Annotated in this window: 82 protein-coding genes, 3 rRNA genes and 1 pseudogene (1 of these 86 cut by a window edge); 45 read left to right on the top strand and 41 right to left on the bottom strand. The window is 70.2% G+C overall.

Annotated elements, in window-relative coordinates:
• Positions 1-545: 545 nt before the first annotated feature.
• Positions 546-1301 (bottom strand): TIGR03089 family protein, encoded by a 756-nt coding sequence (locus PBV52_RS18265; RefSeq protein ID WP_274239474.1) that lies wholly within the window; start codon positions 1299-1301, stop codon positions 546-548.
• Between the two features lie 141 nt (positions 1302-1442).
• Between PBV52_RS18265 and PBV52_RS18260 the strand changes: the two genes are divergently transcribed.
• The gene (locus PBV52_RS18260; protein WP_274239472.1) at positions 1443-2939 is read left to right on the top strand and encodes an N-acetylmuramoyl-L-alanine amidase; all 1497 of its coding nucleotides are present in this window, start codon (positions 1443-1445) and stop codon (positions 2937-2939) included.
• A 111-nt stretch (positions 2940-3050) separates the two neighbouring features.
• The gene (locus tag PBV52_RS18255) at positions 3051-4133 is read left to right on the top strand and encodes an NDP-sugar synthase (protein WP_274239471.1); all 1083 of its coding nucleotides are present in this window, start codon (positions 3051-3053) and stop codon (positions 4131-4133) included.
• Between the two features lie 218 nt (positions 4134-4351).
• Here the strand turns inward: PBV52_RS18255 and PBV52_RS18250 are convergent, their stop codons facing one another.
• From PBV52_RS18250 to PBV52_RS18235, 4 genes are all read right to left on the bottom strand, one after another.
• A complete protein-coding gene (locus PBV52_RS18250) occupies positions 4352-5353 on the bottom strand; it encodes a DNA-3-methyladenine glycosylase (protein ID WP_274239469.1) in 1002 nt (333 codons plus the stop codon).
• A gap of 108 nt (positions 5354-5461) precedes the next feature.
• Positions 5462-6763, bottom strand: coding sequence for a coenzyme F420-0:L-glutamate ligase (locus PBV52_RS18245; protein WP_274249440.1), 1302 nt, complete (start codon positions 6761-6763; stop codon positions 5462-5464).
• 5 nt (positions 6764-6768) lie between these two features.
• On the bottom strand, positions 6769-7728 hold the full coding sequence (gene cofD, locus PBV52_RS18240) for a 2-phospho-L-lactate transferase (RefSeq protein WP_274239468.1): 960 nt from the start codon (positions 7726-7728) through the stop codon (positions 6769-6771).
• A gap of 34 nt (positions 7729-7762) precedes the next feature.
• Positions 7763-8269: a cysteine dioxygenase family protein gene (locus tag PBV52_RS18235; protein ID WP_274239466.1), complete on the bottom strand. Its 507-nt coding sequence runs from the start codon at positions 8267-8269 to the stop codon at positions 7763-7765.
• 652 nt (positions 8270-8921) lie between these two features.
• Between PBV52_RS18235 and PBV52_RS18230 the strand changes: the two genes are divergently transcribed.
• The 3 genes from PBV52_RS18230 (at position 8922) to PBV52_RS18220 (ending at position 14629) form a co-directional block, all read left to right on the top strand.
• Entirely contained in the window at positions 8922-9185 is a 264-nt protein-coding gene (locus PBV52_RS18230) for a WhiB family transcriptional regulator (RefSeq protein WP_003975777.1), read from the top strand.
• 204 nt (positions 9186-9389) lie between these two features.
• Positions 9390-13124, top strand: a complete 3735-nt coding sequence (locus PBV52_RS18225) for a glycosyltransferase (protein WP_274239440.1) — start codon at positions 9390-9392, stop codon at positions 13122-13124.
• Positions 13121-14629, top strand: a complete 1509-nt coding sequence (locus PBV52_RS18220) for a DUF5719 family protein (RefSeq protein ID WP_274239438.1) — start codon at positions 13121-13123, stop codon at positions 14627-14629. Before PBV52_RS18225 ends, PBV52_RS18220 begins: the two co-directional genes overlap by 4 nt.
• Positions 14630-14714: 85 nt before the next feature.
• On the opposite strand, the gene PBV52_RS18215 is transcribed toward PBV52_RS18220, so the two are convergent.
• Positions 14715-15164: a metallopeptidase family protein gene (locus PBV52_RS18215; RefSeq protein WP_274249438.1), complete on the bottom strand. Its 450-nt coding sequence runs from the start codon at positions 15162-15164 to the stop codon at positions 14715-14717.
• Positions 15165-15506: 342 nt separating this feature from the next.
• Here PBV52_RS18215 and PBV52_RS18210 point away from each other — a divergent pair, with 342 nt between their 5' ends.
• The 7 genes from PBV52_RS18210 to PBV52_RS18180 all read left to right on the top strand — a co-directional run bounded on the left by PBV52_RS18210 (position 15507) and on the right by PBV52_RS18180 (position 23552).
• Positions 15507-15884 carry a DUF3499 domain-containing protein gene (locus PBV52_RS18210; RefSeq protein ID WP_030053098.1) on the top strand — a complete coding sequence of 126 codons (378 nt, stop codon included), beginning with the start codon at positions 15507-15509 and terminating at the stop codon, positions 15882-15884.
• 152 nt (positions 15885-16036) lie between these two features.
• On the top strand, positions 16037-17653 hold the full coding sequence (locus tag PBV52_RS18205) for an L-lactate permease (protein ID WP_274249437.1): 1617 nt from the start codon (positions 16037-16039) through the stop codon (positions 17651-17653).
• 114 nt (positions 17654-17767) lie between these two features.
• Positions 17768-19132: a phosphomannomutase/phosphoglucomutase gene (locus PBV52_RS18200; RefSeq protein ID WP_274239437.1), complete on the top strand. Its 1365-nt coding sequence runs from the start codon at positions 17768-17770 to the stop codon at positions 19130-19132.
• 323 nt (positions 19133-19455) lie between these two features.
• Entirely contained in the window at positions 19456-19626 is a 171-nt protein-coding gene (locus PBV52_RS18195) for a Trm112 family protein (RefSeq protein WP_020940431.1), read from the top strand.
• Positions 19627-19993: 367 nt separating this feature from the next.
• Positions 19994-21121, top strand: coding sequence for an SIS domain-containing protein (locus PBV52_RS18190; protein WP_274239432.1), 1128 nt, complete (start codon positions 19994-19996; stop codon positions 21119-21121).
• 127 nt (positions 21122-21248) lie between these two features.
• Positions 21249-22400, top strand: coding sequence for a mannose-6-phosphate isomerase, class I (manA, locus tag PBV52_RS18185; RefSeq protein ID WP_274239430.1), 1152 nt, complete (start codon positions 21249-21251; stop codon positions 22398-22400).
• A gap of 171 nt (positions 22401-22571) precedes the next feature.
• Positions 22572-23552, top strand: coding sequence for a cation diffusion facilitator family transporter (locus PBV52_RS18180; RefSeq protein ID WP_274239429.1), 981 nt, complete (start codon positions 22572-22574; stop codon positions 23550-23552).
• A 71-nt stretch (positions 23553-23623) separates the two neighbouring features.
• Here the strand turns inward: PBV52_RS18180 and lepB are convergent, their stop codons facing one another.
• Positions 23624-24292 carry a signal peptidase I gene (gene lepB, locus PBV52_RS18175; protein ID WP_274239428.1) on the bottom strand — a complete coding sequence of 223 codons (669 nt, stop codon included), beginning with the start codon at positions 24290-24292 and terminating at the stop codon, positions 23624-23626.
• Between the two features lie 106 nt (positions 24293-24398).
• Positions 24399-26528, bottom strand: a complete 2130-nt coding sequence (locus PBV52_RS18170; protein WP_274239426.1) for a fructose-specific PTS transporter subunit EIIC — start codon at positions 26526-26528, stop codon at positions 24399-24401.
• Between the two features lie 503 nt (positions 26529-27031).
• On the opposite strand from PBV52_RS18170, the gene ahcY reads away from it, so the two are divergent.
• Positions 27032-28489, top strand: coding sequence for an adenosylhomocysteinase (ahcY, locus tag PBV52_RS18165; RefSeq protein WP_274239425.1), 1458 nt, complete (start codon positions 27032-27034; stop codon positions 28487-28489).
• Between the two features lie 265 nt (positions 28490-28754).
• Positions 28755-29369 carry a hypothetical protein gene (locus PBV52_RS18160; RefSeq protein ID WP_274239424.1) on the top strand — a complete coding sequence of 205 codons (615 nt, stop codon included), beginning with the start codon at positions 28755-28757 and terminating at the stop codon, positions 29367-29369.
• A 155-nt stretch (positions 29370-29524) separates the two neighbouring features.
• Here PBV52_RS18160 and PBV52_RS18155 read toward each other — a convergent pair whose 3' ends face one another.
• Positions 29525-30589: an RDD family protein gene (locus PBV52_RS18155; protein WP_274239423.1), complete on the bottom strand. Its 1065-nt coding sequence runs from the start codon at positions 30587-30589 to the stop codon at positions 29525-29527.
• A 130-nt stretch (positions 30590-30719) separates the two neighbouring features.
• On the opposite strand from PBV52_RS18155, the gene PBV52_RS18150 reads away from it, so the two are divergent.
• From PBV52_RS18150 to rrf, 4 genes are all read left to right on the top strand, one after another.
• On the top strand, positions 30720-31727 hold the full coding sequence (locus tag PBV52_RS18150) for a stage II sporulation protein M (protein WP_274239422.1): 1008 nt from the start codon (positions 30720-30722) through the stop codon (positions 31725-31727).
• A 561-nt stretch (positions 31728-32288) separates the two neighbouring features.
• Positions 32289-33816, top strand: a 16S ribosomal RNA gene (locus PBV52_RS18145).
• Between the two features lie 307 nt (positions 33817-34123).
• A 23S ribosomal RNA gene (locus PBV52_RS18140) occupies positions 34124-37243 on the top strand.
• A gap of 89 nt (positions 37244-37332) precedes the next feature.
• Positions 37333-37449, top strand: a 5S ribosomal RNA gene (rrf, locus tag PBV52_RS18135).
• The 16S, 23S and 5S rRNA genes sit together here, the layout of an rRNA operon.
• A gap of 109 nt (positions 37450-37558) precedes the next feature.
• On the opposite strand, the gene PBV52_RS18130 is transcribed toward rrf, so the two are convergent.
• Genes PBV52_RS18130 through PBV52_RS18110 form a run of 5 tightly spaced genes read right to left on the bottom strand, consistent with a single transcriptional unit; the run spans position 37559 to position 43175 of the window.
• Positions 37559-38869: a DUF58 domain-containing protein gene (locus tag PBV52_RS18130; protein WP_274239420.1), complete on the bottom strand. Its 1311-nt coding sequence runs from the start codon at positions 38867-38869 to the stop codon at positions 37559-37561.
• Entirely contained in the window at positions 38869-39858 is a 990-nt protein-coding gene (locus PBV52_RS18125) for a MoxR family ATPase (protein ID WP_274249435.1), read from the bottom strand. Before PBV52_RS18125 ends, PBV52_RS18130 begins: the two co-directional genes overlap by 1 nt.
• Complete coding sequence (locus tag PBV52_RS18120; protein WP_274239418.1) at positions 39858-41060, bottom strand: DUF4350 domain-containing protein; 1203 nt, start codon at positions 41058-41060, stop codon at positions 39858-39860. The genes PBV52_RS18125 and PBV52_RS18120 overlap by 1 nt, the downstream gene beginning before the upstream one ends.
• Entirely contained in the window at positions 41057-41833 is a 777-nt protein-coding gene (locus tag PBV52_RS18115; protein WP_373921884.1) for a DUF4129 domain-containing protein, read from the bottom strand. Before PBV52_RS18115 ends, PBV52_RS18120 begins: the two co-directional genes overlap by 4 nt.
• 4 nt (positions 41834-41837) lie before the next feature.
• Positions 41838-43175 carry a glycerophosphoryl diester phosphodiesterase membrane domain-containing protein gene (locus PBV52_RS18110; RefSeq protein WP_274239417.1) on the bottom strand — a complete coding sequence of 446 codons (1338 nt, stop codon included), beginning with the start codon at positions 43173-43175 and terminating at the stop codon, positions 41838-41840.
• A 140-nt stretch (positions 43176-43315) separates the two neighbouring features.
• Between PBV52_RS18110 and mtnA the strand changes: the two genes are divergently transcribed.
• The 7 genes from mtnA (at position 43316) to PBV52_RS18075 (ending at position 52586) form a co-directional block, all read left to right on the top strand.
• Positions 43316-44467 carry an S-methyl-5-thioribose-1-phosphate isomerase gene (gene mtnA, locus PBV52_RS18105; protein WP_274239416.1) on the top strand — a complete coding sequence of 384 codons (1152 nt, stop codon included), beginning with the start codon at positions 43316-43318 and terminating at the stop codon, positions 44465-44467.
• A gap of 161 nt (positions 44468-44628) precedes the next feature.
• Positions 44629-45318, top strand: a complete 690-nt coding sequence (gene mtrA, locus PBV52_RS18100) for a two-component system response regulator MtrA (RefSeq protein ID WP_199812060.1) — start codon at positions 44629-44631, stop codon at positions 45316-45318.
• Between the two features lies 1 nt (position 45319).
• Positions 45320-47398, top strand: coding sequence for an MtrAB system histidine kinase MtrB (mtrB, locus tag PBV52_RS18095; protein WP_274239412.1), 2079 nt, complete (start codon positions 45320-45322; stop codon positions 47396-47398).
• Positions 47388-49229 (top strand): LpqB family beta-propeller domain-containing protein, encoded by a 1842-nt coding sequence (locus PBV52_RS18090; protein ID WP_274249433.1) that lies wholly within the window; start codon positions 47388-47390, stop codon positions 49227-49229. Before mtrB ends, PBV52_RS18090 begins: the two co-directional genes overlap by 11 nt.
• Before the next feature lie 248 nt (positions 49230-49477).
• Complete coding sequence (locus PBV52_RS18085) at positions 49478-50629, top strand: ComF family protein (RefSeq protein WP_274239411.1); 1152 nt, start codon at positions 49478-49480, stop codon at positions 50627-50629.
• Between the two features lie 315 nt (positions 50630-50944).
• Positions 50945-51637: a ribosome hibernation-promoting factor, HPF/YfiA family gene (gene hpf / locus PBV52_RS18080; RefSeq protein WP_373922014.1), complete on the top strand. Its 693-nt coding sequence runs from the start codon at positions 50945-50947 to the stop codon at positions 51635-51637.
• Positions 51638-51839: 202 nt separating this feature from the next.
• Positions 51840-52586: a response regulator transcription factor gene (locus PBV52_RS18075; protein ID WP_274239409.1), complete on the top strand. Its 747-nt coding sequence runs from the start codon at positions 51840-51842 to the stop codon at positions 52584-52586.
• A gap of 3 nt (positions 52587-52589) precedes the next feature.
• Here the strand turns inward: PBV52_RS18075 and PBV52_RS18070 are convergent, their stop codons facing one another.
• Both PBV52_RS18070 and PBV52_RS18065 read right to left on the bottom strand, forming a co-directional pair.
• Positions 52590-53789, bottom strand: coding sequence for a winged helix-turn-helix domain-containing protein (locus PBV52_RS18070; RefSeq protein WP_274239408.1), 1200 nt, complete (start codon positions 53787-53789; stop codon positions 52590-52592).
• Positions 53790-53893: 104 nt separating this feature from the next.
• Positions 53894-54493, bottom strand: a complete 600-nt coding sequence (locus PBV52_RS18065) for a GNAT family N-acetyltransferase (RefSeq protein ID WP_274239407.1) — start codon at positions 54491-54493, stop codon at positions 53894-53896.
• Positions 54494-54767: 274 nt separating this feature from the next.
• Here PBV52_RS18065 and secA point away from each other — a divergent pair, with 274 nt between their 5' ends.
• The gene (gene secA / locus PBV52_RS18060; RefSeq protein WP_274239406.1) at positions 54768-57587 is read left to right on the top strand and encodes a preprotein translocase subunit SecA; all 2820 of its coding nucleotides are present in this window, start codon (positions 54768-54770) and stop codon (positions 57585-57587) included.
• Positions 57588-57806: 219 nt separating this feature from the next.
• Here secA and PBV52_RS18055 read toward each other — a convergent pair whose 3' ends face one another.
• Positions 57807-58610 carry an Rv3235 family protein gene (locus PBV52_RS18055; RefSeq protein ID WP_274239405.1) on the bottom strand — a complete coding sequence of 268 codons (804 nt, stop codon included), beginning with the start codon at positions 58608-58610 and terminating at the stop codon, positions 57807-57809.
• 343 nt (positions 58611-58953) lie between these two features.
• Between PBV52_RS18055 and PBV52_RS18050 the strand changes: the two genes are divergently transcribed.
• Together PBV52_RS18050 and PBV52_RS18045 are read left to right on the top strand one after the other, a co-directional pair.
• Positions 58954-59469 (top strand): hypothetical protein, encoded by a 516-nt coding sequence (locus tag PBV52_RS18050; RefSeq protein ID WP_274239403.1) that lies wholly within the window; start codon positions 58954-58956, stop codon positions 59467-59469.
• A 125-nt stretch (positions 59470-59594) separates the two neighbouring features.
• Positions 59595-60260 carry an HAD family hydrolase gene (locus PBV52_RS18045; protein ID WP_274239401.1) on the top strand — a complete coding sequence of 222 codons (666 nt, stop codon included), beginning with the start codon at positions 59595-59597 and terminating at the stop codon, positions 60258-60260.
• A gap of 200 nt (positions 60261-60460) precedes the next feature.
• Here the strand turns inward: PBV52_RS18045 and PBV52_RS18040 are convergent, their stop codons facing one another.
• Both PBV52_RS18040 and PBV52_RS18035 read right to left on the bottom strand, forming a co-directional pair.
• On the bottom strand, positions 60461-61027 hold the full coding sequence (locus tag PBV52_RS18040; protein ID WP_274239399.1) for a DJ-1/PfpI family protein: 567 nt from the start codon (positions 61025-61027) through the stop codon (positions 60461-60463).
• A 248-nt stretch (positions 61028-61275) separates the two neighbouring features.
• A complete protein-coding gene (locus PBV52_RS18035) occupies positions 61276-61707 on the bottom strand; it encodes a hypothetical protein (protein ID WP_274239398.1) in 432 nt (143 codons plus the stop codon).
• 551 nt (positions 61708-62258) lie between these two features.
• Between PBV52_RS18035 and PBV52_RS18030 the strand changes: the two genes are divergently transcribed.
• Complete coding sequence (locus tag PBV52_RS18030) at positions 62259-67193, top strand: NAD-glutamate dehydrogenase (protein WP_274239397.1); 4935 nt, start codon at positions 62259-62261, stop codon at positions 67191-67193.
• A gap of 83 nt (positions 67194-67276) precedes the next feature.
• Entirely contained in the window at positions 67277-68572 is a 1296-nt protein-coding gene (locus PBV52_RS18025; protein ID WP_274239396.1) for a glycosyltransferase family 39 protein, read from the top strand.
• On the opposite strand, the gene PBV52_RS18020 is transcribed toward PBV52_RS18025, so the two are convergent.
• From PBV52_RS18020 to PBV52_RS18005, 4 genes are all read right to left on the bottom strand, one after another.
• The gene (locus PBV52_RS18020) at positions 68481-70187 is read right to left on the bottom strand and encodes a glycosyltransferase family 2 protein (protein WP_274239395.1); all 1707 of its coding nucleotides are present in this window, start codon (positions 70185-70187) and stop codon (positions 68481-68483) included. The two genes, PBV52_RS18025 and PBV52_RS18020, sit on opposite strands and share 92 nt — an antisense overlap.
• A complete protein-coding gene (locus PBV52_RS18015; protein ID WP_274239394.1) occupies positions 70184-72403 on the bottom strand; it encodes a CDP-glycerol glycerophosphotransferase family protein in 2220 nt (739 codons plus the stop codon). The genes PBV52_RS18020 and PBV52_RS18015 overlap by 4 nt, the downstream gene beginning before the upstream one ends.
• A 189-nt stretch (positions 72404-72592) precedes the next feature.
• Positions 72593-73435: an ABC transporter ATP-binding protein gene (locus PBV52_RS18010; RefSeq protein WP_274239393.1), complete on the bottom strand. Its 843-nt coding sequence runs from the start codon at positions 73433-73435 to the stop codon at positions 72593-72595.
• Complete coding sequence (locus tag PBV52_RS18005) at positions 73428-74348, bottom strand: ABC transporter permease (protein WP_274239392.1); 921 nt, start codon at positions 74346-74348, stop codon at positions 73428-73430. Before PBV52_RS18005 ends, PBV52_RS18010 begins: the two co-directional genes overlap by 8 nt.
• 345 nt (positions 74349-74693) lie before the next feature.
• On the opposite strand from PBV52_RS18005, the gene PBV52_RS18000 reads away from it, so the two are divergent.
• Both PBV52_RS18000 and PBV52_RS17995 read left to right on the top strand, forming a co-directional pair.
• Complete coding sequence (locus tag PBV52_RS18000; protein WP_128428871.1) at positions 74694-75332, top strand: TetR/AcrR family transcriptional regulator; 639 nt, start codon at positions 74694-74696, stop codon at positions 75330-75332.
• 85 nt (positions 75333-75417) lie between these two features.
• Complete coding sequence (locus PBV52_RS17995) at positions 75418-76062, top strand: response regulator transcription factor (RefSeq protein ID WP_274239391.1); 645 nt, start codon at positions 75418-75420, stop codon at positions 76060-76062.
• 89 nt (positions 76063-76151) lie between these two features.
• Here the strand turns inward: PBV52_RS17995 and PBV52_RS17990 are convergent, their stop codons facing one another.
• Together PBV52_RS17990 and PBV52_RS17985 are read right to left on the bottom strand one after the other, a co-directional pair.
• Positions 76152-76589 (bottom strand): nucleoside deaminase, encoded by a 438-nt coding sequence (locus tag PBV52_RS17990; RefSeq protein WP_274239390.1) that lies wholly within the window; start codon positions 76587-76589, stop codon positions 76152-76154.
• A complete protein-coding gene (locus PBV52_RS17985) occupies positions 76586-77404 on the bottom strand; it encodes an LLM class flavin-dependent oxidoreductase (protein WP_274239389.1) in 819 nt (272 codons plus the stop codon). Before PBV52_RS17985 ends, PBV52_RS17990 begins: the two co-directional genes overlap by 4 nt.
• Before the next feature lie 93 nt (positions 77405-77497).
• On the opposite strand from PBV52_RS17985, the gene PBV52_RS17980 reads away from it, so the two are divergent.
• Positions 77498-77944, top strand: coding sequence for an Lrp/AsnC family transcriptional regulator (locus tag PBV52_RS17980; RefSeq protein WP_274239388.1), 447 nt, complete (start codon positions 77498-77500; stop codon positions 77942-77944).
• A gap of 263 nt (positions 77945-78207) precedes the next feature.
• Here PBV52_RS17980 and PBV52_RS17975 read toward each other — a convergent pair.
• A pseudogene (locus tag PBV52_RS17975) lies at positions 78208-78410 on the bottom strand (ADP-ribosylglycohydrolase family protein); the annotation flags it as partial.
• 474 nt (positions 78411-78884) lie between these two features.
• Between PBV52_RS17975 and PBV52_RS17970 the strand changes: the two are divergent.
• From PBV52_RS17970 to PBV52_RS17955, 4 genes are all read left to right on the top strand, one after another.
• Entirely contained in the window at positions 78885-79298 is a 414-nt protein-coding gene (locus tag PBV52_RS17970; RefSeq protein WP_274239387.1) for an SseB family protein, read from the top strand.
• Positions 79299-79380: 82 nt separating this feature from the next.
• Entirely contained in the window at positions 79381-79893 is a 513-nt protein-coding gene (locus PBV52_RS17965) for a hypothetical protein (RefSeq protein WP_274239386.1), read from the top strand.
• Positions 79893-84518 (top strand): putative T7SS-secreted protein, encoded by a 4626-nt coding sequence (locus tag PBV52_RS17960; protein WP_274239385.1) that lies wholly within the window; start codon positions 79893-79895, stop codon positions 84516-84518. The genes PBV52_RS17965 and PBV52_RS17960 overlap by 1 nt, the downstream gene beginning before the upstream one ends.
• 5 nt (positions 84519-84523) lie before the next feature.
• Entirely contained in the window at positions 84524-84955 is a 432-nt protein-coding gene (locus PBV52_RS17955; protein WP_274239384.1) for a hypothetical protein, read from the top strand.
• 390 nt (positions 84956-85345) lie between these two features.
• Here the strand turns inward: PBV52_RS17955 and PBV52_RS17950 are convergent, their stop codons facing one another.
• From PBV52_RS17950 to PBV52_RS17940, 3 genes are read right to left on the bottom strand one after another with little or no spacing between them, the layout of a single operon-like run.
• Positions 85346-86284 carry an ADP-ribosylglycohydrolase family protein gene (locus tag PBV52_RS17950; protein ID WP_274239383.1) on the bottom strand — a complete coding sequence of 313 codons (939 nt, stop codon included), beginning with the start codon at positions 86282-86284 and terminating at the stop codon, positions 85346-85348.
• A 4-nt stretch (positions 86285-86288) separates the two neighbouring features.
• The gene (locus tag PBV52_RS17945; RefSeq protein WP_274239382.1) at positions 86289-86495 is read right to left on the bottom strand and encodes a DUF397 domain-containing protein; all 207 of its coding nucleotides are present in this window, start codon (positions 86493-86495) and stop codon (positions 86289-86291) included.
• Between the two features lie 11 nt (positions 86496-86506).
• Positions 86507-87358 (bottom strand): DUF5753 domain-containing protein, encoded by an 852-nt coding sequence (locus PBV52_RS17940; protein WP_274239381.1) that lies wholly within the window; start codon positions 87356-87358, stop codon positions 86507-86509.
• Between the two features lie 191 nt (positions 87359-87549).
• On the opposite strand from PBV52_RS17940, the gene PBV52_RS17935 reads away from it, so the two are divergent.
• Positions 87550-87984 (top strand): ATP-binding protein, encoded by a 435-nt coding sequence (locus PBV52_RS17935; RefSeq protein WP_274239380.1) that lies wholly within the window; start codon positions 87550-87552, stop codon positions 87982-87984.
• A complete protein-coding gene (locus PBV52_RS17930) occupies positions 87981-88322 on the top strand; it encodes a hypothetical protein (RefSeq protein ID WP_274239379.1) in 342 nt (113 codons plus the stop codon). The genes PBV52_RS17935 and PBV52_RS17930 overlap by 4 nt, the downstream gene beginning before the upstream one ends.
• A 106-nt stretch (positions 88323-88428) precedes the next feature.
• Here PBV52_RS17930 and galE read toward each other — a convergent pair whose 3' ends face one another.
• The 3 genes from galE to PBV52_RS17915 form a co-directional block, all read right to left on the bottom strand.
• Positions 88429-89409: a UDP-glucose 4-epimerase GalE gene (gene galE / locus PBV52_RS17925; protein ID WP_274239378.1), complete on the bottom strand. Its 981-nt coding sequence runs from the start codon at positions 89407-89409 to the stop codon at positions 88429-88431.
• Positions 89410-89472: 63 nt separating this feature from the next.
• Positions 89473-91104 (bottom strand): glycosyltransferase family A protein, encoded by a 1632-nt coding sequence (locus tag PBV52_RS17920; RefSeq protein WP_274239377.1) that lies wholly within the window; start codon positions 91102-91104, stop codon positions 89473-89475.
• A 311-nt stretch (positions 91105-91415) separates the two neighbouring features.
• Positions 91416-91898, bottom strand: a complete 483-nt coding sequence (locus PBV52_RS17915) for a MarR family winged helix-turn-helix transcriptional regulator (protein ID WP_274239376.1) — start codon at positions 91896-91898, stop codon at positions 91416-91418.
• A 125-nt stretch (positions 91899-92023) separates the two neighbouring features.
• Here PBV52_RS17915 and PBV52_RS17910 point away from each other — a divergent pair, with 125 nt between their 5' ends.
• Entirely contained in the window at positions 92024-92437 is a 414-nt protein-coding gene (locus tag PBV52_RS17910; protein ID WP_274239375.1) for an organic hydroperoxide resistance protein, read from the top strand.
• Between the two features lie 27 nt (positions 92438-92464).
• Here the strand turns inward: PBV52_RS17910 and PBV52_RS17905 are convergent, their stop codons facing one another.
• The 8 genes from PBV52_RS17905 to PBV52_RS17870 form a co-directional block, all read right to left on the bottom strand.
• The gene (locus PBV52_RS17905) at positions 92465-94069 is read right to left on the bottom strand and encodes a hypothetical protein (protein WP_274239374.1); all 1605 of its coding nucleotides are present in this window, start codon (positions 94067-94069) and stop codon (positions 92465-92467) included.
• Between the two features lie 50 nt (positions 94070-94119).
• A complete protein-coding gene (locus PBV52_RS17900; protein WP_274239373.1) occupies positions 94120-96354 on the bottom strand; it encodes a bifunctional glycosyltransferase family 2 protein/CDP-glycerol:glycerophosphate glycerophosphotransferase in 2235 nt (744 codons plus the stop codon).
• A 1-nt stretch (position 96355) separates the two neighbouring features.
• Positions 96356-98557, bottom strand: a complete 2202-nt coding sequence (locus tag PBV52_RS17895) for a CDP-glycerol glycerophosphotransferase family protein (RefSeq protein WP_274239372.1) — start codon at positions 98555-98557, stop codon at positions 96356-96358.
• 172 nt (positions 98558-98729) lie between these two features.
• Positions 98730-100991: a bifunctional glycosyltransferase family 2 protein/CDP-glycerol:glycerophosphate glycerophosphotransferase gene (locus PBV52_RS17890; protein WP_274239371.1), complete on the bottom strand. Its 2262-nt coding sequence runs from the start codon at positions 100989-100991 to the stop codon at positions 98730-98732.
• Between the two features lie 172 nt (positions 100992-101163).
• Complete coding sequence (locus PBV52_RS17885) at positions 101164-102078, bottom strand: carbohydrate ABC transporter permease (protein ID WP_274239370.1); 915 nt, start codon at positions 102076-102078, stop codon at positions 101164-101166.
• Positions 102075-103358, bottom strand: coding sequence for a carbohydrate ABC transporter permease (locus PBV52_RS17880; protein ID WP_274249432.1), 1284 nt, complete (start codon positions 103356-103358; stop codon positions 102075-102077). Before PBV52_RS17880 ends, PBV52_RS17885 begins: the two co-directional genes overlap by 4 nt.
• Positions 103359-103425: 67 nt before the next feature.
• Positions 103426-104808: an ABC transporter substrate-binding protein gene (locus PBV52_RS17875; RefSeq protein WP_274239369.1), complete on the bottom strand. Its 1383-nt coding sequence runs from the start codon at positions 104806-104808 to the stop codon at positions 103426-103428.
• Between the two features lie 243 nt (positions 104809-105051).
• Complete coding sequence (locus PBV52_RS17870) at positions 105052-108630, bottom strand: FHA domain-containing protein (RefSeq protein WP_274239368.1); 3579 nt, start codon at positions 108628-108630, stop codon at positions 105052-105054.
• Between the two features lie 360 nt (positions 108631-108990).
• On the opposite strand from PBV52_RS17870, the gene PBV52_RS17865 reads away from it, so the two are divergent.
• The 4 genes from PBV52_RS17865 to PBV52_RS17850 all read left to right on the top strand — a co-directional run bounded on the left by PBV52_RS17865 (position 108991) and on the right by PBV52_RS17850 (position 114283).
• The gene (locus tag PBV52_RS17865; protein ID WP_274239367.1) at positions 108991-110685 is read left to right on the top strand and encodes a serine/threonine-protein kinase; all 1695 of its coding nucleotides are present in this window, start codon (positions 108991-108993) and stop codon (positions 110683-110685) included.
• Positions 110686-110888: 203 nt separating this feature from the next.
• The gene (locus PBV52_RS17860) at positions 110889-112130 is read left to right on the top strand and encodes a serine/threonine-protein kinase (protein ID WP_274239366.1); all 1242 of its coding nucleotides are present in this window, start codon (positions 110889-110891) and stop codon (positions 112128-112130) included.
• Positions 112131-112245: 115 nt separating this feature from the next.
• Entirely contained in the window at positions 112246-113349 is a 1104-nt protein-coding gene (prfB, locus tag PBV52_RS17855) for a peptide chain release factor 2 (RefSeq protein ID WP_274239365.1), read from the top strand.
• Positions 113350-113641: 292 nt separating this feature from the next.
• Positions 113642-114283, top strand: a complete 642-nt coding sequence (locus tag PBV52_RS17850) for an LPXTG cell wall anchor domain-containing protein (protein WP_274239364.1) — start codon at positions 113642-113644, stop codon at positions 114281-114283.
• A 108-nt stretch (positions 114284-114391) separates the two neighbouring features.
• Here the strand turns inward: PBV52_RS17850 and PBV52_RS17845 are convergent, their stop codons facing one another.
• Positions 114392-114583: a hypothetical protein gene (locus tag PBV52_RS17845; protein ID WP_128428849.1), complete on the bottom strand. Its 192-nt coding sequence runs from the start codon at positions 114581-114583 to the stop codon at positions 114392-114394.
• A gap of 246 nt (positions 114584-114829) precedes the next feature.
• Between PBV52_RS17845 and ftsE the strand changes: the two genes are divergently transcribed.
• Positions 114830-115343: the 5' portion of a cell division ATP-binding protein FtsE gene (gene ftsE / locus PBV52_RS17840; protein ID WP_274239363.1), read on the top strand. 176 nt of this gene lie beyond the right edge of the window; only the first 514 of its 690 coding nucleotides appear in the window; its start codon is at positions 114830-114832; its stop codon lies off the right edge, out of view.

Genomic DNA, 115343 nt, shown 5'->3' with positions numbered 1-115343 from the left:
CGGTTGGGCGGGGTGCCTGCGGCGGCCTGTGCGGGTGGGGTGGGGGTTCGCGTAGCGCGTGCGGGTGTGTTGTGGGTCGGGGACGTGCCGGGGGGTGTCCGTCCTCGGTCCGGCGGCTCGGTTGCGCAGGAGGTGCTGTGTGTTGACGCCGGCCGCTGCGGGCGGACACCCCCCCGGCACGTCACCTTCCCGCCGTACGCGACTGCGGGTCGGTGGGGCCACCGGCCCGTTCCCGCGATCGCCCCTGCTTCGCGATGCCGGTCAGCTTCATCCAGCCCGTCCGCCCCAGCCGCGGGCAGTCGTGCCGCTGGGGCGGCACGGGTGGGCGCGGGCGGCGCCCCGTCAGCGCCGGGCCGCGCGACTCCCTCCGCCCAGCCGCGGCGCCGGGTGACCGGCAAGCAGGCGGTGTCTGTGGCTTGGTCCGGCCGACGCGGTCGCCCCGCCGCGAGACCCACCCGGGCCCAGCCGCAGCGCCGGGTGACCCGCAAAACGAACCGCACCTGTGACTCGGCCCAGCCGACGCAGTCACCCCGCCCCCCGGAGGGCTACCGCGCCGTCGCCGTCACCCGCTCGGTTTCGATGCGCTTGGCCAGGGACTCCTCGTCCAGGGAGTCGAGGTGGCGGCACAGGACGACCGAGCCGTCGGTCGCCAGGGCCGCGTACAGGCCGGCGTTGAGGCCCTCCCAGGTGTCGTAGGGAAGGGACGACAGGATGCGGGAGCCCGGTCCCGTGAGGCCCAGCCCCGTCGCCTCGGCGCGGGCGCGTTCGACCACTTCGGCGCCGCTGAACTCCCGGCCGGCCACGATCAGCGCCGGATCCTCGGGGTCGACCGGCGCGTACGGGGCGAAACGGTCGCCCTGGCCCGGCACCTCCACGGCGTAGTCGGCGAAACCGGCCGGCGGCTGCGGGAAGCGGCCCCCCAGCGGCCGTAGCGCCAACGCGACACGTTCCCCTCGGCACGCCCGCGCGGCCTCCAGGGAATCCGGTCCGCTCACGACCACGTCGGCCGCCGCCGGATCCCCGCCCACGTCCGCGATCGTGCCCACCGACGAACAGGCCAGCAGCCAGACCGCCGTCTGCCAGTGGGTGGGCAACAGCAGCGCGACCCGGTCACCCGGCCCGGCCCCGAGGTCGCCCTGGAGCAGATTCGCGGTCTTGGCCACCCAATTGGCGAAGGTGGCCACGGACAATTCGACACGTTCCCCGGTGGCGTCGTCGTAGAAGGTCACCAGGGGGCGTCCGGGATCCGCGGCGAGCGCGGAACGCAGCAGGTCGGCAGGGGTGCGATCGGTGGCGTTCACCCGCGCAAGCGTACGCGGACACATAGGCGCACACCCCCTGTCGGGGGCGCCCGGCCACCACCGGTTCGGGGGAATCGGACGCCGACACTCCGTCAACTTCCAGATGGACAGGTTTGTGTGACTATGTCCAACATCTGGGGTATGCGTGGATTCCTTGCTTCCTCGATCGGTGTCACGTGCGCGGCCGCTCTAGCCCTCCCGTTCACCCCACCCGCCGTCGCGTCGTCCGCGAGACCGGCGCTCAGTGCGGAAGCGGCCACGCGCGGGGAGACGGTGGCCGGGCCGGCGGTGCGTCAGGGAGATGCCGAGTCGTACGTCCCCGGCAGCACCCAGTCGATGCCCCTCGCCCCCCTCACCCCCCTCACCCGTGACCGCGTCGTCGGGGCCCCCGCCGCAGAGGGCCTGTCCCCACGAGACGTACGGCACTTCTCCCTCGTCGGCGTCGTCTGGGACGACCCGGACGCCGAACTGCACGGCCGCGTCCAGGTCCGCACCCGCGCCGTCGACACCGGCACCTGGTCCGGCTGGCAGGACGTAGAGACGCACAACGGCGAACACGCGGCCGACCCGGGCAGCGTCGAACGCACCTCCGGCCGGGTACGCGGCTCCACGGCGCCGCTGTGGGTCGGGGAGTCGGACGCTGTGGAGGTGCGGGTCACGGCGCAGGCCGTCGAGACCGGGCCCGAGCAGGGCGCACGGGTCCCGGGCAGTGGTGACCCGACCCCGCCGGCCGGCACCGGCGTCGTCTCTCCGCTTCCCGCCGGCCTTCGCCTCGAACTCGTCGATCCCGGCGAAGCCGCCCCCGCGCCGGACGACCCCGGCGCCCCCCGCCCCGGCTCCCTGCAGGCCGAGACCGCCGAGACCGCCGAGGCCCTCGGTGCCTCCGCCGCCGACACGGCCGCGTCCGCCGTCAACGCCGAACTCGCGCCTCTCGGTGTCTCCGAGATCCCCGCGCTCGGCCGCGCCGAGACCGAACGGGAGCTGCTGGCCCTGCGCGGTGACGAGTTGACGCAGGAGCAGCGGGCGAAGCCGTACATCGGGCCGCGGCCGCGCATCGTCACGCGGCGCGGCTGGGGCGCGAACGAGGGGTGGCGGGAGCGGCAGTTCGTCTACACGAAGAAGGTGAAGGCGGCCTTCGTGCACCACACGGCGACCGGCAGCAAGTACTGGTGCTCGCAGGTCCCCTCGCTCATTCGCGGCATCTACCGCTACCACGTCAAGAGCATGGGCTGGCGCGACGTCGGCTACAACTTCCTCGTCGACAAGTGCGGAAACATCTACGAGGGACGCGCCGGGGGAGTGGCGAAGCCGGTCCTGGGTGCCCACACTCTCGGTTTCAACACCAACAGCATGGGGATCGCCGTCCTCGGCAGCTACGGCTCCAGAAAGCCGACCGGCGCCGCGGTGAAGGCCGTGGCCCGCCTCACGGCTTGGAAACTGGGCCTCTACGGGGCCAATCCGCGCGGAAAGACATACCTGAAGTCCGCCGGTGGCAATCTCTACCGAAAGGGAAAGAACGTACGGCTGAATGTGATCTCCGGCCACCGGGACGGCTTCTCCACGGAGTGCCCGGGACTGCAGCTCTACCGCAAGCTCGGCACGGCCCGCGCCACGGCGGCCCGCTACCAGGGCCGCTGAGCCTGGGGCGCGGAGTACCGCACTGCCGTCGAGAGCGCCGCACAACGGTCTGCATACACTGGCCGGCTGAATGACAGTTCGGCCGGTCCCGGCAGGAAGCAGAGACGACAGGTGACAGAAGCGATCCTCCTGGTCGGCGGCAAGGGCACTCGGCTGCGTCCGCTCACCGTGCACACGCCGAAGCCCATGGTCCGGGCGGCCGGAGTCCCCTTCCTCACCCACCAGTTGGCCAGAGCGAGAGCCGCGGGCGTGGACCACATCGTCCTGGCGACGTCGTACCTGGCGGAGGTCTTCGAGCCGTACTTCGGCGACGGCTCCGCGCTCGGCCTCCACCTGGAGTACGTGACGGAGGAGGAGCCCCTCGGCACGGGCGGCGCGATCCGCAACGTGGCGTCCCGGCTCCACTCCGCGCCCGACGACCCGGTCCTGATCTTCAACGGCGACATCCTGACGGGCCTGGACATCAGGGCGCTGATCCGCACGCACGAGACGACGGGCGCGGACGTCTCCCTCCACCTGACGAAGGTGACGGACCCGAGGGCGTACGGCCTGGTCCCCACGGACGACACCGGCCGAGTGACGGCGTTCCTGGAGAAGCCCCAGACCCCCGAGGAGATCGTCACCGACCAGATCAACGCGGGGGCGTACGTCTTCCGCCGCTCGGTCATCGACACGATCCCGGCGGGCCGCCCGGTCTCCGTCGAACGCGAGACCTTCCCTGACCTCCTCTCGGCCGGAGCCCACCTCCAGGGCATGGTCGACTCGACGTACTGGCTCGACCTGGGCACCCCCGCGGCCTTCGTCCGCGGCTCGGCGGACCTCGTCCTGGGCCGGGCCCCTTCCCCCGCCGTCCCCGGCCGCTGCGGCGACCGCCTGATCCTGCCCACCGCCAGGGTGGCCCCCGACGCCAAGCTGACCGGCGGCACGGTGGTGGGCGAGGGCGCCTTCGTGGCCGAGGGAGCGCGCGTCTTCGGCAGCACGATCCTCCCGGGCGCCGTCATCGAACCCGGCGCCATCATCACCGACTCCCTCATCGGCACCCGCGCCCGCGTAGGCGAACGCTCGGTCCTCACCGGCACGGTCATCGGCGACGGCGCGGTGATCGGCGCCGACAACGAGCTGCGGGAGGGCGCGCGAGTGTGGTGCGACGCCCGGATCCCGGCGGGGGCGGTGCGCTTTTCGCCGGATCTGTAGACGCCTCGCGGCGCCGAGTGCATCTCAGCCCGTCTGGGGGTGCCCCCTCTGGGGGAGTTCGAGGACGAGGCCCGTTCAGGGCCGAAGCGGGGTCCGGGGCGGCAGCCCCAGCGGGGTCGAAGGGGCGGAGACCCTTCAGGATGGGACGGGTAGACGGGTAGACGGGAGGGGGCGGCGGGGGCGAGAAACTCAGGCGGCACCCACGGCGCAGGCCCTCGTCACAACGCCCCGATATCCCCCCGAGGCATCCGCGGCGCCCGCCGAGCCGGAACCCGCCCGCTCAGCAGAATCAACCGAGCCGCCCGATGCCGCTGCCCCGCATACGGCTCCAGCAACTCCAGCATCACGGAGTCATCCGCATCCCGATCCCCGGCAAGCGCCCACCCCACGATCCCCGGCAGATGCAGATCCCCCACGGTCACCGCATCCGCCGCCCCATGACTCCGCTGCACAACCTCCGCAGACGTCCACGGCCCGATCCCCGACACGACCTCCAACCGGGCCTGCGCATCCGCCGGAGACATCCGCACCGCTTCCTCCAGCCGCGCAGCGACCCGTACGGCTCGCAAAATCGTGGACGCCCGTTTGTTGTCGACCCCGGCCCGATGCCACTCCCAGGACGGAATCAGCCGCCAGGTCCCCGCATCCGGCATCACACACATCCGCGTCGGCGCGGGCCCCGGCGCCGGCTCCCCGTACTTCCGTACCAGCAACCGCCACGCCCGATACGCCTCATCGGTCGTGACCTTCTGCTCCAGGATCGACGGAATCAACGACTCCAGCACCAACCCGGTCCGCGTCAGCCGCAACCCCGGCCGCCGATGCCGAGCGAGCGCCACCAGCCGGTGCCGCGGCACGAAGGCGGACGGGTCGTCGGCGGCCCCGAGCAACTCCGGCAACTGCTCCAGCAGCCACTCGGCCCCCGGCCCCCAGGCCTCGCCCCGCACTTCGGCACCCCGCACGCTGACCCGCAGCGTCCCGGCCCCGGCAGGCGTACGGCAGGCCCGCCACACGGACCCGTCCGGCATCGCCCGGAACGTCGGATCCCCCGGCCCCCGCCTCAGCGGCCCCAGCACCAGCCCGAGATCGAGCGGCCCGTCCGGCACCACCGTCCGCACCTTCGCCGGCGCGACAGCCTGCCGCGGCACACCCGCAGGCACAGCGACATGCCCACCGCGCACAGTCGTACGCGTGGGCCGCGGAGCAAAACGTCCTGCCACGGAGAGGTCCTAGGGGTACGGAGGGGGCCTACCGACGTAGGCACCGCACGAGTCCTGCAAGCGCTGTATCGGAGGCTTCCTACGAGCGTAGGCCCTGCGCGGCGACGGTCACCGCACCTCGATGAAACCCCCCGCATCCCGCTCCGGCCGCGCCCGTGGTTCCTCCGCCGGATGACCGACCGCCACCGCCCCCATCGGATCCCAGTCCTCCGGCAACCCGAGCACCTCCCGGACCACATCCCGGCAGAACATGGTCGAGGACACCCACGCCGAGCCCAGCCGCTCCCCGGCCAGCGCGACCAGGAAGTTCTGCACCCCGGCACCGGTGGCGACGACGAACATCTCCCGCTCCGCCCCGTCCCGCCGCACGTCGCCGTAGGTGTGCGACCCGTCCATGACCAGGCAGGGCACCACCAGATACGGCGCGTTGCGCAGCACGTCCCCGCGCCGCACCCGCTTGGCGATGGACTCCTCGCTCTTGCCGTCCCGCCGCAGATCGGCGACCCACGCCTCCCGCATCGCGTCGAGAAGCCGCGTCCGCGACTCCTCCGACTCCAGCAGCACGAACCGCCAGGGCGTGGTGTGATGCGGCGCCGGCGCCGTCACGGCCGCCGCGACCGCCCGCCGCACGGCCCCGGGGTCGACGGGCTCGTCCGTGAAGGCCCGTACGGTACGCCGCTGGGTGACCGCCTCCCGTACGGCTTCCGACGTCCCCAGCCGGAACATGTCGTCACGCGCGCCGCGCACCAGGGCCCGCGCCCCCTCCCCGTGGTCCTCGGCGACCGTGTGCGCCAGCCCGCGCACGACGGCGACGGGGAGCCCGGCGGCCTTGCCCTTCACCAGGTCACCGGCGGCGGCGAGTTCGTCCGCCGTCGCCACGACGGTCGCGCTGAGCGGATTGCCGTACGCGTCCGTGCCCCCGCGCAGATCGTCGAGCACCCGCACGCCCGCCGCACCGATCGCCACGTCCGTGAGCCCGGAGCGCCAGGGCCGCCCGAAGGTGTCGGTGACGACGACCCCGACGTCGACGCCGAGGGTGTCCCGCAGCCCCTCCCGGATCGCCCGCGCGGACGCGTCCGGGTCCTCGGGCAGCAACAGCACGGTCCCGGCAGGGGTGTTGGAGGCGTCGACCCCGGCGGCGGCCATCACGAGCCCCTGCCGGTTCTCGACGATACGGAGGGCGCCGCGACGCGCCACGACCCGTACGGTCTCCGCATCGATCGCGGCCTCCCGGTCGACCGCCTCGACCATGCGCCCCTCCGCCTTGGACACGATCTTCGAGGTGACGAGGAGGACATCCCCGTCGACCAGCCCGGGTTCGGCGGCGGCGATCAGCTTCGCGAGGTCGTCGCCCCGCTGGACCTCGGGAATCCCGGAAACGGCCCAGACCCGGTAGCCGTCGGCAGACACCTCGCTCAAGCCCCCCGCACCTCCTCCGCCAGCGCCAGCGCCTCCCGGGCCATCTGCGCGGTCGCGTCGACGTCGGTCATCATCAGCGGTACGGCCCGGCAGCGGATGCCGGCCGCCTCGACCCGCTCCACGGCACCCGTGTCGACGGTGTCGACGAGCCAGCCGTCCAGCAGCCCCGAGCCGTAGTGCTCGGCGACCGCCGCGGCCGTCGACTCCACGCCGACCGCCGCGAGCACCTTGTCGGCCATCCCGCGCACGGGCGCGTCCCCGACGATGGGGGACAGCCCCACCACCGGCACCCCGGCCTCGGCGATCGCCTCGCGGATGCCGGGCACGGCGAGGATCGTGCCGACCGAGACGACCGGGTTGGACGGCGGGAAGAGGATGACGTCCGCCTCGGCGATGGCCTCCAGGACGCCTGGCGCAGGCTTGGCCTGCTCCGCGCCGACCGGCACGATCGCCTCCGCCGGCACCGAGGCCCGCAGCCGCACCCAGTACTCCTGGAAGTGGACGGCCCTGCGTTCGCCGTCCATCTCGATCGCGACATGCGTCTCGACGCGGTCGTCGGTCATGGGGATGAGACGGACTCCCGGCTTCCAGCGGTCGCACAGCGCCTCCGCCACCGCGCTGAGCGGGTATCCGGCGCCGATCATCTGCGTCCGCACGATGTGCGTGGCGAAGTCCCGGTCGCCGAGCCCGAACCACTCCGGCCCCACTCCGTACGCCGCGAGCTCCTCCTTGAGATGGAAGGTCTCGTCCGCCCGGCCCCACCCCTGCTCCTCGTTGATGCCGCCGCCGAGCGTGTACATCACCGTGTCGAGGTCCGGGCAGACCTTCAGCCCGAAGAGGTGGATGTCGTCTCCGGTGTTGCCGATGACCGTGATGTCCGCGTCCGGCACGGCCCGCTTCAGACCGCGCAGGAACCGGGCACCACCGATGCCGCCTGCCAGAACCACAATGCGCATGGAAGCCAGTCTTGCAGGCGGGTACGACAACGGGTCAGGCAGTCACCGGACTCGGCTCGATACGAGCCTCGCAGGCCCGGGTCGGGTGCATCGGCATCTCCGTCAGGCCCGGGTAGTACACGTGCAGGCTCACCGCCGGCTCCAGCGCGTCGTTCACGACCTCGTGCGAGTACCCCGGCGCGAACACGCGCTGCGCTCCCGCCGCCAACACGCGCGTGCCGCGCTCCGTGCGCTCGGTCAGCGCGCCGTCCAGGACGGTCAGCACGCCGGAGGAGCGGCCGTGGTCGTGCCGCCCGCTGCCCTGTCCGGGCACCCAGGACAGCAGCCACACCTCGTAGCCGGGGCCCGTGCGCAGCCGGTGGTACCAGCGCGTGGTCGCGTCGTACCGGACGAGGTGCTCCCACTGGGAGCGGTCCGCGGCGATGGAGCGGGCCAGGCCGGCGAACTCGGCGACGGTGGCCGGGTGCTCGCGCGGAGCCTGGAGGAGGTGCGGGACTTCGAGGATGTCGCCGGCGATCTGGAGGTCGCTGTCGCTGTTCATGGGGTGCGGTGGTTCCTCAGTGAAGGAAGGTCAGAGGGAACGGAAACCGAGTCGCGGCCGACTCGGCCTACAGCTGGAGCAGGTGTGGCTCAACAGCTGGAACAGCAACAACAGCTACAGCGAACGTGGGCAGCACCGAGGGACCCGGCGGTGCGGGTCGAGGTGAGTGCCAAGTTCGCGAGCATGCCCACAAGGACAGCGGTTTGCACCTCCACTGTCAACTCGACGCCCGTTATGTGGGACATGTTTCACCTCATCCGGTTCATCTCCGTGGTGAAAGGTTTGTTCATGGGGCGACCGGGACACATGGCGCACAACCGGGCGCACGGCGCCGTTGTGATCCTGTGATCCGACTGTGATCCGGTTCGCTTCTGCGTAAGTGTGCAACGAGATCGAACTTCTGGGCGTCCTTTTCCGTACAGGCTCTGCGCGGGGCTGGATGCCCTCCCGGGTCTCGTCTGCTTGTCAAGGTTTATGCCGATTTGAACACTTTCCGCTAGGCCTTGGTTCCGCAGAGTGAATAAGGGGCTCAATAGCAGATCTCGGCTTGACTCGCCCGGAGCAGCACACTTGTAATTTCACTCGTGTCGTTCAGCCGAAATCGGTAACGGCTACATCACGGGGACGCGGAAAGAACAGACGAGGGGCGCACATGACCGAGCTGGTGCAGCAACTGCTGGTCGACGACGCGGACGAGGAACTCGGCTGGCAGGAGCGCGCGCTGTGCGCCCAGACCGACCCCGAGTCCTTCTTCCCCGAGAAGGGCGGCTCCACCCGCGAGGCCAAGAAGGTCTGCCTCGCCTGTGAGGTCCGCTCCGAGTGCCTCGAGTACGCCCTCGCCAACGACGAGCGCTTCGGAATCTGGGGCGGCCTGTCCGAGCGCGAGCGCCGCCGCCTGAAGAAGGCGGCCGTCTGACCGGCCTCCCGGCCACATCCACGCGTACATACGTCTCGCGCAGGTCTCGCACGCGTCTTGAACGGCCCGTCGCCGGTGGTTATCCACAGGCGGCGGGCCGCCGTCATGCCCAGCCGATAGTGTGGTCGCTCGTCCGAGACGCCCCGCTGCCCCCTCGGGGCACAGGCGTCCACCGCAGTCCACCGAACCGGGGCCCGTACCTCGATGTCCGTGCACAGCCACACGGCAGCCCGTCAAGACGTCGCTGCCACACCTGAGTTTCCGCGTCATGTGGTGACCGCGGTGCTCGTCTCCCACGACGGCGCCCGCTGGCTTCCCGACGCGCTCGCCGGGCTGCTCGGCCAGGAGCGCCCCGTCCAGTTCGCCATGGCCGCCGACACCGGCAGCGCGGACCGATCCGCGCAGCTGGTCACCGACGCCCTCGGCGACGATCGCGTACTGCACCTCGCCCGGCGCACCGGATTCGGCCAGGCCGTCGAGGAGGCCAACCGCACCGCCCCCGTCCTCACCCCGGACGAGCTGACCTATCTGAAGCGGCCGAGCGGCTGGGACCCCGTCACGCGCTCGTGGCGCGACGACGCCTACGACATGCCCGAACTCCCCCACGGGGAGCCGGTCCAGTGGCTGTGGCTCCTGCACGACGACTGCGCCCCCGAACCCGACGCCCTGGCCCAGCTGCTGCGCGTCGTGGAGAACGAGTACGAGCTGGGCCGCGACGACGTCGCCGTCGTGGGCCCCAAGCTGCGCGGCTGGTACGACCGCCGGCAGCTCCTCGAGGTCGGCGTCACCATCGCCCACTCCGGCCGCCGCTGGACCGGACTCGACCGCCGCGAACAGGACCAGGGACAGCACGACCACGTCCGGCCCGTGCTGTCCGTGTCCACCGCCGGCATGCTCGTCCGGCGCGACATCTTCGAACAGCTCGGCGGCTTCGACCGACGGCTGCCCCTGATGCGCGACGACGTCGACCTGTGCTGGCGCGCCACCGCCGCCGGCCACCGCGTCCTCGTCGCCCCCGAGGCAGTCGTACGACACGCCGAGGCGTCCTCCCGCGAGCGCCGCACCGTCGACTGCGTCGGCCGCACCGCCGCCTCCCCGCACAAGGTCGACAAGGCGGGCGCCGCCTACACCCTGCTCGTCAACAGCCGTACGGCCGTGCTGCCCTGGGTGCTGCTGCGGCTCGTGCTCGGCACCGTCCTGCGGACCCTGGCCTACCTCGTGGGCAAGGTCCCGGGCCAGGCCCTCGACGAGATCCGCGGCCTCATGGGCACACTGCTGCGCCCCGAGCGGATCATCGCCGGACGGCGCAGGCGCGGAAATCCCGTCGCCGACAAGGGCGAGTTGCGGGCCCTGTTCCCGCCGCCCGGCGCGACCGTGCGGGCCACCGTCGAACAGGTCGCGAGCAGCCTCGTCGGCCGCTCCGACCCCGAAGTGGCCGCAGGCGCGGGACGGCACGGCAGTGCGATCGAGTCCGGACCCGGCGGCGACGACGCGGACTTCCTGGAGATAGAACAGTTCGCCCGCCTCAAGCGCATCGCCCGCAAGCCCGGACCGGTGCTCTTCCTCGTCCTGCTGTTCGTCTCGCTGATCGCCTGCCGGGAACTGCTCGGCGGCGGTGCGCTCGCGGGTGGCGCGTTGTTGCCTGCTCCGGCCGACTCCGGTGAGCTGTGGTCGCATTACGTGGACGCCTGGCACCCGGTGGGCGTCGGCGGCACTCCCTCCGCGCCGCCGTACCTGGCGATCGTGGCCATGCTCGCCTCCACGCTGCTGGGCTCGACCGGGCTCGCGGTCACCGTCCTGCTCGTCTGCTCGGTGCCACTGGCCGGACTCACCGCCTACTTCGCCTCCCGCCCGCTCGTCGAGTCGCGCCTCCTGCGCGCGTGGGCGGCCGTCGCCTACGCCTTCCTGCCCGCCGCCACCGGCGCCCTCGCCGGCGGCCGCATCGGCACCGCCGTCCTCGCCGTCCTGCTGCCGCTCATCGCCCGCGCGGGCATCGCGGCCAGTGGCCTGGCGAACGGCTCCGGTGCGCGCGGCAGTTGGCGCGCCACCTGGGCATACGCGCTGCTGCTGACGATCACCACGGCCTTCACGCCGATCGTGTGGCCGATCGCGCTGGTCCTCGGGCTCGGGCTGCTCGCGGTGCGGCGCGCCGACATCACCGCGTACGGCCTGCGTTTCCTGGCCCAGTTCGGCGTGCCCCTGCTGGTCCTCGCGCCCTGGTCGCTGTCGCTGCTTCCGTTCGGCTTCTTCCAGGAGGCCGGTCTGCAGTACGGCGCCTCGGCCGCATCCGCCCTGGACCTGCTCGGCGCCAGCCCCGGCGGGCCCGGCACCGTCAGCGGCCTGATGCTCATCGGCGTCGTGCTGGCCGCGCTGGCCGCCCTGATGCGCTCCGAGCGCCAGTTCGGAATCTGGACGGCGTGGGCGGTCGCCCTGGTGGGCCTCGTCTTCGCGGCCCTGTCCAACAGCTCCACCTGGTCCGGCCCCGCGACCCTCGTCTACGGCATCGCCCTCCTGGCCGCCGCCCTGCTCGGCGCCGACGGGGCACGCTCGCGCGTGGCCGAGCAGAGCTTCGGCTGGCGCCAGCCGGTCGCCGCGCTGATCGCCTTCGCCGCGGCCGCCGGCCCGCTGCTCGTCGCGGCCGGCTGGATGATCCGCGGCGCCGACGGGCCGCTGGAGCGGCGCGACCCCGTGCAGGTGCCCGCGTTCGTCGCCGAGGAGAGCGGCAGCCGCGACCAGGCCCGCACCCTCGTCCTCGACAGCGACTCCCCGGCCCACGTCGGCTACATGCTCGTCCGCGGCTCCGGCGCCCGCCTCGGCGACGCCGAACTCGCCGCCGAGGACGGGGAGAACGCCACGCTCGACAAGATCGTCGCCAACCTCGTGGCCGGCTCCGGCGCCGACCAGGCCGACCAGCTGGGCGCGTTCGCGGTGCGGTACGTCCTCGTCCACAAGGGCGCGCCCCGCGAGGTCGCGCGCGTGCTGGACGCCACGCCCGGGCTGTCGCGCCTGAGCGAGCAGAACGGCAGCGCGTTGTGGCGCGTCGACCGGCAGGTGTCGCGGGCAGCCGTGGTTGCTGGCGCTGGCGCTGGCGCTGGCTCCGGCTCCGGCTCCGGCTCCGCCGAGCCTCAGCCCGTTGCCGCCGGGCCCGTCGAGATCCACACCACGATTCCGAGTGGCCCCGAAGGGCGTGTCCTGCGCCTGGCCGACAGCGCCGACGACGGCTGGACGGCCACCCTGGACGGCAAGCCACTCACCCCGACCACGGTCGACGGCTGGGCCCAGGGCTTCGAGCTCCCGGCGGCCGGCGGCGGGCTGGACGTCACCTACGACGACCCGATCGGCCATACCGTCTGGCTGTGGGCCCAGGGCTTCCTCGCCCTCGTCCTCGTCGTGATGGCCCTTCCAGGGCGTCGCCGCGACGTCGACGACGACCTGCCCGAGGAGCCGGCCGTCCCGGCCGAGGCCATGGCCGGCGAGGGCCGGCGGGCCCGCCGGCTGCGGGCCCAGGCCGAGGCCGAGGCCGAAGAGGCCGGCCAGGGCGGCGCGTTCCCGGCTCCTCCCACGGAGCCGCCGGCCGTGGCGATTCCGCAGCAGCAGCCCTACGGCATGGGGGTGCCCCCGGGCGAGGATGTTCGAGCCTGGGGGAGGGACACACCCGGTTACGCAGGCACCGAGTACGGCAGCTACGGCGGCGAGCAGTACGAGGGCGGCCAGCAGTACCCGGCGGGCGGTGCCTACGACGGGACGTATCAGGCGGATCCGTATCAGGGCGGCCAGTACGACCCGTACGCGTACGGCGGGCAGTCCTCGCAGGGGTCGTACGAGGGGGGCTACGACCCGTCGTACGACCAGACGTACCAGCAGGGTTACGACGCCACGTACGACCCGGCGCAGCCGCATCCGAACGGCAGCGAGCGTTCCGACGGGAGCCAGCAGTGAACCGCACCACCCTGTCCCTGATCGTCGGCGCCACCGCCCTCGCCGCCATCACCGGGGTCGCGTCGCTCACCACGCCGGACGCGTCCGGCACGCCCACCGCCGAGGCGGCCGCCGAGCTGCCCGTGGAGCGCACGAGCCTGGTGTGCCCGGCGCCGAGCATCTCCGACCTCGCCGAGACGACGTACACGTCGTTCACGCCCGTCACGAAGGGGACGGGGAGCGGCGGGAAGGCGGAACTGCAGTCCGCGGCGCAGGAGTCGGGTACCGGAGCGGACGCCAAGGGCAAGAAGGCGGGTGACGCCGGCAAGGCCGGCAAGCCCGTCCTTCAGGCCAAGGAGCCGGGGACGCCGGTCACCGGGGACGCCTCCGGGGGCGACTCGCCGGCGCTCGTCGGGACCGCCGACGGGAAGTTCGCGCCCGGCTGGACCGTGCAGGAGACGACCGAGGTCGCCGCGGGCACGGGGCGTGGCCTGCAGGGCGTCAACTGCACCGCGCCGGACACCGAGTTCTGGTTCCCCGGCGTCAGTACGGCTGCCGACCGCACGGACTACGTACATCTGACCAACCCCGACGACTCCGCCGCCGTCGTCGACATCGAGCTGTACGGCAAGGACGGTCCCCTCGAGACCACGGTGGGGGAGGGGATCACGGTTCAGCCGCACTCCGGTGAGTCGATCCTGCTGTCCACGCTCACCGCTGAGAAGCAGGCCAATGTGACCGTGCACGTGAGTGTGCGCAGTGGCCGGGTGGGCGCTTCGGTGCAGGCGCTGGACGACAGGCTCGGTGGGGACTGGCTGGCCGCGTCCGCCGACCCCGCGGGGAGCCTGGTTCTGCCCGGCATTCCGAAGGACGCCAAGGCCGTGCGCCTGGTCGCCTTCACGCCGGGAGACGCGGATGCGGACCTCAAGGTGCGGCTCGCCTCGCCGTCCGGGGCGATCACGCCTGCCGGGCACGAGACGTTGCACGTCAAGGCGGGGATGACGAGTGCGGTGGACCTCGGGGACGTCATGCGGGGCGAGGCGGGGTCACTGGTGCTGACGCCTACGGATCGGTCCGTGCCGGTGGTTGCGGCGGTGCGGGTGGTTCGTGGTGAGGGTGCCAAGCAGGAGACGGCGTTCATTCCGGCGACCCGGCCGGTGGGCACGCGCGCGACGGTCGTGGACAACCGGGCGAAGGGCACGACGCTGTCTCTCAGCGCGCCCTTCGGCTCGGCGGAGGTCAAGGTGACGGCGTCGGCGGGGAGCGAGGGTGGCGCGGCGGCGTCGAAGACGTACACGATCAAGTCCGGGACGACACAGGACGTCGAGGTCCCGGTGCCGAGTGGCCTGAAGGGCACGTACGCGCTGACGGTGGAGTCGGTGTCGGGTGGGCCGGTGTACGGGTCTCGGACGCTGGCCGTGACGGAGGACGGGGTGTCCGGCTTCACTGTGCAGTCCCTGCCGGATGACCGGGGGATGGTGGCTGTGCCGGAGGCGGACGAGGACTTGTCGGTGCTGCAGAAGTAGGGCGGGGGGCGCGCCTGCGGTTCCCCGTCGGCGCGCCGGCCTGCGGTGACCCACCCCCGGCCCCTCGCCGCCCGCGCCGACGCTGTCAGTCCTCGCCGTAGCGGGGGTCCACCGTCTCCGGTGTCAGGCCCAGGAGCTCGGCCACCTGTTCTACGACCACCTCGTGGACCAGGGCTGCTCGTTCGTCCCGGCCCTTGGTGCGGATCTCCACCGGGCGGCGGTAGATGACCACCCGCGCGGGGCGGCCCTCGCCGGCGGGGATCGTGCCGCCCAGGGGGACCGCCTCGTCGTTCCAGGTGCGGCCGGGGCCGTCCAGGCGGGGGACCTCCAGGACCAGGAAATCGATGTCGGCCAGCTGGGGCCAGCGGCGTTCGAGGCGTTCCACGGAGTCCTGCACCAGGTCGGCGAAGGCGTCGGCGCGGCTGGCGGCAAGCGGGACCTGGGGTGGTGCGATCGGGCCGCGCATGCCTCGCCCGTGGCGATCACGGCGGCGGGGCCCGGGGCCGGTGGCACGAGGCGGTACGGGGGCGTCCATCACTGATGAAGCGTAGTCCTCGGGCCCGGTGCCTGTCCGATCACGGTGAGGTGGGGCGGGTGGCGTCCACGGGCCGTACGGCATGTCGGCACATGACCATTCCAGCCAAGCTTGGGCTCGATTCCGCATCTCTCCGAGACCGGCGGTGTCGAGGCATTTGATGTGGTTTGTGGTATGTAGTGTCCGGTTTCGAGGGTGTTCGGGATCTCGGAAAAGGGCTTCCGTGCAGGTCAGTGGCGTGGGGCGTAAGGTGCGTGTGGGGTGTTTCACAGCACGACACGGTGGGGTGACCTGGGGGAGAGTCGTCGCGGCCCGCTCAAGAGTGCGGTACCGTCCAACGTCGTGAGCCCTGTACGTCGCTGTTCGCGCACCGCTTGCGGCCGTCCCGCCGTCGCGACGCTGACGTACGTCTACGCCGACTCGACCGCGGTCCTCGGCCCGCTCGCCACCTACGCCGAACCCCACTGCTACGACCTGTGCGCCGAGCATTCCGAGCGCCTCACCGCCCCCCGGGGGTGGGAGGTCGTGCGGTTGCTGGACGGTTCGGCTCCGGCCCGTCCCAGCGGCGATGATCTGGAAGCGCTTGCCAACGCCGTGCGCGAGGCGGCCCGTCCGCAGGAGCGGGCGGCCCAGGCCGGTGGAGGCGGGGGGCGTGGCGCCGACCCGATGGAAGTTGCGCGGCGGGGACATCTGCGCGTGCTGCGGTCGCCCGACAACTGACGGTCGGTTTTCTCCGCCTGTGCGGGTGTTTCCCGTGTGCTCGTCTCGTTGAGTGATGCACAGGCATTGACGTGTCATTGGCGCGGACACGACCATTCCGTATGCCGGAACGAGAAATCGCTTTCCGCATGGCGGAATCCGGGGAGGCGCCCGTGTATGTCCAGGAACTGGAACCCGTCGCCGACTCGCTCGGCCTGTCCGCATTAGTGGCGGCGCTGCCGCTCGTGATCGTCCTCGTCCTGCTGGGCGGGGTGCGGCTGAAGGCGCACTTGGCGGGGCTCACGGGGCTTGTGGCGGCCATACTGGTTGCCTGGCTCGCGTGCGGCATGCCGCTCGGTCAGACGCTCTCCAGCGCCGCCCAGGGGGCCGTCTTCGGGCTCTTCCCCATCCTGTGGATCGTCGTCAACGCCCTGTGGGTGTACCGGATGACCGTCCGGACGCGTCATTTCGACATCCTGCGGCGGTCGTTCGGGCGGCTCTCCGACGATCCGCGCATCCAGGCGCTCGTCGTCGCCTTCTGCTTCGGGGCCCTGCTGGAGGCGCTCGCCGGGTTCGGGGCGCCCGTCGCGATCTGTTCGGTCATGCTGGTGGCGCTCGGCTTCGAACCGGTGCGGGCGGCGGTCGTCGCGCTGGTCGCCAACACCGCGCCCGTGGCCTTCGGCGCGATGGGGACACCGGTGGTGACGCTGGCTCAGGTCACCGGGCTGCCACTGGATGACGTGGCTTCCGTGGTGGGGCGGCAGACGCCCTTGCTGGCGCTGGTCGTGCCGCTCGTGCTCGTCGGGCTCGTGGACGGGCGGCGCGGACTGCGGGAGACCTGGGTGCCCGCCGTGGTGTGCGGAATCGCCTTCGCCGTCGCCCAGTTCGCCGCGTCGAACTACGTCTCCGCGCAACTCGCCGACATCGGCGCCGCCTTGGCCGGTGCGGGCGCCCTGGTCGCCGTACCGCACGCGCGCGTGCCCGCCACCGAGGCCGTACGCGCGTCCGTGCTGACCGGGGCGCGGAGCGAGGAGTTGGACGAGGAGGACCCGCCGCGAGAAGTCGTACGGGCCTACGCGCCGTACGCGTTGATCGTCGTGATCTTCTCCATCGCGCAGATCCCGGTGGTCAAGGACTGGCTGGCCGGGGCGACCCAGACGTACGACTGGCCCTTCCTGAACGTCGCGAACCCGGACGGGGAGCCGGTCGGGGGCAATGTCTTCAGCTGGCCGATCGTGTCCACCGGCGGCACGCTCGTGCTGCTCGCCGGGGTGTGCACGGCGGTCGTCCTCGGCGTGCACACGCGCGTGGCGGTCAAGGAGTGGGCCGCGACCGTGCGCGAGTTGAGGTTCGCCATCCTCACCGTGACGTCCGTGCTGGCGCTCGCGTACGTCATGAACCTCTCCGGACAGGCCGCCACCATCGGCTACTTCGTGGCCGCCGCCGGCGCCGGGCTCGCCTTCCTGTCACCGGTGCTGGGCTGGTTCGGAGTCGCCGTGTCCGGGTCGGACACCTCGGCCAACGCGCTGTTCGGCGCGTTGCAGGTGACGGCGGCCCGGGAGTCGGGGCTGTCGCCGGAACTCCTGGCCGCCGCCAACAGTTCAGGTGGTGTGCTCGGCAAGATGATCTCGCCGCAGAACCTCACCATCGCGTGCGCGGCCGTAGGGCTCGCGGGCCGGGAAGGCGACCTGCTGCGGCGGGTCCTGCCGTGGAGTCTGGGCCTGCTGCTGGTGATGTGTCTGATCGTGGTCGGCCAGAGTTCACCGGTGCTGGGCTGGATGCTGCCCTGACCTCCGCGCTGACCTGATGGTCACGGCTCGGAGTCCACTCAGTGGCCACACAGCGCACTGTCAGTGAGGGCGGGTAGTTTGGGGTGACCGACAGGACTTTCAGGAGGGTTGGCCGTGGCTGCTGATTTGTCACAGCTCGTGAAGGCGTACGACGTCCGCGGGGTCGTCCCGGACCAGTGGGACGAGCCGCTGGCCGAGCTCTTCGGGGCCGCCTTCGTCCAGGTGACCGGCGCGAGCGCGATCGTGATCGGGCACGATATGCGGCCCTCGTCCCCCGGCCTGTCCCGTGCCTTCGCGCGCGGAGCCGCGGCCCAGGGCGTCGACGTCACCGAGATCGGCCTGTGCTCCACCGACCAGCTGTACTACGCCTCGGGCGCGCTGAACCTGCCGGGCGCGATGTTCACGGCCTCGCACAACCCGGCCCAGTACAACGGCATCAAGATGTGCCGCGCCGGCGCCGCCCCGGTCGGCCAGGACACCGGCCTCGCGGAGATCCGCGAACTGGCCGAGCGGTGGAGCGACTCGGGCGCCCCGGAGCCGGCGGAGACGACGGGCACGATCACGCAGCGAGACACGTTGGAGGACTACGCCGCCCACCTCCGCTCCCTCGTCGACCTGACCTCCATCCGCCCCCTGAAGGTCGTCGTCGACGCGGGCAACGGCATGGGTGGGCACACGGTCCCCACGGTCTTCGAGGGCCTGCCCCTCACCCTCGTCCCGATGTACTTCGAGCTGGACGGCACGTTCCCGAACCACGAGGCGAACCCGCTGGACCCGGCGAACATCGTCGACCTCCAGCAGCGAGTCCGCGAAGAGTCCGCCGACCTCGGCATCGCCTTCGACGGCGACGCCGACCGCTGCTTCGTCGTCGACGAGCACGGCGCCCCGGTCTCCCCCTCCGCCATCACCGCCCTGGTGGCCTCGCGCGAGCTCGCCAAGCACGGCGGCAAGGGCACGATCATCCACAACCTGATCACGTCCTGGTCGGTCCCGGAGGTCGTCAAGGAGAACGGCGGCACCCCGGTCCGCACCCGCGTCGGCCACTCCTTCATCAAGGCCGAAATGGCGCAGACCGGCGCCATCTTCGGCGGCGAGCACTCCGCCCACTACTACTTCAAGGACTTCTGGAACGCCGACACGGGCATGCTGGCCGCCCTCCACGTCCTCGCGGCCCTGGGCGGCCAGGACGGCCCCCTCTCCGGCCTGGTCGCCCAGTACGACCGCTACACCGGCTCCGGCGAGATCAACTCCACCGTCGCCGACCAGGCGGGCCGCCTCGCGGCCATCAAGGCCGCGTACGAGGGCCAGGAGGGCGTGGAACTGGACGAACTCGACGGCCTGACCATCACGGCCGCCGACTGGTGGTTCAACGTCCGCCCGTCCAACACCGAGCCGCTGCTGCGCCTGAACGCCGAGGCCCGGGACGAGGCGACGATGGCGAAGGTACGGGACGAGGCGCTGGCGATCATCAGGGGCTGAGCTGAGGGCTGAGGCGGTCACTTTCCCGCGCCGGTCGGCGTCATTCAGCCCGTCCGGCGTTTGAGGACGAGGCCCGTTCAGGGCCGAAGCGGGGGTCTGGGGGCGGCAGCCCCCAGAGGCGGGTCGAAGGGGCGGCAGCCCCTTCAGGATGGGACGGGTAGGGGCGGCGGGGGCGAAACCCTCTCCACCCGCACCCGCACCGCCACCCCCGCCCACCCCTCCCCGTCCAACCCCGGCACCCCGCCCCCACCGGCGGTACGCTGACCAGGCACATCCGCACACCCGCACGTACCGCACACACCCACCCCAGAAGGGACCCCCTCATGCCGCTGGAAGCCGGCCTCCTGGAGATCCTCGCCTGCCCGGCCTGCCACGCCCCCCTCAAGGAGCAGGACGCCGAGCTGATCTGCACCGGCCAGGACTGCGGCCTGGCGTACCCCGTCCGCGACGGCATCCCCGTTCTGCTCGTCGACGAGGCCCGCCGCCCCGCGTAACGCGACGCCACGGCCACCGGCGTAAAGACACCGGTCACCGTCCAAAGACAAGCCGACCACCGACGTACGGACACCAGGCCACGGCATGAGACCACCGCCGACCGGCCCCACGCCGACAGCGACCGGCAACGGCTGACAGGCAACAGGCGAAGGCTGACCGGCAGCAGGCAACGGCTGACCGGCACCAGGCGACGGCCACAAAAACAGCCCCCGCCCGCATAAAGACACCACGCCCGCGCCAAGACAAACAAAGACACTCCGCGGCCACCCCGCGACCGAGCAAAAGACCCCGGCGAACACACCCGCGCAGAACACAACCCCGCCGGACCCGAGCCCCAGACGACCCGGCGATCGGAGGCTGCCGCCCATGCTCGACGAATCGCTGCTGGACACGCCGGAGGCGCTCGCAGAGGCCGACCGCCGTGCCCTGCTGCGCGGCGCGGCCGAAGCCGGCGCCCGCGTCCGCACCGCCGCCCGGCACGCTGCCGAGGCAGGCGTCCACGACCTCAAACCCGACGGCCGCCCCCGCGCCATCCTCATCGCGGGCCCCGGCGCAGCCGCCATCTGCGTCGCCGACCTCCTCGGCACGCTCGCCGGCGCCACCAGCCCCGTCACCCGACTGGCCCCGGCCGGTGTCGCCCCCGCCGCGGGCGCCCTGCGCTGGGAGCTGCCCGGCTGGGCCGGCTCCGTGGACCTGCTGCTGATCACCACCCCCGACGGCTCCGAGCCGGGCCTGTCCCTGCTCGCCGAGCAGGCCTACCGCCGTGGCTGCACGGTCGTCGCCGTGGCCCCGGCCGGCTCCCCGCTCACCGAAGCGGTGCACAACAACCACGGCCTGTTCGTGCCGATGGCGACCGCCCCGTACGAGCCGGACGAACCCATCGCGGCCTCCGCCCCCGGCGTCCTGTGGGCGTTGCTCACCCCGATCCTGGCGCTCCTCGACCGCACCGGCGTGCTCACCGCCCCGCCCGAGGCCCTGGAGAAGGTCGCCGACCGCCTCGACCACATCGCCGAACGCTGCGGCCCGGCCATCGCGACCTACAGCAACCCCGCCAAGACCCTGGCGGCCGAACTCGCCGACACGCTCCCGCTGATCTGGACCGAGGGCGTCTCCGCCGGCCCGGCCGGCCGCCGTCTCGCCGCCGCGCTCGCCGAGCTCGCCGGCTCCCCGGCCCTCGTGGCAGAGCTGCCCGAAGCGCTCGACTCGCACAACGCCCTGCTCGCCGGCAAGCTCGCGGGGAACGCCGACCCCGACGACTTCTTCCGCGACCGCGTGGAGGAGGCGCCGGCTCTGCACGCGCGCGTGGTGCTGCTGCGCGACCGCCCGCTCGGCGGCCTCACCGCCGCGCCCGCCGCCCGGGACCTGGCCCTCAGCCATGACACACCGATCAGCGAACTCGAGCCGGAGCCCGGTGGCGAACTCGAGACCCTCGCGGAACTGATCGCCATCACGGATTTCGCCGCCGTTTACCTGGCGCTCGCCTCGGGAGCCTGATCTGTCCCAGGACGCCGTGACAGCCGTACGCACAAGAACCAGCAGTCGTACACAAGGCGAACCCGCGTCCTACCGATGAGACCCGAAGAGACCCGGCGTCACGCACAGAGAGCAGGCAGAAGACCGCATGGACCGCCTCGACAACACCATCCGCCCCTACGCCTGGGGTTCCACCACCGCCATCCCGCAGCTCCTCGGCACCGAGCCGACCGGTGAACCGCAGGCGGAGATGTGGATGGGCGCGCACCCGGGCGCACCCTCGCGCACCGGGCGCGGGACGCTCGTCGAGGTCATCGAGGCCGACCCGGAGCGCGAGCTGGGCGCCGCGGCCGTGGCGAAGTTCGGCCCCCGCCTGCCCTTCCTCCTCAAGATCCTCGCCGCCGGCGCCCCGCTCTCCCTCCAGGTGCACCCCAACCTGGCGCAGGCGAAGGAGGGTTACGAGGACGAAGAGCGCCGCAACATCCCCGTGGGCGCGGGCCACCGCAACTACAAGGACGCCAACCACAAGCCCGAACTGATCTGCGCGCTCACCGAGTTCGACGGCCTGTGCGGCTTCCGCGACCCGCTCAGCGCCGCCGACCTGCTCGACGGCCTCGGCGTCGACTCCCTCAAGCCGTACGTCGACCTGCTGCACGCGCACCCCGAGGAGGCGGCGCTGCGTGAGGTCCTCACCGCCGTCCTCACCGCCGACCCGGACGAGATGGCCCACACCGTCACCGAGGCCGCGGCCGCCTGCTCCCGCCTCGGCGGCGACTACGCCCCGTACGCCGACATCGCCCACCACTACCCGGGCGACCCCGGTGTCATCGCAGCCATGCTCCTCAACTACGTCCGCCTGCAGCCCGGCGAGGCCCTGTTCCTCGGCGCCGGCATCCCGCACGCCTACCTCAACGGCCTCGGCGTCGAGATCATGGCCAACTCCGACAACGTCCTGCGCTGCGGCCTGACCCCCAAGCACGTCGACGTGCCCGAACTCCTGCGCATCGTCCGCTTCGAGCCGAGCGACCCGGGCGTGCTGCGCCCCGAGGCGTCCCCGGACGGCGAGGAGGTCTACGAGACCCCGATCGACGAGTTCCGGCTGTCCCGCTACGTCCTCCCGGAGGGCACCACCGCGCACGACCTCACGCGCGCGACCCCGCAGATCCTGCTCTGCACGGCGGGTTCCGTCCGCGCCGGGGAGCACGAGCTGACGCCGGGTCAGTCCGCCTTCGTACCGGCGGGTGAAAAGGCCGAAGTGTCCGGTACCGGTACGGTCTTCCGGGCCACGGTCGTCGCCTGACCGAGGGCATCGGACGACCCGGCGCGCCGTTGTCGGACCGGGCTGCAACAATGGCCCACCGGCAAAGGACGGGCAAAGCCGATCGGGGGCCGCGCGCTCCCGTCGGTGACGCCTGGACGGCGTACGTATGAAGGCCACGAAGGCTACGAAGGCGAAGGGACAACGCGACACATGAGCGCGGCAGGCGGTACCAAGGCGATCGTGGCGGCACTCGCCGCCAACCTCGCGATCGCGGCATCGAAATTCGTGGCGTTCGCGTTCAGCGGCTCGTCGTCGATGCTCGCCGAGGGCGTGCACTCGCTCGCGGACTCCGGCAACCAGGCCCTGCTGCTGGTCGGCGGCAAGAAGTCCCAGCGCGAGGCGACCCCGCAACACCCCTTCGGCTATGGCCGCGAGCGTTACATCTACGCCTTCCTCGTCTCGATCATCCTGTTCTCGGTCGGCGGCATGTTCGCCCTCTACGAGGGCTACGAGAAGATCAAGCACCCGCACGAGATCGAGCACTGGTACTGGCCGGTCGGTGTCCTCGTCTTCGCGATCATCGCCGAGGCCTTCTCCTTCCGCACGGCCATCAAGGAGTCCAACGTCCTGCGCGGCAGGAAGTCCTGGAAGGAGTTCGTCCGCCACGCCAAGGCCCCCGAACTGCCCGTCGTCCTCCTGGAGGACCTCGGCGCGCTGGTCGGTCTGGTGCTCGCCCTGGGCGGCGTCGGCCTGGCCCTGCTCACCGGCGACGGCGTCTGGGACGGCATCGGCACCGTCTGCATCGGCATCCTGCTCGTCCTGATCGCCGTCATCCTGGCAGTCGAGACCAAGTCACTGCTGCTCGGTGAGGCCGCGGGCGTCGAGGACGTCCAGAAGATCGAGGCCGCCCTCGTCGACGGCGACACGGTCACCCGCATCATCCACATGCGCACGCTCCACCTCGGCCCCGAGGAACTCCTGGTCGCCGCCAAGATCGCCGTCCAGCACGAGGACACCGCCGCCGAGGTCGCCTCCGCCATCAACGCCGCCGAGGCCCGCATCCGCGAGGCCGTCCCGATCGCCCGCGTGATCTACCTCGAGCCCGACATCTACAGCGAGACCGAGGCAGCCAAGGGCGCCGACCGCGAGGCGACGCCCGGAGGACCGACGCCGCACGGCGCCGAGCACTGAGGTTCCGTACGACGGGGGCCCGCCGAGTCGATCGGCGGGCCCCCGTCGCGTATCCCGGGCAGCGGGTTCCGTCACAAGTGCGGTGGCCACAACGCCAACTGCGCCGCCGGCCGCCGCCGTACGTTCCGCGCCGCGACCCCGAAGACGATCCCGGCGACGGCGAGGACAAGCCCGAGCAGCGTGGCCACGGCGAGCAGCACCGGCATCACATAGCTGTCGGTCACCCGGCCCATGACCGCGCCGACGGGCACCGTCCCACCGTGGTCCTCGGCGAAGAAGCGGGAGTCGCGCGAGTTCAGACGGTGGTCGCCGAGCAGGAACAGCCGGCCTTCGGGCACCGTCACGTCGTACGGACGCTGCGTCCCGTCGGCGACGCCGTCCATCGCATACGGCTCGCTGAGCGGCTTCCCGTTCACGGTGAGCCGCTCCCGTGCCGTGCCCGCGCCTTCGCAGCAGACGACGCGGTCGCCGCCGACGCCGATGACGCGCTGCACGACGGGCCTGTTCAGATAGCGCTCCGGCGCCGTGTACAGCACCACATCGCCCCGCCCCACCTCTTCCGCACCCACCCGCTCGGCGACGATCCGGTCGCCTATGTCGTACGTGGGCCTCATGCTCGTGCTCGACACGCTGGACAGCACATAGCCCGTCCGCAGCCACAGCACGGAGGCGATCACCAGCACCAGCCCCAGAGGGCCCACCACCCACGCCGTGACCGCGAGTCCTCGTCCCTGCTCCATCAGCACTCCCTCCCCGGGCGGAACGTCCGCGGCGGCAGAGAGTAGCGGCCGTCGGTGACGCGTCCATGCGGGCCCACGGCGTGACGGCCACGGGCCCGCACCTCGGCTACCGGATCTCACCCAGCACGCCGAGCACCGCGCCCTCGTCGCCGGCTGCCAACAGCCGCCCGCGGAACCCGGCGTCCATCAACTTCCGCGACAGCAGAGCCAGAATCCGCAGGTGCTCGTCCCCCGCAGCCGCTTCCGGTACGGCGATCATGAACACCAGCCTCGCCTTCGTACCGTCCAGCGAGTCCCACTCGACACCCTCTGCGGACCGAGCGAAACCGACGACCGGCGCAGTCACCGCATCCGTCTTGGCATGCGGAATCGCGATCTCCTCCCCGAGCCCGGTCGTCCCCTGCGCCTCCCTCCGGAGCGCGGTCGCCACCAACTCGTCCACGTCCGCGACCCTGCCGGTACGCGCCAGCAGCGCGGCCATCTCCCGGATCGCGGACTCCTTGTCGTCCGCGTCGAGTTCGACCTTCACGGTCTGCTCGGTGAGGTAACCGGAGAGAACTTCGGCTGTGTCGCCCTCTGCGGCCGTAGCGGTCTCCGTAGCTACGGTGCTGTCCGCAGCGACCGTGCTGTCCGCGCTCGACGTGACCGCCGCCGACCCACGTACGGCCCCTCGCTCGCCAGCACCCGCCACCCCGACGCCCGCCCCGACCAGCGCGGGCTCGGGACCTGCCGTACCCGTACCCGTACCCGTGCCGACGGCCGCCTCCCCACGCAGCCTGCGCTCGCGCAGGTCGATCAGCGCGACCGTCGTCAGCGCGGTGACGACCGAGCCGATCACCACCGCCACGAAGAACATCGGCACCCCGCTCACCGCACCCAGCACGGCCACGATCGGCCCGCCGTGCGGCACCGCGTCCTCGACGCCGGCGACACCGGCGATCGCACCGGCCACCGCGCCGCCCAGCATGTTGGCGGGGATGACCTGCGCGGGCCTCGCCGCGGCGAAGGGGATCGCGCCCTCGGAGATGCCGAAGCAGCCCATGAACAGCGAGGCGAGCCCGGTCTCCCGCTCCTGCTCGGTGTACAGCCGCTTGCGTATCAGCGTGGCCAGGCCCTGACCCAACGGCATGACCGGGATCGCGGCCGCGCACATGCCCATGACCGTCTGGTTGCCGGTCGCGATGAGCCCGGCGCCGAACAGGAACGCCGTCTTGTTGACCGGTCCGCCCATGTCGAACGCGATCATCAGCCCGAGAATGGCACCGAGCAGGATCGCACTCGTGCCGGTCATGCCGCTGAGCCAGCTGGTCAGGTGCTCGAACACCCAGGAGATCGGCTTCCCGATCACGTAGATGAAGAACAGCCCGAGCGCCGTGGTCGCCACGATCGGGATCACGATGATCGGCATGATCGGCTGCACGAACTTCGGGACCTTGACCTTCTTGATCCACAGCACCAGATACCCGGCGAGGAACCCGGTCACGATCGCCCCGATGAACCCGGCGCCCGCCTTGGAGTCATACAGCTCACCGGTGTTGGCGATCCAGCCACCGATCATGCCCGGCACGAGCGCGGGCCGATCCCCAATCGCATACGCGATGTAGCCGGACAGAATCGGCACCATCAGCGTGAAGCCGATGACGCCGATGTTGTTGATGTCCATCCAGAAGGAGTCCTTCGGGATGACCAGACCGCCCGACGGGTCCGTGTGCCCGCCCAGCGAGAGCGAGATCGCGATCAGCAGCCCGCCGACCACGACGAACGGGATCATGTAACTGACCCCGTTCATCAGCGCCTTGTATCCGACGCTCCGCTCCTTGCCGCCGCCGACGCCACCGTCGGCCGCTGAGGCCGCAGGCGCGGCCCCCGCCTCGTGCACGGGCGCCGCCAGCACCCGTTCGATCAGCCGCTCGGGGTGGTGAATGCCCTCGGCCACCCCGACCGTAAGGACCCGCTTGCCCGCGAAACGGCTCAGGTCCACGTCCTTGTCCGCGGCGACGATGATGCCGTCCGCGTGCTTGACATCGTTGTCATCCAGGACGTTTTCAGCCCCGATGGATCCCTGGGTCTCCACCTTCATCTCGATACCGCGGCTCTCGGCAGCCTGCGCGAGCTTCTCCGCCGCCATGTACGTGTGCGCGATGCCGGTCGGGCACGCGGTCACCGCGAGCAGCTTCAACTGCTTTCGCTCGCCACCGTCGCTGCCCGTGGGGGGAGGGCCGGCCGGACTTGTCACGTCGATCTCCTAACGCCTTTGTCATGCGCAAACGCCGTCCCGGACGTCCCCGCAAGATCGATCAGATGTTCCGATTCCCCGGCATCCTGCACCACCGCGCCGCAGACTCAAAGGCGCAAAGGTCCCGCATCGTCCCGGTCTGCCGCCTCCTGTTCGTGGTTCGTTGGTGTCCTGTTATCGCTCCCGCACCCGACCGTCACCTGACCTCCCACCCACCCATGAAGGCCCCCTCGTCCCCCGGCGCGACTCCCTTGATGGCCTGATCTCTTCGCAGGCGGACTGGGGGCCGCCGGGCCTCCCGGTGTAGCTTGGGGCAGAGCCAGACGTCGCTGCTGATGGCGGTCGGGCGGTCCTCCGCGGACCGACCGAGGGAGAGAGGGCCTCCGACGGACTGCGCTGCGCGTACGCGGGCATACCTGTGTCCTCTTCGGGCACTCCGGTGTCCGCCGCCGTGCAGACCAGCCGTACCCACCCTCGACCCAACCCCCGAGGAGCAGCTCGTAATGACGACTGTCGAGAACCGACAGGACTTCAAGGTCGCCGACCTCTCCCTGGCCGAGTTCGGCCGCAAGGAGATCACCCTCGCCGAGCACGAGATGCCCGGCCTGATGGCGATCCGCAGGGAGTACGCCGAGGCGCAGCCGCTGGCCGGCGCCCGCATCACCGGCTCCCTGCACATGACCGTGCAGACCGCCGTCCTCATCGAGACCCTGGCCGCCCTCGGCGCCGAGGTCCGCTGGGCGTCCTGCAACATCTTCTCCACCCAGGACCACGCCGCCGCCGCGATCGCCGTCGGCCCGAACGGCACGCCCGACAACCCCCAGGGCATCCCGGTCTTCGCCTGGAAGGGCGAGACCCTGGAGGAGTACTGGTGGTGCACGGAGCAGGCCCTGACCTGGCCGAACACCCCCACCGGCGGCCCGAACATGATCCTGGACGACGGCGGTGACGCCACCCTCCTCGTCCACAAGGGCGTCGAGTACGAGAAGGACGGCAAGGTCCCGGACGTCGACACCGCCGAGTCCGACGAGCACCGCGTCATCCTCGAACTCCTGCACCGCACCATCACGGACGGCTCGCAGAAGTGGACCCAGCTGTCCTCCGAGATCCGCGGCGTGACCGAGGAGACCACGACCGGCGTCCACCGCCTGTACGAGATGCAGCGCGACGGCATCCTCCTTTTCCCGGCGATCAACGTCAACGACGCCGTCACCAAGTCGAAGTTCGACAACAAGTACGGCTGCCGCCACTCGCTGATCGACGGCATCAACCGCGCCACCGACGTCCTGATCGGCGGCAAGACCGCGGTCGTCTGCGGCTACGGCGACGTGGGCAAGGGCTGCGCGGAGTCCCTGCGCGGACAGGGCGCCCGCGTGATCGTCACCGAGATCGACCCGATCTGCGCCCTGCAGGCGGCGATGGACGGCTACCAGGTCACGACCCTTGACGAGGTCATCGACAAGGCCGACATCTTCATCACCACGACCGGCAACAAGGACATCATCATGGCCTCGGACATGGCCAAGATGAAGCACCAGGCGATCGTCGGCAACATCGGCCACTTCGACAACGAGATCGACATGGCCGGCCTCGCCAAGATCCCGGGCATCGTCAAGGACGAGGTCAAGCCGCAGGTCCACACCTGGAAGTTCCCCGACGGCAAGGTCCTCATCGTCCTGTCCGAGGGCCGCCTGCTGAACCTGGGCAACGCCACCGGTCACCCGTCCTTCGTGATGTCCAACTCCTTCGCGGACCAGACCCTGGCCCAGATCGAGCTGTTCACCAAGCCGGACGCCTACCCGACCGGTGTGTACACGCTGCCCAAGCACCTGGACGAGAAGGTCGCCCGCCTCCACCTGGACTCGCTCGGCGTGAAGCTGACGACGCTCCGCCCCGAGCAGGCCGCGTACATCGGCGTCGAGGTCGAGGGCCCGTACAAGCCGGACCACTACCGGTACTGAGCCGAGCCGCTGCCGAGCGCAGTTGCTGCTGAACCAGGCCTCTTGAGCCGGGCTGCCGGACGACGGAATTCGCACGGCAGCTTCCGGCGAGCGAGGTCGGTCGGCACGGCAGTTCTCCGCGCGCGTGCCCGTGCACTGGCACGCGCTCAGCAGCAGATCCTCAGAGGCAGGCCCCCGCACCCCCGTGCCGGGGGCCTGCCCCCATTGGCCCGCGTGGCCACTTGGCCTGTGTGGCCGGACCAGCCCGTCAAGACCCAGGACCCCGATGCCCCGCGGCCGATATTCGCTCCACGATCCGCACGATCACACCCCCCTCGCAGAAGAGCACTTCCACTGCGCCCCCGGCCCTTCCGGCTGGCGCTACGTCTCCCAGCTGACCACCCCTGCGGGCGACCACAGCGGCTCTGTCGATCTCGCCCTCGACGAGCTCGGCCGCCCCATCCGTCTCGAACTCCACGCCGGCGGCTGGCAGGTACGCGGCGCCGCCCTCGACGGCGTCACCTGGGTCCGTACCGACCCCACCGGGGCTCACGCCACGGAAGGCAATGTGCGCGCCCACGCCTTCACCGGGACGTCCCCCGCGTTCCTCATCGCCACCACTCGTCTCCTGCGCCTCACCCCTTCCGCCTCGGCAACCCGCGTGCGCCTCGTGGCCCTCACCGACCCGGTTCTCGCCCCGCGCACCGTGGACCAGTCCTGGGCCTTGGTGAACAGAGAAACACACGCCACTGACAACGCCCCCCTGACCGTGGACGAATACCAGGTCACAGCCCTGGACACGGGCGAGCAGCACGCCGTACACATCGCGGGCGACGTGGTCCTCGCGGCACCCGGCATCGAACTCGAGGACCTGGCCTCGCCGCCGTCGACGTTCGCTTGAGCGACGCCGGGCATACGGGAAGCCAGGTGGGTGGGGGCAGGCAGTCAGCTGACGCGGGGAGTGGGCCGGGCGCGGGGCAGTTTCCCCGCGGTCGGCCGGCCAGGCTCGCGGAACCGTCAGTCCGTCGCGGCGTCCCGTCCTTGGCCGTCGCGGCGCTACGCCGGTGGGACGAAGCCGGTGGTGGACCGGTCGATCGACGGTGCATCCTGCGGCGCCGGGGCCTGCTGCACTGTGTCCTGCGGTACGGGGGAATCCTCTTCTTCCCGCACTGACGGCTGAGCGCCAAGCGAAGGCACCCCTGCGCCGTACGCGCCAGGCAGAGACGGAGCAGCAACGGGCGGCATGGCCGGCGGGCCGTACACACCCGGAACACCAGCCACGACCCCCGCGGCACCCCCAGTGCTCACTCCACCCCCAGGACTCGCACCACCTGCCGCGCCGGCACCAGCAGGCACCCCGCCCGCAGTCGGCCCCTTCCCGAACGCGCGCCGCGCCTCCCGCGCTTGCCGTTCCTGCAGAACCGCTGCGAGATACGCCGCCGCCGGCACGCCCTGCGGCGCCGGAGTGCCCGTCCGCGCCGCGAGGTCCGTCGCGAGCCGCTCCGCCATGCTCCATCCGACCTGCGGGTCCAGTTGCTGCATCCGCGTCAGGTACTGGCGAATGGCCAGCCACAGCCCATCGGGAACCGCCGACAGGTCAAGCCCCGAGAACCGTCCGGCCAACCACGGCGGAGGCGGGGGAACGAAGCCCGTCCGCGTGAGGGGCACCCGTTCCCGTACGACGAGAGTCCCGGCGAACACGTCACCGAGCCGCCGCCCGCGCGCGGACACGAGCGAAGCGATGACGGCGACGACGCCGAGCGTCATCAGAATCTCGATCACACCTATGAGGCCACGCACCAGAGCGTGCCGGAACCGGATCGGTCCGCCGTCATCACGCACCACCCGCAGCCCGCACGCCAACTTCCCGAGAGAGCGCCCGTGGCTGAGCGTCTCGACCGCAATGGGCCCGCCGACCAGCAGCAGAACGAACATCGCGATCGACAGCGCGGTCTGCGCCGCCTCGTCCAAGGAAGCGGTAGCAGCCACTACACCAATGGCCACGACGATGTACGCGATCACCGCCACGGCCAGATCGAGCAGCACGGCCAGCGCCCTGCTGGGCAGCTTCGCAGGGCGCAACTCCAGCGCCACCGCCTCGCCCGTCACCAGCTCACTCACGCGGTCCGTCCTTCCCCTGACCTGCCCCTGGAATGGCCAGTCTGCCAAGCTGAGGGCGCATCGCGCTGCAGTACGACAAGCTGACACCTACGACGAGTCGCCGACGAACAGCCGGGGAGCAGGAAAGCAGATGGACCTCGACGTCTTCGTCGCCGCCCACCGAGCCGAGTGGGACCGCCTCGACGCCCTGCTCGGGCGCCGGCGCCGCCTTACAGGCGCCGAGGCCGACGAACTCGTCGCCCTCTACCAGCGCACCGCCACCCACCTGTCCCTGATCCAGTCCAGCGCCCCAGACCCACAGTTGACGGGCCGGCTCAGCCAACTGGTGGCACGCGCGCGTAGTGCCGTGACAGGCACGCGACGCGCCTCCTGGCGCGATGTCACCCGCTTCCTGGCCCACAGCTTTCCCGCCGCGGTCTACCGATCACGTCACTGGTGGGTACCCACAGCGCTCCTGTCCACCCTCGTCGCGGCTCTCCTGGGCTGGTGGATCGGCACGCACCCCGAAGTACAGGCCACCATCGCGGCCCCCAGCGAACTGCGCGACCTCACCCGCCCCGGCGGCCAGTACGAGACGTACTACTCCAGCCACCCAGCGGCCTCCTTCGCGGCTCAGGTCTGGACGAACAACGCCTGGGCCGCCGCCCTGTGCCTGATACTCGGCGTCTTCCTCGGCCTACCGGTCCTCTGGATCCTCTTCCAGAACATGCTCAACCTCGGTGTCGGCTTCGGCCTGATGTCCTCGGCAGGACGCCTGGACACCTTCCTCGGCCTCGTCCTGCCCCATGGTCTCCTCGAACTGACCGCGGTCTTCGTCGCCGCCGGCACAGGCCTACGCCTCGGTTGGACCCTCATAGACCCGGGCCCTCGCACCCGACGCTCCGCCCTCGCCGAGGAAGGCCGAGCCGCAATCGGCATGGCGATAGGCCTCGCCCTGGTCCTCTTTGTCTCCGGCGCAATCGAAGGCTTCGTCACCCCGTCGGGCCTGCCCACGTGGGCGCGCATCAGCATCGGCATCGCCGCCGAGCTGGCCTTCCTCGCATACGTCTATGTCCTCGGCGGCCGTGCCGCCCGCGCTGGTGAGACGGGCGACGTCGAGGCGGCCGAGCGAAGCGCCGCCGTGCCGACGGCCGCTTGATGTGCGAACACCCCTGCTGAGCTGCTAGTCTCCTCTTCGCCCCACAAGAGCCGTTGACACGGAGCGAGTGGGGAGGTAGATTCGAACAGTTGCCTGGAAGTGGATGTAGATCCCGCCCGGGCAGAGTGAGTATCTGTCTGCTTCAGTGGAACATCGATTCCCGAAGAAGCCCCTCCCGATGATTTCGGAAATGAGTGGCCGGTCAGTCCGGCCCGGAACTTCTGATAAAGTCGGAACCGCCGGAAAGGGAAACGCGAGAGCGGGAACCTGGAAAGCACCGAGGAAATCGGATCGGAAAAAGATCTGATAGAGTCGGAAACGCAAGAACGAAGGGAAGCGCCCGGAGGAAAGCCCGAGAGGGTGAGTACAAAGGAAGCGTCCGTTCCTTGAGAACTCAACAGCGTGCCAAAAATCAACGCCAGATATGTTGATACCCCGTCTCCGGCCATCAGGCTGGGACGAGGTTCCTTTGAAAAAACACAGCGAGGACGCTGTGAACGGCCGGGCTTATTCCGCCTGGCTGTTCCGCTCTCGTGGTGTCGTCCCGATTACGGGAAAACATTCACGGAGAGTTTGATCCTGGCTCAGGACGAACGCTGGCGGCGTGCTTAACACATGCAAGTCGAACGATGAACCACTTCGGTGGGGATTAGTGGCGAACGGGTGAGTAACACGTGGGCAATCTGCCCTGCACTCTGGGACAAGCCCTGGAAACGGGGTCTAATACCGGATATCACTACCGCAGGCATCTGTGGTGGTTGAAAGCTCCGGCGGTGCAGGATGAGCCCGCGGCCTATCAGCTTGTTGGTGAGGTAATGGCTCACCAAGGCGACGACGGGTAGCCGGCCTGAGAGGGCGACCGGCCACACTGGGACTGAGACACGGCCCAGACTCCTACGGGAGGCAGCAGTGGGGAATATTGCACAATGGGCGAAAGCCTGATGCAGCGACGCCGCGTGAGGGATGACGGCCTTCGGGTTGTAAACCTCTTTCAGCAGGGAAGAAGCGAAAGTGACGGTACCTGCAGAAGAAGCGCCGGCTAACTACGTGCCAGCAGCCGCGGTAATACGTAGGGCGCAAGCGTTGTCCGGAATTATTGGGCGTAAAGAGCTCGTAGGCGGCTTGTCACGTCGGGTGTGAAAGCCCGGGGCTTAACCCCGGGTCTGCATTCGATACGGGCTAGCTAGAGTGTGGTAGGGGAGATCGGAATTCCTGGTGTAGCGGTGAAATGCGCAGATATCAGGAGGAACACCGGTGGCGAAGGCGGATCTCTGGGCCATTACTGACGCTGAGGAGCGAAAGCGTGGGGAGCGAACAGGATTAGATACCCTGGTAGTCCACGCCGTAAACGGTGGGAACTAGGTGTTGGCGACATTCCACGTCGTCGGTGCCGCAGCTAACGCATTAAGTTCCCCGCCTGGGGAGTACGGCCGCAAGGCTAAAACTCAAAGGAATTGACGGGGGCCCGCACAAGCAGCGGAGCATGTGGCTTAATTCGACGCAACGCGAAGAACCTTACCAAGGCTTGACATACACCGGAAACGGCCAGAGATGGTCGCCCCCTTGTGGTCGGTGTACAGGTGGTGCATGGCTGTCGTCAGCTCGTGTCGTGAGATGTTGGGTTAAGTCCCGCAACGAGCGCAACCCTTGTCCTGTGTTGCCAGCATGCCCTTCGGGGTGATGGGGACTCACAGGAGACCGCCGGGGTCAACTCGGAGGAAGGTGGGGACGACGTCAAGTCATCATGCCCCTTATGTCTTGGGCTGCACACGTGCTACAATGGCAGGTACAATGAGCTGCGATACCGTGAGGTGGAGCGAATCTCAAAAAGCCTGTCTCAGTTCGGATTGGGGTCTGCAACTCGACCCCATGAAGTCGGAGTTGCTAGTAATCGCAGATCAGCATTGCTGCGGTGAATACGTTCCCGGGCCTTGTACACACCGCCCGTCACGTCACGAAAGTCGGTAACACCCGAAGCCGGTGGCCCAACCCCCTTGTGGGGAGGGAGCTGTCGAAGGTGGGACTGGCGATTGGGACGAAGTCGTAACAAGGTAGCCGTACCGGAAGGTGCGGCTGGATCACCTCCTTTCTAAGGAGCACTTCTTACCGATCCCTTCGGGGTGAGGTCAGAGGCCAGTACATCAGCGAATGTCTGATGCTGGTTGCTCATGGGTGGAACGTTGATTATTCGGCACCGTCAGTCATCTCGGGCTGTTAGTACTGCTCTTCGGAGTGTGGAACGCTGATCACGAGTGGCGAGGGTGTCGGGCACGCTGTTGGGTATCTGAGGGAATGAACCCCCTCGTGATGCCGACCCCAGTGAACTTGCCTCAAGGGGCAGGGTGATGGGTGGTTGGTCGTTGTTTGAGAACTGCACAGTGGACGCGAGCATCTGTGGCCAAGTTTTTAAGGGCGCACGGTGGATGCCTTGGCACCAGGAACCGATGAAGGACGTGGGAGGCCACGATAGTCCCCGGGGAGTCGTCAACCAGGCTTTGATCCGGGGGTTTCCGAATGGGGAAACCCGGCAGTCGTCATGGGCTGTCACCCATACCTGAACACATAGGGTATGTGGAGGGAACGCGGGGAAGTGAAACATCTCAGTACCCGCAGGAAGAGAAAACAACCGTGATTCCGGGAGTAGTGGCGAGCGAAACTGGATGAGGCTAAACCGTATACGTGTGAGACCCGGCAGGGGTTGCGTATGCGGGGTTGTGGGATCTCTCTTTCACGGTCTGCCGGCCGTGAGACGAGTCAGAAACCGTTGATGTAGGCGAAGGACATGCGAAAGGTCCGGCGTAGAGGGTAAGACCCCCGTAGTCGAAACGTCAGCGGCTCGTTTGAGAGACACCCAAGTAGCACGGGGCCCGAGAAATCCCGTGTGAATCTGGCGGGACCACCCGCTAAGCCTAAATATTCCCTGGTGACCGATAGCGGATAGTACCGTGAGGGAATGGTGAAAAGTACCCCGGGAGGGGAGTGAAATAGTACCTGAAACCGTGTGCCTACAAGCCGTGGGAGCGTCGGAATGTGCTTGCACATTCTCGTGACTGCGTGCCTTTTGAAGAATGAGCCTGCGAGTTTGCGGTGTGTTGCGAGGTTAACCCGTGTGGGGAAGCCGTAGCGAAAGCGAGTCCGAATAGGGCGGTATAGTAGCGCGCTCAAGACCCGAAGCGGAGTGATCTAGCCATGGGCAGGTTGAAGCGGAGGTAAGACTTCGTGGAGGACCGAACCCACCAGGGTTGAAAACCTGGGGGATGACCTGTGGTTAGGGGTGAAAGGCCAATCAAACTCCGTGATAGCTGGTTCTCCCCGAAATGCATTTAGGTGCAGCGTCGTGTGTTTCTTGCCGGAGGTAGAGCACTGGATAGGCGATGGGCCCTACCGGGTTACTGACCTTAGCCAAACTCCGAATGCCGGTAAGTGAGAGCGCGGCAGTGAGACTGTGGGGGATAAGCTCCATGGTCGAGAGGGAAACAGCCCAGAGCATCGACTAAGGCCCCTAAGCGTACGCTAAGTGGGAAAGGATGTGGAGTCGCAGAGACAACCAGGAGGTTGGCTTAGAAGCAGCCACCCTTGAAAGAGTGCGTAATAGCTCACTGGTCTAGTGATTCCGCGCCGACAATGTAGCGGGGCTCAAGCGTACCGCCGAAGTCGTGTCATTGCGATATGTACCCCCAACGGGGATCGTGATGGGTAGGGGAGCGTCGTGTGCCGGGTGAAGCAGCACCGGAAGGTAGTTGTGGACGGTTCACGAGTGAGAATGCAGGCATGAGTAGCGATTCACACGTGAGAAACGTGTGCGCCGATTGACTAAGGGTTCCTGGGTCAAGCTGATCTGCCCAGGGTAAGTCGGGACCTAAGGCGAGGCCGACAGGCGTAGTCGATGGATAACCGGTTGATATTCCGGTACCCGCTGTGAAGCGTCAAACATCGAACCGGGCGATGCTAAGTCCGTGAAGCCGCCTCGGAGCCTTCGGGCAAAGGGGAGTGGTGGAGCCGACGAACCAGACCTGTAGTAGGTGAGTGATGGGGTGACGCAGGAAGGTAGTCCATCCCGGGCGGTGGTTGTCCCGGGGTAAGGGTGTAGGCCGAGTGGTAGGTAAATCCGCTGCTCATCAAGGCTGAGACCTGATGCCGAGCCGATTGTGGTGAAGTGGATGATCCTATGCTGTCGAGAAAAGCCTCTAGCGAGTTTCATGGCGGCCCGTACCCTAAACCGACTCAGGTGGTCAGGTAGAGAATACCGAGGCGTTCGGGTGAACTATGGTTAAGGAACTCGGCAAAATGCCCCCGTAACTTCGGGAGAAGGGGGGCCACGCTTGGTGAGAGGACTTGCTCCTCGAGCTGGGGGTGGCCGCAGAGACCAGCGAGAAGCGACTGTTTACTAAAAACACAGGTCCGTGCGAAGCCGTAAGGCGATGTATACGGACTGACGCCTGCCCGGTGCTGGAACGTTAAGGGGACCGGTTAGTCACTCTTCGGGGTGGCGAAGCTGAGAACTTAAGCGCCAGTAAACGGCGGTGGTAACTATAACCATCCTAAGGTAGCGAAATTCCTTGTCGGGTAAGTTCCGACCTGCACGAATGGCGTAACGACTTCTCGACTGTCTCAACCATAGGCCCGGTGAAATTGCACTACGAGTAAAGATGCTCGTTTCGCGCAGCAGGACGGAAAGACCCCGGGACCTTTACTACAGTTTGATATTGGTGTTCGGTTCGGCTTGTGTAGGATAGGTGGGAGACTTTGAAGCGGGCACGCCAGTGTTCGTGGAGTCGTCGTTGAAATACCACTCTGGTCGTGCTGGATGTCTAACCTGGGTCCGTGATCCGGATCAGGGACAGTGTCTGATGGGTAGTTTAACTGGGGCGGTTGCCTCCTAAAGAGTAACGGAGGCGCCCAAAGGTTCCCTCAGCCTGGTTGGCAATCAGGTGTTGAGTGTAAGTGCACAAGGGAGCTTGACTGTGAGACCGACGGGTCGAGCAGGGACGAAAGTCGGGACTAGTGATCCGGCGGTGGCTTGTGGAAGCGCCGTCGCTCAACGGATAAAAGGTACCCCGGGGATAACAGGCTGATCTTCCCCAAGAGTCCATATCGACGGGATGGTTTGGCACCTCGATGTCGGCTCGTCGCATCCTGGGGCTGGAGTCGGTCCCAAGGGTTGGGCTGTTCGCCCATTAAAGCGGTACGCGAGCTGGGTTTAGAACGTCGTGAGACAGTTCGGTCCCTATCCGCTGTGCGCGTAGGAGTCTTGAGAAGGGCTGTCCCTAGTACGAGAGGACCGGGACGGACGAACCTCTGGTGTGCCAGTTGTTCTGCCAAGGGCATGGCTGGTTGGCTACGTTCGGGAGGGATAACCGCTGAAAGCATCTAAGCGGGAAGCCTGCTTCGAGATGAGGACTCCCACCCACTTGATGGGGTAAGGCTCCCAGTAGACGACTGGGTTGATAGGCCGGATCTGGAAGCACGGTAACGTGTGGAGGTGACCGGTACTAATAGGCCGAGGGCTTGTCCTCAGTTGCTCGCGTCCACTGTGTTGGTTCTGAAACCACGAACAGCCCCATGCCAGGTCACGGTGTGGTGCGGCTGGATAGTTTCATAGTGTTTCGGTGGTTATAGCGTGAGGGAAACGCCCGGTTACATTCCGAACCCGGAAGCTAAGCCTTACAGCGCCGATGGTACTGCAGGGGGGACCCTGTGGGAGAGTAGGACGCCGCCGAACAAATTTTGAGAAAGCCCCCGGCCGGGGATACCGGCACGGGGGCTTTCTGCGTTTGGGGTTTGCGCATCGATTAGGGGCGCTCCGTAGGAGAGCCCCTTCATTTCCCTGGCTAGAGGCGTCCCGCCGTCTTGAGGGCCAGATATGCGTCTGCCAGTGCCGGTGCGAGTTCTTCCGGCGTCGCGTCGACGACTGTGACGCCACGCCGACGGAGTTGTTCCGCCGTGTGGTGGCGTTCGCTCTGAGCCTGGGCTGCTGCTGCGGCCTCGTACACGGCGTCCGTGTTTCCACGTACGGTCGCCATGTGTGCGATGTGGGGGTCTGCTACTGATGCCAGCAGAACAGTGTGGCGCTGGGTGAGCTGGGACAGGACCGGGAGCAGGCCTTCCTCGATGGGAGCGGCGTCGAGGGTCGTGAATAGCACGATCAAGGAGTGGCGGGGTGCCGTACGGAGCGCCATGGCCGTCAGGCCTCGTGCGTCCGTTTCGATCAGCTCCGGTTCGAGTGTGGCCATCGCGTTGACCAGGGAGGGGAGGACGTCGCCTGCTGTGCGGCCCTGGACGAGAGCGCGTACTCGGCGGTCGTAGGCGAGGAGGTCCACGCGGTCGCCGGCTCGGGAAGCGAGGGCTGCTAGGAGTAGTGCCGCGTCCATGGAGGCGTCGAGGCGTGGGGCATCGCCGACGCGTCCTGCCGAGGTGCGGCCGGTGTCCAGGACGAGCAGGATGTGGCGGTCGCGTTCGGGGCGCCAGGTGCGTACAGCGACCGCGGACTGTCGGGCTGTAGCGCGCCAGTCGATGGAGCGGGTGTCGTCGCCGGGGACGTATTCGCGCAGACTGTCGAATTCTGTGCCCTGGCCGCGAATGAGCACGCTGGTGCGGCCGTCGAGTTCGCGCAGTCGGGCCAGTTTGGATGGCAGGTGCTTGCGGCTCGTGAAGGGGGGCAGGACGCGTACCGTCCAGGGGACTTTGTGGGTGCCCTGGCGGGAGAAGAGACCCAGGGGGCCGTACGAGCGAATCGTCACGCGGTCGGCTTGGCGGTCGCCGCGACGGGTGGGGCGTAGGCGGGTGGTGATGCGCCGGCGTTCGCCGGCGGGGACCGTCGCCGTGTGGCGGGATGATGCCACCTCCGTGCCTGATTGCCAGCTGCTGGGCGGCCAGGCGTCGCGGAGGTGGGCGCGGAGCGGGCGGGGGGACGGGTTGGTGATCGTGAGCGTGACGTCCGCTGTCTCGCCCAGGCGTACGGAGGTGTCGCCGGAGCGGGTCAGGCCCAGGCGTCGTACGGGCGCCGCCAGTGCGAAGTCGCAGGCGCAGGCCACTGCCAGGGGGGCGTTGACCGCGAGGATGCCCGTCCAGCTGGGGTCCCAGATGCCCACGGGGAGGGAGCCTAGGGCCGCGAGGAGTGCGGCGCGTCCGGTGAGTGCCATCAGCGGGGGACGGGGACGTGGGCGAGGATCGCGTTGATGACGGAGTCGGCCGTGACGCCTTCCATCTCGGCCTCCGGGCGGAGCTGCACGCGGTGGCGGAGGGTGGGGAGGGCCAGTGCCTTGACGTCGTCGGGGATGACGTAGTCGCGGCCTGTCAGCCAGGCCCATGCGCGGGCGGTGGCCAGGAGGGCCGTGGCGCCGCGTGGGGAGACGCCCAGGGTCAGGGAGGGCGATTCTCGGGTGGCTCGGCAGATGTCGACCACGTAGGCCGTGATTTCCGGGGAGAGCGTCGTCTTGGCCACCGCCGCGCGTGCCGCTTCCAGGTCTGCGGGGCCTGCTACGGGGCGAACGCCGGCGGCGCGCAGGTCGCGCGGGTTGAAGCCCTCGGCGTGGCGGGTGAGGACGTCGATCTCGTCCTGGCGGGAGGGGAGCGGGATGGTGAGCTTGAGGAGGAAACGGTCCAGCTGGGCTTCGGGGAGGGGGTAGGTGCCCTCGTACTCGACCGGGTTCTGGGTTGCCGCGACGAGGAACGGCTCGGGGAGAGGGCGGGGGGTGCCGTCGACCGTGACCTGGCGTTCCTCCATGGCCTCCAGGAGGGACGACTGGGTCTTCGGCGGGGTGCGGTTGATCTCGTCGGCGAGGAGGAGGTTGGTGAAGACCGGGCCGGGCTGGAAGGAGAACTCGGCGGAGCGCGTGTCGTAGACGAGGGAGCCCGTCACGTCGCTCGGCATGAGGTCGGGGGTGAACTGGATGCGCTTGGTGTCGAGTTCGAGTGCGGACGCGAGGGCGCGGACGAGCAACGTTTTGGCGACCCCAGGGACTCCTTCAAGGAGAACGTGTCCGCGGCAGAGGAGGGCGACGACGAGGCCGGTCACGGCGGGGTCCTGGCCGACCACGGCTTTGGCGATCTCGGCGCGCAGGGCTTCCAGGGAGGCGCGGGCGGTGCCCGGATCCCCGGTGTTCCCGGCGTTGTCAGTGGTCGGGTCCATCATGGACGGCGTACCTCTCTTTCGAGGGCGTCGAGTTGGTCGGCGAGGGAGATGAGTGCTGCGTCGTCGCTGGGCGGCGGGCCGAAGAGGAGGGTGTGCAGGGCCGGTCCGTCTCCGTGGTTGTGGAGGTGGGCGGACAGAGCGGGGAGCAGGGCCTCGGGCGCGTGCGCCTGGGTGACGGGGACACCTACGAGGGGGGCGAGGCGCGTGCGGGTGGTGGAGCGAAGAGCGGCGGCCGCGCGGTCGCGGGCGTTCGCTTTGCGGTAGAGGCGGGCGCGGCCTTCGACGGTTTCGGAGGCGCGGATCGCCACGGGGAGTTTTTCGGGCACGAGGGGGCCGAGTCGGCGTGCCCTCCAGAGGGCGGCCAGGGCTGCGGCGATGAAGAGCTGAAGTGTGCCCCAGAGCCAGCCCGAGGGAAGCAGGTCGAAGAAGCTGCGTTCGTCGTCCGTGTCTGCGGCCGGCGTGTCGGAGAGCGAGGGGAGGTACCAGACCAAGTGGGGGCGGGAGCCGAGGAGTTGGAGGGCGAGGGAGGCGTTGCCCTGCTCGTCGAGGCGGTCGTTGTAGAGGATGTCGGGCGCGCCGAGGACGATGGAGTCGCCGTCCCCGGTGGTTTCCGGGACGCGCAGCAGGGTGGCCAGGCGCTCGCTGGGGTAGCACTGGTCGGCGCCGAGGTGGGTGGTGGTGTAGCGGACGCCGCCCAGGTCGGCGGTGCCCGCGCGCTGGGCGGCGGGCAGGGTGCAGTCGGGGGCGAGTTCCGAGTCGAGGCTGGTGGCGGGGTCCGCGGTGACCCCGGGGACGAGCCGTTCGACGGACCAGCTGCCAGGGGCGACGAGGACGGTACGGCCGCCGGAGTTGGCGGTCGCCGAATGCAACGAGGTCTGTTGACGGTGCGTCAGAAGATCGGGGGCGGCGACCAGGAGGGTGGTGTCCGCGGCGGATGCGGCGCGTGCCTCGTCCAGGGTGGTGACGACGCGTGTGTCCACGCCGCGGTCGGCGAGGAGCTCGGCGACCGCCCGGCTGCCTTTGGCGTCGGCGGAGCGTGGGTCGAGGGCGCCGTGCCGGGCGTCGGAGCGGATCGTGGCGATCACGACGGCCGCCGCCAGCAGGAGCACGACGGCGAGGGCGATGCCTCGCGTGCGGGTCCACACCTGGCGTGGGGTGGGCGAGGCCGAGGTGGACGGGAGCGTGGCCTCGGTGGTCATTCGGCGGCTCCCGGGCGGGCGTTGTGGGCCGTGCTGGGGGCGCTGCTCGCGAGCTGTGGCTTGGTGCTCTCCAGGTCGCGGTCGAGTTCTGCGATGCGCTGGTACGCCTGCTGGGTCGCGGTCCGTCCGCCGTATGTCACGTCGTCGAAGTCCCGGGCGGCGGCGCGCAGTCGGTCCGTGCGGGACGGCAGCGAGCGGCCTGCTTCGGCGGCGGCCTCGTCCGCGGTGCGGCCCGGTCGGACGTCGAGGAGTGCGCGTTCCTCGAGGGAGCGGACGATGGCGCGCATGCGTTCCTGGACGGCCTGGTTCCAGTGGCCCTGGGCGGCGTGCGCTTCGGCGGCGGCTCGGTGTTCGGCGGCGCTGCGGGGGCGGTCGTCGAACAGAGCGGCGGAAGAGGTGGGTTGGCGGCGCGGGGTGCCGAGGCGCCACCACAGGGCGCCGAGGACCGCGAGGACGACCAGGATGACGACGACCAGGCCGAGCGGCCCCCCGGGTGCCACGGTCGAGGCGCTGCTGAACAAGTCCTCGACCCAGTCCCAGAAGGTGTCCAGGGCGCGCTGGAACCAACTGGGTTCGTTCTCGTGGTACATGTGCTTCGACAGCTCGCGCCGGGCCGCTTCCCGCGCGGGATCACGCGGGATCATCAGCGGTGGCTCGTCGTCGGAGCGTGCCGACAGCGACAGCACGGACGTGTCGCCGGTGCGCAGCAATGCGCGTACGGCCACGTCCGGCAGTGCTGACGACGTTGTGAGAACTCCCCCCGCCAGGCTCACCGATTCAGCTCCCCGTGGTGTCGGTGCCGTAGCCCTGGACGCCGGCGGCTCGGGCCAGTTCGAGGTCGAGGGCCTCGCGGCGAATGCGCTGGTCGATGTAGAGCAGGACGGTGACGCCGGCCGTGATCGGGAAGGTGATCATGGAGCCGATCACCGAACCGACACCGCTGATGATGAGGAATGTCCAGCCGAACTCGGTGGTGCCATTGAGGAAGGTGGTGGCGCCGTCGCCGCTGAGCGCGCCGGCGAGGAAGGTGAAGGGGATGACGACGATCGCCGCGACGATGTTCGCGATCAGCGTGGCGAGCAACTGGATGCCGAAGACGCGCCACCAGGAACCCCGCACCAGCTTCGCGGAGCGGCTCAGCGCCTTCACGATGCCCTGCTTCTCCAGCATCAGCGCGGGCGAGGCGAGGGAGAAGCGGAACCACAGCCACAGTGCGACGATGCCAGCGCCGAAGATGCCCAGGAGGGCCAGTGCCCCGCCCGCGTCACCGGAGCCCGCGGCGGCCACGAGGATGCCGGGCACGGCGCCCGCGAGCACCAGGCCGAAGGTCATGAGCAGCAGCAGGAAGAGCAGGCCGAAGAGGCGTAGTACCTGAGGTCGGGCGTCGCGCCAGGCCTCGCCGGTGGTCACCGACTTGCCGAGCACTGCGCGGCTGGTGATCGTCGTCAGCAGGGCGGTCGCGGCGATCGCACCGATCACCGAGATCAGGAAGATCACGCTGGAGCTGATCAGGGCGTCGCCCGTGGCGCGGGTCAGTTCGCTGAGGGTGGCGTTCGGATCGTTGAGGGCCTCGGTGCTGAGGCGGTCGTTCAGGACGAGGCCCTGGACGAGGATGACGAGGATCTCCGTCACGATCGCGACGGTCAGGGAGATGCCCAGGACCGTCCGCCAGTAGGTGCGCATGGTGGAGACCGCGCCGTCGAGGATCTCGCCGACGCCGAGGGGACGCAGCGGGATCACGCCGGGCTTGGCCGCGGGCGGAGGGCCGCCCCAGCCGCCTCCCCAAGCGCCGTATCCGCCCGGGGCGCCGTAGCCCTGGTGGCCGTCGCCATGTCCGCCGTATCCGCCGGGGCCGGCCGGAGGGCGGGCGCCCCAGCCCGGGCCGGGCGGTGGGGGTGGCGGGGTCTGGCCCGGAGCCTGGGGTGCCGTCGGGGCGGACCACTGGCTGGGTGGGGGCTGCTCCTTGGACCACTTCGGGCCGGTGCCCTGTGGGTCCGGTCCCGGCTCCTGCGCGGGGTCGGGACGGTCTGCGGGCTCGGCCGGGCCGGACGTGCCGGGTTCCTGCCCGTCGGACGGGGCGGATCCGGGCGAGGCCCAGCCCGGAGTGTCTTTCATCGTCGCTCCTTCACGGTGCCCGTCCGCGGTCGCGGTGGCAGGTTGGCAGCCATCGTGCCATGGGGTGGTCGGGGAGGTACCGGTCGCGGTATGGGCTGCACACCTTCAATAGTCCGCCGGACAAAGGGCAGACTGACGACATGGCTGATCAGTACGCGCAATCCGGCGAGGACAGCAGGCCGACCGAGATACTGGCGATCCGGTGGGACGAACCGCCTGAAGGCCCCGTTCTGGTCTTTCTCGACCAGACGAGACTGCCGGCCGAGGAGGTCGAGCTGGTCTGTACGGACGCGCCCGCGCTGGTGGAGGCGATCCGTTCGCTCGCCGTGCGTGGGGCGCCGCTGCTCGGCATCGCCGGGGCGTACGGCGTCGCGCTCGCCGCCGCGCGCGGGTTCGACGTGGACGACGCCGCGGAGTCACTGGCGGGCGCTCGGCCCACCGCGGTGAACCTCGCCGTCGGCGTGCGCAGGGCCCAGTCCGCGTACCGGGCCGAGCTCGCGAGGAGCGGGGATGTCGAGCAGGCCGCTGCTGCAGCGCTGGGCGCGGCGCGGGCGTTGCACAAGGAGGACGCCGAGGCCAGCTCCCGGATGGCCGAACGGGGGCTGGCGCTGCTGGACGAGCTGCTGCCCGGCGGCGGGCACCGCATCCTCACGCACTGCAACACCGGGTCGCTGGTCTCGGGCGGGGAGGGCACGGCGTTCGCTGTGGCGCTCGCGGCGCACCGGGCCGGGCGGCTCAGGCGGCTGTGGGTGGACGAGACGCGGCCGTTGCTGCAAGGGGCTCGCCTGACGGCGTACGAGGCGGCGCGCAGCGGGATGGCGTACACCTTGCTCACGGACAACGCGGCGGGGTCCCTGTTCGCCGCTGGAGAAGTGGACGCGGTGCTGATCGGTGCGGACCGCATCGCGGCCGACGGTTCGGTGGCGAACAAGGTGGGGAGCTATCCGCTCGCGGTGCTCGCGCGGTATCACCATGTGCCATTCATCGTGGTGGCACCGCTGACGACGGTGGATCCGCAGACGCCGGACGGGGCGTCCATCGAGGTCGAGCAGCGCCCTGGCTTCGAGGTGACCGAGGTCATGGCGCCCCACGTGCCGGTGGCGGGAACGGAACCGGGAGGCGGGATTCCGGTGGCGCCGCTGGGGACCCAGGCGTACAACCCTGCGTTCGATGTGACGCCGCCCGAGCTGGTGACGGCGATCGTCACCGAGGAGGGAGCCGCGTCGCCCGTGACGGCCGAGGCGCTGGCCGAGCTGTGTGCCAGGTCGCGGCAGGTGACGCAGAGCTTGTGAGGCAGGGGTCGGAACCAGTCGGGCGGGCAAGGCGGGGCAAACCCGCCTGAAGGTCACACCCTGTGATGTGAACGAGGGCAGACAGTAGGGACCGCGTACGACTAAGGTCACTGGCCGGTGACCTATCTCACCACTGCCTTCGCCACTGTTATGAGAATGGGATGATGGCATTCATGAAGGGACGAGTCCTTGTCGTCGACGACGACACCGCACTGGCCGAGATGCTCGGCATCGTGCTGCGTGGTGAAGGTTTTGAGCCGTCTTTCGTAGCCGACGGCGACAAGGCGTTGGCCGCATTCCGGGAGAGCAAGCCCGATCTGGTGCTGCTCGACCTGATGCTGCCCGGGCGGGACGGCATCGAGGTGTGCCGTCTGATCCGGGCGGAGTCCGGCGTGCCGATCGTGATGCTGACGGCCAAGAGCGACACCGTCGATGTCGTGGTGGGCCTGGAGTCCGGCGCCGACGACTACATCGTGAAGCCGTTCAAGCCGAAGGAGCTCGTCGCCCGGATCCGGGCGCGGCTGCGGAGGTCGGAGGAGCCGGCACCGGAGCAGCTCGCCATCGGTGATCTCGTCATCGATGTGGCCGGGCACTCCGTGAAGCGGGACGGGCAGTCGATCGCGCTGACGCCGCTGGAGTTCGACCTGCTGGTCGCGCTGGCCCGTAAGCCGTGGCAGGTGTTCACGCGTGAGGTGCTCCTCGAGCAGGTGTGGGGCTACCGGCACGCGGCCGACACCCGTCTGGTGAACGTGCATGTGCAGCGACTGCGTTCCAAGGTCGAGAAGGACCCGGAGCGACCGGAGATCGTGGTGACCGTTCGTGGTGTCGGCTACAAGGCAGGGCCGAGCTGACATGTCCGGGGACAGTGCCGCTGCGGCCCCCGGTCGGACCGGGGCCCGTCCGGAGCGGCCTGTCGGCCGGAAGACGTCGGGCTCCCGCTGGGGTCGGTTCCTCGAGGGCGGGCTGCTGCAGGGCGGAGTCCAGGGCAGCCCGGTCCTTCGTCTGGTGCTGCGCTGGGTGCGCCGGCCGCTGCTGCCCGTCATGCGGCTGTGGCGGCGCAACATCCAGCTCAAGGTCGTCGCCACGACCCTGCTGATGTCGCTCGGCGTCGTGCTGCTGCTGGGCTTCGTCGTCATCGGGCAGGTGCGTAACGGCCTGCTGGACGCCAAGGTGAAGGCCTCGCAGAGCCAGGCCACCGGCGGGTTCGCGGCGGCCAAGCAGAGGTCCGACGAGGCCGCGGCCGGGACCGCCGCCGACGGCGCGACGGCGGACGAGGGGGCCGAGCAGAACGTCATCCAGTGGATGAGCGACCTCGTCTCCTCGCTCTCCAGCGGCGGTCAGGGCGCCTTCGACGTGGTGTCGCTTCCGGCCTCCGCGGGCGGCGACACCGGTGGACGCGGCCCGCGTGCCTCCGGCGACGTGGATCCCACCGCGAGCGTGCCCGAGGACCTGCGCGAGCGGATCGACAGCAGTACGGGCGCGTTCCAGAGCTATACCCGCATCGTCTACAAGCGCATCGCCGACAAGGAGTCGCAGCCGGCCCTGGTCATCGGCAAGCAGGTCAACGACCCCAACGGCGACCCGTACCAGCTCTACTACCTCTTCCCGCTGACCCAGGAGGAGAAGTCGCTGAGCCTGGTCAAGGGGACGCTCGCCACTGCCGGGCTCTTCGTCGTGGTACTCCTCGGCGCCATTGCCTGGCTCGTGGTGCGCCAGGTCGTCACGCCCGTGCGGATGGCGGCCGGGATCGCCGAGCGGCTGTCCGCCGGGCGGCTGCAGGAACGGATGAAGGTCACCGGCGAGGACGACATCGCGCGGCTCGGCGAGGCCTTCAACAAGATGGCGCAGAACCTGCAGCTGAAGATCCAGCAGTTGGAGGACCTGTCGCGGATGCAGCGGCGGTTCGTGTCCGACGTGTCGCACGAGCTGCGGACGCCGCTGACGACCGTACGGATGGCCGCCGACGTCATACATGAGGCGCGGGAGGACTTCGATCCGGTGACCGCGCGGTCGGCGGAGCTGCTGGCCGACCAGTTGGACCGGTTCGAGTCGCTGCTCGCCGACCTGCTGGAGATCAGCCGTTTCGACGCGGGCGCGGCGGCGCTGGAGGCGGAGCCGATCGACCTCAGGGAGGTCGTACGGCGCGTTGTCAGTGGGGCCGAGCCGCTCGCCGAGCGCAAGGGCACTCAGATACGCATCGTCGGCGACCAGCAGCCCATCGTCGCCGAGGCCGACGCGCGGCGCGTCGAGCGCGTGCTGCGCAACCTCGTCGTCAACGCCGTCGAGCACGGCGAGGGCAAGGACGTCGTCGTCAAGCTCGCCGCGGCGGGCGGGGCGGTCGCCGTCGCGGTGCGCGACTACGGTGTCGGGCTCAAGCCCGGCGAGGCGACCCGTGTCTTCAGCCGCTTCTGGCGGGCGGACCCGGCACGCGCGCGTACGACGGGCGGTACGGGTCTGGGGCTGTCCATCGCGCTGGAGGACGCGCGGCTGCACGGCGGCTGGCTGCAGGCGTGGGGCGAGCCTGGGGGTGGTTCGCAGTTCCGGCTGACGCTGCCGCGGACCGCGGACGAGCCGCTGCGGGGCTCGCCGATACCCCTGGAGCCCAAGGACTCGCGCCGCAATCGTGGACTTAATGACGCCGGTCTGCCGTGCGGCGGCAGTGAGAAGGCCGCGACGGTGCCGGCGCAGCCCACGGGGGACCAGGTGCCCACGATGCCGTCGAGGGACCCGATCGCGCCGCGCTTGGGCGCCGCCTCGGTCCCCAAGGCCGATCCGACGGCGCTGCCCGGCAACGGCGCGCGTGTGGTCCCCCGGCCCGCGTCGGGCGCGCGGAGACAGGACGAACCGCCCGGTGAGGATGGGCCCCCGAGCGAGGAGGCCGGGCAGGCCGAGGAGTCGAGCAGGCATGGGGAGGCATCTCGTGGGCGCTGACCGCGAGGGGGGAGCCCGGCGCACGCCGGGGCGCGCGGTGGCGTACGCCGCCTGTGGAGCCGTACTGCTGGCGGGGTGCGCCTCGATGCCCGACAGCGGCGATCTGCGTGGCGTCGAGTCCACGCCGCGCCAGGACACGCAGGTGCGGGTCTTCGCCATGCCGCCGCACGAGGACGCTTCGTCCTCGGAGATCGTGTCGGGCTTCCTGGAGGCACTGACCAGCGACGATCCGGACTATGAGATAGCGCGCAAGTACCTGACCAAGGAAGCGTCGGACAAGTGGCGGCCCTTGCTGTCCACGACGGTGCTCGCGGACGGACCGGGCGCCGAAGCCGAACGTGCGGGAGGCCGGGACGAGACCGACAACCTGTCGTACACGCTGTCCGGCACCAAGGTCGCCACGGTCGACGCGCAGCAGTCGTACGCGCCCGCCAGCGGGGACTACAGCGAGCCGATGCACCTCACCCGGGACAAGAAGACGAGGCAGTGGCGCATCGACGTGCCGCCGCGCGGTGTCGTCATGGGCAAGTCGGACTTCCAGCGCAACTACATGTCCGTCGACAAGTACTACTTCGCCACGAACACCACGCTCGGGACCTTCCCGCACACGGCAGCCGTCGCCGACCCCGTCTATGTGCGCAGGAACGTGGACCCCATGACGCAGATGGTGCGCTCCCTGCTCGCGGGGCCCACCAGCTGGCTCAATCCGGTGGTCAGGTCGAGCTTCCCCACCGGTGCGGCGCTCAAGGACAGCGGCACCTCGCTGACGCCCAACGACCAGAACATCCTGACCGTGTCGTTGAACGACAAGGCGGCCCGGGTCGGCCTGGCCCAGTGCAACGAGATGGCTGCCCAGCTCCTGTTCACGCTGCAGAACCTCACCCCCACGGTGGACGAGGTCGAGCTCAAGGCGGGCGGCAGACAGCTGTGCGAGCTCACCGAGAACCTGGCCGAGGACGTCGCCACGCGCGGGTCGGTGGAGCGCGCCGATTACCTGTACTTCCTTGACGCCAAGCACCATCTCGTACGGCTGGCCGCCGCCACCCACGACACGAAGCCCGATCCCGTGCCGGGCGCCCTGGGTGAGGGCGATACGCAGCTGGGGTCAGTGGCGGTGTCGCGCGACGAGGACATGGCCGCAGGGGTCGGCCGCGACGGCAAGGAGCTGTACGTCGGGGCGCTGGTGTCGGGCGAGCCGCTCGGGGAGCCGGAGCTGACCAGCGCGGGCCCGACGGCGGATGAGCGGCTGTCGGCGCCCAGCTGGGACGCCGAGGGCGACCTGTGGGTGGCCGACCGCGACCCCGACAACCCCCGGCTGCTCCTGCTGAAGGACGGCGGGGGCGATCCGCTGGTGGTGAAGACGCCGCCGGGGCTGGAGGGGCGCATCGAGTCCGTGCGGGTGGCCGCCGACGGGGTGCGGATCGCACTCGTGGTGGAGCGGGGCGACAAGTCGTCGCTGCTCATCGGGCGGGTCGAACGGAGCGAGGACGGCAAGGCGGGGGAACGGTCGGCCGTCTCGGTGCACGAACTGCGTTCCGCGACACCGCAGTTGGAAGAGGTCACCGCCATGTCGTGGGCCGGTGACAGCCGGCTCGTGGTGGTCGGGCGTGAGCAGGGCGGCGTACAGACGATGCGGTACGTCCAGGTCGACGGCTCCACCCCGGAGGGGCCGGCGCCCGAGGCCCTCAGCGGCGTGAAGGAGATCACCGCGTCCGAGGACGCACGGCTGCCGCTGGTCGGGTACTCGGAGGACGGGATCGTCCGGCTGCCGTCCGGGACCCAGTGGGAGAAGGTCGTGACGGACGGGACGGCGCCGGTTTATCCGGGGTGAGGTTCCGTCCGGGCCGAGCCGTTGGGGTTCGAGAACGGTGAGCGTGGCGGCCGCTTCCGGCCGGGGTGGGACTCCGGCCGGAAGCGGCCGCTTCTTTTTTGGCGCGTGGGAATCCAGTGGTGGGAATCCGGCATCGTCCCGGGGCGGCTCCGGGACGGAAATGGGCGTCTGCGCCGGGGTTGGAGTTTTCCACAGGGAGTTATCCACAGGGGTGGTCGGTCGGGGCGGGCGTTGGCACAGTGGTGGGCATGCGGGGGTGGTGGCAGGACCTCACCGACTTGGTGCTGCCGGCCGAGTGCGGAGGCTGTGCAAGGCCTCGTACGGTGCTCTGCCCGGAGTGCCGTGCCGTCCTGAGCGGGACCGTGCCGAGCCGGGTGCGCCCCATGCCGGAGCCGTCCGGACTACCGGTCGTGCACGCGGCGGCACGGTACGCGGACGAGGTGCGGGCCGTGCTGCTGGCCCACAAGGAACGCGGGGCGCTGGCGCTCGCGGCACCGCTCGGGACGGCTCTGGCGGGAGCCGTGCGGGCGGGGCTTCGGGAGGCCGGTGCGTACGGCGATGGGGCGTCCGTGCGAGCTGTGCGGTCCCGGGGTTCGCAGGGGCGGGCCGACGGGGTGGGGCGGTTCGGGGGCGCTGGTGCGCCTGTGCTGCTCGTACCCGTTCCGTCCGCGCGAGGGGCGGTCCGGGCGAGGGGGCATGATCCGGCGCGGCGGATCGCGCTCGCGGCTGCGGGTGAGCTGCGGCGGGCCGGGACATCGGCTCGGGTGCTCGCCGTGCTGCGACAGAGGCGTGCGGTGGCCGATCAGTCGGGGCTCAACTCCCGGCAGCGGCTGGACAATCTCTCGGGCGCGCTGACGGTGGCTCCCGGGGGAGGCCGGCTGCTCGCCGGTGGTCCGGTCGTGCTCGTCGACGACCTGATGACGACGGGTGCGTCCCTGACGGAGGCGGCGCGTGCGGTGCGGGCGGCCTTTGCGGAGGAGGCGGAGTCCCGCAGCCCGGAAGGGGTGGACCCGCGCAGGCCGGAGGGAGGGGGCCCGCGCAGTGGTACGGCGGAGTCGGCAGGCCGCGGGAGCGCGGTGCGGTCGGTCGCGTACGGCAGGGCGGCAGGAGCCGGCACGGGCACGGCTGAGGAAGCGAGCGGATACGTCAGAACGGCGGAGGAGGCGGGCGCGTATGGATGGGTGACCGAGGCGTTCGGTATGAGTGGTGACGGGACAACCGCTGTGTACGTGGCGGGAACTCGGGAAAGCACATGGGAGCGGAGGGCTCGATCGATGGAGGGCGCTGTGCGGCAGACGCGTGAGGTGCCGGGAATCATGGGCGCCGGACGGGCCGGTGACGTGATCTGCGCGGCCGTGGTCGCTGCGTCGCCGGATTCTTTCGAAATAAACCGGAACTGACTGCGAAGTTGCATCGTTGCAGGTAACGAGAGGGTCAATTCACCTGAACGGAGGTACGCCGCAGTAGAGGGTGACGACATCCGTCCGGGCGAGATATGTTCGGTTGTGAGGGAAAGGCGCAGGCCATCCCTGCCATATCCGAATGCCGTGCTGCGGGTTTTACGCAATCAGCCGCGGCGATGGGGTGGAGATCTTGCCCATGGGGGAGGAGGAGGTGGAAGTCACCGAGTCCGAGGTTCCGGGGTTCACCGGAGCCTGGTGCAAAAGGGAGATGCTCTGCCGATGGAGCGGAGCGATCCGGGAACGGAGTTCTGCGTGGACATCGTCGTCAAGGGCCGCAAGACCGAGGTGCCCGAGCGGTTCCGCAAGCACGTGGCCGACAAGCTGAAGCTGGAGAAGATCCAGAGGCTCGATGCCAAGGTGATCAGCCTCGACGTCGAGGTGTCCAAGGAGCCCAACCCCCGACAGGCCGACCGCAGTGATCGAGTGGAGATCACGCTCCGCTCCCGCGGTCCGGTGATCCGGGCGGAGGCAGCGGCCAGCGATCCGTACGCGGCGCTCGACCTGGCGGCGGAGAAGCTGGATGCCCGGCTGCGCAAGCAGCACGACAAGCGTTTCTCGCGCCGAGGCGCACGCCGACTCACGGCGGCCGAGGTCCCCGACCACGTTCCGGGCGCGGCGACGCTCAACGGCAACGGCCACACCTTCCAGGAAGAAGAGCCGGACGGAGTTCCCACCAAGAAGATCGGCTCGCTGGAAGTAAAGGGCGAAGGCCCCCTCATCGTGCGCGAGAAGACGCACGTCGCCTCCCCGATGACCCTCGACCAGGCCCTCTACGAGATGGAACTGGTCGGGCACGACTTCTACCTCTTCGTCGACTCCGAGACGAAGGAACCGAGTGTCGTCTACCGGCGGCACGCATACGACTACGGGGTCATCCACCTCAACACGGACCCGATGGTCACCCAGGCGCAGTCTCCCGCGGCCGGTGGCACGCTGGGCGGCTGACCAACCCGGCTGACAGCTGAGCCGGTGCCCCTGGAGCGCCCGTGCGCCCCCAGGGGCACCGGTGTGCGACCACTTCGCGCCCCGCTCGTCACCGCAGTGTCGGCCGGGCATGAAATCATGGCCGCTACCGGCCCAACCGGTGGGCCGCTGCCTTGGGTTGGCGATGGCAAACGACCAGCCACAGCCTTCAGGGGGAGGAACGATGGCGGACAGCTTCGGACCGATGCGGGACGAGGATGCCGACGGCGAGGTCGTCGGCATGGGCCCGGAAGCGGGCTCTCCACGCAAGGAGCCGATCAGAGTCCTCGTCGTGGACGACCACGCCCTGTTCCGCCGTGGACTGGAGATCGTGCTCGCGGCCGAGGAGGACATCCAGGTCGTAGGGGAGGCGGGAGACGGCGCGGAGGCCGTCGACAAGGCCGCGGACCTGCTGCCGGACATCGTCCTGATGGACGTACGGATGCCCAAGCGGGGCGGGATCGAGGCCTGCACCTCCATCAAGGAGGTGGCCCCCAGCGCGAAGATCATCATGCTGACGATCAGCGACGAGGAGGCCGACCTCTACGACGCGATCAAGGCGGGCGCGACCGGCTATCTCCTCAAGGAGATCTCCACGGACGAGGTGGCCACCGCCATTCGCGCGGTGGCCGACGGGCAGTCGCAGATCAGTCCGTCCATGGCGTCGAAGCTGCTCACCGAGTTCAAGTCGATGATCCAGCGGACGGACGAGCGCCGGCTCGTGCCCGCGCCGCGGCTGACGGACCGTGAGCTGGAGGTCCTCAAGCTCGTCGCCACGGGGATGAACAACCGGGACATCGCCAAGGAGTTGTTCATCTCCGAGAACACGGTGAAGAACCATGTGCGCAACATCCTGGAGAAGCTGCAGCTGCACTCCAGGATGGAGGCCGTGGTCTATGCGATGCGGGAGAAGATCCTCGAAATCCGTTGAGGGTCACGCCACTATGCGGGCGAGCTCGCTGGTGAGCGGTTCGCGCAGGTCGGGTGCGTCCACCCGGTCCACGCGTACGTCCGTGCAGTCCACCCAGCTCGCTGCTTCGGCCAGCGCCTGGGCCACCGCAGGAACCGCCTTCGGGCCGTCCAGGGTGACCTGCTTGGCCACCAGTGTGCGGCCCTCGCGGGCCGGGTCCACGCGGCCGACGAGACGGCCGCCGGCCAGGACCGGCATCGCGAAGTAGCCGTAGACCCGCTTCTGCTTGGGGACGTAGGCCTCCAGGCGGTGCGTGAAGCCGAAGATCCGCTCCGTCCGTGCCCGTTCCCAGATGAGGGAGTCGAACGGGGACAGGAGAGTGGTGCGGTGGCGGCCGCGCGGGGGTGTCTCCAGGGCCGCGGGGTCCGCCCAGGCCGGTTTGCCCCAGCCCTCGACCGTGACCGGGACCAGGCCCGAGTCGGCGATCACCGCGTCGACCTGTTCGCCCTTGAGGCGGTGGTAGTCGGCGATGTCCGCGCGGGTGCCGACGCCGAGGGACTGGCCGGCCAGGCGGACCAGGCGGCGCAGGCATTCGGTGTCGTCCAGGTCGTCGTGCAGCAGAGTCTGCGGGATGGCGCGTTCGGCGAGGTCGTAGACGCGCTTCCAGCCGCGGCGTTCGACGCAGACCACCTCGCCGTACATCAGGGCGCGTTCGGCGGCGACCTTCGAGCCCGACCAGTCCCACCACTCGCTGGTCCGCTTCGCGCCGCCCAGTTCGGTCGCGGTGAGGGGGCCTTCGGTGCGGAGCTGCTTGATGACCTGGTCGTAGGTGCCGTCGGGGAGTTCGTGGTTCCAGTGGGGGCGGTTTCGGTAGGCGCGGCGGCGGAAGGCGAAGTGGGGCCATTCCTCGATGGGGAGGATGCAGGCGGCGTGGGACCAGTACTCGAAGGCGTGCGGTTGTGGCGAAAGCGCGTTGGTGGATGCGGTCGTCCAGTAGGCGCTCTCGACCGTCTTGCGGCTTACCGCGCCCAGGCGGGCGTATGGGATGAGCTCGTGGGAGCGGGCCAGGACCGAGATGGTGTCGAGTTGGACCGCGCCCAGGTGACGGAGTATGCCGCGGACGCCGGACCTGCGGTTGGGGGTGCCCAGGAAGCCTTGGGCTCTCAGGGCGATGCGGCGGGCTTCGTCTGCCGAGAGGTCGGTGGTGGGGCGCGGGGTCGTCATGGGTTCGGACGATAGGGGGTGGCACTGACAATGGGGCGTGAGCTGGGGGTTTGGGGGAGGGGGCCGGTGCTGGGGCTGCCCGTGAGGGCTCGGGACGGCTGTGCTCAGCTGCCCGTGCCGGACTGGGCGGAGCGTGTGGGTGCCGGCAAATACGGTGCCGTCGACGGTAGGCCCAGGTCCGACGGGAGCAAGGAGCCCACCCAGCAGTCCCGGTGTACGCCCTGGTGGACGATGGCGGAGCGAAGGGTGCCCTCGAGGGTGAAGCCGGCGCGTTCTGCCACTGCGCGAGAGGGGGTGTTGCCGACCTCCGCGCGCCATTCCACGCGGTCGATCGAGAGGTGGACGAAGGCCCAGCGGGACGCGGTGAGGACGGCTTCGGTGATGTAGCCGTTGCCGCGGTGTTCCTTCGTGCCCCAGAAACCGATCTCGGCCCCGCTCATGGAACGCATCGTGAGACCGAGCATGCCGACCAGGTCCTCCCCTTCGGGGAGGAAGAGCCCCCAGGTGAACATCGAGCCGTTCCTCCAGCCGTCGGGGACCAGTTCGTCCGTGAAGCTGTGGGCGTGCTCGTACAGGTAGGGCGAGGGGAGCGTGGTCCAGCGCTGGATGTCGGGGTCCTGGGCGGCCTCGTACACGGCGTCGGTGTCCTTCGGGCCGACCGTGCGCATCAGGAGGCGGCCGGTGGTGAGCGTGACGGGTTCCATCGGCCGATTCTGCTCTGGGGTCCCTGGCAAGCGCCATCCTTTACTAAGCGGTGTGTGCGCGTGCGATCGCATTTCGTGCAATTCGTAGGCGGAACGCGGCACCATCTGTGACCCCCGGCCGTTGTCCCCTTTGACGGAGATTTGAAGCAGCGGACGGTCGGCGTCACCGGCAGGCTCCCGGCGTGGCGGGGTCCTCGCATACGATGGCCGTTGCTCAGTCAAGTCAAATGGAAACCGACCGTCCCAGGCCCGACCGGCAAGGAGACCAACCCCCGTGTCCGTCCTCTCGAAGATCATGCGTGCAGGCGAAGGCAAGATCCTGCGCAAGCTGCACCGCATCGCGGACCAGGTCAACTCCATCGAAGAGGACTTCGTCGACCTCTCCGACGCCGAGCTGCGGGCCCTCACCGATGAGTACAAGCAGCGGTACGCCGATGGTGAGAGCCTGGATGATCTGCTCCCGGAGGCCTTCGCCACCGTTCGCGAGGCCGCCAAGCGTGTCCTCGGCCAGCGGCACTACGACGTGCAGCTGATGGGTGGCGCCGCCCTCCACCTCGGCTATGTCGCCGAGATGAAGACCGGTGAGGGCAAGACCCTCGTCGGCACGCTGCCCGCGTATCTGAACGCTCTTTCCGGAGACGGCGTTCACCTCATCACGGTCAACGACTACCTGGCCGAGCGCGACTCCGAGATGATGGGCCGCGTCCACAAGTTCCTGGGCCTGTCCGTCGGCTGCATCCTCGCCAACATGACGCCGGCCCAGCGCCGCGAGCAGTACAACTGCGACATCACCTACGGCACGAACAACGAGTTCGGCTTCGACTACCTCCGCGACAACATGGCGTGGTCCAAGGACGAGCTCGTCCAGCGCGGCCACAACTACGCCATCGTCGACGAGGTCGACTCCATCCTCGTCGACGAGGCCCGTACGCCGCTGATCATCTCCGGCCCGGCCGACCAGGCGACCAAGTGGTACGGCGACTTCGCCAAGCTGGTCACGCGCCTGAAGAAGGGCGAGGCGGGCAACCCCCTCAAGGGCATCGAGGAGACCGGCGACTACGAGGTCGACGAGAAGAAGCGCACGGTCGCCATCCACGAGTCCGGTGTCGCCAAGGTCGAGGACTGGCTGGGCATCGACAACCTCTACGAGTCGGTGAACACGCCGCTGGTGGGCTACCTGAACAACGCCATCAAGGCGAAGGAGCTCTTCAAGAAGGACAAGGACTACGTCGTCATCGACGGCGAGGTCATGATCGTCGACGAGCACACCGGCCGTATCCTCGCCGGCCGCCGCTACAACGAGGGCATGCACCAGGCGATCGAGGCGAAGGAAGGGGTGGACATCAAGGACGAGAACCAGACCCTCGCCACGATCACCCTGCAGAACTTCTTCCGCCTCTACAACAAGCTCTCCGGCATGACCGGTACGGCGATGACCGAGGCCGCCGAGTTCCACCAGATCTACAAGCTCGGCGTGGTCCCGATCCCGACCAACCGGCCGATGGTCCGCAAGGACCAGTCGGACCTGATCTACCGCACCGAGGTCGCCAAGTTCGAGGCGGTAGTCGACGACATCGCCGAGAAGCACGAGAAGGGCCAGCCGATCCTCGTCGGTACGACGTCGGTCGAGAAGTCCGAGTATCTGTCGCAGCAGTTGAGCAAGCGCGGTATCCAGCACGAGGTGCTGAACGCGAAGCAGCACGACCGCGAAGCGACGATCGTCGCCCAGGCCGGCCGCAAGGGCGCCGTGACGGTGGCCACCAACATGGCCGGCCGTGGTACGGACATCAAGCTCGGCGGCAACCCCGACGACCTCGCGGAGGCGGAGCTGCGCCAGCGCGGCCTCGACCCCGAGGAGCACATCGAGGAGTGGGCCGCGGCCCTGCCCGCCGCCCTGGAGAAGGCCGAGCAGGCGGTCAAGGCGGAGTTCGAGGAGGTCAAGGACCTCGGCGGCCTCTACGTCCTCGGCACCGAGCGGCACGAGTCGCGCCGTATCGACAACCAGCTGCGTGGTCGTTCCGGCCGTCAGGGTGACCCGGGCGAGTCCCGCTTCTACCTGTCGCTGGGTGACGACCTGATGAGGCTCTTCAAGGCCCAGATGGTCGAGCGCGTGATGTCGATGGCGAACGTCCCGGACGACGTGCCGATCGAGAACAAGATGGTCACGCGCGCGATCGCGTCCGCTCAGTCGCAGGTCGAGCAGCAGAACTTCGAGACCCGTAAGAACGTCCTGAAGTACGACGAGGTCCTCAACCGCCAGCGCGAGGTCATCTACGGCGAGCGGCGCCGCGTCCTGGAGGGCGAGGACCTGCACGAGCAGGTGCAGCACTTCATGGACGACACGATCGACGCGTACGTCGGCGCGGAGACCGCCGAGGGCTTCGCTGAGGAGTGGGACCTGGACCGGCTGTGGGGCGCCTTCAAGCAGCTGTACCCGGTGAAGGTCACCGTCGAGGAGCTGGAGGAGGCGGCCGGCGACCGCGCCGGGCTGACCGCCGAGTTCATCGCCGAGTCCGTCAAGGACGACATCCACGCGCAGTACGAGGAGCGCGAGGCGCAGCTCGGCTCCGAGATCATGCGTGAGCTGGAGCGCCGGGTCGTGCTGTCGGTCCTGGACCGCAAGTGGCGCGAGCACCTCTACGAGATGGACTACCTCCAGGAGGGCATCGGCCTGCGCGCGATGGCGCAGAAGGACCCGCTGGTCGAGTACCAGCGCGAGGGCTTCGACATGTTCACCGCGATGATGGAGGGCATCAAGGAGGAGTCCGTCGGCTACCTGTTCAACCTGGAGGTCCAGGTCGAGCAGCAGGTCGAGGAGGTCCCGGTCGAGGACACCAAGCCGGTGGCCGACCTCGAGAAGCAGGACGCGGTGCCGGCGCAGGCGGGCGCGCGCCCCGAGATCCGCGCCAAGGGGCTTGAGGCCCCGCGCCGCCCGGACCGGCTGCACTTCACCGCGCCCAAGGTGGACGGCGAGGGCGACATCGTCGAGGGCGACTTCGACAACGGCGACGAGCCGGTGCGCTCCGAGGCCGACGGCCTCACGCGCGCGGAGCGGCGCAAGCAGTCGCGTGGTGGTCGGCGCCGTAAGAAGTAGCGCCGGGTGAGAGCGCCGCACGGGTGTAGCGCCGTCGGGAAGACGGTGCCGGTGCCTGTGCTGGTGCCTGTGCCTGTGGCGGCGTAGCGACTGGAAGGGCCGGGTCTCCGTTGGGGGCCCGGCCCTTCGGCGTGCGTGGCCTGCTGCGGCTCGCGGTGACCTGTTTGTGGCGGGCTCGCGGTGACCTGTTGGGTGGCTCGTGGCGACCCGTTGTGGTGGTCAGTCCTCGTCCGGGCGCGGCCTGCGCGGGCCGCCCAGTTCCACTGCCGTGCAGCGCCAGCGGAGATCCCCGCCCTGCTCCAGGCGGAATGCCATGGCGCGCAGTTGGTCGCCGGCGCCGATGCGGGCGAAGGCCTCGATGGCTCCCGGGCGGGGCTCGAAGTATCCGATGTCGCGGACGACGGGGCGGGTGCCGCGGGCGCGCAGGGGGCCGCGTTCCGCGAGCCAGGCGAGTTCGTCGTAGGCGCGGCCGACGGTGTGGCGGAGCATCGAGTGGACGGGGCGCTGGCCGCTCAGGACCAGGAGCAGGCGGTCGGCGAAGACGTCGGTGGGGCGGGGTTGGGGGAGCTGGGTGACCGGCCCGCGGGAGGCTTGTGCCGGGACGAGGTGGGGTGTGTGGGCCCCGTGCCTCGCCGGGGCTTGCGGAGCGTCCCCCGTCGGGGCTGGGGCGGTCGGGTGGGCCGCGTGGACCGACGCCGGCGGGGTGCCGCACCGTTCTGGGACGGGGGTCGGCCCGACGGCGCGGCTGCCCGCAGGTGCCGTGGACGTCGCAGCCCGTGGATGGACGTGGGCGGGAGAGGCGATGCTCCCCGCGGCGGTGGGCGGCCGGTTGTCGGTGGGCCTTGTGCGGGTGAGGGTTTCCGTCGTGCCCGGGGAGTTCGGTGGGGGGCCGTCGGGCGACGTCGTACGGGATGCGCCGTGGCTCGGTGTGCGGGGTGGGATCCCGCCGGGGCGGCGGGTGTCGCGGCGGCTGGGCGGGCGGGTGCCGGGGCGGTGCTGTGCCCTGGTCATGACCTTGTTCATGGAGTTCCCCGTTCGCTGAACCCGGTTGATACCGGGCAGTAACTTCGCGGTTGGTGATCTTGTACGGGGTTCTGGGGGTCGACGGCAAGGAAGCGGGGGCTCGGGGTGGGCGGCCGGAATGTTCACTTATCTGGGTGATCCGCGGACGCGGAGGGCCGTGATGGCGGGCCTGCACCGGGTGAATTTCCGGACCGCAGTGGACGCCGGGCGGGGTGGTGGTGGGGACTCGAAAGGGGACGCCCGCACGTATCCTGAAGGCCGTCCGGGAGGTGCGGGACCGGAGGTGCGGGACCCGCTCTTCCGAGTCCTTGCGGAGCCTTACGAACAACGAAAGTGGTCGGCCATGCGCGTCTACGTCCCCCTGACCCTCCCCGGTCTCGCCGAGGCCTACAAGACGGGTGAGCTGGGGACCGGGCCGCTCGTCGCGTACGGCGTCACGCCCGCGTTGCGCGAGTGGTATCTCTCCGACGACATCGAGGAGTTGGAGTACGCGGCGCTGAACCGGGCCGCGCTGGCCTCGCTGCGGCTGCTGGCGGCGGAGTCCAGGGCGGTGCGGCGCCGGGTCGTGGTCGCCGTCGACGTGCCCGACGGGGCGGCGGTCGCCGATCCCGACCGAGGGCTGGAGCCGTCGGCGCTGGGTGAGGTGCGGATCGCCGGGGGCGTGGCGCTGGCCAAGGCGGCCTCCGTGCATGTCGACTCGGGCGACGCGGAGGCGGACGTGGCGGCGGCCGCCGAGGCGCTGGAAGCGGCCGACGGCGGGGACGACGACGCGCAGTTCGTCGTGGACGGGGCCGAGGACCATGAGCTGCTGTGGTACGCGACTCAGGAGATTCCGAATCTGGTGGGGCTGAGGGGCTGAGGGGCTGAGCCCGGCGGCGTTGTATTGGCTGGTTGATCGGTCGGTCGGTGTTCGGGTGTGCGCCCGGAACCCTCGTTGACCTGCTGTTCTCTTGATTGTCAGTGGTGGCGGGTACGGTTTTTGGCATGGGGAAGCAGGTAGGGGCGCACATTGTCTGGGACTGGAACGGGACGCTGTTCCACGACAATGACGCGATCATCGGAGCGACGAACGCGGCGTTCGGCGAGTTGGGGCTCGACCCGATCACGATGGAGCAGTACCGGGCGCTGTACTGCGTGCCGGTGCCGAAGTTCTACGAGCGGTTGCTCGGGCGGCTGCCGACCGACGCCGAGTGGGAGGTCATGGACGAGACCTTCCACCGGTATTACACCGAGCACCGGGTGAGGTGCGGGCTCACCGAGGGCGTGGCGGAGCTGCTCGTGGCGTGGCGGTCGGCGGGGCGCAGCCAGTCGATCCTCAGCATGTACGGGCATGAGGAACTCGTTCCGCTGGTACGGGGGTTCGGGATCGAGGAGCACTTCATACGCGTCGACGGGCGGACCGGGCCGTCCGGGGGCAGCAAGGTCGAGCACATGGTGCGGCACATAGAGGCGCTCGTGAGCGTGGATCCGGCGCGCACGGTGGTGATCGGGGACGCAGCCGACGACGCGGTGGCGGCGCTGCATGTGGGGGCGCGGGCCGTGCTCTACACCGGGGGGTCGCACGGTCGGGCGAGCCTTGAGGAGGTGGGGGTGCCGGTGGTGGACACGTTGGGGGAGGCGGTCGCGGAGGCGGAGCGGCTGGCTGCTTGAGCCCGGTGGGCATGGGCCCGAGTAGGCGCGGTGCCGGGGAGTGGGGGTAGAGCCTGAGGAGGCGCGGTGCCGGGCCGGGCACCGTGGTGTGGGCGTTTCGGTGGCTGTGGAGAAGGGGCGATGGAGCTTGCGCGTGGAGTGGCGCGGCGCTCTGGGAACGCCGCGCCGGGGGGCGGGGGCCGCTTGTGGCCCGAGGCAGGTCAGGTCACCGGTGCCTTCGCCCGTAGGACCGTCAGGAACTCGCGCATCCAGCCGGAGTGGTCCGGCCAGGTGCGGGAGGAGACCAAGGTGCCGTCGACCACGGCCTCGGCGTCCTGGAAGGTGGCGCCGGCCGCCTGCATGTCCAGTTCCAGGGCCGGGTACGCCGTGACGCGGCGGCCGCGGAGGCTGTCGATCGCGGCGGTGAGCAGGGGGCCGTGGCAGATCTGGGCGACCGGCTTGTCGGCGTCGAAGAACGACTTGAGGATCTTGCGGAGTTCGGGGTCGTTGCGGAGGTACTCGGGGGCTCGGCCGCCGGGGATGACGACGGCGACGTAGTCACCGGGGTCGACCTCGGAGAAGGCCAGGTCGGCGGGCCAGGTGTAGCCGGGTTTCTCGGTGTAGGTGTCGAAGCCGGGTTCGAAGTCGTGGACGACGAACTGGAGCTGTTTGCGGGTGGGGGCCGCGATGTGGACGTCGTAGCCCTCTTCGCGGAGGCGCTGGTAGGGGTAGAGGACCTCCAGTGACTCTGCGGCATCGCCGGTGACGATGAGGATTTTCGCTGTCATGTCGGGTGTGCTCCTCTTGTGGGCCGTGGTCTGCGTCTCCGTCGGGCCTTATGGGCAACGTGCCTCGGGGCGGGTGGCTTGCCAAGGGGGCGTGCGGCTTGGGGAGGCCGGAAGGGCGGGGTTCGGTTGCCGGTGATGGGTGGGTGCCCGGCGTTGCGGCTGAGGCGGGGTGGGGCGCGCAGCCCGGCGCTGTCCGGGTGCCGCTTTCTTCGGGACGGGCGTCGCCCCAGCGGCACGACTGCCCGCAGCTACGCGGGCTGCGGCTGCTGAGCCGATAGTGGCTGCCGCTGTGTAGGTGGCCTTGCCCTTCCGCTTCGACAACACGACCGCCCGCGACCAAGCGCGCTACGGAGCCGTTCGCCGCTGCCGCTGCCGCTGCCGCTGCCGCTGCCGCTGCCGCTGCCGCTGCCGCTGCCGCTGCCGCTGCCGCTGCCGCTGCCGCTGCCGCTGCCGCTGCCGCTGCCGCTGCCGCTGCCGCTGCCGCTGCCGCTGCCGCTGCCGCTGCCGCTGCCGCTGCCGCTGCCGCTGCCGCTGCCGCTGCCGCTGCCGCTGCCGCTGCCGCTGCCGCTGCCGCTGCCGCTGCCGCTGCCGCTGCCGCTGCCGCTGCCGCTGCCGCTGCCGCTGCCGCTGTGTGGGTGGGTGTTTCCCGGCGGCTCCACCTCACCGCTGTTTTCGGACACGGGCTGCCTCCGGATGGCCTGCTTCCGGCTCCGTTTTCTGGCTCGGCCGCCGTCTCAGCCCCACACCCAGCCTCTCCCTCCATGTCCCACCCCGCCAGTTACGCCCTCCCCGCCCCGTTTGACCCTGTGCAGAACGTCAAAGTTCCACCCCCGGTTTTGTACACATACGGCTCATGACGGGCCCCCTGTAAGGAGCGATAGCCTTAGTGGCGTGATCAGCGCGATAGCTCGCGGGAGCGCTGTTGCTCCTGCCCTGCGCCCGGGGAGCACGGACGACATCCGTGCCCGGGCGGCGGTCGCTGGTCTTCGCGGGCGGGAGGGGGGCGTAAGGGCTCCCGGGACGTCATTCGCATCCTGGGCCCGGGCGTCGCAGAGAGCAGCGTCACACCCCGTGGGCAGCTCAAGATTGGCTCATATATCCCCGCTCATCTCACCTCGCGGCATAGCGTCGAAGCAGACCGGACACCCCGCGTCGCGGCGTTACGCCGGAGGGGAAGAGACCGTACTTCCTTCAACGTCACGCAACGGCGCGCGACAGGAGCCAGAGGACAATGCAGACCAAGCTGGACGAAGCCAAGGCCGAGCTGCTCGAGAGGGCCGCCCGGGTAGCTGAGAACAGCCCGGTCGGGGGGTATCTACCGACTGGGACGACGGACGAGAGCAGCCCCGGCACCCCGGACCACGACACCGTGCTCTCGTTCCTCCAGCGGTACTACCTGCACACCGCCCCGGAGGACCTCACCGGCCGCGACCCGGTCGACATCTTCGGAGCCGCCTTCTCGCACTACCGGCTGGCCGAGAACCGCCCCCAGGGCACGGCCAACGTGCGGGTGCACACGCCCACCGTCGAAGAGAACGGGTGGATGTGCAGCCACTCCGTCGTCGAAGTCGTCACCGACGACATGCCCTTCCTGGTCGATTCGGTGACCAACGAGCTGACTCGGCAGGGGCGGGGGATCCATGTGGTCATCCACCCGCAGGTCTTCGTCCGCCGCGACGTCACCGGCAGGCTCATCGAGGTGCTTCAGGAGTCGCCCGCCGGCGAGCTGCCGCACGATACGCACACCGAGTCCTGGATCCACGTCGAGATCGACCGTGAGACCGACCGCGCCGACCTGAAGCAGATCACCGCCGACCTGCTGCGCGTCCTGTCCGATGTCCGCGAGGCCGTCGAGGACTGGAGCAAGATGCGGGACGCGGCCCTGCGGATGGCCGACGAACTGCCCCGCGAGCCCACCTCCGACCTGCGCGAGCAGGAGGTCGAGGAGGCCCGCGAGCTGCTGCGCTGGCTCGCCGACGACCACTTCACCTTCCTCGGCTACCGCGAGTACGAGCTGCGCGAGGACGACTCGCTGGCCGCCGTGCCCGGCACCGGCCTCGGCATCCTGCGCTCCGACCCGCACCACTCCGAGACCGACAGCCACCCGGTCAGCCCGTCCTTCGAGCGGCTGCCCGCCGACGCCCGCGCCAAGGCCCGCGAGCACAAGCTCCTCATCCTCACCAAGGCCAACAGCCGGGCGACCGTGCACCGGCCGTCGTACCTCGACTACGTCGGGGTGAAGAAGTTCGACGAGAACGGGGAGGTCGTCGGCGAGCGGCGCTACCTGGGCCTGTTCTCCTCGGCCGCGTACACCGAGTCCGTCCGCCGGGTGCCCGTCGTCCGGCGCAAGGTGGACGATGTGCTGGAGGCCGCCGGGTTCTCGCCCCACAGCCACGACGGGCGCGACCTGCTGCAGATCCTGGAGACGTACCCGCGCGACGAGCTCTTCCAGACCCCGGTCCCCGAGCTCCAGCGCATCGCCACCTCCGTGCTCTACCTCCAGGAACGCCGCCGGCTGCGGCTCTACCTGCGGCAGGACGAGTACGGCCGCTACTACTCCGCCCTCGTCTACCTCCCGCGCGACCGCTACACCACCGGCGTGCGCCTGCGGATCATCGACATCCTCAAGGAGGAACTCGGCGGTACCAGCGTCGACTTCACCGCCTGGAACACCGAGTCGATCCTCTCCCGGCTGCACTTCGTCGTCCGCGTCCCGCAGGGCACCGAGCTGCCGCAGCTCAGCGACAGCGACAAGGAGCGCATCGAGGCCCGCCTGGTCGAGGCCGCCCGCTCCTGGGCCGACGGCTTCGCCGACGCGCTGAACGCCGAACTCGGCGAGGAGCGCGCGGCCGAGCTGCTGCGCCGCTACTCGGGCGCCTTCCCCGAGGGCTACAAGGCCGACCACGGCCCGCGCTCCGCGGTCTCCGACCTCGTCCACCTCGAACAGCTCACCGAGGAGAACAACTTCTCGCTGAGCCTGTACGAGCCGGTCGGCGCCGCCCCCGAGGAGCGCCGCTTCAAGATCTACCGCAAGGGCGCGGCCGTCTCCCTGTCCGCCGTCCTGCCGGTCCTGAGCCGGCTGGGCGTCGAGGTCGTCGACGAGCGGCCGTACGAACTGCGCTGCTCCGACCGCAGCGTCGCCTGGATCTACGACTTCGGTCTGCGCATGCCCAAGTCGGCGGGCGCCGGCGACTATCTCGGCGACGACGCGCGCGAGCGGTTCTCGGAGGCCTTCGCCGCCACCTGGACCGGCAAGTCGGAGAACGACGGCTTCAACGCCCTCGTGCTGAGCGCCGGCCTGACCTGGCGGCAGGCCATGGTGCTGCGGGCGTACGCCAAGTACCTGCGGCAGGCGGGCTCCACCTTCTCGCAGGACTACATGGAGGACACCCTCCGCAACAACGTCCACACCACCCGCCTGCTCGTCTCCCTGTTCGAGGCGCGGATGTCGCCGGACCGCCAGCGCGCGGGCCGCGAGATCGTGGACGCGCTCCTCGAAGAGGTCGACGCGGCGCTCGACCAGGTGGCGAGCCTCGACGAGGACCGGATCCTGCGGTCCTTCCTCACCGTCATCAAGGCGACGCTGCGGACGAACTTCTTCCAGGAGGCGGCGGGCGGCCAGTCGCACGACTACGTCTCCATGAAGTTCGACCCGCAGGCCATCCCCGACCTGCCGGCGCCGCGCCCGGCGTACGAGATCTGGGTCTACTCGCCGCGCGTCGAGGGCGTGCACCTGCGCTTCGGCAAGGTCGCGCGAGGAGGCCTGCGCTGGTCCGACCGGCGTGAGGACTTCCGCACCGAGATCCTCGGCCTGGTCAAGGCGCAGATGGTGAAGAACACCGTCATCGTGCCGGTCGGTGCCAAGGGCGGCTTCGTCGCCAAGCAGCTGCCGGACCCGAGCGTGGACCGGGACGCGTGGCTGGCCGAGGGCATCGCCAGCTACAAGACGTTCATCTCGGCGCTGCTCGACATCACCGACAACATGGTCGCCGGCGAGGTCGTGCCCCCGGCGGACGTCGTCCGGCACGACGAGGACGACACCTACCTCGTCGTCGCCGCCGACAAGGGCACCGCGACCTTCTCCGACATCGCCAACGGGGTCGCCGAGCAGTACAACTTCTGGCTCGGTGACGCCTTCGCCTCCGGCGGTTCGGCCGGCTACGACCACAAGGGCATGGGCATCACCGCCCGCGGCGCCTGGGAGTCCGTCAAGCGGCACTTCCGCGAGCTGGGCGTGGACACTCAGAGCGAGGACTTCACGGTCGTCGGCATCGGCGACATGTCCGGTGACGTGTTCGGCAACGGCATGCTGCTCAGCGAGCACATCCGCCTGGTCGCCGCCTTCGACCACCGGCACATCTTCATCGACCCGAACCCGGACGCGGCCACCTCCTACGCCGAGCGCCGCCGCGTCTTCGAGCTGCCGCGCTCCAGCTGGGAGGACTACAACACCGAGCTCCTCTCGGCCGGTGGCGGCGTCTTCCCCCGCAGCGCCAAGGCGATCCAGGTCAACGCGCACATCCGCGAGGCCCTCGGTATCGAGGGCAAGGTCTCCAAGATGACGCCGGCCGAGCTGATGAAGGCCATCCTCAAGGCGCCGGTGGACCTGCTGTGGAACGGCGGCATCGGTACGTACGTCAAGGCGTCCACCGAGACCCACGCGGACGTCGGCGACAAGGCCAACGACGCCATCCGCGTCGACGGCGCCGACCTGCGCGTCAAGGTCGTCGGCGAGGGCGGCAACCTGGGCCTGACCCAGCTCGGCCGGATCGAGTTCGCGCGGCACGGCGGCAAGATCAACACCGATGCCATCGACAACAGCGCGGGCGTCGACACCTCCGACCACGAGGTGAACATCAAGATCCTGCTCAACGGCCTGGTCGCGGACGGCGACATGACCGTCAAGCAGCGCAACAAGCTGCTCGCCGAGATGACCGACGAGGTCGGCCGCCTGGTCCTGCGCAACAACTACGCGCAGAACACGGCGATCGCCAACGCCCTCGCCCAGTCCAAGGACATGCTCCACGCCCAGCAGCGCTTCATGAAGCACCTGGTCAGGGAAGGCCACCTGGACCGCGCGCTGGAGTTCCTGCCCACCGACCGCCAGGTCCGCGAACGCCTCGGCGCCGGCCACGGCCTGACCGGCCCGGAGACGGCCGTCCTGATGGCGTACACGAAGATCACGGTCGCCGAGGAGCTGCTGCACACCTCGCTGCCCGACGACCCATACCTGAGCACCCTGCTGCACGCGTACTTCCCGACCGAGCTGCGCGAGCAGTTCCCCGAGCACCTGGTCAGCCACCCGCTGCGCCGTGAGATCACCACGACCGTGCTGGTCAACGACACGGTCAACACGGGCGGTACGACGTATCTGCACCGGCTGCGCGAGGAGACCGGCGCCTCGCTGGAGGAGATCGTCCGGGCGCAGACCGTGGCCCGCGCGATCTTCCGCTCGGCGGCCGTCTGGGACGCGGTCGAGGCGCTCGACAACAAGGTCGAGGCCGACGTCCAGACCCGGATCCGGCTGCACTCGCGCCGCCTCGTCGAGCGCGGCACGCGCTGGCTGCTCAACAACCGGCCGCAGCCGCTGGAGCTCGTCGACACCGTCGACTTCTTCGCCGAGCGCGTCGAGCAGGTCTGGTCGCAGCTGCCGAAGCTGCTGCGCGGCGCGGACCTCGACTGGTACCAGCAGATCTACGACGAGTTGTCCGGCGCCGGCGTCCCGGACGAACTCGCCACCCGCGTGGCCGGGTTCTCCTCCGCCTTCCCGACGCTGGACATCGTCTCGGTGGCCGACCGCATGAGCCGGGACCCGATGGACGTCGCCGAGGTCTACTACGACCTCGCCGACCGCCTCCACATCACCCAGCTCATGGACCGCATCATCGAGCTGCCCCGCGCAGACCGCTGGCAGTCCATGGCCCGCGCCTCCATCCGCGAGGACCTCTACGCCGCCCACGCGGCCCTGACCTCGGACGTCCTGGCGGCCGGCAACGGCACCGCGACGCCCGAGCAGCGCTACAAGGCGTGGGAGCAGAAGAACGTGGCGATCCTGGGGCGGGCGCGCACCACCCTGGAGGAGATCCAGGGATCGGACACCTTCGATCTGGCCAACCTTTCGGTGGCCATGCGGACCATGCGGACGCTGCTGCGGACGCATTCGTAGGCCGCACGAGTATCTAGGCCGTACGAGTATCAGGGCGCCCCGGGCTGTGACGGCCCGGGGCGCCTCTGGCTATGGCTGGAGAGGTGACTGCCAACCTCTCCGAGGAGCGGGGGACCGGGGGAAGCCGCCGTCTGCGACGTGCGCTTCCCGCACTCGTCGCCGCCGCGTTCGTGCTGCTGCACGTCTTCGGCTACCCGGCGACCCGCTTCTCCAACGACTCGTACCGCTACACCCGCGAGGCGTACGAGTTCCTCGGCGACACCCCGCGCGAGGCCACGCGGAAGGCGGTCGCCGCCTACTGCGCGGACACGGCCAGGCTGGTCCACCGCAACCGCATGCTCGACCAGCTCGCCTTCCGTGACCCGGGCCGGGAGGCCGCGTACGCGCGGCGGTGCGAGCGGACGTACGCGAACGGGCTGGAACCCACCGACCCGCGCTACGAGAAGATCTTCCACACCAGGCCCGGATACCCGCTGATCGCCGCTCCTTTCGTGGCACTGATCGGCGCCAAGGCCGGACTCACGCTGGTCGCGCTCGCCTTCACCACACTGACCGGATACCTCGTGTACCTGCTGCTCCGCGCGCTGCGGGCGCCGCCTCCCACCGCCGTACTCGGGCAGGTCCTCGCGTACGTGACACCGCTCGCTTCCTGGGGCGGCCGACCGCTCACCGAAGGCCCGACGCTCGCGCTGCTGACCGCGCTCCTGCTGGCCTCGGTGTGGCTGCTCCAGCGCCGTGTACCGGCCGGGGTGACGCTGTTCACCGGTGCCTTCGGGCTCGGACTCGCCGTCAGGTACTCGAGTTTTCTGATGGCGGCCCCCGCTCTGGCGGCCGCCGCATCCGCCGCGCTGTTCTTCGTCCCCCGTGCCCGGCATCGGGGGACCTGGTGGCTGGTCGGCCTGTCGGCGGGCGGCACGTCGGTCGTGCTGGGCCTGAGCAGGGCACTGAAGCTCCCCGGCATCAGCGACTCGCTCCAGGACACCTTCACCCTGCACTGGACCCGGCCCGAGATCGCCGACCCGTGGTCCGCCGTCGTCCGCCTGAATCTCCAGTACTGGGTGCAGTGGCTCCAGAACGAGGCCCTGGCGCCCATGCTGCTCTTCCTGCTCGCGGTGGGTGCGTGGGGGGTGTGGAAGCGGTCGGTGCCGGTGGCGCTGTGTGTGATCGCGGTGGGGGCGACCGGGTTCGCGGCGACGGTGGCGCATCCGCTCGCGGTCGAGCTGGACCGGTTGTACGTCCCGGTGTGGCTGATTGCGGTGATCGGTCTTCCGCTGGCGGTGACGAGGTTCAGCGCAGTGCGCTTCGCACCAGTCGTGCCGCCCGTCTCACCTTCGGCCGCGCGAGCCGTCTCACCACCGGCCGCACCACCCTCGCCGTGACGCCCACCGGCTGCCACCGCACCTGGAGGCGGCCCGGACCGCGGCCCTCCGGTTCGATCGTGACCCGGTGCGGGGCCGCACCGGCGTGGTAGTCGATGCGGGCCGTCAGGGGCGGGAAGGACAGGGGCGCCAGGAGTACGGCCGTATGGGCCAGGCCCTGGTGCTCGATGCGCAGGAGGGGGTGGCGGACGCCGGCGAAGCCGTGGAGGGGGACCGGGGCCGACGACAGGTCCAGGTGGACGTGGCCTTCGAACAGGCCGGGACGGACGGGGGAGAGGCGGAAGGGGATCTTGAGGCGGCGTCGGCCGGGCCGGATGAGGAGGCTCGCGCGGTGCGGGCCCACCGGGAGGCGCAGGCCCGGGTCGTAGGTCCGGATCGTGAGGTCGATCGAGGCGCCCGGGCCGCGCGTGAGCTCCGTGATCTCGTGCCGGAACCGGGCGCTGCGGAACGGGCGGGTGTCCAGCTCCAGGTCGGCGACGTCCAGTTCGCGGCGGGCCAGGTCCGTGGTGGGCAGGCTGCCGCCCCAGTACGTACGGCCCTCGGCGTCCGGTGCCACCTGCCTCGGCGCCACCCCGTGGCCCAGTCCCCGCGCCGCCAGCCGGGCCTCGGGGAAGCGGCGTTCGCGGATCAGCTGGAGGACCACGCGTTCCGGGCGGGGCAGGCGGGCGTAGGCCGTGGGGGACACGGTTTCCAGGTAGGGGGTCATGATGTCCGCGAAGCCGGTCAGCCACTCGTCGTCGCGGTACGGCAGGTCCCCGGCGTACATCCGGAAGTCGTGCTTGAGGAACTTGTAGTCCTTGTCCTCACGCAGCGCCCCGTGCCCGCTCTCGGTGAGGAAGCCGTCGATGAGCCGCTGGACCTCGACGCGGTCGCGGACGTTGTCGAGTCGGTGGCGCTGGTTGGAGATCGATGCGGCGTCCGTGGCCGCGTACGGCGCGATGTACCAGCGGTACACCGGCTCGGGGATGATCGTGAACTCCTTGGCCAGACAGTACGCCTGCGTCGTGAACAGCTGGTCCTCGTAGTGGATGCCCTCGGGGAACCGCAGGTCGTGCCGGTCCAGGAAGGCGCGGGCGTACATCTTGCTCGTCGACAGGTGCTCGAAGAGCAGCCGGGGTTCGGACTCGATGCCGACCACCGTGCGGCGCTCGGCGACCAGGTGCGGCATCCACTTCGTGCGGCGTCCGCCGTCCTCCCGGACCCGCACCACCGCGCCCATCGCGAAGTCGATCTCCCGCTCGCGGTGGGCGGCGAGCAGCAACTCCACCGCGTCGTCGGGGAGTTCGTCGTCACTGTCCAGGAACATCACGTATGGCGCCCGGGCGATCTCCAGGGCACGGTTGCGCGGGGCGCTGCAGCCGCCGCTGTTCTGCGGCAGGCGGAGGTGGCGGATACGGGGATCACGGGACGCCAACTCCCTTGCCACGTCCGGTGTCTCATCCGTCGAGTGGTCGTCGCTGATGACGATCTCGATGTCGGCGTGGGTCTGACGGCGTACCGACTCCACGGCCCGGGGCAGGCGGGCCGCGTCGTTGTAGACGATGACCGTCACCGTGACGTCGGGGACGGTGGCGTCGGGGACGGTGGGGCCTTGGGGTGTGGCGTCCGGTTTCATACCGCCTCCCGAGGGCTCGGTGCCGGCGTGCGTTCCTCCAACGGGATCACCGGCGGCAGGGCGTCCTCGCTCTCGCCCAGGAACACACGGCGTACGACGCGTTCGGCGGCGCGTCCGTCGTCGTACTCGCAGAAGCGGCGCCGGAAGGCCGCCCGGGCCTTTGTCGCGCCCTCGTCGTGCCATGCCTCGGTGGTGAGGATCTCCGCCAGTTCGTGCTGGGTGCGGGCCACTTGGCCCGGTGGTTCGGCCGGCAGGTCGAAGTAGACGCCGCGGGTGGAGCGGTAGGTCTCCCAGTCGTCGGCGTAGACGACGATCGGGCGGTCGAGGTTGGCGTAGTCGAACATGATGGACGAGTAGTCCGTGACCAGCGCGTCGGCGGCCAGGCACAGGTCCTCGACCGGGTCGTAGGCGCCGACGTCGATGATCCGGCCCGTGCGGCGCAGGGCGGTCAGCGGGGACGGCCTGCCGTCGTAGAAGTAGTGGCCGCGGATCAGCAGGACCGTGTCCTCGCCGAGCTGGTCGGCGAGGGTGGCGAGGTCGAGGCGGGGCGTCCAGCCGGCCTCGTAGTCGCGGTGGGTGGGGGCGTAGAGGATCGCGCGATGGTTCGGGGGGATGCCCAGGCGGTCGCGGACGGCGCGGATGTCGGCGGCGGTGGCCGTGTAGAAGACGTCGTTGCGCGGATAGCCGTAGTCGAGCGAGACGAAGCGGGAGGGGTACGCGCGCTCCCACATCCGGGTGGAGTGGCTGTTCGCGGAGACGCTGTAGTCCCACTTGTCGATACGGGCGAGCAGCGCCTGGAAGTCGAGCCCCTTGGCGGCGGCCGGGAACTCCATCTGGTCCACGCCCATGCGCTTGAGCGGGGTGCCGTGGTGGGTCTGGAGGTGGACCGCGTCCGGGCGTTTCACCACCGCGTTGGGGTAGTTGACGTTGTTGACCAGGTACTTCGCTGTGGCCAGCACCTCCCGGTAGCGGCGGGTGCCGGGGAGGACGTGGTCCGTGTGGGGCGGCAGGAGCGGGGCGTTCTCCGGCGTCACCACCCACACCGGGTGGATCTGCGGGGCGAGTTCGGTGAGCTTGACGGCGATCGCCGCCGGGTTGCAGGCCACGCCGCGGTTCCAGTACGCCGCGAACACGGCCAGATTGGGGTTGACCGGGCGGGACAGGGACGTGCGGTAGTGGTGGTCGCCGAGGGCGGCGGCCACCTGGCGCCCGCGGGTTCGTACGGCCGCCTTCGCGGCACGGCGGGCGCGGTTGGCGCTCTGGAAGGCGCGGTACCTGGCGTACGCGTTCTCTTCGAGCAGGGCGCGGCGGATGGCCTCGGGGCCGGAGGGGGGACGGTGCCCGGGCGGGCGGTGCCGGACGGCCGCTTCACCGGCTCGGCGGAAGAACTCCCTGGCCACCGCGTCCGGCATGGCGGTGCGGGCGAAGGTGCGCAGGCAGTCCTGGACCATGACGTCGTACAGGACGGCGTCGGGGGCGGGGCCGGTGGTGGGGCGGGAGGCGGGGCGGTTCCGGGCGAGGGCGAGGAGCGTTTCGTAGCGGTCGATCAGGGCGTAGCGCTCGTCGGGGGTGACCGGGGGGAGGCTCTCGGGGCGCAGCTCGCGGTGCTCGTGCGCCACTTGGTTCAGGGCGGCGATGTGGTCGGCGAGGAGGAGGGCGGCGTAGGCGGCGTACGGCTCGTCGGGGGTGGTGAGTTGCTGTTCGTGCGCCTGCCAGAAGGGGGTGCGCAGCGCGCGGTTGCCCAGCAGGGGCGTGATGCGGAGCGCGGTGCGGGCGATGCCGTCGAGGGGGTGGGCGGCGCGGCCCGCGCGGGCCAGGCGGGGGCCGTCCTCGGAGGGGAGCCCGGAGGTCTCCCAGGTGGAGCGGACGTGGTCGAAGAGGAGGACGTCCACCTCGTCCGGAAGTTCCGCGGCGCGCTCGGCGATCGTGCGCGGGGCGCCGGCGGGCACGCCGTCCTTGGCGTGCACGAAGTGCAGCCAGCGGCCGGAGGCCCGGGCCGCCCCCGCCGACCGGGCCGCGGCGTCCCCCGTCCCGTCCGGCAGGGGGAGCACCAGCATCTCGGAGGCGTACGCCCGTGCCGTCTCCTGCGCCCAGGCGCCGACCGCGGCCACGATCACTTCGACCTCGGGGTGGGGATGCTCGGCCAGGGAGGCGAGGAGTCCGGTCAGGCGGTCCTGGGTGTTGGGCCCGTGGACTATGACGCTGAGCTCGGGCATCGCGGGGACTCCTTCACCTTCGCCATCACTCCGGGGACTCCGGGGACTCCCCGGACTCCGGGGACCCTGTGTCCGTCATAGTGGCACCAATAGGATGAAAGGGTCGTCCGGAGTTGCGCCTCACGGGGGAGACCGCAGGGGGGAGGCCGCACGGGGGAGTCTCACGTGGGACGCCTCACGTGGGACGCCTCACGCCGGAACAGGAGCTTTCGGCTTCGGCTTGGCCGGCTTGTCACCCGTGAAGGCCTCGTACTCCTTCAGCACCTCGTCCGTCGGCCCGTCCATGCGCAGCTCGCCGCGCTCCAGCCACAGGACGCGGTCACAGGTGTCGCGGATCGACTTGTTGTTGTGGCTGACCAGGAACACCGTGCCCGCATGCTTGCGCAGCTCGCGGATCCGGGCCTCGGAACGCTTCTGGAAGGAACGGTCACCCGTCGCCAGCGCCTCGTCGATCAGCAGCACGTCGTGGTCCTTGGCCGCGGCGATGGAGAAACGCAGGCGGGCCGCCATGCCGGAGGAGTACGTGCGCATGGGGAGGGTGATGAAGTCGCCCTTCTCGTTGATGCCGGAGAAGTCGACGATCTCCTGGTAGCGCTCCCTGACCTGCTCGCGGGACATGCCCATCGCGAGGCCGCCGAGGTGGACGTTGCGCTCGCCGGTGAGGTCGTTCATCAGGGCCGCGTTCACGCCGAGGAGGGAGGGCTGGCCGTCGGTGTAGATCCGGCCGTTCTCGACCGGGAGCAGGCCCGCGACCGCCTTGAGCAGGGTCGACTTGCCCGAGCCGTTGGTGCCGATGAGGCCGATGGCCTCGCCCTTGTACGCGACGAAGGAGACCTTCTTGACCGCGTGCACCTTGCGCACGCCGGCCGCCTTCTCGGTCTGCTTGCGGCGCACGATGCGGTTGAGGGCGGCGGTGGCGGAGCCGCGGCCCGAGCTGGTGCCGTTGACCCGGTAGACGATGTCGACGGCGTCGGCGATGACGGTGGGGACCTGCCCGGTTGCGGGCGCGGTGTTGTCGAGGTTCTCAGCCACGGCCGTACGTCTCCTCAGCCTTCCAGAAGTAGATGAAGCCGCCGACGCCGGCGAGCAGCGCCCAGCCCGTCGCGATCGCCCACACGTGCGGCGGGAGCTGGCTCGCGTGGAAGCTGTCGATCAGCGCGAAGCGCATCAGGTCGATGTAGACGGCGGCGGGGTTGGCCAGGAGGGCCGAAGTCACCCAGGACGGCCAGTCCGTGTGCTTGCTCATCATGTGGCTGATGCTGAACATCACGCCCGACGCGTACATCCAGGTACGCAGCACGAACGGCATCAGCTGCGCGATGTCCGGCGTCTTCGCACCCATCCGGGCCATGACCATCGCGACGCCCGCGTTGAAGGTGAACTGCAGCACCAGCGCCGGGAGCGCCAGCACCCAGGACGCGGTGACCGGAATGCCGAGGCAGAGCAGGATCACGACCAGGGCCGCCATCGAGAACAGCAACTGCTGGAGCTGCTGCAACGCGAAGGAGATCGGCAGCGCGGCCCGTGGGAAGTGCAGGGCGCGTACGAGGCCGAGGTTGCCGGAGATCGCGCGCGTGCCCGCCATGATCGAGCTCTGCGTGAACGTCCAGATGAACACCCCTGTCACCAGGAACGGGATGTAGTCCGGTACGCCGCCCTTGGTGCCCATCAGTTCGCCGAAGATGAAGTAGTACACCGCCGCGTTCAGCAACGGCGTCAGTACCTGCCAGACCTGACCGAGCTTCGCCTGGCTGTACTGGGCGGTGAGCTTGGCGGTGGCGAACGCGGTGATGAAGTGCCGGCGCGCCCACAGCTGGCGGATGTACTCGGGCAGGGAGGGGCGGGCACCGCTGACCGAGAGTCCGTGCCGGGCGGCGAGGGCCGCGAGGTCGGCCTCGGCCGGGGCGGGTGTCGTCGGGGGCGGTGTGTCGAGGACCTGGCTCACATCCGCTGCTTTCGTTGGGGGGGGTGGGGTGCTGCGACGTTCTCTTACGTGACGCTTCACGTTTTCTTACGTCGGGACGGGACCGTATCGTCGCAACGTGAGCGTAGATCGAGGAGGCGTCGGGACGCAACCGTTTCGTCGTGACGTTGGTGACAGTCGGCGGGCGTGGGGGCGTGGGGGCGTGCGGGCCTGGGACGTGGGGACGGGGCTGTCTCGTCGTGACGTTGGTGGCGGCGGGCGGGCAGGGCGGGCAGGCGGGCGTGCGTGGGAACGGGACTGTTTCGTCGTGACGTCGGAGTCGACTCCGGTTGACGTAGGGACGGCACCGTATCGTCGCAACGCTCTATGCTTGCCCGCATGACGACGAACGCCGACCAGCCCCAGCCGCGTCCGCGCCGCCGCACCCCCGCCGGCGCAGCCGTACTCCGGGAGGACGTGACGGAGGCCATCCGGGCGGCCGTCTTCGAGGAGTTGGCGGCCGTCGGCTACGCGCGGATGTCGATAGAGGGCATCGCGCGCCGCGCGGGCGTCGGCAAGACCGCGGTGTACCGGCGCTGGCGCTCCAAGCTGCACCTGGTGCTGGACGTGGTGTCGGCGGTCGCCGTCATGGGACTGCCCGTGCCGGACGCCGGCTCCCTGGAGGGTGATCTGCGGCTGCTGTACGGCGTGACCGCACGCGCCCTGCGCCACCCCTTGGCCTCGCAGATCCTCCCGGATCTCCAGGCCGAGGCGGCCCGCAGTCCCGAGATCGCCGAGGCCCTGCAGAAGGCGCTGCGGGACGGGCAGGCGAGCGTCGCCAGCGGGATCGTGATGGCCGCGGAGAAGCGCGGCGAGGTACGTCCGGGCATCGACGAGGACCTGGCACTCGACCTGATCTCGGGCCCCCTGTACTGGCGCTCGGTGGTGATCCGCAGCCCCAAGCTGCCCAAGGGGTACCTGGATGCCCTGGCCCGGGCCACCGCACATGCCCTCAAGGCCCTGTGAGTAGGCTGCGTGCACCGGCTGCCAACGGTGATCCATCTGGCGTTGCCGCCTACGACGCGGTGACCGGAGCAGAGGCGGAACTGCCGTGAGAGTCGTGATCGCCGAGGACAACGCCCTGCTGCGCGAGGGCCTGGTCCTCCTGCTGACGTCGGCCGGGCACGAGGTCGCGGCCGTCGCAGGTACCGGCCCCGAGATCCTGCCCGCGCTGCTGGAGCACCGCCCCGACGCCGCCGTGCTCGACGTACGGATGCCGCCCGATTTCCGCGACGAGGGCCTGCGCGCCGCCCTCGCCGCTCGCAAGGAGATCCCCGGGCTGCCGGTCCTGGTGCTCTCCCAGTACGTCGAGGAGTCGTACGCCGCCGAGCTGCTCGCCGGTGGCGCGAGCGGCCTCGGCTACCTGCTGAAGGACCGGGTCGGTCGGGTGGACGAGTTCCTCGACGCGCTGGAACGGGTCGCGGCCGGCGGCACCGCCCTCGACCCCGAGGTCGTCACCGAACTGCTGACCCGCCGCCGCGACTCCCCCCTCGACTCGCTCACCCCGCGCGAACGCGAGGTGCTGGCGCTGATGGCCGAGGGCCACGACAACGCGACCATCGCCAAGACCCTGGTCGTGACGGAACGCGCGGTCCACAAGCACATCGGCAACGTCTTCCTGAAGCTGGGGCTGCCGCAGAGTGACAGTGGGCATCGGCGGGTGCTGGCCGTGTTGACGTACCTGAACAACGCGTAGTCGTCACCCACGGCCCCGTCCGGCGCGGCAGCCTGGCGAGCCTCGCGCGTGTCGCGAGCCTCGCACGTGTCGCGCGGGAGCCGATGTCATCAGCTAGGCCGGTAGTAGGCGTCGATGGGCCCGCGTGCCTCGTCGAGCAGGGCTGGGCCGTCCTGTGGCACCGTCGGCCAGTCGCCCGACCCCGGGTTGAGTTCGACGAGTTGCTCGGTGGAGAGCGCGTAGACGACCCGGCCGATGCCGGAGCGGACGATGCCGCCGCCGCACATGCCGCACGGCTGGCAGCTGGTGTACATGGTGGTGCGGGCGGCTGTGTCCGGGTCGAGTTCGCGGGCTGCCCAGCGGGCGAGCTTCAGTTCCGGGTGGGCGCTGATGTCGTTGTCGCGCCGTACCGTGTTGTGGGCTTCGGCGAGGATCGCGCCGTCCGGGCCGGCCAGCAGGGAACCGTACGGCGCGTCGCCCAGGGTGACCGCGTGGGCCGCGATGCCGATGGCGCGGCGCAGGAGGGTCTCGTCGGCAGTGGTGATCACTGTGGGGTCCTCCAGTGTGTGGCCACGGCGGTGAGCGCCTGCCAGGCCGTGTGGGGCCGGAGGGTCTCCTCCGGGTCTCCGTGGTAGGGGTCGAGTACGACGGTGTCCGCGCCGAGCAGGCGGAGCTGGTCGAGATCGTCGAGGATCTGCTCGATGGTGCCGACACCGGCGGGCCGTTCGGGGTCGTCGACCGGTGTGCCGGTCATCCGCAGGGCGATGCGGGGCGCGAACGCCGGCAGCGAGTGGTTCGCCAGGACCGAGCGCATCAGGGGGAGGGGGAGCCGCAGCGGGTGCCAGGCGTCGCCGAACCTGACCGTGCGCCGGATCGCCGCCTCGCTGTGCCCGCCGACCCACACAGGTATCGGGGCGGCACCGTCCCCGGTCTCCGTGCGCCAGGCATCCCGCAGGCCACCCAGGTACTCGTCGGTGAGTCGGCCGCGCGCGGTGAACGGCACGCCGAGCGCGTCGAACTCCTGACGTGCCCAGCCGACGCCCACGCCGAGGACGAACCGGCCGCCGCTGAGCTGGTTGAGGTTGGTGGCCATCCGAGCCACCAGCAGTGGATGCCGGTAGGGCAGGACGAGGACGGTCGTGCCCAGCCGCAGCCTCGTGGTGAGGCCGGCCAGCCAGGACAGCGTGGTGAACGGCTCGTAGAACGGCTCCGGGTACCGCTCGGCCACGTCCGGGGTGACGGTCACGTGGTCCGACACCATGAGGAGGTCGAAGCCGAGCCCCTCCGTGATCCGCGCCCATTCGCGCAGGACGCCGGGATCGGTTCCGGGCCCGAAGTTCGGTACGTTGACGCCAAGTTGCATGAGTCGAGGCTATGCCGGTGACTACGGCATGGGGAACCGAATCTTCCGGGCAAAGGCAATGTTCTTCCGTGGTTCTGCCGGTAGAGTCGCGGTATGGCCGTGAATCTTGACGACGTTGACTGGGCGATCATCGGGCAGCTGCAACAGGATGCTCGCATCTCCCTCAGCGAGTTGGGGCGGCGCGTGAATCTCAGCTCGTCGGCCACCACGGAACGGGTCCGGAGCCTGGAGTCGTTGGGCGTCATCACCGGCTACCACGCCGTGGTCGACCTGACCAAGGTCGGCTACCCCGTGCTCGCCGTCGTCCGGCTGAAGTACCCGGGCAACCGTCACCAGCCATTGCGCCGACTGCTCGACGAGCGGCGGGAGATCCTGGAGTGCCTGCGCACTACCGGCGACGACTGCTACACCCTGAAGGTGGCCGCGACCTCGATGGAGCACCTGGAGACCCTCATGGACGAGCTGGCCGGCTTCGGCAGCACGACCACGAGCGTCGTCTACAGCCAGACGCTGCCCAGCCGCGGACCCGACCGGCCCTGACGGGCCCTGACCGACAGCCGACCCGTCGCCGCATTCCCGCAGATCGGTAGCGGACTGCCGTCGCGGTCCGGATGCACGAGCCGACACCATTCGCCAAGTCCGCACCAGCGCCCTGGAACCCGACGTCAGTAGTCGCTCAGGCCCAGCGCGAATCCGGTCAACTCGCCCACCCGCAGCACCCGTTCACCAAACCCCGGCAACGGTACGTGCAGCTCCGCCGTCCACCGCTCCGGCACCGCGTCGATGCCGTACACCGCCCCGGCCAGCCCGCCGCACTCCAGCAGCGACTCGCCGACGAGTACGGCCATCTGCGTCTCGTCGGTCGCCTCGCAGGGTCCCAGCCGCCGTCCCCGCACATCTCGCCGCCGTGGCCCGGCTTCGGGAAGCGGGCGGAGAAGGCGCCTTCCGGCCCGAATTCGAAGGGCGTGCCCAGAGCGTCGCCGACAGCGGCCAACTCGTAGCCGATATGTAGCGATTGCCGGGGCGAGCACCATCCGGCGCGACTCGCAGCGCCAGGAGTCTCGGGGGCGGCGCCTCGATCTCCCCGTCTGTGGCGACCGGATCAGGCCGACGGGCGGGGGCTGAGCGCGCCGGCCGCCCGGAAGGAACGCGCACGTCGGCGGTCAGGTCTGCCGTCACCCTGCCAGCCGCGCCTCGCTCGCACAGCAGCGTGACCGGGTCCGTCAGCCGGTCTCGCTGGGACGCGGCCTGCGCGCCGGACAGCGGGGAAACGAGGGCTGCACTCCGCGGGGTCTCGGTCGACTCGACTTCCTCGGAGGCGGGTTCAAGCCAAGTGAACACGGACTCGCCTGAACTGCTTGGAACGTTGTCAGACCCGTGAGTTACGGTGCTGATTCGCATCTGTGATGATCAAATTCGATCGGATTTGAACCTGAAGCTGTGCACGCAGTAAGCGGTGAAATCCAGGACGGGGGCTGATGTGAGCGCCGACGCGTTGCGACTGCGGCTGACGGATCTGGCGGAGACCGAGGACGGCGATCTGCGGGCGGTGGTAGGGGAGTTCAGGCGCAGTGAGGTGCTGGTGCCGGTGGTGGACGGCTCGCTGGTATCGGCTGAGGCGGGCGGCATCCGTTGGCTCTTCGCGTTCACGGACGATGCGGCGCTGACACGTTTCGCCGAGGCTCGGGGCGATGCGATCCAGGAGCGCGTCCCGGTGTATGGCGCATGGCTGCTGGACCGGGTAATTCCGCGTGCGGGTAGGCCGGTTGGGATTGCGGTGGATGCGGGCAGTGCCACGGGGATGGTCCTGCCGCCCGTGGTGGGAATCGTGCCGGAGGCGGTGGCCGTGCCGGTGGATGTGGACGGCACGGGCGTGCAGGGGGCCGACGCGTGAGTGGCGGTGGTTACCGGGTTGATCCGGAGGCGCTGGAGCGGGTCACCCGGGGCATCAATCTGGCGATTGATGAGCGAAGGAGTTGGGCTTCGACGTCGAAGCGGCTCAGGGGCTCGGCTTCGACGAGTTGGAGTTGGCGGGTCTGGAGGTGGGGGATGCCGGCCTGCGCCAGGTCTTCGCCGACTTCTGCGAGCGGTGGGGCTGGGGAGTGCGTTCGCTGCTGCGGGACGCCAACCAGTTCGCGGAGCGGCTGAACCTGTCAGCGGGGCTGTACCACGAGCAGGAGCAGTACGCCTCGAACACCCTGAAGACGGTGTGGACGGCGACGGCTGGCAACCCCTACCTGTCCAAGGAGGAGGTCGAGCAGCGTTCGTGGTCGGACACGTTGAAGGACAACCCCGTCTCCCATGTCATGGACGCGGATTGGAGCGCGGAGTCCATCCGGGAGGGCGACGAGGCGGCCCAGAAGGCCTGGGACCAGGCCGAGAAGGATGTGGAGAGTTCGACGGTGACCCCGGACGCCATGTTCGATCCGAAGACGGAGTGGCAGCCGGATGGCCCATCGCAGGCCTCGTTTGGGGAGGTTGAGCGCTGATGGGCCTGGGGGACTTGGTCAACGACCTGGGGGACGGCCTGGACAGTGTCGCCGACGGCGTGCAGAAGGGCGTCGGGGAGGCCGTCAACTGGGGTGCGGACAAGGCGGCGGACGGCCTGTCGGCGGTCGGCGCGGACGGCGCGGCAGAGGGGGTGCGCGACTTCGGGGAGGGGGTGAACAACCGGCTGGGCGGCGATGTCGCCGAGCGTCAGCTGGGGGAGAGCGAGGACCCCAAGGAGCTGGTCCACGGCAGCCCGGCGGCGCTGGAGGCACGTGCCCGGCACCTGCGCGACTTCTCCCGGGCGTTCGAGAACGTCGGCCAGGGGATGCGCTCGTTGGACGGCGACGGCTGGCAGGGCCAGGCAGCGGACGCCTTCCGCGAGAAGTTCGACATGCATCCCAAGCAGTGGCTGACGGCGGCCGACGCCTGCGAGGCGGCGGCCAAGGCGCTGGAGGCGTACGCGGACACGGTGCGCTGGGCGCAGGGGCAGGCGCAGTTGGCGATCGACGCCTACCGCAATGCACAGGAGATCAGCCGGCAGGCGGTGGACGCGCACAACGCGCAGGTGACGGCGTACAACCAGGCCGCCGAGCAGTACAACGCGGCCGCGTCGGCGGGGCGCAACCCGGGACGGAAACCGACCGAACCAGGCGCTTTCACCGATCCTGGGGTGGCACGCCGGCAGGAGGCCGAGGAGATCCTGGCCGAGGCACGCCGCCAGCGCACCGATGCCGCCCGCGACGCGCAGCGCCGGGTGGCGGCCGCCCTGGATATGGCCCCACCGAAGCCGGAGTTCACCGACCGGTTGAAGGCCGACGCCGTGGACGCCGTCGTGAGCACGCAGCTGAACCAGGCCCACGTCGTGGGCGGTTTCCTCAAGGGCGGCGCGGACCTGGTGAAAATGGTCCGCACCGTCAACCCGTGGGATCCCTACAACCTCACCCACCCCGGTGAGTGGCTGAAGAACTCCAACATGCTGCTGGCCGGCCTGGTGGGCACCGCCGCCCATCCCGAACGCCTGCCCAAGGCCATCATCGGCAGCGGCTGGAGCAGCGACCCTGCCGACTCCATGGGCTACCTCGCCTCCAACCTGATCGGCGGCAAGGGCGCGACCGGCATGGCCCGAGGTGCCGCGAAGGGCGCGGCGACGGGAGGGGCACGCAGGAGCGTCGGCCAGGCGATCAAGGATTTCGCCAGGGAAAAGAAGTGCAAGTGGTTCGGCGACCCCATCGACATGGCCACCGGCCGGATGGCGCTGCCGCAGACCGACGTGACGCTGCCCGCCAAGCTGCCCCTGACTTTCTCCCGGCAGTTCGAGTCGTCGTACGGGGCCGGTCGCTGGTTCGGCCCGAGCTGGACCTCCACGGCCGACCAGCGCCTGGAGATCGACGCGGAAGGCGTCATCTTCATCCGCGAGAACGGCGCGCTGCTCGCCTACCCACACCCCGTTCCGGGCGTGCCGACCCTGCCCCTGGAGGGCGGCCGGTATCCCCTGACCATCGACGCCTACGGCGACTACGCCATCACCGACCCCGAGTCCGGCCGCGTCTGGTTCTTCGCTGCCCCGGGCGTTGACGGCAATGGCATCGCCCTGCTGGAGCAGATCACCGACCGCTCGGGCCAGTGGCTCACCTTCGAGTACGACGACGAGGGCGCCCCCACAGCGATCGTGCACTCGGCCGGCTACCACCTCACCATCGAGACGGCCGGAAACCGGATCACTGCTTTGAGCCTGGCCGATGCCGCTCCGGACGGCAGCGACCAGGAATTGGTCCGCTTCGGCTACGACGAGCACGGCCACCTGGCGGCAGTGACGAACTCCTCCGGCATACCGACCCGGTTCACCAACGACTCCGCCGGCCGGATCACGGCCTGGACCGATACGAACAACTCGTCGTACAGCTATGTCTACGACGATCAGGCGCGCTGCATCTCCCAGTCAGGTGAAGCAGGCCATCTGCGCAACACGTTCACCTACGGCGACGTCGACGCGGAGACCGGCCACCGGATCATCATCGCGACCGACTCCCTGGGCCACAGCACGCGCTACGAGGTCAACAGCGACCTGCAGGTGGTGGCCGAGACCGGCCCGGACGGCGCGGTCACCCGCACTACCTACGACCGCTACGACCGCCCGTTGACCGAAACCGACCCACTGGGCCGGACACGGAGCTACGCGTACGACGAGGCCGGCCGCATGGTGATGGCCGTTCGCCCCGACGGCCGCTACACCAGCATCGGCTACGACGACCAAGGCCTGCCCCTCTCCATATCCGGAGCCGACGGCGCGCACGTCAGCCAGCAGTTCGACGAGTTCGGCAACCGTTCGGCGGTGACCGAGTCCTCCGGGGCCACGACCTGCTTCACGTACGACGACCTTGGCCACTTGAGGGCGGTAACGGACGCGACGGGCGCGACGACCACCGTCCACTGCAACACCGCGGGCCTGCCCATGGAGGTCACGGACCCCCTGGGCGCGGTGACACGCTACGAGCGCGACGCCTTCGGTCGCCCGACGACGATCACGGACCCGCTCGGCGCTGTCACGCGCCTGGAGTGGACGGTCGAGGGCAAGCCAGCTCGCCGGACCGCGCCGGACGGCAGCACCGAGTCGTGGACGTACGACGGAGAGGGCAACTGCACCAGCCACACCGACGCCATGGGCGCGGTCTCCCATTACGAGTACACGCACTTCGACATGCTGGCCGCCCGCACGGGCCCGGACGGTGTCCGCTACGCCTTCACCCACGACACGGAGTTACGCCTCACCCAGGTCACGAACCCCCAAGGGCTGACCTGGAGTTACGAGTACGATCCGGCGGGTCGCCTGATCGCGGAGACGGACTTCGACAACCGCACACTGACGTACGCGCACGACGCGGCGGGCCAACTGACCGCCAGCACCACGGCCTCGGGCCAGACCATCGGCTTCGACAGGGACGTGCTGGGCCGCGTGGTGCGCAAGGACGCGGCCGGAGCGGTCACCACCTACACGTACGACGCGACGGGCGGCCTGGCCCAGGCAACCAGCCCGGATGCGGTTCTGGCGTTGCAGCGGGACGACACGGGCCGCGTGATATCCGAGACGGTCAATGGCCGCACGCTCACCTACACCTACGACGAGCTGGGCCGCCGCATCAGCCGCACCACGCCCACAGGCGCGACCAGCACGTGGACCTACGATGCGGCTGGCAACCGCACCGAACTGACCACCGCTGGCCGCACCCTCACCTTCACCCACGACGTGGCAGGCCGTGAACTGACCCGCCACATCGGCGACACCCTCACCCTCACCAGCACCTTCGACCCCCTGGGCCGCCTGACGAAGCAGGAACTCACCGGCTCCGCCCACCAACGCCTCACCCGTCGCGTCTACACCTACCGCGCCGACGGCAACCTGACCGCCATCGACGACCACCTGGGCGGCACCCGCCGCTTCGACCTCGACACAGTGGGCCGGGTCACCGCCGTTCACGCTGCGAACTGGACGGAGTCCTACGCCTACGACACCGCAGGCAACCAGACCCAAGCCACCTGGCCGGACCCCATGCCGGGCCAGGAAGCAACCGGTGATCGCTCCTACACCGGAACCCGCATCACCCGCGCGGGCAACGTCCGATACGAACACGACGAAGCCGGCCGCATCACCCTGCGCCAGAAAACCCGCCTGTCCCACAAACCAGACACCTGGCGCTACATCTGGGACGCTAAAGACCGCCTCACATCCGTCGTCACCCCCGACGGCACCGCCTGGCGCTATCGCTACGACCCCCTCGGCCGCCGCATCGCCAAACAACGCCTCACCGCCGATGGCGAAACCGTCGCGGAACAGACCGACTTCACCTGGGACGGCACCACCCTCTCCGAACAGACCACCCGCACCCCCGGCACCAACCAGCCCGTCATCACCCTCACCTGGGACCACCACGGTCTGCACCCGCTGACTCAGACCGAACGCAAGACAAGCCCCGACCTCGGCATGGCACCCCAGCAGGAGATCGACTCCCGCTTCTACGCCATCGTCACCGACCTGATCGGCACCCCCACCGAACTCGTCGACGAACAAGGCACCATCGCCTGGCGCACCCGCACCACCCTTTGGGGCATCACCACCTGGAACCACACCGCCACCGCCCACACCTCCCTCCGCTTCCCCGGCCAGTACCACGACCCCGAAACCGGCCTCCACTACAACTACTTCCGCCACTACGATCCCCAGACCGCCCGTTACCTCACCCTTGACCCCCTCGGCCTCCTCCCCGCACCCAACCCCACCACCTATGTCGATAATCCGCACTCCCTGATCGATCCACTCGGCCTTTCGCCCTGCCCGCGATTGAGGGTCATCGGAAACAATCCTGACTACCAAAGAGTGGCCGAACTGGAAGGAGGGCAGTGGTTTGAGGTTCCTCTGAGCTACTGGAATACGCTCACGCCGGAGCGGCAATGGGCGGAGAGCGTAAAATTCCTCGACAGGGGAATAGCGGAGGGTGCCACCTTCCGGCTAGCCACTCCGATAGAAAATTCCAAGCGAGATTCCATTTATCATGACGAGATTAACCACTTGCTGAAAAACGGGTATACATTCAATGCGGCAGGGGATGCCCTGATCCCTGGAAGGTGAATGCTGTGAGCGAGCAGAATCTGGTTAGTGGCCTAGCTGAGTGGCTTATGGAGCGCGGGTTTTCTGTCACGGAAGAACGCCAGGTCGGCGGGTTTGAGAATATCCTGCTCCGTTTTGTAGGTGAGGGATGTGAAGTGCACTTGATCCGGGAAAGGGGAAGGTGGGGGATTACCCTGACTCCTCCTGCTGGTGAGCCTAAACTCCCCCCGCAGATTTGGCGCTACTATATGGACGATATCCCCTTGGAGGTGGCGCTGGCCGAGCAGGCTGAGTCTTTCGAATCAGAGGTTGCCTTTGTTCGGAATAGGCTCCATGAAATTACTGCCGTGGCGCAGTCCGATGAAAACATCGGGGACCGCCTCGTTGATATCAATTGGGCGATTGTTAAAGACAGGCTCGGACTGGACCCAGGCATGCCGCGGCCTGGACAGCCGTGATTCGGGAATTCGCACTAAGATCAGACTTCGGAAGAAGTCGCAGCGTGCGTTTCAATAGAGCCAATGCGGCACTCGGTGAAGCCGTAAGGGCTAACCCCGACCTGGGTAAATATTTGGATAAATTCTCTCCCGGAATCGCTGACCAAGTGAGCGAGGTCTGTGGCAGAAAGAACCCTGTCGGCCGTACATGGCAGCATCAGCCCGCTGTGAACGCGGGTGGGCTTCAGGGCGTAATGCGCCTGGTTCCCACGTGCCAGCACGCCCCCGGCTCCCCAGGTGGGATGTTTCTGCGCCCTGGGAATGCTGGGGGTGTGCTGAGTGGGGAATGTCCAACGGTGCGTCGCCTGGTGGATGCGGTCGTGCAAAATCGATAGACGGTCTCCTGGCGGCTCAACCCCTCAGCCACCGGGCGAGCACGGCTAACTCCTCCACCCGCAGGACCCGCTCACCAAACCCCGGCAACGGCACATGCAGCGCCGCCGTCCACCGCTCCGGTACCGCGTCGATGCCGTACACCGCCCCGGCCAGCCCGCCGGTCACGGCAGCGACCGTGTCCGTGTCGCCGCCGAGGTCGATGGCGGCGCGTACGGCGTCCTCGTAGGAGGAGGTGGTGCGCAGGGCCCAGACGGCGGAGCCGAGACAGGGCCAGACGGCGCCGTTGAATTCGGTGGCGTCGTCGGGGTGCCAGTCGGGGGCGAGGACGGTGGCGTAGCGCTCGCGGTGGGCGGGGTGGACGGCCGTGAGGGTGTCCGGGACGGCGGTCAGCGGGTCGGCTCCGGTAAGGGCTACCCGGACCAACTCGTGGAAGACGGCGGTGCCTTCCCAGGCCGCCCGGTCTCCGTGGGTGAGGGCGGCGAGCTGGCGGGCCGCCTCCATGGTGGCCTCGCGGCCTTGGCCGGCGAAGTGGACAGCCGAAGTGGCGGCACGCATCAACGCGCCGTTCCCCGCCGCCCGTTGGCTCACCTGGAAGTGCAGCGCCGCGGCCATGTCCCAGGCGTCGCCGCTGCTCAGTACGGCTTCCGTCTGCAGGCCGATGTCCTTAGGCTGGGCCGCCGCCCAGCGCTGGAAGCGCCGGAAGACGTCCGGGAGTTCGAGCCCGCCGCACTCCAGCAGTGACTCGCCGACGAGTACGGCCATCTGCGTGTCGTCGGTCGCCTCGCCCGGCTCCCAGCCGCCGCCCCCGCACATCTCCCCGCCCTGCCCCGGCTTCGGGAAGCGGGCCGAGAAGGCGCCCTCGGGGCCGAACTCGAAGGGTGCGCCCAGGGCGTCGCCGACGGCGGAGCCGATGACGGCTCCGAGGGCGCGGTGGGTTCGGGAGGGGGTGCTCATCTGCTCATCCGGGCAGGCCGTTGCCGTTCTTGAGGGTGGTCAGGAGGGCGTGCAGGGCGGTGGGGGTGGTGGTGAGGACGGTGGTGGGGGTGTCGCTCTCGCGGAGGTGTATGGAGGTGGGGGATGCGGTGGGGAGGGCGAGTTCGACGCAGCTGTCGCCTGTGCTGCCGCCGGAGAAGGATGACTTCTGCCAGGTGAGGAAAGTGGTCATGGTGACGCCTTTCAGAGTTCCTGAAGCATGCGGGCGATGAAATCCCGGGATTTGGCCGGATTCAACGCTGAGCCTGCCACCCTGTCGTACCGCTTGCGGTAGCGCTTGAGCAGTGGCTCGGCGTCGAAGAAGACGCTGCCATGACCGCTGTCGGTCTGCACGGTGTCCAGTTGGGGAGCGGGGCCATGCAGGTAGTCCATCGAGTGCCCGGCTCCAGCAAAGTCCTCGGCTGTGAACGGCAGGACGCGCACGGTCACATGGTCCAACTCTGAGCGCTCAAGGATGAGCTGCAACTGCGCATGGGCTGTTTTGCGGCCGCCGACGAGAAGGCGCAGGGCCGCCTCGTGGATGATCACTTCGTACGGTGTCGCGGGTGAGTCCGTGATGATGTGCTGGCGGCGCAGACGAAACGCCACATACGCTTCCAGATCCTGGGGCGTCAGCTCTGGCGATCCGTAGCGGAATGCGGCTCGCACGTGATCCTCGGTTTGCAGCAGGCCGGGAATGTGCGCCATTTGAAAGGTCTGGATGCGCACGGCATGGTTCTCCAGATCCGCCAGGTCGAGGCCGACGGGGACGATGATGCCGCGGTACTCCTCCCACCAGCCCTTGCCCCGCTCCAGTGCCATGCCCACCAGTGCATCGATGTACGCGGAGTCGTCACAGGCGCAATGCCTGGCCAGCCGCCGGATGCGGTCCTCGCTGATGCCGCCGCGACCCGTCTCGACATGGCTTTGGCGCATGGGACTTGAGCTGAGCAGCGCGGCCGCGGCTCGTGCGGTGATGCCCGCCTGTTCGCGCATCTTGCGCAGCTCGGACCCCAAACGCTCCTGGCGATAGGTGGGGTTGCTCCTGAGCGGCATCTGTGTCGTCCCCCTGGTCTTTCCTGCGTACGTCCGTGCCGGGCAAGCATGGCACGGGACACACGGAGGTTGGCATTTTCCGGATATAGGTTGCTCAGGATATGGGTTGCCCCCTACCTTCGGTGATGTAGGAGGCACTCTCCGTTTCCAACGGCCTCCGCCCGCCTCAACTCACCTCTGCCCTCGGCGACTTGGAGCTGACCCCCCATGCCCGAATACAGCCTCCGCATCCCACCCCACGCCACCTCCCCCGCGTCGTCCGTGACTTCGTCACCTCCGTGCTGCATGCGCAGCGACTCGGCGGCATCGTCGACGATGCGGCGCTCTGCGTCTCGGAGTTGGTCACCAACTCCTGCGTTCATGCGGCCGCAACCGGTGCCGGGCTCCTCGTCGTCACCAACCCGGCCGGCGTGCGCGCGACGGTCTTCGACGCGGATGTGACCCTGCCTGTGATGAAGGAGGGGTACGACGCCGAGAGTGGGCGCGGGCTGTGGATCCTCGACTCGCTCACCGATGGGAGGTGGGGAGCCGCGCGTGGAGGGTGGCGCACGGGGCACAGAAGCGGCGAGGGTGGGAAGGGCGTCTGGTTCGAACTCGGGACGGGTCCGTCCGGGTGGGGACGATGACCGCTCAGCCGGTGCGTCAGGACGGGCCGGTCATCCCGATGCCCCCTTTGGCCAGGGATGCGTTGCGCGAGGCCGTCAAGCAGCTGAGTCTCGTGAACCTCCCGCAGTTCGACCTGGAAGCCGGGCGGGCGTTCGACCAGGCCGGCCAGACCGGGAGCACGGCTCCGCTGCAGCTTTTCCTGAAACGCTGGGGGGTCTTTGTGGCGATTGAGCGGGACCCGAGGCGGGCGGCCCGTCTGCATGAGGCCGAGCGGATCTCCCAGGACAGCACCATCGGCGAGACGGAGTTTCGAGCGGTCATGGCGGAGATCAACGGGATCCTGCGCGAGGCCGAGTAGGCCGCACGGGAACTCCTCGTACTCGATCTCGCTGGGATCCCGGCGACGGAGCAGGTGAGGGCCAGTAACGGCTCGACGAGGCCGACGAACCCCGCGAAGCCGAGCCTCACCCCCGCGCCGCCCCCGGATGCACCCGCACCCACCCCTCCCAAGCCGAAGCGATCATGTCCTGGACGTCGTGCTTGGCCTTCCAACCCAACTCGGTCGCGATGCGGTCGGCGGAGGCGACGACGCGGGACGGGTCGCCGGGGCGGCGGGGGGTGGTGGTCGGGGGGCGGTCGTAACCGGTGATGGCGTTGATCATGTCGATCATCTCGCGGACCGAGACGCCCTCCCCCCGGCCGATGTTGAGGGTGAGGGAGTGACCGGGGGAGGACTGCAGGGCGCGGGCCGTGGCCACGTGGGCCTCGGCCAGGTCGACGACGTGGATGTAGTCGCGGATGCAGGTGCCGTCGGGGGTCGGGTAGTCGTCGCCGAAGATGCGCGGGGGCGCGTTCTCCGTGAGCTTCTCGAAGACCATGGGGATGAGGTTGAAGACGCCGGTGTCGGCGAGCTCCGGGGCGGCCGCGCCGGCCACGTTGAAGTAGCGGAGCGATGCCGTCGACAGGCCCGTGGCGCGGCCCGTCGCGCGGACCAGCCACTCGCCCGCCAGCTTGGTCTCGCCGTACGGCGACATCGGCACGCACGGCGTCTCCTCCGTCACGAGGTCGACGTCCGGCATGCCGTACACCGCCGCCGAGGAGGAGAAGACGAAGGACGGTACGTCCGCCGCCGTCACGGCCTCCAGCAGGACGCGCAGGCCCTCGACGTTCTCCCGGTAGTAGTGCAGGGGGAGGTCGACCGACTCGCCGACCTGCTTCTTCGCCGCGAGGTGGACCACACCGGTCACGCCGTGGTCGGCCAGGGCGCGGGCGACGCGCTCGCCGTCCAGGGTCGAGCCCACGACCAGCGGGACGCCGTCGGGTACGCGGTCGGCGATGCCGGTGGACAGGTCGTCGTACACCACGGCTTGCTCGCCCGCCTCGGTCATCGCCCGTACGACGTGCGCCCCGATGTAACCGGCGCCGCCGGTGATCAGCCAGGTCATGTGCGGCCGTCCCCTCGTCAGTGGGCCTGTGGTCATCCGTGATCAGTGACGTCGGTGTCAGTGTCAGTGAAGCAGGCGGCGGAGTCTGCCGCGGACCACCGACATGACTCCCCGTAAACCCGGGGCCACGCGTAGTGCCAGTGCTCCGGAGTGTGTGGCGTATGGCTGTACGAGTACTACGGCGTGGCCCGCGCCGACTACGGCGCGACGGCGCAGTAGACCGGCGCTCGTGAGGGCGTGCGCCGTGACCTCGCGGTACGCGCCGCCTTGGAAGCGCACGCGCAGCCGCAGGTCCCACGTGCCCGCCCCCCACCTGCCCGGGTTCCCGAACGCCGCCCAGTCGACCGTCGTCTCGGCCGACCAGACGCCGTCGGCCGAGGGTGTGAGCGCCACCGACGTACGCGGAACCGTCGCGCGCCCCGTCGCCCGGCACCGCCACTCCACCTCCAGCGCCTCCGGCCCCGCCTGCGCCACCCGGCCGTACAGCTCGTGCAGGCGTAGCCGGAGGAGGGCGGTACGCGCGCGTGGGCGCAGTTCCGCGTCGACGGCGAGGGGGAGGAGGCGGACGGGGCGGGTCAGCAGTGGCTCCAGCTGGACCTCGGGCAAGGTGGTCGACCAGACAGGGGTGCCGTCGGGGGTGTGGGCATACGGAGGCAGGAGGCGGGCCGGGCGGGAGGCCAGGTCCCTGAGGCGGGGCAGGTCGCGGGGCTCGGGGGAGGCCAGGACGACGCGGCCGATGAGGCGGCCGGGTGCGGCGGGGTTGTGGGCCCAGTCGGACGCGTCGTACTCGGCGAGGTGCGCCCGCGTGTGTGCCCACCACGCGCGCTGGTAGGGCGTGTCGTGCAACCCCAACTCGCGTGCGTACATCCGCAGATCGTGGTCGAGGAACTTGGCGCGCGCCTCCCGGGCGAGCTCCTTCTGCCCGGCGCCCAGCAGGATGTCGTACGCCAGCCGGCTCGCCTCCGTACGCGCCTGCCAGTTGGTGATCCCGGCGCGGTCCAGGGAGATCGACAGCCGGTCGGCGCTGCGGCGTACGTGCCAGATGTACACGCGGTCCGGGATGAGCGCGAGGCGCGGCCCGGCGGCGAGCACGCGCGCGGTGAAGACGAAGTCCTCGTAGGGGAAGCGGCCTTCGGGGAAGCGGATGCCGTGGTCGCGCAGGAAGTCGGTGCGGTAGAGCTTGTTGACGCAGAGCGTGTCGTGGACCAGACGTCGGCGCTGCGCGGGGCGCTCGAACACGGCGTGCGCGGCGTAGAGGGGCGCCTGCCAGGGCACCTCGCGCCGGCCGGGCAGCTCCCGCCGCACACACAGACCGCCCGCCACCTCCGCGTCCGCCCCCGTCGCCGCCGCGAGCAGCGCGTCCACCGCACCCGGCGGGAGTACGTCGTCGCTGTCCAGGAACATCACGTACGGCGAGGTCACCCGGTCGAGCCCGGTGTTGCGCGGGCTGCCGCAGCCGCCGCTGTTGACCCGGCGCCGGACCACCTTCACACGCGGTTCGGTCGCGGCGAGACGGGCGAGCAGTTCCGCGCTCCCGTCCGTCGAGCAGTCGTCGACGGCGACGACCTCACGGACCACGGGACCCTGCGCCAACGCCGAGCGGACGGCCGTCGTCACATGCGCGGCGTCGTTGTAGCCGATGACGACGATGCCGACCTGTGGGCCGCGAGGGGTGCGGGGGGCGTGAGGGTGCATGGGGGCCACGGTCCGGAATCGCAGGAGTGCTGGGTGATCACCCGTTGAGGGGGACTTGGGGCCCGTTCCGGAAGACGGCCGGAGAGGGGGCCCGGTTCACTCACCGGCAAAGGCGTTTCAGAGATCGGGGGTGCGGAGCTGGGGGAGGCGGAGGTAGTTCATGACGACGGATCGTATGCCGGATGAATGCACCATCAGAGGTGATACGCCGTGAGTAGCCAGTAAGTGTTGGCAGGAAGTGCAAACCAGATCATCGTGGGCGAGGGGTTCGGCCGTTGTCCCGCGGGGGATCCCCGCGGTCCAGCGGGCCCCTACGAGCCCCGCCCCGGAGCCGCGGCCTCCTCCACCGCCGCCGCATCCAGCGCCTCCGTGAGCTGATCCAGCCGTGCCCGCAGCTCGCGGATCTCGTCCATGTCGAAGCCCGTCGCGGTGGCGATCCGGCGCGGTACCTGCAGGGCCCGCTCGCGCAGCGCGGCCCCCTCCTCCGTCAGCCGCACCTCCACCGAGCGCTCGTCGCGGGCGCTGCGCTCCCGGCGTACCAGTCCGGCCGCCTCCAGCCGCTTGAGCAGCGGCGACAGGGTGCCGGAGTCGAGGCGCAGGTGTTCGCCGAGCTTCTTCACGGGCAGGTCGCCGTGCTCCCACAGCACCAGCATCACCAGGTACTGCGGATAGGTGAGCCCCAGGTCCTTCAGCACCAAGCGGTAGACGCCGCCGAAGGCGCGCGACGCGGCGTTCAGGGAGAAGCAGATCTGCTGGTCGAGGCGGAGCCAGTCGGCTGTGGGCGTGCTCGTCATGTCTCCAGGGTAGCTCGTGCCCGTCATTTAGTTGTGGGCAATTGAATTGTGTGCTCTACTTGTGGTCGTGCGGCGGCCGCAACAGAGCCGCCGGATCACACATGACCTGAGAGGGATGGTTTTCCATGGACGCGCTCTACACCGCTGTCGCCACCGCCACCCACGGCCGCGAGGGTCGCGCCGTCTCCAACGACGGCAAGATCGACCTCGCGCTGGGCATGCCGGTGGAGCTGGGCGGCAACGGCCAGGGCACCAACCCGGAGCAGCTGTTCGCCGCCGGTTACGCCGCCTGCTTCGGCAGCGCCCTCGGCCTCGTCGGCCGCCAGGCCAAGGTCGACGTCTCCGACGCCGCCGTCACCGCCGAGGTCGGCATAGGCAAGCAGGGCGAGGGCTTCGGTCTGAAGGTGAGCCTGCGCGTGGAGCTGCCCGACACCCTGGACGAGGCGACCGGCCGCAAGCTGGTCGAGCAGGCCCACCAGGTCTGCCCGTACTCCAACGCCACCCGCGGCAACATCGAGGTCGACCTCGTCATCGAGTAAGTCCCGGCGCGCACTCCGTACGAAGCGTCACCCGATCCGCGCCAACACCTCCCCGGTCCCCCGGCTCCACGCCACCACCACCGCCTCCTCCGGCACCGTCTTCCATCGCGTCAGCAGCAGCCAGCGCGCGTGGTACCGCCGGGCGATGGCCGTGCGCTCGGCGCGGGTCGACGTGCCGGAGAGGTAGGCGCGGACATCGGCGAGCCGACGCTCCCGTTCCCGCTCGTCCAGGGCGGGGTCGGGCCAGATCGGCGCGGCGAGGTTCGGGCCGTAGCCGGGGATGGAGCGAGGGGCGAAGTGCCCGTCGGAGATCACCACCTCGCCCTTGCCGACGTGCCGTGCCGCCCAGGCGTACGACGGCCAGTGCGACGGCTGCTCGAGGCCGATCGGATCCAGTGCCCGCGGCACCACCGCCCCGCCCTGCACGGTGAGGAACCCGACGCAGGCCCCGACGGCCGCCGCCCCGCCCAGCACCTGCCGCGCCCTGCCCCACGGCCGGGGCGCCGCCAGCTCCACCGCGAGCGCGAACTGCAGCGGCACCAGGGTGAGCCCGAGGATCCTGCCGTAGGTGTAGCGGCCGCTGACCCAGCCGTACGCCACGAACAGGCAGTCGAGGGCGAACAGCAGTACCAGCGGATCCCGCCAGGAACCCCGCCGCCACAGCGCCGGCAGCCCCAGCAGCGCCAGCCAGAACTGCCCGCCGAGATGCTCGTACAGCCGCCGGTGCATCCAGTCCACGCTGTCGTCCCCGGCCAGCGCGAACACGTCGAAGTACGGCCAGCACCCGGCGACCAGCAACGCCGCACCCGCCGTCACCCCCCACCGCACGGCCACCGCCCACTGCACGGCCGCGGCGCCCCGCCACCCCCGCTGCCACCCGCCGACGAACGCCACCGCCCCCAGCACCGCCGCCGCCGCGGTGATCGGATGGATCAGCAGGATCAGCCCGTACAGCGTGCCGATCCCCGCGTACCCGGCGAGCCCCGACAGCCCGCTCGGTCCGACGTACCGGACGAGCCCCTCCCCGCGTGCACGCGCCCCCGTGAGCGCCCACGCCCAGAACGTGAGCCCGATGGCGAAGGCCGACGGATAGCCGAGGTTCCCCGTCATCGACATCAGGCTCAGATAGCCGCTCCACCAGGCCCGCTCGGTCCCCCACAGCAGCGTCATCGCCCCCAGCGCGAGCACCGGCGCCCACGGCCTGGGCGTCAGTACCCGCGCGAAGTGGCCGATGCCGGTCAGCAGTACGAGCAGGTTCAGCGGGCCGGCCAGCCGTACCACCTCCCAGCCGCCCAGCCCGGTCAGCCGGGCGAACGCGCCCTGCGCGAACGCGTACGGCGAGTAGTAGGGGCTGCCCGCGCCCGGCAGGTCCGCCATCGGATGGCGAGGGTGGAGCAGGTCCGCCTTGAGACGTTCGACGACCGCCGCGTGCTGGCCCGCGTCGCAGCACAGCGGCACGGCCCAGTACGCCAGCGACATCACCAGGAAGAACGCGAAGCCGAAGACCTGGTACGGCGTCGGACGCCAACTGCGGCCGCCGCGCAGGGCACTCGCGCCGCGCACGGTCCTCCGGACGAGGACACCTACAGCGGCCGCAGTGCTGGTCGTGGAGGTTGTGTGGGTTTGAGGCATTTGCCGTATGTTCCCGATCGGGCCGGTCGGGTCAACGGCTTTACCTCACATCACCTCATCGAGTGAGCCCTCGCGTCCGCCGGGGCCGGCACCCGCCGCACCCCGCTCGGACGCTCCGGCATCGACTCACCCAGCATCAACGTCCGTACGACCCGCTCCGCGGCCAACCCGTCGTCGAACTCGCAGAACCGCTCCCGGAACCCCGCCCGCAACCGCGCCGACTCCCCGTCCTGCCACGTCCCGGACGCGAACAGCCACGCCAACTCCCGGTAGGAGCGGGACACATGACCCGGCGCGTCGGAGGTGATGTCGAAGTAGGCGCCCCTGCTCGCCGCGTACGCCCCCCAGTCGTCGGCGTGGATCACGATCGGCCGGTCCAGGTTGGCGTAGTCGAACATCAGGGCCGAGTAGTCGGTGACCAGCACATTGGCGGCGAGCAGCACGTCCTCGACATGCGGCACGTCCGTCGCGTCGATCAGCACGCCCCGCCGGTGCAGATCGGCCAGGCCCATCCCGCGTGCCGTGCCCTGCGCCAGCGACGGATGCAGGCGTACGACGAGCGTGTGGCCCGCGCCGAGGTCCGCGGCGAACCGGGCGAGATCGATCCGGTCGACATGGCCGCCCCTGCGGTACTCGCGACGGGTCGGCGCGTACAACACGACCGTGTCACCGGCGGGGACGCCGAGCCGCGCACGGGCGGCCTCGCCGGCGTCCGGGCCGGCGCCGACCAGCACGTCATTGCGCGGACTCCCCGTCCGCAGCGACGTGAAGTGACACGGATACGCCCGCTCCCACACCAGCTCCGAGTGCCGGTTGGCCACCAGGCTGTAGTCCCAGCGGTCGGCCCGCCACAGCATCTTCGGCACGTCGAAGCCGTGCCGGGCGCCGGGCTTGGTCAGCAGGTCGGCCGCCATGTACTTGAGCGGGGTGCCCTGATGGGTCTGGACGTGGACGCTGCCGGGACGCTTGGTCAGGCTGCCGGGCCAGTTGACGTTGTTCACCCAGTACGCGGCCCGCGCCATGACCTCGTGGTAGCGCCGCGAGCCCGGCGTCACGAAGTCGGTGCCGGGAGGCAGCGAGTCGACCGCGTCCTCCTGGACGACCCACACACCCCTGATGTGCGGGGCGATCTCGCGGGCCTTGGCGTGGATCGCCGCCGGATCGCCCAGCACCCCGCGATGCGAGAACGCCGAGTAGACGGCCAGGTGCGGATCGAGCGGAAGCTTCGACTGGGCCGCGTACCAGGCCCGTTGGGCCCGCTGCGAGGCCGCCCCCGTCACGCGCCGCTTGCCGGCCCCCGCCACCCTGCGCACCTCGCGCAGACCGCGAGCCACGGCGTACGACGCGTAGGGCGCCGTCGCCAGCAGCCGCATCTCCTTGCCGCGCCAGCCGTCGGGCGGGGTGAAGCCTTCCGGAAGGTGGCGGGCGTGGAAGGAGCGGATCTCACGGTAGAAGTCCGGCCGGTCCGCGGGCCTGACCCGGTCCTCCCTCGCCAGCACGAACAGCATGTGGTCCAGGGCCCGCTCGAACAGCAGCGGACGCGCCCACGCCAGGTCCGGGCGCTCTTCGAGGAACGCGAACAGGCCCTCGTACTGCGGAAAGATGTCGAAGTGCCGCCGCCCCGGCGTCTTGGTGATCGCACCCTGCCGGCGCTGCCGGTACTCGACCCCGATCCGTTCCAGGCAGGCGATGCGGTCGGCCAGCACCATCGAGCGGTAGGTGACGGGCGCGTCCTCGTACAGGCCCGGCGCGTAGCGCAGCTCGTGCTTGAGGAAGAAGTCCCGCCGGTACGCCTTGTTCCAGGCGACCAGGAACAGATGCAGATACTGCGGGCTCTCACGGACGCTGAAGGTGTCCGTGCCGGCCGCGGCCAGCAGGTCCGCCGCCGTGCTCCGGCCGCCGCGGCCCCACCAGTGGGTGCGCACGTGGTCGAAGACCAGGATGTCCGGGTCGTCGGTCGCCTCCAGACGCGCGGCGACGGCGGCCAGCAGGCCCGGCGTGTAGTGGTCGTCGCTGTCGAGGAAGAGGACGTAGTCGCCGCTCGCCTGCTCCAGACCGGCGTTGCGGGCCCGGCCGAGGCCGACGTTCTCCGGCAGGTGCAGCACGCGCACGCGTGCGTCGCGCTCGGCGTAGGCGTCCAGGATGGCGGGGCAGCCGTCGGGGGAGCGGTCGTCGACGGCGATCACCTCGAAGTCGGTGAACGACTGCCCGAGCACCGAGTCCAGGCACTCCCGCAGGAAGCCCTGCACCTTGAAGACGGGGACGATGATGCTGAAGCGGGGCACGTCAGTTCCTCACGAGGGTCGTCGCGGCGGGGGCGGGGATGCGCTCGGCGAGCGGGATCACCGGCGGGATCGCCTCGGGCGGCTCGCCCAGCAGCACCCGGCGTACGACCCGCTCGGCCGCCTGCCCGTCGTCGAACTGGCAGAACCGCTCCCGGAACGCGGCCCGCAGGGCCCTGGCCTCCCCGTCCGCCCACGAGCCGTCGCGGAAGACGGCCGCCAGCTCCCCCGGCGTACGCGCCACCCGGCCCGGCGGAGCCTCCATCAGGTCGAAGTAGACGCCCCGCAGCTCCCGGTAGACGTCCCAGTCGTCCGCGTACACGACGATCGGCCGGTCCAGATTGGCGTAGTCGAACATGATCGAGGAGTAGTCGGTGATCAGCGCGTCGGCGGCCAGGCAGACGTCCTCGGACGAGCGGTGCCCGGTGACGTCGATGATCCGGCCGGTGCCGCGCGCGCCTCCCTGGTCGTAGAAGTAGTGGGCGCGCAGCAGCACGACGTACTCGTCGCCGATCTCCTCGCACAGCGCCTGAAGGTCGAGGCTCGACTCGAAGCCGGTGGCGTGGTCGCGGTGCGTGGGCGCGTAGAGCAGCGCCTTCTTGCCCTCGGGGACGCCGAGTTCGCGGCGGATGCGGGCGACGTCGCCGGCGGTCGACGTGTAGTAGGCGTCGTTGCGCGGATAGCCGTACTCGAGGGTCTCGTGCGCGGCGGGGAACGCGCTCTCCCACATCTCCGTGGAGTGCCGGTTGGAGGTGAGGTTGTAGTCCCAGCGGTCCACGCGGGCCAGCAGTTTGGCGAAGCTGCCGGTCGCGGCCGCCACCACGGGGTACGTCGCCTGGTCGGCGCCCATCTTCTTCAGCGGGGTGCCGTGCTGGGTTGACAGATGCACGCTGCCCTTGCGCTTGACGACGGCGTCCGCGAAGTTGGCGTTGTTGATCAGGTACTTGGCGCGGGCCAGCACGTCCCAGTACTTACGGCTGCCGATGACGGCGTACTCCACGTCCTTGGGCACGGTGTGCGCCTGGTCCGCCTCGACCACGAACACCGCACGGATGTGCGGGGCGAGCTCGCGCGCCTTGGCGTGGATCGCGGCCGGATTGCAGACATAACCGCGCCCCCAGTACGCGCAGTACACGGCGAGGTTCTGATCCAGCGGCCGCCGCAGCTGGAGCTGGTACCGCAGTCGCGTGCGCAGCCCGCGCGGACGCGGCACGCATGAAGCCGCCCGCGCCGCCGCCTGGTTGGCCCGGCGCAGCGCCCGGAACGCCGTATACGCCCCGCTCGCCAGCAGCCGGTGCTGCACGCCGAGACTGCCGCCCGGCGTCCGGAACCCGGCGGGACGGTGCCGCCGGTAGAGCCTGCTCGCCCGCCGGAAGAAGGCCCGGCGCCCGCGCGGCAGCCGTCCCGGATGGGCGGCCGTCTTCAGTACGGCGGCGAAGAGCTGCTCGAACAGCGCCGCGCGCCGCTCCTCGGACAGCCCCTGCTGGGCCGCCCGCGTCAGCACCAGCTCGGCCTGGTCCAGCAGCTCGACGTGGTGCTCCCCCGGCAGGCCCAGCCGATTGCCCTGCCGCCGCAGCAGATGCCGTACGACGACCTGGCGCAGCACCGCCATGCGCGCGGCGCCCAGCACGACCAGCCCGCCGAAGCCGACGTCGGTGAAGTGGCCGTCGGGAAAGGCGAGGTGGTGCTCGGCGAGGAAGGTCCGCCGGTAAGCCGCACTCCACGCCGGGAGCTGGACCCCCGTCAGCTCGGCGGCCTCCTCGGGCGAGAAGACCCCGCCCGGCGTCCGCGCCTGCACGAGCGCGGCCGGATTGGTCGGCTCACCCACCCACCACGGGGTCCGCTCGTGCTCGAAGTGCAGGACATCCACGTCACCGGTCTCGCCCAGCCGGGCGTCCAGCGCCGCCAGAGCGCCCGGCACCAGCACGTCGTCGCCGTCCAGGAACAGCACCCAGTCACCGATCGCCGCCCGCAGCCCGGCGTTGCGCGCCCCGGCCAGCCCGGCCGCCGGCGGCGAGTTCACGGGCGCCACCCGGCAGTCCCGCTCGGCGTACCCGGCGGCGACGTGCGCCGCCGGGGAGTCGGGGGCGTCGCAGACCGGGATCAGCTCGAAGTCGCCGAAAGGCTGGGCGAGGACCGAGTCCAGCGCCTGGGACAGCCGGCCCGCGACCCCATGGGACGGAACGATGATGCTGAAGCGGGGCATACTGCTCTTTCTGTCGATGTGCTGGCGGCCGGGTTCTTCAGGAGGCCGGGGTCGGCCTCACTCGGTGCGCCGACGGCCGGGCCGCCCGGCCGGGCGCCAGGTGTGCGGCCGGCTCGGCGTGGGCCGCGACGGGCTGGAGGGCATGTGAACTCCTCTTCCGTGAGAACGGCGTTCAGCGGCTCTCGGTGACGGTCCGGGTGCCCGCGGGTTGCGGCACGGTGGCGCGCGGGGACTGCGCGAGCGACGCGGCCGGCGACGGAACGGGGTGGCGCTTGTCGAGCGGCACGACGGAGGGCCGGCCGGTCTCGCCCAGCACGACATGGCGGACGACCCGCTCGGCGGCGCGTCCGTCGCCGTACGGGCAGAAACGCTCGCGGAACGCCGACCGCAGCTGGGCGGAGCGCGAGCCGCGCCAGTGGCCGGTGGTGAAGATGTCGATCAGCTCGTCCTCGCTGCGCGACACCGCGCCCGGCGGGAAGGAGCGCAGGTCGAAGTAGGTGCCGCGGGCCGCCTCGTACGCCTCCCGGTCGTCGGCGTGGATCACGATCGGCCGGTCCAGGTCGGCGTAGTCGAACATGATCGACGAGTAGTCGGTGACCAGGGCGTCAGAGGCCAGGCACAGCGACTCGACGCTCGGGTGGTCGGTGACGTCGATGACCTGTCCCGCGGTGGGGGCGAGGGGGCCGCCGTGCCGGGGGTGCGCGCGGGCCAGGACGACGAAGCGGGGGCCCAGTCGGCACAGGACGTGGTGCAGGTCGAGGGTGGTGCGCTGGGTGCGCCGGTAGTCGCGGTGGGTGGGGGCGTAGAGGATCGCGACCGCGCCCTCGGGGATGCCGAGCGACTCCCGGATCCGGGCCACGTCCGCCGAAGTCGCCTGCTGGAAGACGTCGGCCCGCGGGCTGCCGTATTCGAGGGTCGTGTAGCCGCCCGGGTAGACGCGCTCCCAGATCAGGGTGGAGTGGCGGTTGGCGGACAGGACGTAGTCCCACTTGTCGACGTTGTCGAGGAGTTCGTCGAAGTCCGTGTCCCCCGCGGCTGCCGGGCGTTCGCGCAGGTCCAGGCCCATGTGCTTGAGCGGGGTGCCCTGCCGGGTCTGGACGAGGACCTGGCCGCGGCGCTTGACCAGGCGGCGGTCGAAGTCGGCGTTGTGGACCAGGTACTTGGAGCGGGCGAGGGCCGTCCAGTAGGCGGCGGTGTCGGGGCGCAGCCGGCGGGTGCCGGTGGGGACGGAGTCGTGCTGCTCGGCCTCGGCGATCCAGGCCGTGCGGATGCCCGGGGCGTGCGCGCGGAAGGCCTGCTCCAGGGCGCCCGGGTGGCAGCCGTGGCCGCGCACGCCGTGGGCGGCGAAGACGGCGCGGTCGGCGCGCAGCGGGAGGCGCCGCTGGATGCGGTAGTGCAGGCGCAGGGCGGTGGAACGCACGCCCTTCAGCAGACGGTTGGTGAGCTTGGCGGTGCGGCGGACCAGGGCGGCCGTCAGTTGCAGGGCGCGGTAGGTGCGGTGCAGGCCCAGGCGGACCAGGGTGTGGTGGACCCGGGAGCGCGGGGGGACGGGGGCGCCCGGGGAGCGGTAGCGGCGGTAGTAGGTGCGGGCCGTGCGCAGGAACTGGGCGCGGCTGCGGCGCGGCAGGCGGTCGCGGCGGGCGAACACCACGACCAGGTGGTCGACCATCCGACGGAACAACAGCGGGCGCCAGCAGGCGAGTTCGGGGTGCTGGTCGACGTAGGCGAAGACACGGTCGTACTGCTCGAAGATGTCGAAGTGCCGCGGGCTGACCGTGCCGAGGATGCCGCCCCGGCGCCGCTGCCGGTAGTGCACGCACACCCGGTCCAGGGTCGCGATCGACTCCGCCGTCATCAGGACCGGGTACGTCCAGGGCGTGTCCTCGTAATAGCCGGACGGGAAGGCGAAGCCCTCCTGCTCGACGAACTCCCGCCGGTACGCCTTGTTCCAGGCCACCATCAGCAGCCGCAGCAGCCCCGGGCGGTCCGCCAGCCGGAAGGGCGCCGGGCCCTGTTCGGTGAGCCGGGCCGCGGCCTGGTTGCGGATCGTCTCGCCGGTCCAGTAGGTGCGCGCGTAGTCGTAGACCAGGACGTCCGGGTCGCCGGTCTCCTTCAGCCGGTCGGCGATCGCGTGCAGGGCATCGGGGGTGAGGCTGTCGTCGCTGTCGAGGAAGATCAGGTAGTCGCCGGTGGCCTGGGCCATACCGGCGTTGCGGGCGGGCCCCAGCCCCCGGTTCTCGGCGAGGTGCACGGGGCGCACGCGCGCGTCGCGGGCCGCGAACTCGTCGATGATCGCGCCGGACGCGTCCGGTGAGCAGTCGTCGACGGCGATCAGTTCGAGATCCGGGTACGACTGCGAGAGCACCGATTCCAGGCACTCGTGCAGGTACGCCTGAACCTTGTACGCGGGGACAATGACACTGAACCTGGGCAAGGGACATCCACTGGGTCGGCCGGGACGGTGGGCGCTGTCGCCGTAGCGCCTTGCCCGGGAACGGCCAATGGAGTGACTTGGTTACGGGACCTAAGGCATACGAGGGACCATGAGCGAACGGGAGGGGGCGGACCGACGACGGCCCGCCCCCTCAAGCAGGATGCGCTTGCGCCTACTTGACCGCGCCCGCCATCACACCGGACACGAACTGCCGCTGGAACGCGAAGAACACGACCAGCGGGATCACCATGGAGATGAACGCGCCTGGTGCCAGGACGTCGATGTTGTTGCCGAACTGGCGCACCTGCGTCTGCAGGGCGACCGTGATCGGCTGACTCCCGGAGTCCGTGAAGATCAGGGCGACCAGCATGTCGTTCCACACCCACAGGAACTGGAAGATGCCGAGCGCGGCGATCGCCGGACCGCCGAGCGGCATCACGACGCGGAAGAACAGGCGCAGTTCACCGGCGCCGTCCAGGCGGGCCGCCTCCAGCAGTTCCCTCGGGATCTCCGCGAAGAAGTTCCGCAGCAGGAACACCGCGAACGGCAGACCGAAGCCGACGTGGAAGAGGATCACGCCGGTCAAAGACCCGAAGATGCCGATGTTGCCGAACAGTTCGGCGATCGGGATCAGCGCCACCTGCACCGGCACGACCAACAGGCCGACCACGCCCAGGAACCACCAGTCGCGGCCCGGGAACTCCATCCACGCGAACGCGTACCCCGCGAGCGAGCCGATGACGACGACGAGGACCGTCGCCGGGACCGTGATCAGCACGGTGTTGAGGATCGAGTCGGTGATGTCGCTGTTGCTCAGGAGCTTGTCGTAGCTGTCGAAGGTGAGTTGGGAGGGCTTGCTGAAGACCTCCCACCAGCCGCTCGCGGTCATCTCCTCCGGCGGCCGCAGGGAGGACAGCAGCAGCCCGATCGTCGGGACCAGCCAGAACAGGCCCACGACGATCAGGAACACCCGCACCAGCCCGCCACTGACGAACGAGGCCAGCCGGCCGCCGAGGGACTGCTCGGCCTTGACGGAGGTGAGGGGCTCGGGCGCCCCCTTCCTGAGCCCGCCGACGTCGGTACTCATCGCCGCACCTCCCGCCGCAGCCTACGGACGTTGAACCACATCACCGGGATCACGAGCAGCAGCAGGAACACCGCGATGGCGCTGGCGATGCCCGGCTGGTCCTCGGAGAAGCCCTTGCGGTACAGCTCCAGCGCGAGGACGTTCGCGTCGTCCTGGGAGGAGCCCGGGGCGATGATGAAGACCAGGTCGAAGACCTTCAGCACGTTGATCATCAGGGTGACGGTGACCACCGCGAGGACGGGTGCCAACAGCGGCACCGTGACCCTGCGGAACACCTGCCACTCGTTGGCGCCGTCCACCCGGGCCGCCTCCAGCAGATCCCGGGGGATGCCCGCGAGCCCGGCCGCGATCAGCACCATCGCGAAACCGGCCCACATCCAGATGTACGACCCGATGATGGACGGCGTGACCAGGGACGGGCCGAGCCAGTCCACGCCGTTGTACGGCTCCCTGAAGTTGTCCGCCGGGAGCCGCAGCTGGGCCCCGTCGGCGGCGGCCGGCAGCGTGAACGTGCCGTCGTCGGCGGCCTTCGTGGAAGCCACGACCTTGCCGTCCTTGACGGCCTCGATCTCCATCCCGGCATAGCCCAGCTCGGCCGCGTCGACCCCGCCGAGCGTGCCGACGCCCTTGCCGCGCGTGAAGTCCTGCCAGGTGGTGCCGGTGACCTTGCCCGACTCCGGCTGCGCCTGTACGGCCTTCTTGGCGTCGTCCGGCATCTGGTCGGGGGCGACGCCCACGAGGGGCAGGGTGACCGGGGTGCCGGCACTGACGCCGGCCTTGGTGATGAAGCCGCCGCCCGGCGCCGCTTCGAGCGGAGACTCCCGCCCCGGGTGCGCCTTCGGGAACGCGGACGCCTGCGCGAAGGTGTCGTGGACACCCACCCACACCGCGTTCGCGACGCCCTTGTCCGGGTCCTGGTCGTAGACGAGCCGGAAGATGATGCCCGCCGCCAGCATCGAGATCGCCATCGGCATGAAGACGACCAGCTTGAACGCCGTGCCCCAGCGCACCCGTTCGGTCAGCACCGCGAAGATCAGACCGAGCGCGGTGGCCACCGTCGGGGCGAACACCACCCAGATGACGTTGTTCTTCAGGGCCGTGCGTATGCCGTCATCGGTGAAGAGGGCCTCGTAGTTGTCGAACCCGGCGAAGCCGTCGCCGGACTGGTCGTAGAAGCTGCGGATGACCGAGTACCCGATCGGGTACACCACGAGCGCGCCGAGCAGCACCAGAGCGGGCAGCAGGAACAGCACCGCCACCGTCCTGCGGGTGCCGGTCACGCTCTTGCGCGACTTGGGTGCGGCAGCGGGCGGAGAGCCCCCTGCCGCTTCCGCCGACGCCATGGCGTCAGTTTCCGTACGCCGCGGCCGCGTCGGCTTCCAGCTTGCGCTGTGTGCCCGCGATGTCCGACGGGTTCTTCAGGAAGTCCTGCAGGGCCTTCCACTCGCCCTTGCCGGGCGTGCCGCCGAAGGCCTGCGGGGCCTGGTCGGACATGTCGAAGCGGAAGTCGTCGCCCGAATCGATCAGGGCCTTGGCGATCTTCTGCTGCACGGCGTTCGGATACGCCGAGTTGTCCACGTTCTTGTTCGGCGAGAGGTAACCGCCCAGCTTCGCCTGGATGGTCGCCGCGTCCGGGGAGGCCAGGAAGGTGGCCAGGGCCTGCGCGGCCTTGGAGTCCTGCAGGATCACGGCCGCGTCGCCGCCGGAGACCACGGGTGCGGTGTCACCCACGGCCGGGAACGGGAACACCTTCGCGTCCGTGCCGACCTTCGCCTTCGCCTGTGTGATGTTGACCTGCGCGAAGTCGCCCTCGTAGACCATGGCAGCCTTCGGCTGGTCGCCGCCGGTGAAGGTCTGGGTGACCGATGCCGGGAAGTCGGTCTGCAGCGCGCCGTCGGCGCCGCCCGCCACGTAGTCCTTCTTGCCCCAGACCTGGGCGAGCGTGGTGAGCGCGTTCTTCACGGACGCGTCGGTCCACTTGATCTCGTGCTTCGCCAACTGGTCGTACTTCTCGGGACCGGCCTGGGAGAGGTAGATGTTCTCGAACCAGTCGGTCAGGGTCCAGCCCTCGGCGCCGCCGACCGAGAACGGCGTGACGCCGGAGTCGTAGACGGTCTGGGCAGTGCTGAGCAGTTCGTCCCACGTCTTGGGCTCGGTGGCCCCCGCGTTCTCGAAGACCTTGGCGTTGTACCAGATCAGGGACTTGTTGGCGGCCTTGTAGTAGACGCCGTACTGCTTGTTGTCGACCTTGCCGATGTCCTGCCAGCCCTGCGAGTAGTTCGCCTGCAACTCCTTGACCGCGTCGGCGCCGAGGGGCTTGGCCCACTTCTTGTCGACGGCCTGCTTTATGGCGCCGGGCTGCGGAAGCATCGCGATGTCCGGCGGCTGGCCGCCCGCGACCTTCGAGCCGAGGAAGTTGATGATCGGGTCCTGGGCGGGCACGAAGGTCACCTTGGCGCCCGTGCGCTTCTCGAACTCCGCGAGGACCTTCTTGAAGTTCTCCTGCTCGGCACCGGTCCAGACGGCGGCGACTTCGAGGGATTCGCCGTTCAGCTTGGGAAGGGTGACGGTGCTTCCGGTCTCCTGGTCACTGCCGCTCTGTTCGTTGCCGCTGTCGTTGTCGTCGCCGCCTCCGCATGCGGTGAGCGAGAGCGCGAGGGTGCCCGCGAGTACGGCTGCCGCGGCCCTGGCGACCCTGCTTGTCCGGTTCCTGCTGCTCGTGCTGCGCATCACTGCCCCGTTCTTCGTGCCTCGTCGAACGTTCGAGCGCTGTCCCGTGCGATCTGGTCTACGCCCTGGGTTTGGGGGCGGCAAGACCGCGTCCGCTGTCAAGCCGGGGATCGTGACCCCGTCGTGACCAGGCTCGGCTCCGTCGAGGTCGGCGTCCCTGAGGGCTGCCGCTCCCAGACCCCCGCTATCGGCCTGAACGGCCTCGTCCTCAATCGCCGGACGGGCTGAAATCGCCGACCGGCGTCAAAGGAGTGACGGCACCTCGGTTGCCGAAACCTCTCGCGCCGCCCTCTCCAACGCACTGGCCAGCAACGCCAGATCCGTCGGGCCGTTGCCCAGCTCCCGGACCGGGCGCCGGGCCGGCGGGTCGCCCATGCGGTGCCACTCCAGCGGCACGACCGTGGGCCGCAGCGTCGCCGTCCGCGGGATACGCCCCGTCACCCGCCCGCCCTGGAACGGCACCACGCGCCCGTCCGCCCAGGCCAACCGCCCCCGCCCCGGCGCCGGTTCGTCGGGCCCCGCCGCCACCGCGTCCAGCGTCACCCGCAAGGTCGCCAGCCGCACCGGCTCCGACTCCGCCGTACGGCCCCCGATCCCCGCCGCGGCCACCAGGTGCACCCCGAGCCGCTCGCCCTCCCGCGCCACGGCCTCCAGCGCGCGTATCACCGAGCCCGCCGCGGGCCTGCCCGTCGACCCCAGCGCGGGCGAGATCAGCGCGTCCAGGTCGTCGACGACCACGACGAGCCGGGGCAGCGGCGGCACGGCCTCGGCCTCGGCCTGCCGACGAGCCGCCCCCGGCCGCAGCCGGATCGTGGAGCTGGGCGGCGAGTCCAGATCCCCTGTGAGGTCACCGGCCCCGGTACCGACGCCGGCCCCGGAGCCGCCCCCCGCCGCGCGCTGCGCGACCATCCGGCCCGACAGCTCACGCCCCGTGTGCCACTCGGCGAAGTCGGACCGCCCGAGCAACTCCGCGCGCCGCTTCAGCTCGGCGCTCAGCGACTGGGCGAACTCCCGCATGCGGACGGGGTCGTTGGCGGTGAGGTGGGTGGTCACATGGGGTACGTCCGTACAGACCCGCAGGCCGTCGCCGTGCCCGCCGCCCGCGCCGACGCTGTCCCGGCCGTCGATCAGTACGACGCCCAGCCGGTCCGGCCGCTCGGCCGCCGCGAGCGACGCGACGACGGCCCGCAGCAGCTCCGTACGCCCGCTGCCGGGCGGTCCCTCGATCAGCAGGTGCGGCCCGTCGGCGCCGAGGTCCGCGCTGACCGGCCCGCGCGGCCCGGCCCCGAGCACGGCGCACACCCGCCCGCCGAGGGCCTCCGCGTCATCGGCCGCGTCGGCCCAACGCGCCATCAGCGACGCGGGGGTGGCCCGGGCCAGCCCCAACTCGTCCAGCAGCCGCGCCGCCTGAGGCAACGGCACGGACACCCGCGCGTGCCGCTCCCCGCCGCCCCCCTCCGGACGCAACGGCGCCAGAGCCCGCGCGAACCGCTCCGCCCAGGCGAGGGAAACGGCGTCCACGGCGGCTACGGTGCCGTGGCCGATGGGGCCGTGACTGGGAGCGGGAGCGGGGGTGGTGGTGGCGCAGCCGTCAGTGCCCTGATGGGCGGCGCCTGGCCGGGATGCGTCCGTCGTGCGCGGGCTGGTCTCCACTGCGCTTCCGGCGGCCCCGGCCCGAGCAACCCGCATCAGCCGCAGCGCCGTCGCCACATCACCGCTCAGCAGCGCGACCGCACCGCACTCCCGGAACACCGGCGACACCGTGCACGCCGCCTCGTAGGTCTCCGTCACCGGCGACGCGGGCGACGCCGAAGCCGTCTCGGCGAGGCACACGACGTGGATCCCGGCCCGCGGCCCCTCCAGTGCCAGCCGCGCCACCGCCTCGCGCACGTCGGCGCCCCCGGGATCGCCGTCCACGACGACCACGGTGTACGGCCCCGCGAATCCGTCCGCCCCGTCGGCCGGGTCGTCGTCCCGCGCCCAGGAGGGCCGCCGGACGGCACATCCGTCCGGGACGGCGGAGGCGGTGCCGGTGGTCCTGCCCTCGGCGGAGCTCCCCCCGGCGCCCGCGCCGCGGGTCTGCGGCGACAGGTCCTCCAGGCGCCGCAGCAGCTCCTCCGTGCGGGCCGTGGCCTGCTCGCGGTCGTAGGCCAGCAGGAGGCGGCAGTCCTGGGCGTGCCCGGGGCGGACATGGGGCAGCCAGCCAAGCCAGGCCCATTCGGCGGTGCGCTCCGCCGGCGGACGGGAGCGGTCGGCACTGATCAGCACCAGCTCCAGGGCGTCGGGCGAGTGCAGCGCGGCGAGCTGGGCGAGCACCGCGCGGGCCAGCCCGGCGAGCCGCTCGCGCGGACCGGCCAGCCCCAGCGCCCCGACCTCACGCAGATCGGCGGTCACCGGCACCGCGGGCAGCAGTCCCGAACCGTCGGGCGCCGCCCGGTCGGCGGTGCCGAGCCGCACCGTGAGCGCCTCCGGGTGACCCGGCGCGCGCTCCCACAGGCGGGGCCCGGGACCCAGGGCCGTCAGCAGCAGGGACGCGGGGTCCGGCCAGGCCTCCGGCAGCCGGGGGCCGTTCGCCGCCGAGGGGGGCTCGGTCGCCTCGGGCAGCTCGTCGTCGTCGTACGTCCCACGCCGGGCCGTCGCCCCCTGCTCCCCGCGCCCGCCGGCCAGCCGCCGCGCCCACGCCGTGAGCCCGCCGCGCCTGCGCACGCCCTGCGGGACGTCGGTGCCCCTGAGCGGGGTGCCTTTACGGCTGCTGCCGCCGTTCGCCGGGATGCCTTCGCGGTCGCCGTCGCCCGAAGCGTGGTCGGCGCCGACGCCGCCGTGCCCCCCGGCGCCCGCCGCACCGCCGTGACCCCCGGCGTCCCCGCCGAGCGCGCCCACCTCGAAGCCCGCGCCGTGGGTGTCGCCGCCGCGCGGTCCCGGAACCGCCCGCTCGGACCCGCCGTCGCTTTCGATCCGTGGTGCCCCGCCCTGCACCGGCACGACGGGCGGCTCGCCCGGACCGTGCTCCTGAGCGGCCGACCGGCCTCTGGCGGCCCCGGTCGCGTCGCCACCGTCCGCCACACGCGCGTGAGACACCGCCGCGCCGGCCCGCGAAGAGCTGCCCGCCCCGACGCCCGACGCGGCCCGCCCGTCGACCTGCGCCTCCGCGTCCCGTCCCGGGTCGCCCCCGGCAGGGACCCGTACATGCCCCTCCCCGTCCGGCTCCGTCGCCACCCGCGCCCCCGGCCCCCCGGCCGGAGCCAGCCGCAGGGCCGACTCGCCGATCCGCAGCAGCGCCCCCGGCGCGAACCGCACCGGGCGGGCGGTCACACGGGTGCCGTCCAGCGTGGTGCCGTTCGTGGAGTCGAGGTCGGTGACCGAGACGTGGCCGTCGGCGGCGACCGTGACCGCGCAGTGCAGCCGGGAGACGTCCGGGTCGTCGAGCGGGACGTCCGCGTCGGCGGAGCGGCCGATGCGGATCTCGCCGCCGTGCAGCAGGTGGACCCCGCCGGCGTCAGGGCCGGCCACGACATGGAGCTGGGTCGGGGCGTCGTCCAGCTCGGGATGGGGCTCGGGTGCCGCCGGGGCGCCCAGGGACAGCACCGCACCGTCTATCAGCGGGGGTTCGCCGAGTGTGCTGCGCCGGTCGTCGAGCCGCTCCGCGCCCGCGTACAGCACGACCGGGCCGTCGCCCCCGGACACCGCCGAGGCGAGCGCCGACGCCACCGCGGCCAGGGCGGTACCCGCGGGCGCCGTGACCAGCACGTCGCAGCTCGCGGCGCGGCCTCGCACCGGGGCAGGCGGGGCCAGCGGGTCTACGACGGTCAGCCGGATCTGCATCGGCGTCAGCGGTCCCTTCTGCGAGGGCGTGGCAACTCCCCACCCCACCCGAGCACATCGGCCAGTACTCCACGTACTGCCCGCATCCTCGCACCTGCCACTGACAACGCGCCCCCCGCCCGAAGGCAAGTGATCTTGATTGGTCGGCTCTGCCCGCAAAAGTGCCTGACAAGTGCACTGCCGGTGATCACTTGAGATCGCTCACTTCCGCTTGCGGCAACCACGAGACAAAGCCGAGCGTCTTTCCTTCGAACATGCACGGGAAGCCGTACGTAAGACGCACAGAATGACGACAGGCCGGTGCCCCGGGGGACGGCACTACAGTGGATCGGAACGTAGGCAAGCAGCAGGGAGCGCGACGTGCGGCCGGTAGGCAGCAAGTACTTCCTCGAGGAGCCGCTCGGTCGCGGCGCCACGGGGACCGTCTGGCGAGCCCGCCAGCGGGAGACCGCAGGCGCCGAGGCGGCCGTGCAGGGGCAGCCCGGCGAGACCGTCGCGATCAAGGTCCTCAAGGAGGAGCTCGCCAGCGACGCGGACATCGTCATGCGGTTCCTGCGGGAGCGCTCCGTCCTGCTGCGCCTGACCCACCCGAACATCGTCCGGGTGCGTGACCTGGTGGTCGAGGGCGAGCTGCTGGCCCTGGTCATGGACCTCGTCGAGGGCCCCGACCTGCACCGCTACCTGCGCGAGAACGGCCCCTTCACCCCGGTCGCCGCCGCCCTGCTCACCGCGCAGATCGCGGACGCGCTGGCCGCCAGCCACGCCGACGGCGTCGTCCACCGCGACCTGAAGCCCGCCAACGTCCTGCTCCAGCAGAACGGCGGCCAGATGCACCCGCTGCTGACCGACTTCGGCATCGCCCGCCTCGCCGACTCCCCGGGCCTGACCCGCACCCATGAGTTCGTCGGCACGCCCGCGTACGTCGCCCCCGAGTCCGCCGAGGGCCGCCCGCAGACCTCCGCCGTCGACATCTACGGCGCCGGAATCCTCCTCTACGAGCTGGTCACCGGCCGCCCGCCGTTCGGCGGCGGCTCCGCCCTGGAGGTCCTGCACCAGCACCTGAGCGCCGAACCGCGCCGCCCGTCCACGGTCCCCGACCCGCTCTGGACGGTCATAGAGCGCTGCCTGCGCAAGAACCCCGACGAACGGCCCAGCGCCGAGAACCTCGCCCGCGGCCTGCGCGTCGTAGCCGAGGGCATCGGCGTGCACGCGAACTCCGCGCAGATCGCCGCGGCCGAGGGCGTCGCCGCACTGCTCGCCCCCGACCCCGCCCCGGCCACCGTGCCGGGCTCGGCCGACCCCACGCAGGTGCTGCCGCACGGCGCGGCCCCCGGGGCGTACGACCCGAACGGAGCGACCAGCGTCCTGCCGCACACCGGCGCCCCCGGCCCGGCCGGCGCCGCCGACCCCACGGCCGTACTGCCGAACACGGGTGGTCGCGGCGCCGCCGACCCGACCGCCGTCATGCCGCCGATGCCGCCGGGACAGCCCGGCCAGCAGCCCGGCGGGCCCGGCCCCGAGGAGCCGCACCCCTGGCAGAACCAGCTGCGCGCCGCCCGGGACCGCAACGAACAGACGCAGGTCCAGTACCTCGACCCCAACCAGGACCCGCTGCGCCGCCGCCCCCAGCGGCAGGTCGCCCGCCCGCAGCAGCAGCCGCAGCAGCGGCCTCCGCAGGGCCGGCAGCAGGGGTACGGCCATCCCCAGCAGCACCAGCCGCAGCCGTACGCCCCACCGCGCCAGCCGCAGCAGCAGCCGCAGCGGTACGCCCCGCCGCCCGCGCCGGAGCCCCAGCGGCCCCAGCGCGAGCCGCGTCAGCCGCGCCAGCGCAGCGCCAACCCGATGCGGATCCCCGGGCTCGGCTGCCTCAAGGGATGCCTGTTCACGATCGTCATCCTCTTCGTCGCCGGCTGGCTCATCTGGGAGCTCAGCCCGCTGCAGGAGTGGATCGGCACGGGCAAGAGCTACTGGGCCCAGCTCAGCGACTGGTTCAGCACCGTGAGCGGGTGGATCGGGGACCTGGGCGGCTCCGGCGGAGGCTCGGGCACCAACTGACCGCAGGCGGCGCGTAGCCCCGGCTGGTCCCGGCTGGTTTGGGGATTTGTCGACATCTCGCGGGTGATTTCCGCCTCCGTGGTGAAGGTTGGCTCGCTGGGCGCGTAGTTTTGTCGACCGGGGGTCCCGGTTTTGTCGGCTGGGGTCCGGGGGTCGGCCCCCGGAATGACGCAGCGCGACAACACGCGTCGGTAGGAGCAGTCTTGGCACGGAAGATCGGCAGCCGGTACACCGCCAACCAGATCCTGGGGCGGGGCAGCGCCGGCACGGTGTGGCTGGGTGAGGGGCCCGAGGGGCCCGTCGCCATCAAGCTGCTGCGCGAGGATCTCGCGTCCGACCAGGAACTCGTCGGACGCTTCGTGCAGGAGCGCACGGCGCTGCTCGGCCTCGAGCACCCGCACGTGGTCTCCGTACGCGACCTGGTGGTCGACGGCAACGACCTCGCGCTGGTCATGGACCTCGTCCGCGGCACCGACCTGCGCACCCGGCTCGACCGTGACCGGCGGCTCTCGCCCGAGGCGGCGGTGGCGATCGTGGCGGACATCGCGGACGGGCTGGCGGCGGCGCATGCGGCCGGCGTCGTGCACCGGGACGTGAAGCCGGAGAACGTGCTGCTCGACATGCAGGGGCCGCTGGGGCCGGGCGGCTCTCATCCGGCGCTGCTGACGGACTTCGGTGTGGCGAAACTCATCGACTCGCCGCGCCGTACCCGCGCCACGAAGATCATCGGGACGCCGGACTACCTGGCGCCGGAGATCGTGGAGGGCCTGCCGCCCCGGGCGGCGGTCGACATCTACGCCCTCGCCACGGTGCTGTACGAGCTGCTGGCGGGCTTCACGCCGTTCGGCGGAGGCCACCCGGGCGCGGTGCTGCGCCGCCACGTCACGGAGTCGGTGGCCCCGCTGCCCGGGATCCCCGACGAGCTGTGGCAGCTGATCGTGCAGTGCCTCGCGAAGGCGCCGGCCTCGCGGTTGCGGGCGTCGGAGCTGGGGGCGCGGCTGCGCGAGCTGCTGCCGCTGGTGGCCGGGATGCCGCCGCTGGACGTGGACGAGCCGGATGTGGAGCCGGCGGAAGAAGAGGCTCCGGCTGCTGAGGCGGCGGCGCCGGTGGGGGAGCGGGTGCGGCGGCGGGGGGCGGTGCCGCTGGTGCCGGGGGCGAAGCCGGCCGACTCCAACCGGGACACGCATACGTCGATGAGGGTGCCGGCGCCCGACGAGCTGGCGGGCGGGGCGCGCGGGACGGCTCGGGTGCCGAGGGCGACGGGTGCGCCGCGTCCGGGCTCGGCCCGGCATCGGGCGGTGACTCGGCGGCGGCGGGTGGTGTTGGGCGCGGCGGCGGTGGCGCTGGTGGCGGCGGCCGGGGTGGGCACATGGCTGGTGACGTCGGAGGACGACGCCGCGGTGACGCCCCAGGACACCAACAACTCGGCCCCGGCGACCCCGTAGTTTCCTCGCCCCCGGGGGTGGGCGGAGCCCCCTGGCAGGTCAGTGGTGACGCCGGGTGCGTCCCGGCCAAGGGCACCGGGGCCTCGGCGCTTGGCGGAGCCGTTACGCTGGAGGCGTGGCAGTCGTCGATGTATCCGAAGAGCTCAAGTCCCTCTCCTCGACCATGGAGTCGATCGAGGCCGTTCTGGACCTCGACAAGCTGAGGGCAGACGTCGCCGTGCTCGAGGAGCAGGCGGCAGCGCCGTCCCTGTGGGACAACCCGGACGAGGCGCAGAAGATCACCAGCAAGCTGTCCCACCTCCAGGCGGAGGTGAGGAAGGCCGAGGCCCTGCGCTCGCGGATCGACGATCTCGCCGTGCTGTTCGAGATGGCCGAGGAAGAGGACGACCCGGACACCCGCGCCGAGGCCGAGGCCGAGTTCGCCGCCGTCAAGAAGGCGCTGGACGAGATGGAAGTGCGGACGCTGCTCAGTGGGGAGTACGACGCCCGTGAGGCGCTCGTCAACATCCGCGCCGAGGCCGGCGGCGTCGACGCCGCCGACTTCGCCGAGCAGCTGCAGCGCATGTACCTGCGCTGGGCGGAGCGCCACGGCTACAAGACCGAGATCTACGAGACGTCGTACGCGGAAGAGGCCGGCATCAAGTCGACCACCTTCGCCGTGCAGGTGCCGTACGCCTACGGCACCCTCTCCGTCGAACAGGGCACGCACCGGCTCGTCCGGATCTCGCCCTTCGACAACCAGGGGCGCCGCCAGACGTCCTTCGCGGGCGTCGAGGTCCTCCCGGTCGTCGAGCAGACCGACCACATCGACATCGACGAGTCCGATCTGCGCATCGATGTCTACCGTTCCTCGGGCCCCGGCGGCCAGGGCGTGAACACCACCGACTCCGCGGTCCGCATCACGCACCTGCCCACCGGCATCGTGGTCTCCTGCCAGAACGAGCGCTCGCAGATCCAGAACAAGGCGACGGCCATGAACGTTCTGCAGGCGAAGCTGCTCGAACGGCAGCGCCAGGAGGAGCGGGCGAAGATGGACGCCCTCAAGGACGGCGGCAGCTCCTGGGGCAACCAGATGCGCTCGTACGTCCTGCACCCGTACCAGATGGTCAAGGACCTGCGCACCGAGTTCGAGGTCGGCAACCCGCAGGCCGTGCTCGACGGCGAGATCGACGGTTTCCTCGAGGCCGGAATTCGCTGGCGCAAGCAGCAAGAGAAGTAACTTTGTCGACAAAGCAACTGCCGCCCCTTCGGCGGCAGTTGCCTTTTCTGTGCCTGCATGTCTGGGTTTTACATCACACTCACAGGCTCCAACTCCTTGCATAGTCCCCCGTTTTGGACATGGCGGTCGTAAACAACCTTGACGTGTCTTTGAAAAATGGGAAGGGTAAAGCGTGGCATGCGTATCTCTGGGGCGCATGTGAACCGGGGGACTCAAGTTCAGTCACCTCCGTCGATCACGGCCCCCGAGCGCCGCCTCACCGAACGATTCAGCTACTGGGGGTAGCAACCACATGACGAAGAAGACGCGGATCCGCCTCGCGCGCGTCGCGGCCGGTGCCGTGATCGCGGCCGGCGCCTCGCTGACCCTTGCGGGTGCCGCATCTGCCGCTGAGGCGGACGACTGCGTGCTCGGCATCTGCCTTGGGATCGAGGACCCGACCGAGCCGCCGGTTCCCACCGACCCGCCGACCGACATCCCCACCGACATCCCGACGGACCCGGGCATCCCCACCGAGGAGCCCACCGTCCCGACGGACCCGACGCTCGAGCCGACCGAGCCGACGGACCCCACCGACGACCCGACCACCGACCCGACCGACCCGGGTAACGGGAACGGGAACGGGAACGGCAACGGCAACGGCAACGGCAACGGGAACGGCAACAACGGCGGCGGTAACAACAACACCGACCCCGACGGCGGCACCTCCCCGCAGGAGGAGGGCTCCTCCTCGCTCACCGACACCGGCACGGAGACCACCGGTACCGGCACGGGCACCAGCACCTCCGCCCAGGGCGGCGGTGACGAGCTCGCCGAGACCGGTGCCGCTCAGACCACCTTCCTGCTGGTCGGCGCCGCCACGATGATCGCCGGCGGCATCGGCTTCCGTATCCTCCCGCGCCTCGTGGGTGGCCGCGGCGGTGCGGCTGCCTGACGGCAGCCCATCGTTTACGCTGCGTAATCAACGCCGTACGGCCGAGGGGCCCGGAGCGCGCTTCGCTCCGGGCCCCTCGCCATGTCTGCGTACGGTGTGTGCGCCGCCCTACGCGGTCTGGTGCGCCAGCAGTGCCACCGCCGCGATCAGTATCGCCAGCAGGGCGATCAGCGTCATCGGGTTCAGGCCCGCGAACGGGTTCTCCTGCTGCAGCCGCTCGCGGTTCGCCCGGCACACGGGGCAGCGGCCCTCACTCACGGGTGCGGCACAGTTCGCGCACACCAGCCGGTCGTACGTCATGCGCCACCCTCCTTGCGAGTTCCCTCCGGGGGTTCAACGGGTTCGGCCCCGGGAATGTTCCCCCCTCCACAATGCCAGCTTCCGTCGGAAAGGGCTCGGGCGCTTGCGGAGGGGTGGCCCTCAGGGCGTCACCTCACCCGGCACAAAAACGCACAAGCCCCACGCAACCCCTCTCGGCGACTGCGCTGGCGCACCCGGTTCGCGTATGGTCACGCTCATCTACCCCCGGCGACCCATGGTGCACCCGTGATCCGACTCGACAACGTCTCCAAGGTCTACCCCAAGCAGACCCGCCCCGCACTCAGGGATGTGTCCCTGGAAGTGGAGAAGGGCGAGTTCGTGTTCCTCGTCGGGTCCTCCGGCTCCGGAAAGTCCACCTTCCTGCGGCTGATCCTCCGCGAGGAGCGGTGCACTCACGGGCAGGTGCACGTCCTGGGCAAGGACCTCGCGCGCCTGTCCAACTGGAAGGTGCCGCAGATGCGCCGCCAGCTGGGGACCGTGTTCCAGGACTTCCGGCTGCTGCCGAACAAGACGGTCGCCGAGAACGTGGCCTTCGCGCAGGAGGTCATCGGCAAGTCCCGCGGCGAGATCCGCAAGTCCGTGCCGCAGGTGCTCGACCTCGTCGGGCTGGGCGGCAAGGAGGACCGGATGCCCGGTGAGCTCTCCGGTGGTGAGCAGCAGCGTGTGGCGATCGCCCGGGCCTTCGTCAACCGGCCCAAGCTGCTCATCGCCGACGAGCCCACCGGCAACCTCGACCCGC

Origin of the sequence: Streptomyces sp. T12 (genome assembly GCF_028736035.1) — a bacterium.
Taxonomy (GTDB): Bacteria; Actinomycetota; Actinomycetes; order Streptomycetales; family Streptomycetaceae; genus Streptomyces.
The sequence above is the reverse complement of the archived record's forward strand: the minus strand, read 5'-3'. Positions and strand labels throughout refer to the sequence as shown.

What these genes read in the sequence shown, in the direction of transcription:
- PBV52_RS18125 (WP_274249435.1), bottom strand. Translation starts at nt 39,858, where the DNA reads ATGGACCCGACCACTGACAACGCCGGGAACACCGGGGATCCGGGCACC.
- PBV52_RS18230 (WP_003975777.1), top strand. Translation starts at nt 8,922, where the DNA reads ATGACCGAGCTGGTGCAGCAACTGCTGGTCGACGACGCGGACGAGGAA.
- PBV52_RS18215 (WP_274249438.1), bottom strand. Translation starts at nt 15,164, where the DNA reads ATGGACGCCCCCGTACCGCCTCGTGCCACCGGCCCCGGGCCCCGCCGC.
- PBV52_RS18065 (WP_274239407.1), bottom strand. Translation starts at nt 54,493, where the DNA reads ATGGAACCCGTCACGCTCACCACCGGCCGCCTCCTGATGCGCACGGTC.
- PBV52_RS17915 (WP_274239376.1), bottom strand. Translation starts at nt 91,898, where the DNA reads ATGACGAGCACGCCCACAGCCGACTGGCTCCGCCTCGACCAGCAGATC.
- PBV52_RS17910 (WP_274239375.1), top strand. Translation starts at nt 92,024, where the DNA reads ATGGACGCGCTCTACACCGCTGTCGCCACCGCCACCCACGGCCGCGAG.
- PBV52_RS18160 (WP_274239424.1), top strand. Translation starts at nt 28,755, where the DNA reads ATGCCCCGCGGCCGATATTCGCTCCACGATCCGCACGATCACACCCCC.
- mtnA (WP_274239416.1), top strand. Translation starts at nt 43,316, where the DNA reads ATGGCTGATCAGTACGCGCAATCCGGCGAGGACAGCAGGCCGACCGAG.
- PBV52_RS18260 (WP_274239472.1), top strand. Translation starts at nt 1,443, where the DNA reads ATGCGTGGATTCCTTGCTTCCTCGATCGGTGTCACGTGCGCGGCCGCT.
- PBV52_RS18015 (WP_274239394.1), bottom strand. Translation starts at nt 72,403, where the DNA reads ATGCCCGAGCTCAGCGTCATAGTCCACGGGCCCAACACCCAGGACCGC.
- PBV52_RS18110 (WP_274239417.1), bottom strand. Translation starts at nt 43,175, where the DNA reads ATGAAAGACACTCCGGGCTGGGCCTCGCCCGGATCCGCCCCGTCCGAC.
- manA (WP_274239430.1), top strand. Translation starts at nt 21,249, where the DNA reads ATGGACCGCCTCGACAACACCATCCGCCCCTACGCCTGGGGTTCCACC.
- PBV52_RS17930 (WP_274239379.1), top strand. Translation starts at nt 87,981, where the DNA reads ATGACCGCTCAGCCGGTGCGTCAGGACGGGCCGGTCATCCCGATGCCC.
- PBV52_RS18130 (WP_274239420.1), bottom strand. Translation starts at nt 38,869, where the DNA reads ATGGCACTCACCGGACGCGCCGCACTCCTCGCGGCCCTAGGCTCCCTC.
- PBV52_RS17960 (WP_274239385.1), top strand. Translation starts at nt 79,893, where the DNA reads ATGGGCCTGGGGGACTTGGTCAACGACCTGGGGGACGGCCTGGACAGT.
- lepB (WP_274239428.1), bottom strand. Translation starts at nt 24,292, where the DNA reads ATGGAGCAGGGACGAGGACTCGCGGTCACGGCGTGGGTGGTGGGCCCT.
- PBV52_RS18225 (WP_274239440.1), top strand. Translation starts at nt 9,390, where the DNA reads ATGTCCGTGCACAGCCACACGGCAGCCCGTCAAGACGTCGCTGCCACA.
- PBV52_RS17945 (WP_274239382.1), bottom strand. Translation starts at nt 86,495, where the DNA reads ATGACCACTTTCCTCACCTGGCAGAAGTCATCCTTCTCCGGCGGCAGC.
- PBV52_RS17885 (WP_274239370.1), bottom strand. Translation starts at nt 102,078, where the DNA reads ATGAGTACCGACGTCGGCGGGCTCAGGAAGGGGGCGCCCGAGCCCCTC.
- mtrA (WP_199812060.1), top strand. Translation starts at nt 44,629, where the DNA reads ATGATGGCATTCATGAAGGGACGAGTCCTTGTCGTCGACGACGACACC.
- PBV52_RS18070 (WP_274239408.1), bottom strand. Translation starts at nt 53,789, where the DNA reads ATGACGACCCCGCGCCCCACCACCGACCTCTCGGCAGACGAAGCCCGC.
- PBV52_RS17985 (WP_274239389.1), bottom strand. Translation starts at nt 77,404, where the DNA reads ATGCAACTTGGCGTCAACGTACCGAACTTCGGGCCCGGAACCGATCCC.
- PBV52_RS18235 (WP_274239466.1), bottom strand. Translation starts at nt 8,269, where the DNA reads ATGAACAGCGACAGCGACCTCCAGATCGCCGGCGACATCCTCGAAGTC.
- PBV52_RS17850 (WP_274239364.1), top strand. Translation starts at nt 113,642, where the DNA reads ATGACGAAGAAGACGCGGATCCGCCTCGCGCGCGTCGCGGCCGGTGCC.
- PBV52_RS18045 (WP_274239401.1), top strand. Translation starts at nt 59,595, where the DNA reads ATGGGGAAGCAGGTAGGGGCGCACATTGTCTGGGACTGGAACGGGACG.
- PBV52_RS18120 (WP_274239418.1), bottom strand. Translation starts at nt 41,060, where the DNA reads ATGACCACCGAGGCCACGCTCCCGTCCACCTCGGCCTCGCCCACCCCA.
- PBV52_RS17870 (WP_274239368.1), bottom strand. Translation starts at nt 108,630, where the DNA reads ATGCAGATCCGGCTGACCGTCGTAGACCCGCTGGCCCCGCCTGCCCCG.
- PBV52_RS18195 (WP_020940431.1), top strand. Translation starts at nt 19,456, where the DNA reads ATGCCGCTGGAAGCCGGCCTCCTGGAGATCCTCGCCTGCCCGGCCTGC.
- PBV52_RS17845 (WP_128428849.1), bottom strand. Translation starts at nt 114,583, where the DNA reads ATGACGTACGACCGGCTGGTGTGCGCGAACTGTGCCGCACCCGTGAGT.
- PBV52_RS17905 (WP_274239374.1), bottom strand. Translation starts at nt 94,069, where the DNA reads ATGCCTCAAACCCACACAACCTCCACGACCAGCACTGCGGCCGCTGTA.
- PBV52_RS18055 (WP_274239405.1), bottom strand. Translation starts at nt 58,610, where the DNA reads ATGAACAAGGTCATGACCAGGGCACAGCACCGCCCCGGCACCCGCCCG.
- PBV52_RS18180 (WP_274239429.1), top strand. Translation starts at nt 22,572, where the DNA reads ATGAGCGCGGCAGGCGGTACCAAGGCGATCGTGGCGGCACTCGCCGCC.
- PBV52_RS18150 (WP_274239422.1), top strand. Translation starts at nt 30,720, where the DNA reads ATGGACCTCGACGTCTTCGTCGCCGCCCACCGAGCCGAGTGGGACCGC.
- PBV52_RS18190 (WP_274239432.1), top strand. Translation starts at nt 19,994, where the DNA reads ATGCTCGACGAATCGCTGCTGGACACGCCGGAGGCGCTCGCAGAGGCC.
- mtrB (WP_274239412.1), top strand. Translation starts at nt 45,320, where the DNA reads ATGTCCGGGGACAGTGCCGCTGCGGCCCCCGGTCGGACCGGGGCCCGT.
- PBV52_RS18030 (WP_274239397.1), top strand. Translation starts at nt 62,259, where the DNA reads ATGCAGACCAAGCTGGACGAAGCCAAGGCCGAGCTGCTCGAGAGGGCC.
- PBV52_RS17895 (WP_274239372.1), bottom strand. Translation starts at nt 98,557, where the DNA reads ATGCCCCGCTTCAGCATCATCGTTCCGTCCCATGGGGTCGCGGGCCGG.
- PBV52_RS17920 (WP_274239377.1), bottom strand. Translation starts at nt 91,104, where the DNA reads ATGCACCCTCACGCCCCCCGCACCCCTCGCGGCCCACAGGTCGGCATC.
- ahcY (WP_274239425.1), top strand. Translation starts at nt 27,032, where the DNA reads ATGACGACTGTCGAGAACCGACAGGACTTCAAGGTCGCCGACCTCTCC.
- PBV52_RS17875 (WP_274239369.1), bottom strand. Translation starts at nt 104,808, where the DNA reads ATGCGCAGCACGAGCAGCAGGAACCGGACAAGCAGGGTCGCCAGGGCC.
- PBV52_RS17940 (WP_274239381.1), bottom strand. Translation starts at nt 87,358, where the DNA reads ATGCCGCTCAGGAGCAACCCCACCTATCGCCAGGAGCGTTTGGGGTCC.
- galE (WP_274239378.1), bottom strand. Translation starts at nt 89,409, where the DNA reads ATGACCTGGCTGATCACCGGCGGCGCCGGTTACATCGGGGCGCACGTC.
- PBV52_RS18000 (WP_128428871.1), top strand. Translation starts at nt 74,694, where the DNA reads ATGCTTGCCCGCATGACGACGAACGCCGACCAGCCCCAGCCGCGTCCG.
- cofD (WP_274239468.1), bottom strand. Translation starts at nt 7,728, where the DNA reads ATGCGCATTGTGGTTCTGGCAGGCGGCATCGGTGGTGCCCGGTTCCTG.
- PBV52_RS18040 (WP_274239399.1), bottom strand. Translation starts at nt 61,027, where the DNA reads ATGACAGCGAAAATCCTCATCGTCACCGGCGATGCCGCAGAGTCACTG.
- PBV52_RS17950 (WP_274239383.1), bottom strand. Translation starts at nt 86,284, where the DNA reads ATGAGCACCCCCTCCCGAACCCACCGCGCCCTCGGAGCCGTCATCGGC.
- PBV52_RS18085 (WP_274239411.1), top strand. Translation starts at nt 49,478, where the DNA reads ATGCGGGGGTGGTGGCAGGACCTCACCGACTTGGTGCTGCCGGCCGAG.
- PBV52_RS18020 (WP_274239395.1), bottom strand. Translation starts at nt 70,187, where the DNA reads ATGAAACCGGACGCCACACCCCAAGGCCCCACCGTCCCCGACGCCACC.
- PBV52_RS18075 (WP_274239409.1), top strand. Translation starts at nt 51,840, where the DNA reads ATGGCGGACAGCTTCGGACCGATGCGGGACGAGGATGCCGACGGCGAG.
- PBV52_RS18050 (WP_274239403.1), top strand. Translation starts at nt 58,954, where the DNA reads ATGCGCGTCTACGTCCCCCTGACCCTCCCCGGTCTCGCCGAGGCCTAC.
- PBV52_RS17980 (WP_274239388.1), top strand. Translation starts at nt 77,498, where the DNA reads ATGGCCGTGAATCTTGACGACGTTGACTGGGCGATCATCGGGCAGCTG.